This window comes from Marinovum sp., from assembly GCF_048263515.1.
Classification (GTDB): domain Bacteria; phylum Pseudomonadota; class Alphaproteobacteria; order Rhodobacterales; family Rhodobacteraceae; genus Marinovum.
The window spans coordinates 1-109454 of sequence record NZ_JBLXEC010000013.1 but is presented as its reverse complement, the minus strand read 5'-3'; the positions used below and the strand labels follow the sequence as shown (position 1 = coordinate 109454).

At 66.8% G+C, this 109454-nt stretch carries 109 protein-coding genes, 1 tRNA gene, 2 rRNA genes and 1 riboswitch (1 of these 113 running past the window's edge); of the genes, 45 read left to right on the top strand and 67 right to left on the bottom strand.

Going from position 1 to position 109454, the window contains the following annotated elements:
- The 3 genes from ACN0SE_RS13355 to phbB all read left to right on the top strand — a co-directional run.
- Positions 1 to 679, top strand: partial view of an EAL domain-containing protein gene (locus tag ACN0SE_RS13355; RefSeq protein WP_417525021.1) — the 3' portion only. The gene continues 158 nt to the left of window position 1, outside the view; 679 of the gene's 837 nt are visible here — the last part of the coding sequence; its start codon lies off the left edge, out of view; the stop codon is at positions 677 to 679.
- A 192-nt stretch (positions 680 to 871) separates the two neighbouring features.
- Positions 872 to 2047, top strand: a complete 1176-nt coding sequence (locus ACN0SE_RS13350) for an acetyl-CoA C-acetyltransferase (protein ID WP_417525020.1) — start codon at positions 872 to 874, stop codon at positions 2045 to 2047.
- Positions 2048 to 2190: 143 nt separating this feature from the next.
- The gene (gene phbB, locus ACN0SE_RS13345) at positions 2191 to 2913 is read left to right on the top strand and encodes an acetoacetyl-CoA reductase (protein WP_417525019.1); all 723 of its coding nucleotides are present in this window, start codon (positions 2191 to 2193) and stop codon (positions 2911 to 2913) included.
- Between the two features lie 197 nt (positions 2914 to 3110).
- Here phbB and ACN0SE_RS13340 read toward each other — a convergent pair whose 3' ends face one another.
- The 3 genes from ACN0SE_RS13340 to ACN0SE_RS13330 all read right to left on the bottom strand — a co-directional run bounded on the left by ACN0SE_RS13340 (position 3111) and on the right by ACN0SE_RS13330 (position 4348).
- Positions 3111 to 3284 carry a YdcH family protein gene (locus ACN0SE_RS13340; protein ID WP_417525018.1) on the bottom strand — a complete coding sequence of 58 codons (174 nt, stop codon included), beginning with the start codon at positions 3282 to 3284 and terminating at the stop codon, positions 3111 to 3113.
- Positions 3285 to 3375: 91 nt separating this feature from the next.
- Positions 3376 to 4161 (bottom strand): tRNA1(Val) (adenine(37)-N6)-methyltransferase, encoded by a 786-nt coding sequence (locus tag ACN0SE_RS13335; RefSeq protein ID WP_417525017.1) that lies wholly within the window; start codon positions 4159 to 4161, stop codon positions 3376 to 3378.
- Positions 4136 to 4348 (bottom strand): DUF2007 domain-containing protein, encoded by a 213-nt coding sequence (locus ACN0SE_RS13330; RefSeq protein WP_048532770.1) that lies wholly within the window; start codon positions 4346 to 4348, stop codon positions 4136 to 4138. The genes ACN0SE_RS13335 and ACN0SE_RS13330 overlap by 26 nt, the downstream gene beginning before the upstream one ends.
- 55 nt (positions 4349 to 4403) lie before the next feature.
- On the opposite strand from ACN0SE_RS13330, the gene ACN0SE_RS13325 reads away from it, so the two are divergent.
- Entirely contained in the window at positions 4404 to 5402 is a 999-nt protein-coding gene (locus ACN0SE_RS13325; RefSeq protein ID WP_417525016.1) for a polyprenyl synthetase family protein, read from the top strand.
- Between the two features lie 289 nt (positions 5403 to 5691).
- Here the strand turns inward: ACN0SE_RS13325 and ACN0SE_RS13320 are convergent, their stop codons facing one another.
- The 3 genes from ACN0SE_RS13320 to ACN0SE_RS13310 all read right to left on the bottom strand — a co-directional run bounded on the left by ACN0SE_RS13320 (position 5692) and on the right by ACN0SE_RS13310 (position 8560).
- Positions 5692 to 6501 (bottom strand): 4-(cytidine 5'-diphospho)-2-C-methyl-D-erythritol kinase, encoded by an 810-nt coding sequence (locus tag ACN0SE_RS13320; RefSeq protein ID WP_417525015.1) that lies wholly within the window; start codon positions 6499 to 6501, stop codon positions 5692 to 5694.
- Positions 6488 to 8206: a tetratricopeptide repeat protein gene (locus ACN0SE_RS13315; protein ID WP_417525014.1), complete on the bottom strand. Its 1719-nt coding sequence runs from the start codon at positions 8204 to 8206 to the stop codon at positions 6488 to 6490. Before ACN0SE_RS13315 ends, ACN0SE_RS13320 begins: the two co-directional genes overlap by 14 nt.
- Positions 8207 to 8341: 135 nt before the next feature.
- Positions 8342 to 8560 (bottom strand): DUF6356 family protein, encoded by a 219-nt coding sequence (locus ACN0SE_RS13310; RefSeq protein WP_417525013.1) that lies wholly within the window; start codon positions 8558 to 8560, stop codon positions 8342 to 8344.
- Between the two features lie 104 nt (positions 8561 to 8664).
- Here ACN0SE_RS13310 and ACN0SE_RS13305 point away from each other — a divergent pair, with 104 nt between their 5' ends.
- The 4 genes from ACN0SE_RS13305 to ACN0SE_RS13290 all read left to right on the top strand — a co-directional run bounded on the left by ACN0SE_RS13305 (position 8665) and on the right by ACN0SE_RS13290 (position 10492).
- The gene (locus ACN0SE_RS13305) at positions 8665 to 9123 is read left to right on the top strand and encodes an Lrp/AsnC family transcriptional regulator (protein ID WP_417525012.1); all 459 of its coding nucleotides are present in this window, start codon (positions 8665 to 8667) and stop codon (positions 9121 to 9123) included.
- Between the two features lie 12 nt (positions 9124 to 9135).
- The gene (locus ACN0SE_RS13300) at positions 9136 to 9627 is read left to right on the top strand and encodes a DUF6173 family protein (protein ID WP_417525011.1); all 492 of its coding nucleotides are present in this window, start codon (positions 9136 to 9138) and stop codon (positions 9625 to 9627) included.
- A 79-nt stretch (positions 9628 to 9706) separates the two neighbouring features.
- The gene (locus ACN0SE_RS13295) at positions 9707 to 9841 is read left to right on the top strand and encodes an aa3-type cytochrome c oxidase subunit IV (protein WP_417525010.1); all 135 of its coding nucleotides are present in this window, start codon (positions 9707 to 9709) and stop codon (positions 9839 to 9841) included.
- Positions 9842 to 9862: 21 nt separating this feature from the next.
- Positions 9863 to 10492: a hypothetical protein gene (locus tag ACN0SE_RS13290; RefSeq protein WP_417525009.1), complete on the top strand. Its 630-nt coding sequence runs from the start codon at positions 9863 to 9865 to the stop codon at positions 10490 to 10492.
- A 15-nt stretch (positions 10493 to 10507) separates the two neighbouring features.
- Here ACN0SE_RS13290 and ACN0SE_RS13285 read toward each other — a convergent pair whose 3' ends face one another.
- Complete coding sequence (locus ACN0SE_RS13285; protein WP_417525008.1) at positions 10508 to 10834, bottom strand: AzlD domain-containing protein; 327 nt, start codon at positions 10832 to 10834, stop codon at positions 10508 to 10510.
- Positions 10831 to 11544, bottom strand: coding sequence for an AzlC family ABC transporter permease (locus ACN0SE_RS13280; RefSeq protein WP_417525007.1), 714 nt, complete (start codon positions 11542 to 11544; stop codon positions 10831 to 10833). Before ACN0SE_RS13280 ends, ACN0SE_RS13285 begins: the two co-directional genes overlap by 4 nt.
- 52 nt (positions 11545 to 11596) lie before the next feature.
- Between ACN0SE_RS13280 and ACN0SE_RS13275 the strand changes: the two genes are divergently transcribed.
- Genes ACN0SE_RS13275 through glp form a run of 4 tightly spaced genes read left to right on the top strand, consistent with a single transcriptional unit; the run spans position 11597 to position 15673 of the window.
- Complete coding sequence (locus ACN0SE_RS13275; RefSeq protein ID WP_417525006.1) at positions 11597 to 12481, top strand: formate dehydrogenase accessory sulfurtransferase FdhD; 885 nt, start codon at positions 11597 to 11599, stop codon at positions 12479 to 12481.
- Positions 12478 to 13104, top strand: coding sequence for a molybdenum cofactor guanylyltransferase MobA (gene mobA / locus ACN0SE_RS13270; RefSeq protein WP_417525005.1), 627 nt, complete (start codon positions 12478 to 12480; stop codon positions 13102 to 13104). Before ACN0SE_RS13275 ends, mobA begins: the two co-directional genes overlap by 4 nt.
- Positions 13101 to 13592, top strand: a complete 492-nt coding sequence (mobB, locus tag ACN0SE_RS13265; RefSeq protein WP_417525004.1) for a molybdopterin-guanine dinucleotide biosynthesis protein B — start codon at positions 13101 to 13103, stop codon at positions 13590 to 13592. The genes mobA and mobB overlap by 4 nt, the downstream gene beginning before the upstream one ends.
- Positions 13589 to 15673 carry a gephyrin-like molybdotransferase Glp gene (gene glp, locus ACN0SE_RS13260; protein WP_417525003.1) on the top strand — a complete coding sequence of 695 codons (2085 nt, stop codon included), beginning with the start codon at positions 13589 to 13591 and terminating at the stop codon, positions 15671 to 15673. Before mobB ends, glp begins: the two co-directional genes overlap by 4 nt.
- Before the next feature lie 231 nt (positions 15674 to 15904).
- On the opposite strand, the gene ACN0SE_RS13255 is transcribed toward glp, so the two are convergent.
- Positions 15905 to 16960 carry a hypothetical protein gene (locus tag ACN0SE_RS13255; protein ID WP_417525002.1) on the bottom strand — a complete coding sequence of 352 codons (1056 nt, stop codon included), beginning with the start codon at positions 16958 to 16960 and terminating at the stop codon, positions 15905 to 15907.
- A 40-nt stretch (positions 16961 to 17000) separates the two neighbouring features.
- The gene (greA, locus tag ACN0SE_RS13250; RefSeq protein ID WP_417525001.1) at positions 17001 to 17471 is read right to left on the bottom strand and encodes a transcription elongation factor GreA; all 471 of its coding nucleotides are present in this window, start codon (positions 17469 to 17471) and stop codon (positions 17001 to 17003) included.
- A gap of 297 nt (positions 17472 to 17768) precedes the next feature.
- Here greA and ACN0SE_RS13245 point away from each other — a divergent pair, with 297 nt between their 5' ends.
- Positions 17769 to 19418 (top strand): electron transfer flavoprotein-ubiquinone oxidoreductase, encoded by a 1650-nt coding sequence (locus ACN0SE_RS13245; RefSeq protein WP_417525000.1) that lies wholly within the window; start codon positions 17769 to 17771, stop codon positions 19416 to 19418.
- A 440-nt stretch (positions 19419 to 19858) separates the two neighbouring features.
- Here ACN0SE_RS13245 and ACN0SE_RS13240 read toward each other — a convergent pair whose 3' ends face one another.
- Positions 19859 to 20806 carry an L-threonylcarbamoyladenylate synthase gene (locus ACN0SE_RS13240; protein ID WP_417524999.1) on the bottom strand — a complete coding sequence of 316 codons (948 nt, stop codon included), beginning with the start codon at positions 20804 to 20806 and terminating at the stop codon, positions 19859 to 19861.
- 93 nt (positions 20807 to 20899) lie between these two features.
- Between ACN0SE_RS13240 and ACN0SE_RS13235 the strand changes: the two genes are divergently transcribed.
- Both ACN0SE_RS13235 and ACN0SE_RS13230 read left to right on the top strand, forming a co-directional pair.
- Positions 20900 to 22618, top strand: a complete 1719-nt coding sequence (locus ACN0SE_RS13235) for an acyl-CoA dehydrogenase (protein WP_417524998.1) — start codon at positions 20900 to 20902, stop codon at positions 22616 to 22618.
- Positions 22619 to 22620: 2 nt separating this feature from the next.
- A complete protein-coding gene (locus tag ACN0SE_RS13230) occupies positions 22621 to 23667 on the top strand; it encodes an MBL fold metallo-hydrolase (RefSeq protein WP_417525034.1) in 1047 nt (348 codons plus the stop codon).
- Positions 23668 to 24069: 402 nt separating this feature from the next.
- On the opposite strand, the gene ACN0SE_RS13225 is transcribed toward ACN0SE_RS13230, so the two are convergent.
- Entirely contained in the window at positions 24070 to 24654 is a 585-nt protein-coding gene (locus ACN0SE_RS13225; protein ID WP_417524997.1) for a YqgE/AlgH family protein, read from the bottom strand.
- A gap of 114 nt (positions 24655 to 24768) precedes the next feature.
- On the opposite strand from ACN0SE_RS13225, the gene ACN0SE_RS13220 reads away from it, so the two are divergent.
- On the top strand, positions 24769 to 25566 hold the full coding sequence (locus ACN0SE_RS13220; RefSeq protein WP_417524996.1) for a protein-disulfide reductase DsbD domain-containing protein: 798 nt from the start codon (positions 24769 to 24771) through the stop codon (positions 25564 to 25566).
- Here the strand turns inward: ACN0SE_RS13220 and ybgC are convergent.
- Positions 25563 to 25952, bottom strand: coding sequence for a tol-pal system-associated acyl-CoA thioesterase (gene ybgC, locus ACN0SE_RS13215; RefSeq protein WP_417524995.1), 390 nt, complete (start codon positions 25950 to 25952; stop codon positions 25563 to 25565). The genes ACN0SE_RS13220 and ybgC overlap by 4 nt on opposite strands.
- A 164-nt stretch (positions 25953 to 26116) precedes the next feature.
- On the opposite strand from ybgC, the gene ACN0SE_RS13210 reads away from it, so the two are divergent.
- Positions 26117 to 26938, top strand: a complete 822-nt coding sequence (locus tag ACN0SE_RS13210) for a glycosyltransferase (RefSeq protein ID WP_417524994.1) — start codon at positions 26117 to 26119, stop codon at positions 26936 to 26938.
- Between the two features lie 92 nt (positions 26939 to 27030).
- The gene (locus tag ACN0SE_RS13205) at positions 27031 to 27384 is read left to right on the top strand and encodes a trypco2 family protein (RefSeq protein WP_417524993.1); all 354 of its coding nucleotides are present in this window, start codon (positions 27031 to 27033) and stop codon (positions 27382 to 27384) included.
- Positions 27385 to 27425: 41 nt separating this feature from the next.
- Here ACN0SE_RS13205 and ACN0SE_RS13200 read toward each other — a convergent pair whose 3' ends face one another.
- Complete coding sequence (locus tag ACN0SE_RS13200) at positions 27426 to 28052, bottom strand: hypothetical protein (protein ID WP_417524992.1); 627 nt, start codon at positions 28050 to 28052, stop codon at positions 27426 to 27428.
- A 120-nt stretch (positions 28053 to 28172) separates the two neighbouring features.
- On the opposite strand from ACN0SE_RS13200, the gene ACN0SE_RS13195 reads away from it, so the two are divergent.
- A complete protein-coding gene (locus tag ACN0SE_RS13195) occupies positions 28173 to 29408 on the top strand; it encodes an MFS transporter (protein ID WP_417525033.1) in 1236 nt (411 codons plus the stop codon).
- A 63-nt stretch (positions 29409 to 29471) separates the two neighbouring features.
- Here ACN0SE_RS13195 and ACN0SE_RS13190 read toward each other — a convergent pair whose 3' ends face one another.
- Entirely contained in the window at positions 29472 to 29960 is a 489-nt protein-coding gene (locus tag ACN0SE_RS13190; RefSeq protein WP_417524991.1) for a LysM peptidoglycan-binding domain-containing protein, read from the bottom strand.
- 148 nt (positions 29961 to 30108) lie between these two features.
- On the opposite strand from ACN0SE_RS13190, the gene ACN0SE_RS13185 reads away from it, so the two are divergent.
- Both ACN0SE_RS13185 and ACN0SE_RS13180 read left to right on the top strand, forming a co-directional pair.
- On the top strand, positions 30109 to 30981 hold the full coding sequence (locus ACN0SE_RS13185; protein ID WP_417524990.1) for a 50S ribosomal protein L11 methyltransferase: 873 nt from the start codon (positions 30109 to 30111) through the stop codon (positions 30979 to 30981).
- 107 nt (positions 30982 to 31088) lie between these two features.
- Positions 31089 to 31430, top strand: coding sequence for a hypothetical protein (locus ACN0SE_RS13180; RefSeq protein WP_417524989.1), 342 nt, complete (start codon positions 31089 to 31091; stop codon positions 31428 to 31430).
- A gap of 222 nt (positions 31431 to 31652) precedes the next feature.
- Here ACN0SE_RS13180 and ACN0SE_RS13175 read toward each other — a convergent pair whose 3' ends face one another.
- Positions 31653 to 31868 carry a DUF1127 domain-containing protein gene (locus ACN0SE_RS13175; RefSeq protein ID WP_417524988.1) on the bottom strand — a complete coding sequence of 72 codons (216 nt, stop codon included), beginning with the start codon at positions 31866 to 31868 and terminating at the stop codon, positions 31653 to 31655.
- Positions 31869 to 32189: 321 nt separating this feature from the next.
- On the opposite strand from ACN0SE_RS13175, the gene ruvC reads away from it, so the two are divergent.
- From ruvC to ACN0SE_RS13155, 4 genes are all read left to right on the top strand, one after another.
- A complete protein-coding gene (gene ruvC / locus ACN0SE_RS13170) occupies positions 32190 to 32684 on the top strand; it encodes a crossover junction endodeoxyribonuclease RuvC (RefSeq protein ID WP_417524987.1) in 495 nt (164 codons plus the stop codon).
- Complete coding sequence (ruvA, locus tag ACN0SE_RS13165) at positions 32681 to 33346, top strand: Holliday junction branch migration protein RuvA (protein WP_417524986.1); 666 nt, start codon at positions 32681 to 32683, stop codon at positions 33344 to 33346. Before ruvC ends, ruvA begins: the two co-directional genes overlap by 4 nt.
- Positions 33347 to 33404: 58 nt before the next feature.
- Positions 33405 to 34430, top strand: a complete 1026-nt coding sequence (ruvB, locus tag ACN0SE_RS13160; RefSeq protein WP_417524985.1) for a Holliday junction branch migration DNA helicase RuvB — start codon at positions 33405 to 33407, stop codon at positions 34428 to 34430.
- Between the two features lie 75 nt (positions 34431 to 34505).
- A complete protein-coding gene (locus ACN0SE_RS13155) occupies positions 34506 to 35861 on the top strand; it encodes a GH1 family beta-glucosidase (protein WP_417524984.1) in 1356 nt (451 codons plus the stop codon).
- 4 nt (positions 35862 to 35865) lie between these two features.
- Here ACN0SE_RS13155 and ACN0SE_RS13150 read toward each other — a convergent pair whose 3' ends face one another.
- Positions 35866 to 38064, bottom strand: coding sequence for a primosomal protein N' (locus ACN0SE_RS13150; protein WP_417524983.1), 2199 nt, complete (start codon positions 38062 to 38064; stop codon positions 35866 to 35868).
- A 341-nt stretch (positions 38065 to 38405) separates the two neighbouring features.
- Between ACN0SE_RS13150 and ACN0SE_RS13145 the strand changes: the two genes are divergently transcribed.
- Together ACN0SE_RS13145 and ACN0SE_RS13140 are read left to right on the top strand one after the other, a co-directional pair.
- A complete protein-coding gene (locus ACN0SE_RS13145) occupies positions 38406 to 39116 on the top strand; it encodes a DUF484 family protein (protein WP_417524982.1) in 711 nt (236 codons plus the stop codon).
- Positions 39113 to 40048, top strand: a complete 936-nt coding sequence (locus ACN0SE_RS13140; RefSeq protein WP_417524981.1) for a tyrosine recombinase XerC — start codon at positions 39113 to 39115, stop codon at positions 40046 to 40048. The genes ACN0SE_RS13145 and ACN0SE_RS13140 overlap by 4 nt, the downstream gene beginning before the upstream one ends.
- Before the next feature lie 4 nt (positions 40049 to 40052).
- On the opposite strand, the gene ACN0SE_RS13135 is transcribed toward ACN0SE_RS13140, so the two are convergent.
- From ACN0SE_RS13135 to ACN0SE_RS13120, 4 genes are all read right to left on the bottom strand, one after another.
- Positions 40053 to 40817, bottom strand: a complete 765-nt coding sequence (locus ACN0SE_RS13135; protein WP_417524980.1) for an SDR family NAD(P)-dependent oxidoreductase — start codon at positions 40815 to 40817, stop codon at positions 40053 to 40055.
- A gap of 145 nt (positions 40818 to 40962) precedes the next feature.
- Complete coding sequence (locus ACN0SE_RS13130; RefSeq protein ID WP_417524979.1) at positions 40963 to 42459, bottom strand: TRAP transporter large permease; 1497 nt, start codon at positions 42457 to 42459, stop codon at positions 40963 to 40965.
- The gene (locus tag ACN0SE_RS13125; RefSeq protein WP_417524978.1) at positions 42456 to 43031 is read right to left on the bottom strand and encodes a TRAP transporter small permease; all 576 of its coding nucleotides are present in this window, start codon (positions 43029 to 43031) and stop codon (positions 42456 to 42458) included. Before ACN0SE_RS13125 ends, ACN0SE_RS13130 begins: the two co-directional genes overlap by 4 nt.
- A 61-nt stretch (positions 43032 to 43092) precedes the next feature.
- On the bottom strand, positions 43093 to 44133 hold the full coding sequence (locus ACN0SE_RS13120) for a TRAP transporter substrate-binding protein (protein ID WP_417524977.1): 1041 nt from the start codon (positions 44131 to 44133) through the stop codon (positions 43093 to 43095).
- A 302-nt stretch (positions 44134 to 44435) separates the two neighbouring features.
- On the opposite strand from ACN0SE_RS13120, the gene ACN0SE_RS13115 reads away from it, so the two are divergent.
- Genes ACN0SE_RS13115 through ACN0SE_RS13100 form a run of 4 tightly spaced genes read left to right on the top strand, consistent with a single transcriptional unit; the run spans position 44436 to position 47909 of the window.
- On the top strand, positions 44436 to 45128 hold the full coding sequence (locus ACN0SE_RS13115; protein ID WP_417524976.1) for a CDP-alcohol phosphatidyltransferase family protein: 693 nt from the start codon (positions 44436 to 44438) through the stop codon (positions 45126 to 45128).
- Entirely contained in the window at positions 45125 to 45988 is an 864-nt protein-coding gene (locus ACN0SE_RS13110; protein WP_417524975.1) for a DMT family transporter, read from the top strand. Before ACN0SE_RS13115 ends, ACN0SE_RS13110 begins: the two co-directional genes overlap by 4 nt.
- Positions 45989 to 46027: 39 nt before the next feature.
- A complete protein-coding gene (locus tag ACN0SE_RS13105; RefSeq protein WP_417524974.1) occupies positions 46028 to 46774 on the top strand; it encodes an esterase/lipase family protein in 747 nt (248 codons plus the stop codon).
- Complete coding sequence (locus tag ACN0SE_RS13100; protein WP_417524973.1) at positions 46764 to 47909, top strand: alpha-D-ribose 1-methylphosphonate 5-triphosphate diphosphatase; 1146 nt, start codon at positions 46764 to 46766, stop codon at positions 47907 to 47909. Before ACN0SE_RS13105 ends, ACN0SE_RS13100 begins: the two co-directional genes overlap by 11 nt.
- A 188-nt stretch (positions 47910 to 48097) precedes the next feature.
- On the opposite strand, the gene ACN0SE_RS13095 is transcribed toward ACN0SE_RS13100, so the two are convergent.
- The 4 genes from ACN0SE_RS13095 to ACN0SE_RS13080 all read right to left on the bottom strand — a co-directional run bounded on the left by ACN0SE_RS13095 (position 48098) and on the right by ACN0SE_RS13080 (position 51116).
- Positions 48098 to 49168 carry a 5-(carboxyamino)imidazole ribonucleotide synthase gene (locus tag ACN0SE_RS13095; protein WP_417524972.1) on the bottom strand — a complete coding sequence of 357 codons (1071 nt, stop codon included), beginning with the start codon at positions 49166 to 49168 and terminating at the stop codon, positions 48098 to 48100.
- A complete protein-coding gene (gene purE / locus ACN0SE_RS13090) occupies positions 49161 to 49649 on the bottom strand; it encodes a 5-(carboxyamino)imidazole ribonucleotide mutase (protein WP_417524971.1) in 489 nt (162 codons plus the stop codon). Before purE ends, ACN0SE_RS13095 begins: the two co-directional genes overlap by 8 nt.
- A 307-nt stretch (positions 49650 to 49956) precedes the next feature.
- Positions 49957 to 50895 carry an endonuclease gene (locus ACN0SE_RS13085; protein ID WP_417524970.1) on the bottom strand — a complete coding sequence of 313 codons (939 nt, stop codon included), beginning with the start codon at positions 50893 to 50895 and terminating at the stop codon, positions 49957 to 49959.
- Positions 50892 to 51116, bottom strand: coding sequence for a YdcH family protein (locus tag ACN0SE_RS13080; RefSeq protein ID WP_417524969.1), 225 nt, complete (start codon positions 51114 to 51116; stop codon positions 50892 to 50894). Before ACN0SE_RS13080 ends, ACN0SE_RS13085 begins: the two co-directional genes overlap by 4 nt.
- 155 nt (positions 51117 to 51271) lie before the next feature.
- Between ACN0SE_RS13080 and ACN0SE_RS13075 the strand changes: the two genes are divergently transcribed.
- The 3 genes from ACN0SE_RS13075 to ACN0SE_RS13065 are packed head-to-tail and all read left to right on the top strand — an operon-like array spanning position 51272 to position 52802.
- Positions 51272 to 51685: an Hsp20 family protein gene (locus ACN0SE_RS13075; protein WP_417524968.1), complete on the top strand. Its 414-nt coding sequence runs from the start codon at positions 51272 to 51274 to the stop codon at positions 51683 to 51685.
- A 5-nt stretch (positions 51686 to 51690) separates the two neighbouring features.
- Complete coding sequence (locus ACN0SE_RS13070) at positions 51691 to 51918, top strand: DUF1150 family protein (RefSeq protein WP_417524967.1); 228 nt, start codon at positions 51691 to 51693, stop codon at positions 51916 to 51918.
- Positions 51918 to 52802, top strand: coding sequence for a PhzF family phenazine biosynthesis protein (locus ACN0SE_RS13065; protein WP_417524966.1), 885 nt, complete (start codon positions 51918 to 51920; stop codon positions 52800 to 52802). Before ACN0SE_RS13070 ends, ACN0SE_RS13065 begins: the two co-directional genes overlap by 1 nt.
- Before the next feature lie 136 nt (positions 52803 to 52938).
- Here ACN0SE_RS13065 and ACN0SE_RS13060 read toward each other — a convergent pair whose 3' ends face one another.
- On the bottom strand, positions 52939 to 55014 hold the full coding sequence (locus tag ACN0SE_RS13060) for a bifunctional sulfate adenylyltransferase/adenylylsulfate kinase (protein WP_417524965.1): 2076 nt from the start codon (positions 55012 to 55014) through the stop codon (positions 52939 to 52941).
- 217 nt (positions 55015 to 55231) lie between these two features.
- Positions 55232 to 56233, bottom strand: coding sequence for a thioredoxin-disulfide reductase (trxB, locus tag ACN0SE_RS13055; protein ID WP_417524964.1), 1002 nt, complete (start codon positions 56231 to 56233; stop codon positions 55232 to 55234).
- Between the two features lie 202 nt (positions 56234 to 56435).
- Between trxB and ACN0SE_RS13050 the strand changes: the two genes are divergently transcribed.
- Complete coding sequence (locus ACN0SE_RS13050) at positions 56436 to 56936, top strand: Lrp/AsnC family transcriptional regulator (protein WP_417524963.1); 501 nt, start codon at positions 56436 to 56438, stop codon at positions 56934 to 56936.
- Between the two features lie 19 nt (positions 56937 to 56955).
- Here the strand turns inward: ACN0SE_RS13050 and ACN0SE_RS13045 are convergent, their stop codons facing one another.
- Positions 56956 to 58596 carry a hypothetical protein gene (locus ACN0SE_RS13045; RefSeq protein ID WP_417524962.1) on the bottom strand — a complete coding sequence of 547 codons (1641 nt, stop codon included), beginning with the start codon at positions 58594 to 58596 and terminating at the stop codon, positions 56956 to 56958.
- A gap of 166 nt (positions 58597 to 58762) precedes the next feature.
- Here ACN0SE_RS13045 and ACN0SE_RS13040 point away from each other — a divergent pair, with 166 nt between their 5' ends.
- On the top strand, positions 58763 to 58954 hold the full coding sequence (locus ACN0SE_RS13040) for a DUF1127 domain-containing protein (protein WP_417524961.1): 192 nt from the start codon (positions 58763 to 58765) through the stop codon (positions 58952 to 58954).
- 55 nt (positions 58955 to 59009) lie between these two features.
- Here ACN0SE_RS13040 and ACN0SE_RS13035 read toward each other — a convergent pair whose 3' ends face one another.
- From ACN0SE_RS13035 to idi, 6 genes are all read right to left on the bottom strand, one after another.
- A complete protein-coding gene (locus ACN0SE_RS13035; RefSeq protein WP_417524960.1) occupies positions 59010 to 59657 on the bottom strand; it encodes a pseudouridine synthase in 648 nt (215 codons plus the stop codon).
- A gap of 56 nt (positions 59658 to 59713) precedes the next feature.
- A complete protein-coding gene (gene rarD, locus ACN0SE_RS13030; RefSeq protein WP_417524959.1) occupies positions 59714 to 60631 on the bottom strand; it encodes an EamA family transporter RarD in 918 nt (305 codons plus the stop codon).
- A 514-nt stretch (positions 60632 to 61145) separates the two neighbouring features.
- Complete coding sequence (gene kdsA / locus ACN0SE_RS13025) at positions 61146 to 61976, bottom strand: 3-deoxy-8-phosphooctulonate synthase (protein WP_417524958.1); 831 nt, start codon at positions 61974 to 61976, stop codon at positions 61146 to 61148.
- Positions 61973 to 62764, bottom strand: coding sequence for a 3-deoxy-manno-octulosonate cytidylyltransferase (locus tag ACN0SE_RS13020; protein WP_417524957.1), 792 nt, complete (start codon positions 62762 to 62764; stop codon positions 61973 to 61975). The genes kdsA and ACN0SE_RS13020 overlap by 4 nt, the downstream gene beginning before the upstream one ends.
- Positions 62761 to 63732 (bottom strand): KpsF/GutQ family sugar-phosphate isomerase, encoded by a 972-nt coding sequence (locus ACN0SE_RS13015; RefSeq protein WP_417524956.1) that lies wholly within the window; start codon positions 63730 to 63732, stop codon positions 62761 to 62763. The genes ACN0SE_RS13020 and ACN0SE_RS13015 overlap by 4 nt, the downstream gene beginning before the upstream one ends.
- A gap of 70 nt (positions 63733 to 63802) precedes the next feature.
- Positions 63803 to 64333, bottom strand: coding sequence for an isopentenyl-diphosphate delta-isomerase (idi, locus tag ACN0SE_RS13010; RefSeq protein ID WP_417524955.1), 531 nt, complete (start codon positions 64331 to 64333; stop codon positions 63803 to 63805).
- A gap of 567 nt (positions 64334 to 64900) precedes the next feature.
- On the opposite strand from idi, the gene ACN0SE_RS13005 reads away from it, so the two are divergent.
- Together ACN0SE_RS13005 and ACN0SE_RS13000 are read left to right on the top strand one after the other, a co-directional pair.
- Complete coding sequence (locus ACN0SE_RS13005; protein WP_417524954.1) at positions 64901 to 65368, top strand: c-type cytochrome; 468 nt, start codon at positions 64901 to 64903, stop codon at positions 65366 to 65368.
- A gap of 146 nt (positions 65369 to 65514) precedes the next feature.
- Complete coding sequence (locus ACN0SE_RS13000; protein ID WP_417524953.1) at positions 65515 to 66675, top strand: alpha-D-ribose 1-methylphosphonate 5-triphosphate diphosphatase; 1161 nt, start codon at positions 65515 to 65517, stop codon at positions 66673 to 66675.
- Positions 66676 to 66681: 6 nt separating this feature from the next.
- Here the strand turns inward: ACN0SE_RS13000 and ACN0SE_RS12995 are convergent, their stop codons facing one another.
- Positions 66682 to 67317 (bottom strand): TetR/AcrR family transcriptional regulator, encoded by a 636-nt coding sequence (locus tag ACN0SE_RS12995; RefSeq protein WP_417524952.1) that lies wholly within the window; start codon positions 67315 to 67317, stop codon positions 66682 to 66684.
- A 117-nt stretch (positions 67318 to 67434) separates the two neighbouring features.
- On the opposite strand from ACN0SE_RS12995, the gene ACN0SE_RS12990 reads away from it, so the two are divergent.
- The gene (locus ACN0SE_RS12990) at positions 67435 to 69480 is read left to right on the top strand and encodes an FAD-dependent oxidoreductase (RefSeq protein ID WP_417524951.1); all 2046 of its coding nucleotides are present in this window, start codon (positions 67435 to 67437) and stop codon (positions 69478 to 69480) included.
- 51 nt (positions 69481 to 69531) lie between these two features.
- Here ACN0SE_RS12990 and ACN0SE_RS12985 read toward each other — a convergent pair whose 3' ends face one another.
- The 15 genes from ACN0SE_RS12985 to ACN0SE_RS12915 form a co-directional block, all read right to left on the bottom strand.
- The gene (locus ACN0SE_RS12985; protein WP_417524950.1) at positions 69532 to 70902 is read right to left on the bottom strand and encodes an aspartate aminotransferase family protein; all 1371 of its coding nucleotides are present in this window, start codon (positions 70900 to 70902) and stop codon (positions 69532 to 69534) included.
- 219 nt (positions 70903 to 71121) lie between these two features.
- Positions 71122 to 72735, bottom strand: a complete 1614-nt coding sequence (locus ACN0SE_RS12980) for a hypothetical protein (RefSeq protein WP_417524949.1) — start codon at positions 72733 to 72735, stop codon at positions 71122 to 71124.
- A gap of 165 nt (positions 72736 to 72900) precedes the next feature.
- Complete coding sequence (locus ACN0SE_RS12975) at positions 72901 to 75348, bottom strand: GcvT family protein (protein WP_417524948.1); 2448 nt, start codon at positions 75346 to 75348, stop codon at positions 72901 to 72903.
- Between the two features lie 48 nt (positions 75349 to 75396).
- Positions 75397 to 76293: a homocysteine S-methyltransferase family protein gene (locus ACN0SE_RS12970; protein WP_417524947.1), complete on the bottom strand. Its 897-nt coding sequence runs from the start codon at positions 76291 to 76293 to the stop codon at positions 75397 to 75399.
- Positions 76290 to 76721, bottom strand: coding sequence for a DUF2867 domain-containing protein (locus ACN0SE_RS12965; RefSeq protein WP_417524946.1), 432 nt, complete (start codon positions 76719 to 76721; stop codon positions 76290 to 76292). The genes ACN0SE_RS12970 and ACN0SE_RS12965 overlap by 4 nt, the downstream gene beginning before the upstream one ends.
- Positions 76718 to 79153, bottom strand: a complete 2436-nt coding sequence (locus ACN0SE_RS12960; protein ID WP_417524945.1) for a GcvT family protein — start codon at positions 79151 to 79153, stop codon at positions 76718 to 76720. The genes ACN0SE_RS12965 and ACN0SE_RS12960 overlap by 4 nt, the downstream gene beginning before the upstream one ends.
- A gap of 25 nt (positions 79154 to 79178) precedes the next feature.
- Positions 79179 to 79748, bottom strand: coding sequence for a helix-turn-helix domain-containing protein (locus tag ACN0SE_RS12955; protein ID WP_417524944.1), 570 nt, complete (start codon positions 79746 to 79748; stop codon positions 79179 to 79181).
- 100 nt (positions 79749 to 79848) lie between these two features.
- Positions 79849 to 80307, bottom strand: a complete 459-nt coding sequence (locus ACN0SE_RS12950; RefSeq protein WP_417524943.1) for a GAF domain-containing protein — start codon at positions 80305 to 80307, stop codon at positions 79849 to 79851.
- A 200-nt stretch (positions 80308 to 80507) separates the two neighbouring features.
- A complete protein-coding gene (gene metK / locus ACN0SE_RS12945) occupies positions 80508 to 81674 on the bottom strand; it encodes a methionine adenosyltransferase (RefSeq protein WP_417524942.1) in 1167 nt (388 codons plus the stop codon).
- A 6-nt stretch (positions 81675 to 81680) separates the two neighbouring features.
- A riboswitch (SAM-SAH riboswitch) is annotated at positions 81681 to 81728 on the bottom strand.
- 36 nt (positions 81729 to 81764) lie between these two features.
- A complete protein-coding gene (gene lnt / locus ACN0SE_RS12940) occupies positions 81765 to 83279 on the bottom strand; it encodes an apolipoprotein N-acyltransferase (protein WP_417524941.1) in 1515 nt (504 codons plus the stop codon).
- 3 nt (positions 83280 to 83282) lie between these two features.
- Positions 83283 to 84203, bottom strand: coding sequence for a hemolysin family protein (locus ACN0SE_RS12935; RefSeq protein WP_417525032.1), 921 nt, complete (start codon positions 84201 to 84203; stop codon positions 83283 to 83285).
- Positions 84204 to 84223: 20 nt separating this feature from the next.
- Positions 84224 to 84739, bottom strand: coding sequence for an rRNA maturation RNase YbeY (ybeY, locus tag ACN0SE_RS12930; RefSeq protein ID WP_417524940.1), 516 nt, complete (start codon positions 84737 to 84739; stop codon positions 84224 to 84226).
- Positions 84740 to 84823: 84 nt separating this feature from the next.
- Positions 84824 to 85840 carry a PhoH family protein gene (locus tag ACN0SE_RS12925; protein WP_417524939.1) on the bottom strand — a complete coding sequence of 339 codons (1017 nt, stop codon included), beginning with the start codon at positions 85838 to 85840 and terminating at the stop codon, positions 84824 to 84826.
- Between the two features lie 148 nt (positions 85841 to 85988).
- Positions 85989 to 86300 carry a hypothetical protein gene (locus ACN0SE_RS12920; protein ID WP_417524938.1) on the bottom strand — a complete coding sequence of 104 codons (312 nt, stop codon included), beginning with the start codon at positions 86298 to 86300 and terminating at the stop codon, positions 85989 to 85991.
- Positions 86301 to 86313: 13 nt separating this feature from the next.
- On the bottom strand, positions 86314 to 86910 hold the full coding sequence (locus tag ACN0SE_RS12915; RefSeq protein WP_417524937.1) for an OmpA family protein: 597 nt from the start codon (positions 86908 to 86910) through the stop codon (positions 86314 to 86316).
- Positions 86911 to 87404: 494 nt separating this feature from the next.
- Between ACN0SE_RS12915 and ACN0SE_RS12910 the strand changes: the two genes are divergently transcribed.
- A complete protein-coding gene (locus ACN0SE_RS12910; protein ID WP_417524936.1) occupies positions 87405 to 87746 on the top strand; it encodes a hypothetical protein in 342 nt (113 codons plus the stop codon).
- A 111-nt stretch (positions 87747 to 87857) separates the two neighbouring features.
- Here the strand turns inward: ACN0SE_RS12910 and miaB are convergent, their stop codons facing one another.
- Complete coding sequence (miaB, locus tag ACN0SE_RS12905) at positions 87858 to 89189, bottom strand: tRNA (N6-isopentenyl adenosine(37)-C2)-methylthiotransferase MiaB (protein WP_417524935.1); 1332 nt, start codon at positions 89187 to 89189, stop codon at positions 87858 to 87860.
- A gap of 106 nt (positions 89190 to 89295) precedes the next feature.
- Here miaB and ACN0SE_RS12900 point away from each other — a divergent pair, with 106 nt between their 5' ends.
- The gene (locus ACN0SE_RS12900; protein ID WP_417524934.1) at positions 89296 to 90165 is read left to right on the top strand and encodes a hypothetical protein; all 870 of its coding nucleotides are present in this window, start codon (positions 89296 to 89298) and stop codon (positions 90163 to 90165) included.
- Between the two features lies 1 nt (position 90166).
- On the opposite strand, the gene ACN0SE_RS12895 is transcribed toward ACN0SE_RS12900, so the two are convergent.
- The 4 genes from ACN0SE_RS12895 to ACN0SE_RS12880 all read right to left on the bottom strand — a co-directional run bounded on the left by ACN0SE_RS12895 (position 90167) and on the right by ACN0SE_RS12880 (position 95584).
- Positions 90167 to 90805 (bottom strand): hypothetical protein, encoded by a 639-nt coding sequence (locus ACN0SE_RS12895; RefSeq protein ID WP_417524933.1) that lies wholly within the window; start codon positions 90803 to 90805, stop codon positions 90167 to 90169.
- 79 nt (positions 90806 to 90884) lie between these two features.
- On the bottom strand, positions 90885 to 91676 hold the full coding sequence (locus tag ACN0SE_RS12890) for an enoyl-ACP reductase FabI (RefSeq protein ID WP_417524932.1): 792 nt from the start codon (positions 91674 to 91676) through the stop codon (positions 90885 to 90887).
- Positions 91677 to 91683: 7 nt separating this feature from the next.
- Positions 91684 to 92913 carry a beta-ketoacyl-ACP synthase I gene (gene fabB, locus ACN0SE_RS12885; protein WP_417524931.1) on the bottom strand — a complete coding sequence of 410 codons (1230 nt, stop codon included), beginning with the start codon at positions 92911 to 92913 and terminating at the stop codon, positions 91684 to 91686.
- Between the two features lie 784 nt (positions 92914 to 93697).
- The gene (locus tag ACN0SE_RS12880) at positions 93698 to 95584 is read right to left on the bottom strand and encodes a PhoX family protein (RefSeq protein ID WP_417524930.1); all 1887 of its coding nucleotides are present in this window, start codon (positions 95582 to 95584) and stop codon (positions 93698 to 93700) included.
- A gap of 195 nt (positions 95585 to 95779) precedes the next feature.
- Here ACN0SE_RS12880 and ACN0SE_RS12875 point away from each other — a divergent pair, with 195 nt between their 5' ends.
- Positions 95780 to 96952 carry an IS5 family transposase gene (locus tag ACN0SE_RS12875; RefSeq protein ID WP_417524929.1) on the top strand — a complete coding sequence of 391 codons (1173 nt, stop codon included), beginning with the start codon at positions 95780 to 95782 and terminating at the stop codon, positions 96950 to 96952.
- A gap of 73 nt (positions 96953 to 97025) precedes the next feature.
- Here the strand turns inward: ACN0SE_RS12875 and ACN0SE_RS12870 are convergent, their stop codons facing one another.
- From ACN0SE_RS12870 to ACN0SE_RS12840, 7 genes are all read right to left on the bottom strand, one after another.
- A complete protein-coding gene (locus ACN0SE_RS12870; protein WP_417524928.1) occupies positions 97026 to 97895 on the bottom strand; it encodes a fumarylacetoacetate hydrolase family protein in 870 nt (289 codons plus the stop codon).
- A gap of 21 nt (positions 97896 to 97916) precedes the next feature.
- Entirely contained in the window at positions 97917 to 98642 is a 726-nt protein-coding gene (locus ACN0SE_RS12865) for an SDR family oxidoreductase (RefSeq protein WP_417524927.1), read from the bottom strand.
- 21 nt (positions 98643 to 98663) lie between these two features.
- Positions 98664 to 100181, bottom strand: coding sequence for a UxaA family hydrolase (locus ACN0SE_RS12860; protein WP_417524926.1), 1518 nt, complete (start codon positions 100179 to 100181; stop codon positions 98664 to 98666).
- A gap of 11 nt (positions 100182 to 100192) precedes the next feature.
- Positions 100193 to 101203, bottom strand: coding sequence for a zinc-binding alcohol dehydrogenase family protein (locus tag ACN0SE_RS12855; protein WP_417524925.1), 1011 nt, complete (start codon positions 101201 to 101203; stop codon positions 100193 to 100195).
- Positions 101200 to 101976, bottom strand: a complete 777-nt coding sequence (locus ACN0SE_RS12850; RefSeq protein ID WP_417524924.1) for an ATP-binding cassette domain-containing protein — start codon at positions 101974 to 101976, stop codon at positions 101200 to 101202. Before ACN0SE_RS12850 ends, ACN0SE_RS12855 begins: the two co-directional genes overlap by 4 nt.
- Positions 101977 to 102056: 80 nt before the next feature.
- Entirely contained in the window at positions 102057 to 102995 is a 939-nt protein-coding gene (locus ACN0SE_RS12845; RefSeq protein WP_417524923.1) for an ABC transporter substrate-binding protein, read from the bottom strand.
- Positions 102996 to 103069: 74 nt separating this feature from the next.
- The gene (locus tag ACN0SE_RS12840) at positions 103070 to 104104 is read right to left on the bottom strand and encodes an ABC transporter permease (RefSeq protein ID WP_417524922.1); all 1035 of its coding nucleotides are present in this window, start codon (positions 104102 to 104104) and stop codon (positions 103070 to 103072) included.
- Between the two features lie 135 nt (positions 104105 to 104239).
- Between ACN0SE_RS12840 and ACN0SE_RS12835 the strand changes: the two genes are divergently transcribed.
- A complete protein-coding gene (locus ACN0SE_RS12835) occupies positions 104240 to 105142 on the top strand; it encodes an FCD domain-containing protein (protein WP_417524921.1) in 903 nt (300 codons plus the stop codon).
- A 4-nt stretch (positions 105143 to 105146) separates the two neighbouring features.
- Here the strand turns inward: ACN0SE_RS12835 and ACN0SE_RS12830 are convergent, their stop codons facing one another.
- Positions 105147 to 106115: an aldo/keto reductase gene (locus tag ACN0SE_RS12830; RefSeq protein WP_417524920.1), complete on the bottom strand. Its 969-nt coding sequence runs from the start codon at positions 106113 to 106115 to the stop codon at positions 105147 to 105149.
- Positions 106112 to 107209 (bottom strand): mannitol dehydrogenase family protein, encoded by a 1098-nt coding sequence (locus ACN0SE_RS12825; RefSeq protein WP_417524919.1) that lies wholly within the window; start codon positions 107207 to 107209, stop codon positions 106112 to 106114. Before ACN0SE_RS12825 ends, ACN0SE_RS12830 begins: the two co-directional genes overlap by 4 nt.
- A gap of 46 nt (positions 107210 to 107255) precedes the next feature.
- Here ACN0SE_RS12825 and ACN0SE_RS12820 point away from each other — a divergent pair, with 46 nt between their 5' ends.
- The gene (locus ACN0SE_RS12820; protein ID WP_417524918.1) at positions 107256 to 108113 is read left to right on the top strand and encodes an amidohydrolase family protein; all 858 of its coding nucleotides are present in this window, start codon (positions 107256 to 107258) and stop codon (positions 108111 to 108113) included.
- On the top strand, positions 108110 to 108439 hold the full coding sequence (locus tag ACN0SE_RS12815; RefSeq protein ID WP_417524917.1) for an L-rhamnose mutarotase: 330 nt from the start codon (positions 108110 to 108112) through the stop codon (positions 108437 to 108439). The genes ACN0SE_RS12820 and ACN0SE_RS12815 overlap by 4 nt, the downstream gene beginning before the upstream one ends.
- 278 nt (positions 108440 to 108717) lie before the next feature.
- Here the strand turns inward: ACN0SE_RS12815 and ACN0SE_RS12810 are convergent.
- The 3 genes from ACN0SE_RS12810 to ACN0SE_RS12800 all read right to left on the bottom strand — a co-directional run.
- A tRNA-Met gene (locus ACN0SE_RS12810) sits at positions 108718 to 108794 on the bottom strand.
- Between the two features lie 65 nt (positions 108795 to 108859).
- Positions 108860 to 108974, bottom strand: a 5S ribosomal RNA gene (gene rrf, locus ACN0SE_RS12805).
- A 153-nt stretch (positions 108975 to 109127) separates the two neighbouring features.
- Positions 109128 to 109454 (bottom strand): 23S ribosomal RNA (locus ACN0SE_RS12800); the annotation flags it as partial.

Sequence of the window (109454 nt, the reverse complement as noted above, 5' to 3'; positions counted from 1 at the left end):
CCGCCCCGACCGCATGGCCTTCTACGAGGGGCTGATCCGGGTGCTGGATGAGACCGGCCGGGTGATTCCCGCCGCCGATTTCATCACCACCATCGAGGATACGGAAACCGGCCGGCAGATCGACCGGCTGGCGCTGGAAAAGGGGCTGCAGGCGCTGACGCGCACGCCCTCGCTGCGGCTGGCGATCAACATGTCGGCCCGCTCGATCGGCTATCGTCCCTGGATGCGCACGCTGGAGCGGGGGCTCAAGGCCGATCCGACCGTGGGCGAGCGGCTGATTCTCGAGATCTCGGAAGGCTCGGCCATGCTGGTGCCGGAAATCGTCGTGGGCTTCATGTCGGATCTGCAGAAATGCGGCATTGCCTTCGCCCTCGATGACTTCGGTGCGGGGCTGACGGCCCTGCGACATTTTAAGCAATTTCAGTTCGACATCCTGAAAATCGACGGCCAGTTCATCCGCGATATCCACCGCGACCCCGACAACCAGGTGCTGACCCAGGCGATCCTGTCGATCGCCCAGCAGTTCGACATGTTCACCGTCGCCGAGAATGTCGAAAATGCCGAGGATGTCTCGGTACTTACGGCCATGGGCGTCGATTGCCTGCAGGGCTATTTCTTCGGCGCGCCGACGGTCTCTCCGGGCTGGCTCGAGGATCACCAGACCCGGGCCAGTGCCTGAGATTCAGGCGCCGATGCCGCATTTGCGCGCAGGCGCGAAACGCAGGACCGTCATGCATGCCGTGGGGTACAGGAACTGTTGTGGCAAGGCCGGGCTTACGCTATGGCATCTTCTCGAGCGGCGGGGGGATATCGGGCCGCAAGATGAGGTCCTGATATCGTCCCTGCGCCACAAACGGTGAAGGAAGAAATCATGACCAATGTCGTTATCGCCTCGGCCGCCCGGACCCCTGTCGGGTCTTTTCTGGGCTCGTTTGCCAACACACCCGCGCATGACCTCGGGGCCACCATGCTCCAAGCGCTCGTGGAACGTGCCAGCATCGACAAATCCGAAGTGAACGAGACCATCCTCGGCCAGGTTCTGACCGCGGGCCAGGGCCAGAACCCGGCACGCCAGGCGCATATCAACGCCGGTTTCCCGCAGGAATCCGCCGCTTGGGGCATCAACCAGGTCTGTGGCTCGGGTCTGCGCGCCGTGGCGCTTGCCGCCCAGCACATCCAGCTCGGCGATGCCAACATCGTTGCCGCCGGTGGCCAGGAAAACATGTCGATGTCGCCCCATTGCGCCAACCTGCGCCAGGGCCAGAAGATGGGCGACATGTCCTACATCGACACGATGATCCGCGACGGTCTCTGGGATGCCTTCAACGGCTATCACATGGGTCAGACCGCCGAGAACGTGGCCGAGAAATGGCAGATCAGCCGTGACCAGCAGGACGAATTCGCGCTGGCCTCGCAGAACAAGGCCGAAGCGGCACAGAAGGCCGGCAAGTTCGCCGACGAGATCGTGCCTTTCGTGGTCAAGACCCGCAAGGGCGAGATCGAGGTCAAGGACGACGAATACATCCGCCACGGTGCGACAATCGAATCGATGCAGAAGCTGCGCCCCGCCTTCACCCGGGACGGCTCTGTCACCGCGGCCAACGCCTCGGGCCTGAACGACGGCGCTGCCGGCGCCCTGCTGATGTCGGCGGATGAGGCCGAGCGTCGCGGCATCGAGCCGCTCGCGCGCATCGCGTCCTACGCCACCGCCGGTCTCGACCCGTCGATCATGGGCGTCGGCCCGATCTATGCCTCGCGCAAGGCGCTGGAAAAGGCCGGCTGGTCGGTCGACGATCTCGACCTCGTCGAAGCCAACGAAGCCTTTGCCGCCCAGGCCTGTGCCGTGAACAAGGACATGGGCTGGGATCCGTCGATCGTGAACGTCAACGGCGGCGCGATTGCCATCGGTCACCCGATCGGTGCCTCCGGTGCCCGGGTTCTCAACACCCTGCTGTTCGAGATGAAGCGCCGCGACGCCAAGAAAGGCCTCGCCACGCTCTGCATCGGCGGCGGCATGGGCGTGGCGCTCTGCGTCGAACGCCCCTGATCGGACAGGGCCGGGGCGCAAGCGCCGGCCCATCCCGCTCTCTTCATGAAAAACCGCAAGATACCAGAACTGCGCAATAAAGTTGCGCAAGCCATCCCTACGCGGTAACACCATTACAACGCATATTGATTTGGAGGAAAATCATGGCAAGAATTGCACTCGTGACCGGCGGCTCCCGCGGCATTGGCGCGGCGATCTCGAAAGCGCTCAAGGAGCAGGGCTGCACGGTGGTTGCCACCTATGCCGGCAATGACGAGGCCGCGGCCAAGTTCACCGAGGAAACCGGCATCAAGACCTACAAGTGGAACGTCGCCGACTACGACGAATCCAAGGCCGGCATCGAAAAGGTCGAATCCGAAGTGGGCCCGATCGATATCGTGGTCGCCAACGCCGGCATCACCCGCGACGCGCCCTTCCACAAGATGACCCCGCAGCAGTGGAAAGAGGTGATCGACACCAACCTGACCGGTGTGTTCAACACCGTTCACCCGATCTGGCCCGGCATGCGCGAGCGCAAGTTCGGCCGTGTCATTGTGATCTCCTCGATCAACGGCCAGAAGGGCCAGTTTGCCCAAGTGAACTATGCCGCCACCAAGGCCGGCGATCTCGGCATCGTGAAGTCCCTGGCCCAGGAAGGCGCCCGTGCCGGCATCACCGCCAACGCGATCTGCCCGGGCTACATCGCCACCGAGATGGTCATGGCCGTCCCCGAGAAGGTGCGCGAATCGATCATCGGCCAGATCCCCGCAGGCCGTCTTGGCGAGCCCGAGGAAATCGCCCGCTGCGTGACCTTCCTCGCCTCAGACGACGCTGGCTTCATCAACGGCTCGACGATCTCGGCCAACGGCGCGCAGTTCTTCGTCTGATCCGACGCCCGTGTCCTGAACGCGAAATGGCCGGTCCTCGTGACCGGCCATTTTCATGTGTGCCCCGAACTCCGGACAGCAAAAAGGGGCGGATTCCCGCCCCTCCGCAAAAGGTTTCGCGGCCCGGCGCAAGGCCGGTCCCCGAAGCCATGTCTACGAGGCGCGCGGCACCTGTATGCGGGCCGCCGCCAGAGGTCTCAGTGCATTTCCTCCGAAATCCGCGAGATTTCTTCCTTCAGTCGCAACTTCTGCTTTTTGAGGTCCGCGATGGTGAGGTCGTCTGTGCCGGGCGCGCGCTGGGCTTCCTCGACCCTGTCCGACAGTACCTGATGCTTCTTCTTCAATTCGTGCAGGTGCGAACTCAAGCTCATGAGGATCCTCCTATGGTTCGTGTGGACTCGCAGTGCAGCACACTTTTTCGGTTCTGTCACGCTGCAACCGCGAAAGCCTGCAAAGCCCCGCTCAGGCGCCGTCAACTGCCGAACCAAAGGGCAAAGCCGCCCCGTCTCGCAGCACTGCCGAGATGGCCGGGGCATAGTCATCGCCGTCCGACAGATACGCCCGGCCCCGGTGCAGCACCAGCGGCGCATGCAGGCGAAAATCCGCTCGCCCGGCCTTGCGCCCGCGCAGCAACACCAGCCGCGCGGCGCGGCCCATACGCGGCGCCAGCGGCTGCACCTCGAGCGCGCCCAGGCGCCCCTCGCAGGCGGTCAGCATCTCGGGCAGGCGCTCGGCGCGCTGGATGAAGGTGGCAAAGCCGCCGGGCCGCAGCCGCCGGGCCGCCACGGCGATCCACTCGGCCAGCGCCAGCCCCTCGCCCCGGCCGGTCTCTCGCCCCGGCTCGGCGCTGGCATGGCTGGCGTCGCGCAGGAAATACGGTGGATTGGCAAGGACTTGGTCGAAGCTTCGCGCCTTTAGCTCGGCCGGCAGGGCCGCCAGATCGGCGGTATAGACCTCTGCCGTCAGCCCGTTGCGCGCCGCGTTCTCCCGCGCCAGATCGGCATAATCCCGCTGCAGCTCGACCCCGGTCAGCGCCAACCCGGGCACACGAGACCCAAGGCAGAGCAATGCCGTCCCCACCCCGCAGCCCAACTCCAGCACCGCCTCTCCGGGCTGTGCGGCGACGCTGGCGGCCAGCAGCACCGGGTCCACCCCGGCGCGGTAGCCCCGGCGCGGTTGCAGCAGCTGCAGCCTGCCGCCCAGAAAGCCGTTGTCGGTGGTCTCAGTCGAGACGGATGTCATGGTCATGCATCAGGACACGCGCCCGGGCCAGCTCGTCGCGCCGCACCATCAGCCGACGCGGCAAGATGCCGATGGACCCTTCGAGCACGCTCATATTTACGTCCAATTCAAACCATTCTATACCCTCGTCCTGCAACAGGGCGGTGGCATAGGCGATGACGGTGATATCGTTGGTGCGCAGCAGCTCTTCCATGACGGCGATGTAAGGGCAAGGTGGCGCGCATGTCGAGCCTTGTGACGGGAGTGTGATGAGCTTGGACAATGCGGTGGCAAAACCTCACGAGCGTCTGGCGACGCTCCTGGCCGAGGATCTGGCAGCGGTGGGCGAGGTCATCCGGGCGCGCATGGCGTCGAAGCACGCGCCGCGCATCCCCGAGGTGACGGCGCATCTGGTCGACGCCGGCGGCAAGCGGCTCAGGCCGATGCTGACCCTGGCCTGCGCGCGGATGTGCGGCTACGAGGGCGAGGACCACGTCAAGCTCGCCGCGACGGTGGAATTCATCCACACCGCGACTCTGCTGCATGACGACGTGGTGGACGAAAGCGCCCAGCGGCGCGGACGGCCCACCGCCAATCTGCTCTGGGACAACAAGTCCTCGGTGCTGGTCGGCGATTATCTCTTTGCCCGTGCCTTCCAGCTGATGGTCGAGCCCGGCGATCTGCGGGTGCTCGACATCCTGTCGAATGCTGCCGCCACGATTGCCGAGGGCGAGGTGCTGCAGCTGACCGCGGCGCAGAACCTGGCCACCGGCGAAGACATCTACCTGCAGGTGATCCGCGGCAAGACCGCCGCGCTGTTCTCTGCCGCGACCGAGGTGGGCGGCGTGATCGCTGGCCGGCCCGAGGACGAGGTGCAGGCACTCTTCGACTTCGGCGATGCGCTGGGGATCGCCTTTCAAATGGTCGACGATCTGCTGGACTACTGGGGCTCCGAGGCCACCGGCAAGAACATCGGCGACGATTTCCGCGAACGCAAGCTGACCCTGCCGGTGATCAAGGCGGTGGCTCTGGCCGACGCCGAAGAGCGCGCCTTCTGGAAGCGCACCATCGAGAAGGGTCAGCAGGATGAAGGCGACCTCGAGCATGCGCTGGCGCTACTGAACAAGCACGGCACGCTGGAGGCCGCCCGTCAGGACGCGCTGGCCTGGGCAGGCAAGGCCCGGGCGGCCCTGACCCGTCTGCCGGAGCACCCGATCCGGGAGTTGCTGGATGATCTGGCGGATTACGTGGTCGCCCGGGTGAATTGAGCGGGTCCCGGGGTTGGAGGCCTCGGGGTTGATCTCAAGGCGCGATAGCTGGCGTTGAGGCCCCGGATCGGGGTCCGGGGCGGCGATGTGTTTGGGGCAGCCGAAACGCGGTGGTCCATCCGGCGGAATGCGCGCGGCGTCGGGGGATTGCACCAAAGTGATGCGCTCGGCAACGCCGTCCCGGACTTGATCCGGGACCTCATGACCAATTTCAAAGCCCAACAGTCGACGCAGAGGCCCCGCGGATCAATTCCCATCCGGCGGCACTCTGAAATCAGCGCAACACGCCTCAGCTCAACCGGGCCGCGGTAACCCACCAGCCGGGCTGCGCTTGCTGCAACCGCCTGGCCGCCTGCTCCGCCGCCGCAGCATCCTCGAACAGACCGAAACATGTCGCGCCGGAGCCTGACATCCGCGACAACGCGGCGCCGGCATCGGAGAGCGCGCTCAGCACGTCGCCGATCACCGGGGCTTGCACCAAGGCCGGCGGCTCCAGATCGTTGCGCTGCTCCGCCAGCCAGGGAAGAAACGCCCCCTTCTCGGGCAGCACGTCCATCGGCGCGTTGGTCTTCGAGGCCAGCCCGCGGAACACCGCGGGCGTCGGCACCTCAACGCCGGGATTGATCAGCACCGCGTGAAGGACCGGCACCGTCACCGGTTCGACGATCTCGCCGATCCCCGACATTCGCGCCGCCCGCGCCAGACGGCAGACCGGCACATCCGCGCCCAGCGCCAGCGCGTGGCCCTCGAACCGCCGGCCCATCGCGGCTTCCATCGCCCGCAGCACCGCCGCCGCGTCGGAAGAACCGCCGCCGATCCCCGCCGCTGCCGGCAGGTGTTTTTCCAGTTCGATCGCCACCGGCGCGCCAAAGGCCTCGGCCGCCTTCCAGCAGAGGTTGCGCGCGTCGTCCGGCACGCCAGAGGCGCGCGGGCCGGTCACCTGCAGTAACATCTCGGAGGCCGGCGTCACCCGCACCACGTCGCCCACATCGGCAAAGACCACCAGCGAATCGAGCAGGTGATAGCCGTCGGCGCGCTGTCCGGTGACGTGCAGCGTCAGGTTGATCTTGGCCGGCGCGAAGGCCTCAGTTGGCGCCATTCTCCACCACCTTGAGTGGCGGCGCGCCTTCCTCGGCCAGCACCTTGTCGAGACCCAGCTCTAGCTTGCGGCGGATGCGCTCGGGGTCGGCCTCACCGTCGGGATCGTCGGCATCGACAAAGCTCAGCGCGCGGTGCCACTGGAACCGCGCCTCGAGCTTGCGGCCCACCGCCCAGTAGACGTCGCCGAGGTGATCGTTGACCACGGGATCGACCGGCATCAGCTCGGCGGCGCGCTCCATGTGATCGACCGCCTCTGCGTAGCGGCCAAGGCGATAGAGCACCCAACCCAGGCTGTCGACGATATGGCCCGAGTTCGGCCGCATCTCGACCGCCCGTTCGATCATCGCCAGCGCTTCGTCGAGCTTCTGGCGCTTCTCGACCAGCGAATAGCCGAGGTAGTTCAGCACCTGCGGCTGATCGGGGCTGAGATCGAGCGCGCGGCGGAAATCCCGCTCGGCATCGGTCCACTCGCCGCGCCGCTCATGCGCGATTCCGCGGGCGAAGAAGACAAACCACTGCGCCTTTTCCGGCTCGCCATAGAGTGCCACGGCCTTGTCATAGGCTTCGACGGCGGCGTCGTAATCGGCCTCGCCGCGATAGAGATCGCCCAGCGAGACATGCACGATCGGCAGGTCGCCATGGGTCTCGGCCAGTTCCTCGAGCGCGGCGATGGCATTGCCGATGTCGCCAGAGGCGCGCAGCGCGTCGGTCTTGCCCAGCACCGCGGCGTGATAGGCGGGGTGATCCGCCGGCACCCGGTCGTAGGTCGCCACTGCCAGCTCGTGCCGGCCGAGGTCTTCCATCAGCTGCGCGGTCAGCAGGATCGCGTCCACATGGCCGGGGCGCAGGTATTCGGCGATCTGGGTGTAGAGCAGGGTGTAATCATCGCCCGCCTCGCCCTCGAGCGCGCCGGCGATGGTGTAGAACACCTCGGCCATGCCCTCCTTGGGCGAGCCCACGATGTCGAACGGGATAGCGGCATCGGCTTCCAGCGCCTCGCGCAACGCGCTGAGGCCGGGGTCGAGGCGCGAGTTGAAGCTGGCGTCCATCACCTCGGCGGCCTCGTCGTTGCGGCCCAACTGGCTCAGCACCTGGACGCGCGCCACGATGCCGCGACGAGTCAGCAGGGCGCCGCCGGCGCTGGTGTCGGACATGATCTCTTCGGCACGTTCGAAATCGCCGACCGAGGCCAGCGCCAGTGCCTTGTGATAGGCGGCGAAACTGCCAAGCCCCTTTTCTTCGGCCACTTCGTCAAAAGCCACCAGCGCGGCGCTCATGTCGCCCTGGCCCAGCTTGGCCCAGGCCACCAGCAGACCGTCGACCAGCGGCCCGATGCCGCGGCTGTCGTCGATCATCGCCAGAATGTCGCCGTAGCGGCCCTCCTGCGCATGGCCGGCGGTCAGCGCCATCTGCGCCAGCTGCGAGCGTATGCCCAGGTCTTCAAGCCGGCGCGCATGGTCGATCGCGCGGTCCACCTCGCCCAGCGACAGCCGGGCAGCACCCGCCGCCTCGATCAGGCTGGGGTTCTCGCGGTCGAGGAACAGGGCTTTTTCGTAATAATCCGCCGCTGCGCGGAAATCGGTCTGATATCCGGCCTGACGCGCCGCCAGATAGGCCCCCGACAGGGTTGCCGCCGACACCGGCGCCGTCGTGGCGAGCGCAAGGCCCCATGCCACGATCCATGCAAAACTCTTCGCTCTCACCCGCTGCTCCTCATTGGCTTGCCGACAACCTAGAGGGCTGTCGGGGAACAGGCAATGCGGCGGGCCGAGATTACCCCCGATCGGCAATTTCACGTCACCGTGAGGAATCGGGGGGCTTTCGCGGGCCTTTGGCGCCTAGTGCCGCCGCGTGAGCCTGTCGTTCATCTTGCGCACCAGCCGGCTGGCCGTGGTCTGGCAAAGCGCCGGAAAGATCGCATGCACCAGCGCCGCCGCACCGGCCAGAAACAGCATGCCGGCAAAGCTGAAGGCAAAGCGCATGTGCTGAAAATAGCTTTCGTTGACCGAGGCGGGATGGGCGGTGAAGAAGGCGACGGGACCGGTGGGTGCAGACATGAGACTCTCCGTTGATGCGTTGCTGGTAATCTAGCGCCGGTACGCTGCGCAGAGATCCCGATTTTGGTTGCGCATGCCGCGTTCTTCGGGACATCATCCCATGAATGGACAGTCTCGACGCATTTGATCTCAAGATCCTCGCCGCCCTCCAGAAGGACGCCACCCAGAGCATGGATGCCTTGGCCGAAACCGCCGGCCTGTCGCGCAATGCCTGCTGGCGGCGGATGCGCAATCTCGAAGAGCGTGGGGTCATTCGCAAGCGGGTGGCGCTGCTCGACCCGGTGCGCGCCGGCTGTCCGCTGCAGGCCTTTGTCATGGTGCGCACCAATGCCCATGACGCCGACTGGATGGAGAAATTCGACCGCGCCGTCAGGGTCCTGCCGGAAATCATCGGCGCGCATCGCATGACCGGCGATCTGGACTATGTGTTGCGGGTGCGGGTGGCGGATGTGCCGGCTTATGATGCCTTTTACAAGAAATTGATCGCCATGGTGCCGGTCTCGGATATCTCTGCCAGCTTTGTTATGGAAGACATCAAGGACACCACCGAAATTCCGCTCTAGAGCCGAGGGCCCATGGACGAACATGACATCTCCACCACCGCCGAGGCCTATGAGGCCGCGGCCCTGCCCCGCCGCATCGAGGTCTATCCCGAGGATCGGCCCGTGGGCGAGGCCACGCCGGCCGGATGCGTCACCGACAAGCCGGTGGCGCAGAAAAGCCCGGCGGAATGGGCCTACGAGCGGCTGGTGCTCTATATCCGCGACTTCGAGGCCGAGCTCGACAATGCCCACGAGGTGGCGATGGGGTTCACCGGCTCGCAGGCCGGGGTGCTGCGGATCGAGGGGATGGGGTTCTTCGACCCCGACATCATCACCTTCTACGGCACCGACGCCGAAGGCATCCGCACCCAGTTGATCCAGCATGTCAGCCAGCTCAGCGTGTTGCTGCGCGCCCTGCCGAAGCTGGTCGAGCAGGAGGCGCCCCGGCGGATCGGCTTCCGGCTGGCGCAGCGGCTCGAGGATGCGACCCGCGATGCAGCCGCCGAAGCGGCCGAAGCGACATAATCGCGCGCCGATGAAGTCGTGACACCCCTAAAGGAATCCGCTACATCCACGGCCAAACCAGTTCAGAGGACGAATACAGATGGCTGATCACAAGCACGGCGAGATGGACATCACCGTTCAGGAAGAAACCTTCAACGGTTTCATCAAGTGGGCGATGCGGGTTGCGGTTGCCTCGATCCTGATCCTGATCTTCCTCGCGATCTTCAATTCCTGACGCTCTGGCGGGACCTGCCCCATGAAAGTACTGATCGCGGCCTTCTTGGGCCTCGCGCTTCTGGCGGGCTGTGCGCCCTCGCCGGACCGGTCCCGCAATGACAGCCTCGAGGCGGTGGCCCGCGCGGTCTATCGCCACGACGGCCCGCCGGCGCTGACGCTCTACACCATGGTCAACAACCGGACCGGGTCTGGCGCGCATAGCAGCCTGATGATCAACGGCTCGCAGCGGGTGATCTTCGATCCCGCCGGCTCGGTTCAGCATTCGGCGATCCCCGAACGCGGTGACGTGCTCTACGGCATCACCCCGCGGATCGAGGATTTCTATGCCCGTGCCCATGCGCGCGAGACCTTTCACGTGATCATCCAGCGCGTCGAGGTCGATGCCGCCACCGCCGAAAAGGCGCTGCAACTGGCAATCAACAACGGCGCGGTGTCACAGGCGTTCTGCGCCCAGTCCACCGCGCAGATCCTGAAGCAGCTGCCCGGGTTCGAAAGCATCCGGCCGACGTTCTTCCCGGTCAACCTGAGCGAGCAGTTCGGCCGCCTGCCCGGCGTGACGACCCGCAAGCTCTACGAGAACGACGCCGACGACAAGTCCAAGGCGATTGCCGAGTTCGACGCCAAGGTCAAGGCACAGCAGAGCCAGTAGGCTCTGCCCCCCTCCCTACCCGATCAGATAGAGGCTGAGGTACAGCCCCGCGGCCCCCGCCGCGATGGCGGCCAGCACGTTGCGCGTGGCCAGCCCCACAAGGATTGTCGCCGCAGCGGCGATCATCCGCGGCGCATCCGGGCTGCCGCCCGTGGCCGCCGGCCAGACCACCAAGGGCGCCACCAGCCCCGGCAGCAGCGCCACGGCGGTATAGCGCAGGTGCCGTAGCACCCAAGGCGGCAGGCTCCTGGCACCGACCATGCCGGTAAAGCTGAACCGCAGCAGGAAGCTGCCGACGCCAAGGCCGATGATCGCGACCCAGGTTTCCCATGGCGTGATCATCGCGCGGCACTCCGTTCCATCTGCCGTTCCGTCTCGGCCCCTGCCATCATCGCCGCGACGCCCGCCACCAGCAGGCCGAGGTTGTAGGGCAGGAAGGCAAAGATCAGCGCCACCACGATCGACACCAGCGCCGCGACCACATGCGCCGGGGTGCGCAGCATCGGCGCGATGATGGCGAGAAAGGTGATCGGGATGGCGAAATCCAGCGCCATCCATTCCGGCACGCTCTTGCCCAGGAGCGCGCCCACCACCGTCGCCACCCACCAGGGCGGCGAGACGGCAAGCGCCGTGCCGAGGAAATAGGCGACCTTGTTGGTCACCGGCATCTCGGGCTCTTTCTCGAAGGTGACCGAACTGACCGCAAAGCTCTGGTCCAGCGTGAAGTAGGCCACCAAGGCCCTCTGCCAGACCGGCGCCGCGCCGAGATGCGGCGTCAGCGCGGCGGAATACATCGCCATGCGCAGGTTGACCGCCAGCGCCGAGACCAGCACGATCAGCATCGGCACGTCCTCGGCCATCAGCTGCAGCGCGGTGAACTGCGCCGCGCCGGCAATCACCACGATGGAAAAGGTCAGCGCTTCGAAGACGTTGAGCCCGGCCTCGGTGGCGACCACGCCGAACAGGCCGCCGAAGGGAATGATGACAATGACGAAGGGCGCAGAGTCACGCATCCCGCGCCAGAAATCGCGTTTGGGGGTGGAGGGTGGCATGGCTTCATCCTAGGTTCGGCCAAGCCCTACTAAGAGACGCCGGGAGACGCAATTGCCCACCGCCCCAGATGCCAGCCGCTATCTCATCGCCCCCGACCCCTCGGCGCCGCGCCTGACGCGGGTGGTGCGCGGGGTCGATCATGCCGGCCAGCCGCAGGAGATTTCGGTGGTCGAGGAGCGGCCGCTGACGATCTTTCTCAATGCGCAGGAGATCGTCACCGCAATGACGATCGGCGACTACCCCGAGTATCTGGCGCTGGGCTTCCTGCGCAACCAGGCGATGCTGGCGCCAGACGACGTGGTGACCGGGGTCGAATATGACGAAGATCTCGAGGTGGTGGTGGTCCGCACCGCCCGCCAGACCAGCCACGAGGACAAGCTGAAGAAGAAGACCCGCACCAGCGGCTGCGCCGTGGGCACGGTCTTTGGCGACATGATGGAGGGGCTCGAAGGGCTGACCCTGCCGCAGGCCCGACTGCGCTCGAGCTGGCTCTACGCGCTCTCGGCGCAGATCAACACCACGCCCTCACTCTATCTCGAGGCCGGGGCGATCCATGGCACCGTGCTCTGCGAAGAGGACCGCCCGCTGGTCTACATGGAGGACGTCGGCCGCCACAACGCCGTCGACAAGATCGCCGGATGGATGCTGCAGGAAGGTGTGAGCGGCGCCGACAAGATCCTCTATACCACCGGCCGGCTGACCTCGGAGATGGTGATCAAGACGGCGCACATGGGCATCCCGGTGCTGGCGTCTCGGTCCGGCTTTACCGCCTGGGGGGTCGAGATCGCCCGGCAGGTCGGGCTGACCCTGATTGGCCGGATGCGCGGCAAGCGCTTTGTCTGCCTGTCGGGCGAAGAGCGCATCACCTGGGACGCCGACCCCGACGCCGTGCCCGACGAGCCCAGGAAAAGCCGCCGCAAGGGGGCCGAGGCATGAGCGTGCTGGGCGTGATCCTCGCCGGCGGTCAGGCGACACGCATGGGCGGCGGCGACAAGGGGCTGCTGCGCTTGGGCGAAACGACGATCCTCGCCCATGTGATCGACCGGCTGCAGCCGCAGGTCACCGCGCTGGCGCTCAACGCCAATGGCGATCCCGCGCGGTTTGCAAGCTACGGCCTGCCGGTCGTGGCCGACACCATCCCAGATTTCGCAGGCCCGCTCGCCGGGGTGCTGGCCGGGCTCGACCATGCCGCCGCGCAGGGTTTCGACCGCATCGTCACCGCCGCCGCCGACACGCCCTTCCTGCCCGCCGACCTCGTGGCGCGGCTGGAGGAAACAAGCGCAGGCCAGACCCATCCGCTGGTCCTCGCCGCCACCCCGCGCGATGACGAAGAGACCAAATCGATGTCCAAAAGTGGCCATGTCCGCCACCCCACCTTCGGCCTCTGGCCGGTGGCCCTGCGCGATGACCTGCGCGCCGCCCTGAACGACGGCCTCACGAAGGTCGTCCTCTGGACCGACCGCCACGGCGGCCGCGAGGCGCTGTTTCCCGAGGGCCGGGCCTTCTTCAACGTCAACACGCCCGAGGATCTGGCGCAGGCCGAGGCGATGGCGCGATGAGGCTCTATGGCGTGACCGGCTGGAAGAACTCCGGCAAGACCGGGCTGATGGAGCGGCTGGTGTCCGAAATCACCGCGCGCGGCTTCACTGTCTCGACCGTCAAGCACGCGCACCACAGCTTCGACGTCGACCAGCCCGGCAAGGATTCGCATCGCCACCGGTTGGCCGGCGCCACACAGGTGCTGCTCGCCTCGCGCAACCGCGTGGCGCTGATGACCGAGCTGCGCGACGCCGAAGAGCCGCCGCTCGAGGCGCTGCTGGCGCAACTGGCGCCCTGCGATCTGGTGCTGGTCGAAGGCTACAAACGCGACCGTCACCCCAAGATCGAGGCCCAGCGCGCCGCCACCGGCCAGCCGCTGATCGCCCCGGACGACCCGACGATCCGCGCCGTCGCCTCTGACGCCGCGCCAGCGCTCGACCGGCCGGTGTTCCACCTCGACGACACGCAGGCCGTGGCCGATTTCATTCTGCGCGAGGTGGGGCTGTGAGATTTGACACGATTGCCGTGGTGGACTGGTCAGGCGGAAACGACAGGGGCGTGAGACCGAAGAAAGACGCGATCTGGATCGGGCTGATGCGGGCCGGCATCGAAGAAGAGCCGTTTTATTGTCGCAATCGGCAGGTGGCTGAGGCGGCGCTCTGCGAACTGATCGAAGCTGAACACGCCGCTAGCAGGCGGCTTTTCATCGGTTTCGATTTCCCGTTCGGATACCCCAAAGGGTTTGCTGAGGCACTGACCGGCCAGGCCGATCCTCTGGCGCTTTGGCAGTGGTTCGAAGCCCGCGTGGAGGACTCGCCAAAGGCGAACAACCGGTTCGACCTCGCTGGAATGATAAACCGGCAGTTCGGCTCAGATGGCCCGTTCTGGTTCAACGGATTGGCGCGCGAGATCGATGGTCTGCCGCGCAACAAGAGCCAGTACCGCAATCCCTTTCCCGAGCGCCGCGCCTGCGAGGAGCGTGCCAAGGGGAGTTTTACCTGTTGGCAGTTGGCCGGCGCCGGGGCCGTGGGCTCGCAGGTTTTCATGGGCCTGCCGGTGCTGCAGCGTCTGCGGCAAAAGTATCAGGCCCGCGCCTGGCCGTTCGAGCCGCTCGACAGCGATCTGGCATTGGTCGAAGTCTGGCCCTCGCTGATCGCACCGATCATCGCGGCGGAATGCGGTGAGGATGAGATCAAGGATCGCGCCCAAGTGCGCATTCTTGCCCGGGCGATTGCCGATCTGCCGGCGGAGCAGCTTGCGACCATGCTGGACGTCGACGCCCCGGAGGAAGGCTGGATATTCGGGCTGGGGCACGAAGAGGCGCTCTCACCCGCCACCCTCGACCCGCCCCCGCTGAGCAACGATTGTTTCGCCCTCCCACCGGGGGTCGACTGGGTGCCGGTTGACGAAGCCTTGACCCATCTGCGCAACACTCTGAGTGTCCGCGTCGGCGTGGAGCAGGGGCCGCTCGAGGGCGCCGAGGGGCGCATTCTGGCGCAGGACATGGTGGCGCGGCGGTCGAACCCGCCGCAGGCGAATGCGGCGGTTGACGGCTACGGCTTTGCCGGCGCGCTGCCCGAGGGCGTGACGCGGCTGCCGCTGGTCGAGGGGCGCGCGGCGGCGGGCGTGCCGTTTGACGGCGTGGTGCCAGAGGGCCATGCCCTGCGCATCCTGACCGGCGCCGCCCTGCCGCCGGGGGTCGAGACCGTGGCGCTGCAGGAGGACGTCACCACCGACGGCCGGCAGATCGTGCTGCGCGGGCCGCTGAAACGCGGCGCCAATGCCCGCAAGGCCGGCGAGGATGTGGCCGAGGGCGCACCGGTCCTTCCGGCCGGGCGCCGGCTGATGCCCGCCGATCTGGCCCTGCTGGCGGCGGTGGGGCACGGCAGCCTGCCGCTCCGACGCCGCCTGAGGGTCGGGGTGCTGTCGACCGGTGACGAGATCCTGCCGCCGGGCACCGAGGCCCGCGCAGGACAGATATATGATGCCAACCGCCCGATGCTGCTGGCGCTGGCGCGGCAATGGGGCTTCGAGGCGGTGGACCTCGGCATTGCCCCCGACGACCGCGCGGCGCTGCGCGCGCGGCTGGACGATGCGGCCGCGGCGGCGGATGTGGTGCTGACCTCCGGCGGGGCCTCTGCCGGGGACGAGGATCACATGTCGGCGCTCCTGCGCGAGGCCGGCGCGATGCAACTCTGGCGCATCGCGGTCAAGCCGGGGCGACCACTGGCGCTGGGCACCTGGCGCGGAGTGCCGGTCTTCGGCCTGCCCGGCAACCCGGTGGCGGCGCTGGTCTGCACGCTGATCTTTGCCCGCCCGGCGCTCGAGGTGCTGGCGGGGGGCAGCTGGACTGAACCTCAGGGCTTTGACGTGCCGGCGGGCTTTGCCAAGCGCAAGAAGCCGGGGCGGCGGGAATACCTGCGCGCGCGGCTGCGCGACGGCCGGGCCGAGGTCTTCGCCTCTGAGGGCTCGGGGCGGATCAGCGGGCTCAGCTGGGCGGAAGGGCTGGTGGAACTGCCCGACGGGCCGGCGCAGATTGCCGAGGGCGATCCGGTGCGGTTTCTGCCGTTCGGGAGTTTTTCCGGGTGACACGCGTCCCGGACCTGATCCGGGGCCTCTGCCAGCGACGTCCGGGAGGTCCCGGATCAAGTCCGGGACGGCGGTTCCAATTTGTGACGGTTCAGGCCCTGCAGTGCGGGACAGCGCCCGGTGCAGCGCTCAGACCTCAAGCCTCGTCCAACGCAGCCCCGGACCTGATGCGGGGCCTCTGCCAGCGTCGTCCGCGAGGTCCCGGATCAAGTCCGGGACGCTTGGCACCAATCAGTTGAACGTCCCAGCCACCCGACCGAGCAGCATGAAGGCGCGCGAGGTGCGGGTGTTGGAGAAAGCGGCGATCTCGGCGTCGGAGGCGCGTTCGGAAAAGCTCTGGAAAGCGCGGTCGTAGACCCGCAGGAAGTGATGCGCCGCGTCGCGGAAGATCGGGTCCTGCTTCATCCGACCGGCCGACAGGGCCAGCGACGAGCGGTCGCGCACGCCGCCGAGGCCGGCAATCGCGCGACCCCGCGCGCCTTCGGCAAAGCGGCGCCAGACGTCGGGCTTGGCCATGTCGGGGCGCAGGTCGTCCATGTAGATGCCGTCCTGGCTGAGCAGCGTCAGCACGTCCTGCGCCGCCTGCACCAGCTGCGCCGTCGGGCGGTGCTTCAACGCCCGGCGCAGCGCGGCAAAGCCGTCGCGATCCTCTGGCGTTTCGGGAAAGTTCAGCGCGCGGATGAAATCGTCGTTCGACAGTTCCGGCGTCAGCGCCTCGGCCGGGGTGCCCAGCGCCAGCGCCGGCTGGTCATCGCCGCTGGCCTGCGGCCGCGCCACAGGCGCTGCGGCGGCAGGCTGGGCCGGACGGTGGCTGCCGATCTCGCGGGTCGAGGAGAACATCGCCAGCGTCGCCTCGGCCTTGCGCTGGGCTGCGGCGATCTCGTCGAGTTTGCGGCCGACCGAGGTGGCCGAGGTGCCGCCCTGGCTCTGGCTGACATAGGCGTGGCGCAGCGCGTCGATTGCGGTCTGCAGGCGCGTCGCCTCGTCGCGCATCACCTTGGAGGCGCGTGCGGCGGTGGCGGCGACCCAGATCATGCCGACCGGCATGAAGACCGCCAGCATGGTCATCAGGAACCGCAGGCTGTCATCGGTGCTGTTCGACGGCTCGAGCACGACAAAGAACACCGCCGCGCCCAGAAGCCAGATCAGCGACAGGGCGATGGCGGTCACTTCGATGCCGGTGACCTGCGGGCCGCGGCTGCGGTCGTAGATGCCCAGCGGCGTCGGCGCCGAAGGCGCCAGCTTGCCGCCCGCGTCGGGCGAAGGATTGGTGGTGGCGTCGGGCATGGCCGGGCTCTTCAATGGGGGGCGCGCGGGGCGCTCGCCGTCAGATATAGGCGATTTTGAGGATTTCGTAATCCTTCGTTCCACCCGGCGTGCGGACTTCGACGCTGTCGCCCTCTTCCTTGCCGATCAATGCCCGGGCAATGGGCGACTTCATGTTGAGCAGGCCCTTCTCGACATTGGCCTCGTGCTCGCCGACGATCTGCCAGGTCTTTTCCTCGTCGGTTTCCTCGTCGACAACCGTGACCGTCGCGCCGAACTTGACCGAGCCAGAGAGCTTTGTGGGGTCGATCACCTCGGTCAGGCTCAGCACGCCCTCGAGCTCCTTGATCCGGCCCTCGATGAAGCCCTGCTTTTCGCGCGCCGAATGGTACTCGGCGTTTTCCTTGAGATCGCCCAGTTCGCGCGCCTCGGCGATCGCCTGGATGACGGCCGGCCGCTCGACGGATTTCAGGGTCTTCAATTCGGCTTCGAGCGCGGCGTGGCCCGCGCGCGTCATAGGTATCTTTTCCATAGGCCTTACCAGAAAGGGCCGCCTGCCCCTGTCGAGGCGGCGGCGAATTCATCACAGCTCGTTTCAGCGACATTGCCCCGAGCATCGGACCGGATGCAAGGGGGTTTTCCCCCGGTGGGCAAAGCGTCGCGCGAATCGCCCACGGCGCAGAGCTTGGGCGCTAACATCGGAAAATTACCCCTCAAGGCCCCGATTTGTTCGATTGTGACGCAGCGCGTGGCGTTGACCGAGGGGCATTTTCCGGGCAGGAGTCTGCGGATCATGATGCAGGTGCAGCACCAGCCAGGGGGAGCTTAGATGAGCGACGTGACGCGCGAAGCGATGGAATATGATGTGGTGATCGTGGGGGCCGGGCCTGCCGGGCTGTCTGCCGCGATCCGGCTCAAGCAGCTTGATGCCGAGCTGAACGTTGTGGTGCTCGAAAAGGGCTCCGAGGTGGGCGCGCATATCCTGTCGGGCGCGGTGCTCGATCCCTGCGGTCTCGACGCGCTGATCCCCGACTGGAAGGAAAAGGGCGCGCCGCTGACCGTGCCGGTCAAGGACGACAATTTCTACATGCTGGGCGAGGCCGGCAAGGTGCGGGTGCCGAACTGGCCGATGCCCAAGCTGATGTCGAACCACGGCAATTACATCGTCTCGATGGGCAATGTCTGCCGCTGGATGGCCGAACAGGCCGAGGCGCTGGGGGTCGAGATCTTCCCCGGCATGGCCTGCTCAGAGCTGGTCTATGGCGAGAACGGTGAAGTGAAGGGCGTGGTGGCCGGCGAGTTCGGCCGCAATCCCGACGGCCGCGAAGGTCCGGGCTACGAGCCGGGGATGGAACTGCACGGCAAATATGTCTTCCTCGGCGAAGGCGTGCGCGGCCATCTGGCGAAAGAAGTGATCGCGAAATACGACCTCTCCGCCGGCAAGCAGCCGCAGAAATTCGGCATCGGCATGAAGGAAATCTGGGAGATCGACCCGGCCAAGCACCGCGAAGGCTCGGTCACCCACACCATGGGCTGGCCCCTGAACAGCAATGCCGGTGGCGGGTCGTTCATCTATCACCTCGAGAACAACCAGGTCTATGTCGGCTTCGTGGTGCATCTGAACTACAAGAACCCGCACCTCTTCCCCTACATGGAATTCCAGCGCTTCAAGCATCACCCGATGGTGGCCGAGCTGCTCGAGGGCGGCAAGCGCGTGGCCTATGGCGCGCGGGCGATCACCGAAGGCGGCTACCAGTCGATGCCCAAGATGGTGGCGCCCGGCGTGGCGCTGCTGGGCTGTTCGGTCGGCATGGTCAACGTGCCGCGGATCAAGGGCAACCACAACGCCATGCTTTCGGGCAAGGCGGCAGCCGAGGCGGCGTTTGACGCGATCAAGGCCGAGCGCGCGGGTGATGAGCTGAGCGCCTATGAGACCGAGGTGCGCGATGGTGCCATCGGCCGCGACCTGAAGAAGGTGCGCAACGTCAAGCCGATGTGGTCGAAATGGGGTCTGACCGCCTCGCTGGCGCTTGGCGGGCTCGACATGTGGACCAACGAGCTGTTCGGGGCCTCGCTCTTCGGCACGCTGAGCCACGGCAAGTCCGACGCCGAGGCGACCGAGACGGTCTATCACCACAAGCCGATCGACTATCCCAAGCCCGACGGCAAGCTGAGTTTCGACCGGCTGACCAACGTGGCGTTCTCCTTCACCAACCACGAAGAGAGCCAGCCCTGCCACCTGCGGCTGCTCGATCCTTCGGTGCCGATCGACGTGAACCTTCCGAAGTTCGCCGAGCCGGCGCAGCGCTATTGTCCGGCCGGGGTCTACGAGGTGGTGGAGAAGGACGGTCGGCCGCAGTTCGTGATCAACTTCCAGAACTGCGTGCACTGCAAGACCTGCGACATCAAGGACCCGTCGCAGAACATCAAGTGGGTGACGCCGCAGGGCGGTGACGGGCCGAACTATCCGAACATGTGAGCCTGGAACGCCGGGGCGGTGCGGATCGCCCCGGCGTTTGTCTGTCGCACAAGCCGGGCCAGCGGCTGCCCGCGGGGTGCCGCTGCAACTTTCGTTCGGCAGCGCTTTATCCCAGCCAAATCCGGAAGAGGTTCGATCGACGCGCTTACGTCGGCCAAAGCGGCAGCCCGATGGGGCGGGCAGCCGCTGGCCCAGCGGCCTGCGGCCTTGATTCCGGGCCCCTCCCCATTCCAGCGTTGCACAAGCCGGGTCAGTGGCTGCCCGCGGGATGCCGCCACACCCTCAGTTCGGCAGCACTTTATCTCAGTTAATTCCGAAAGACCTCAGATCGACGCGCTTTCGTCAACAAAAGCGGCAGCCCGGTGGGGCGGGCAGCCGCTGGCCCGGCGGGCTGACGCCCTTGATTCCGGGCCACGCAAAATTCCGGGCCATGCACCCGCCTACCGAGGCGCCGCCGCCCGCCGCAGCCGGTCGTTGATGGCGCGCCCCAGCCCGGTCTCCGGGATCGGCGCCACGGCGATCACCCGTGCCCCCTGTCCGTCCAGCGCATGCAGCGCGCCGAACAACGCAGCCGCCGCCTCGTGCAGGTCGCCGCTGGCCGAGAGCGTCATGTCTCCCTTCACAGGTCCGAACCCCAGCAACACCTCGCCCTCACCGGCCGAGGTCGCGTTCATCCGCAACCCGGCCTCTGGCGCGTAGTGTGACAAAAGCTGTCCCGGCGCCAAGGGCGCCTCGGCTGAACCACCCTCTTCCAACAACACCCCCAGCAAAGCCTCCAAGGCCTCGGCCGGCAACCCACCCGGACGCAGCAACACCGGCTCCGGCGCCAACCCGAGGATCGTCGACTCGACCCCGACCTCGCAGGGCCCGCCCATCAGCACCGACTCGATCGCGCCATCCAAGCCTGCCAGCACGTGCTCCGGCACCGTTGGGCTGATCCGCCCCGAGGGGTTGGCCGAGGGCGCTGCCAGCGGGCCGTCAAACGCCCGCAACAGCTCTTGCGCCAGGGGATGCGCCGGCACCCGCACCGCCAGCGTCGACAAGCCAGCAGTCACCAAGGGCGAGATCCCGGCGTCCGCGCGCAAGGGCAGGACCAAGGTCAGCGGTCCGGGCCAGAAGGCCTGGGCCACCCGGTCGGCTAGATCGCTCCAGAGGACATAGCGCTGCGCCATGGCGATATCAGCCACATGGGCAATCAGCGGATTGAACGAAGGCCGGCCCTTGGCGGAATAGATCCCCGCCACCGCAGTTCCTTCGCGGGCATCGGCGCCAAGGCCGTAGACCGTCTCGGTCGGGAAAGCGACGCGCCCGCAGGCCCGCAACACCGCCACCGCGCGGGCCACGCCGCCCGCGTCGGGATCAAGCCGCTCTGTCGCTAATTCGCTCATATCCGTGACGCCGCGTTTCGGTTGCCGCAAAGCTGCGCAGCCGTATAGCTGGAAGCCAACATAAAGCAAAGCCTTTGCAAGGGAGTATTCCCCATGGCCTATTCCGCCCCCCTCAGTGACTACGACGTCATTTTCCGCCACGTGGTGCCCATGGCACCGGTCTCAGCAACCGAGAAATTCCGGGAAGCGACCGAGGACATGGCGCAGGCCGTTCTGTCCGAGGCCGCCAGGCTCTGCGAGGAAAAGCTTTCACAGTATCAACGCAATGGCGACCTGCACCCGGCAGTGTTGGAAAACGGCGTGGTGCGCACCTCGCCGGGCTTTGCCGAAGGCCACAAGGCGATCGGCGACGGCGGCTGGATCGGCATGTCGGCCAGCCCCGAACACGGCGGCATGGGCCTGCCAATGATGCTGACCACCGCGGTCAACGACATGCTCTCGGGCGCCTGTCTGTCGCTGCAACTCGCCCCGCTGATGAGCCAGGGCCAGATCGAGGCGCTGGAAAACCATGCCTCGGATGCGCTGAAGGCGCTTTACATCCCCAAGCTGATCTCAGGCGAATGGACCGGCACGATGAACCTGACCGAGCCGCAGGCGGGCTCCGACGTCGGTGCGCTGCGGTCCAAGGCCGAGCCCAATGGCGATGGCACCTATGCGGTCTCGGGCCAGAAGATCTTCATTTCCTGGGGCGACAACGACTTTGCCGAGAACGTCTGCCACCTCGTCCTCGCGCGCCTGCCCGATGGCAAGCCCGGCACCAAGGGCATCTCGCTCTTCCTCGTGCCCAAGTTCATCCCTGACGAAGCCGGCAATCCCGGCAAGGCCAATTCCCTGCGCGTGGTCTCGCTCGAGCACAAGATGGGCCTGCATGGCTCGCCCACCGCGGTGATGGAATACGACGGCGCCACCGGTTGGCTGGTGGGCGAGCCGCATGACGGCATGCGCGCCATGTTCACCATGATGAACAACGCCCGGCTCGGAGTCGGTGTTCAGGGTCTGGGCCAGGCCGAGGCGGCGACGCAGACCGCGCTGGCCTATGCGCTCGACCGCAAGCAGGGCCGCACGCCCGTCGAGGGCGGCACCGGCACGATCATCGATCATGCCGACGTGCGCCGGATGCTGGCCACCATGCGCGCTGATACCTTTGTCGCCCGCGCCATCGCAGTGGCCTGCGCCCAGGCGATCGACATGGGCCATGCCACCGGCGAGCCCGGCTGGCGGGCCCGCGCCGCTTTGCTGACGCCGATTGCCAAGGCCTTCGGCACCGAGACCGGCATGCGCGTCGCCGAGACCGGCATTCAGGTGCATGGCGGCATGGGCTTCATCGAGGAAACCGGCGCAGCACAATTTTACCGCGACGTGCGGGTGACGGCGATCTACGAAGGCACCAACGGCATCCAGGCGATGGACCTTGTGGGCCGCAAGATGATGGACGGCGGCGAGGCGATGAACGCGCTGCTCGACGAGGTCGAGGCTCATGCAGAAGGCCTGCGCGCCACCCTGCCCGACCTGGCCGAGCCGGTCTGGCAGGCCTCCGAGACCCTGCGCGAGGCGGTCGAGGATCTGGTCGGCACCGAAGACCTGAACGAACGCTTTGCCGGTGCGGTGCCCTTCCTGATGGGCTTTGCCCGGGTGCTGGGCGGGCATTTCCACCTCAAGGCCGCCGAGGCCGGTGGCGCCGACAGCTCCCGCGGCCGGCTCGCCCGGTTCTACATCGAGCGCCTGCTGCCCGAGCATGCCAGCCTGCTGGAACAGGCCCGCGCTGGCGCGGCCTCGCTTTATGCGCTGACGCCGGAAGACCTGGCCTCCTGATGATGGACGGCGGCACATCGGGCATCCGCTATCCCTGGCCTGATCCGCCCGAAGAGGGCGCGGCCACCGAGGTGGCGCCCGGCGTGCTCTGGATGCGGCTGCCGCTGCCGATGGCGCTGGACCACGTGAACGTCTATGCGCTCGACGATGGTGACAGCTGGACGCTGATCGACGCCGGCATGGCTTCGAACCGCAGCCGCCGGATCTGGCAGCGCCTGCTCGACGGTCCGCTGGCCGGCAAGCCGGTGCGGCGCATGGTGATGACCCATCACCACCCCGATCACGTGGGTCTGGCCGGTTGGTTCAAGGCCGAGCAAGGCGCCGAGATCTGGACCACGCGCACCGCGTGGCTGATGGCACGGATGCTGACGCTGGACGAACAGCATGCGCCGACCGAGCAGACGCTGGACTTCTGGCGCGCCTGCGGCATGGACCCCGAGATCCTCGCCCGGCGCACCGCCGAGCGGCCGTTCAACTTTGCCGATGTGGTGGCACCGCTGCCGCTGGGCTTTCACCGGCTGAAAGAGGGCGACGAGGTCACCATGGGCGGCCGTCGCTGGGATGTGCACCTGGGCAACGGCCATGCCCCAGCCCATGCTACCTTCTGGAGCCGCGACGACAACCTGGTGATTGCCGGGGATCAGATCTTGCCGTCGATCTCGTCCAACATCGGCGTCTATGCCACCGAGCCCGAGGCCGATCCGGTCTCCGACTGGCTGGAAAGCTGCGAGCGCTTCCTGCCGCTGGCGCGCGAGGATCACCTGGTTCTGGGCGGTCACAAGCTGCCTTTTACGGGGCTGCCGATGCGGCTGCACCAGCTGATCGACAACCACCATGGAGCCTTGCGCCGCCTGTCGGAGTATCTCGCCGAGCCGCACACCGCCACCGAGTGCTTCCCGCCTTTGTTCAAACGCCGGATCGGCGAGGGCGAATATGGCCTGGCGATGGTCGAGGCGATGGCCCATTGCCTGCACCTCTGGCACGAGGGCCGCGCGTCGCGGGTTGTTCGCGAGGACGGCGCCTGGGTGTGGCAAAGCGTGTCGAAGTGAGGGTTTTGGGGCGTCTGGTGTGAGGTGAGGTCCCGGATCAGGTCCGGGACGTGTGGGGCGCAGCTCCCGCGTTGCTCCAAGCCCGTCGCGCCCCGGACCCGATCCGGGGCCTCTCCCGCACCCCTTCGCACCAAGCCGCGTCATTGTCGGGCCGCGGCGCGGCGAAGCAACGGTTCTTCTGTACGCTTTTTCCTAGCCACCGGCGCGCTTTGAATGGTCGGCGCGCCGACGTCACCCATTCGCCGGGCCATAGGGGCGGCCCGGCGATGGCGCGGCGGCCTGCGGCCTTGATTCCGCGCCTTGGAGCCTGGCGCTCAGGAAGCCGCCGAAGAACGACAGCTATCCCAAGAACAACCCCGCCCCGGACCCGATCCGGGGCCTCCCCCTCACGCCCATCAGCCGTCACGCATGTCCCGCCGTCGATGACAGCGCCAGCGCATCCACACCGAGGATCCGCAGCGCCGCCTCCCATTTCTCGGCATTCGGCGTATCAAAGATCAGCCCGGTCTCCGCCGCGCAGGTCAGCCAGCCATTCTGCCCCAGCTCCATCTCGAGTTGCCCGGGGCCCCAGCCGGCATAGCCCAGCGCCACCAGCCTCTGCTGCGGGCCGCGGCCGGCGCCGATCTCCTCGAGGATGTCCATCGTCGCGGTCATCGAGACCGACGCATCCACCTGCAGCGTCGCCACCGGCGATTCGTAGTCCGGTGTGTGCAGCACAAAGCCCCGGCCCTGCTCGACCGGACCGCCGAAATGCAGCGGCGCGCCGCGGAAATCGTCGGTCACCGCCACGTCGAGCTGGCCCAGCAGTTCGCGCAGGCCCAGATCGGCCACTGGCTTGTTGAGGATCAGCCCCATCGCCCCTTCGGGCGAATGGGCGCAGAGATACACCACCGAATGGGCAAAACGCGGGTCCAGCATGCCCGGCATCGCGATCAGCAGCTGGCCGGTCAGCCCGCCGTCCTCGGCTGTGGTCATCGGCTCGTTCATCACCTCGGCGCTCCCTTGATGTCTTGCGGTCAAAGATGGGCCGTGGCGCCACATGACGCAAGGCTCGCCACAAAGTGAGTTGGATTTCACCCGCCTTTCCCGCATCTCATGATCATGATGCGCCAACTCCTCACCTCGCTAGCCCTGGCCCTGGGCCTCGCCGCCCCGGCGCAGGCCCAGACCGACGTGGCGCGCGCCGCGCTGATCCCCGGCTGGCAGCAGGCCGACGGCAGCCATGTGGCGGGCCTTCTGCTCGACCTGGCGCCGGGGTGGAAGACCTATTGGCGCAGCCCCGGCGAGGCCGGCATCCCGCCGCGCTTCGACTGGGCCGGCAGCCGCAACATCGGCAGCCTGGCGCCGGTCTGGCCGACGCCCAAGGCCATGGACCAGAACGGCATGACCTCGATCGGCTATCCCGGCGACGTGGTGATCCCGCTGGTGATCCGCCCCGACACCACTGGCCGCCCCATGCAGTTGACCGGCCGGATGGAGCTGGGCGTCTGCAAGGATGTCTGCGTGCCGGCGACGGTGCAGTTCTCCGGCAGCCTGACCCCCGACGGCCGCCGCGATCCGCGACTGGTGGCGGCGCTGATGAACCAGCCGCTTTCGGCCCGCGAGGCCAAGGTAGGCCAGGTGACCTGCCGGCTCTCGCCGATCAAGGGTGGGATTTCGCTGACCGCCAGCATCGCCATGCCCAGCGCCGGCGGCGCGGAATTCGTGGTGGTCGAGACCGCCAACCCGGCGATCTGGGTGACCGAGGCCGAGGCCCGCCGCGACGGGCCGGTTCTGACCGCGCGCACCGAGATGCAGCATGTCGACGGCGCACCCTTTGCGCTCGACCGCTCGGGGCTGCGTTTCACGGTCCTTGGCAGGAAACACGCGGTCGACATTCGCGGCTGCTCTGCCGGCTAGGCCAGCGCCTGTCGCAACTCTGCCGGCAGCCGCATCGGCTGACCGCCCGGCCCCAGCAGGACCACCGTCACCAAAGCCGAGAACAGGGTCTCGTCGCCCCGGCAGACCTCCTGCCGCAGCACCATGCGCGCGCCGGACGCCTTCTCTGCCCTTGTCAGGACCGTCAGGTCGTCGCCGTAGTGCCCCGGGCTCAGGTAATCGCATTCGATCCGCCGCACGACAAAGGCCTGACCGGCGCTCTCCTTCATCACCCGCTGGTCGAGCCCCAGCGAGGCCACCCATTCGCTGCGCCCGCGTTCGATGTATTTGAGGAAATTGGCGTGGTAGACGATCCCCGCCATATCGGTGTCTTCGTAATAGACCCGACAGTCGAAACGATGCCGCATCGCAAATCCCCTGTTGCCGCCCTGCCCCTGTCAAACCATCCCCGTGACCGGCGTGCAACCGGGCCGATCCAATTTGGCTTCGGCGGGCCGGCCCGCGTCAAAGCCGCTTGGTTGCCGACAGCTGGCTCGCTAGTGTTCCGGTGAACCGATCAGCGAGACCGCCGATGCATATGATCTACGAGATGCGCTATTCCTTCTTCGGCCGCTCCGGCTGGCAGTCCGAGGCCTCGACCGACAAGGCCCTGCTGTTCGACGAGGCCCGTCTCGACCAGCGGCACTACTTCCTCGAAAAGATCGCCCTGCGCTCGCTTGCCGATCAGAGCGATGGCGATTTCGGGTTGATCGTGCTTTCGGCCGAGGACCTGCCCGACCCCCACAAGGCGCGGTTGCAGCAGGTCTGTGGCGACATGCTGGGCGACCGGGCACATGTGATCTTTCGCGCTCCCGACAGCGCCGGCGACTGCTTCACCCGCTACCGCAAGGAGACCTTTGCCAGCGACCCCTGGAGCACGCAGATCGTGCTCGATGACGATGACGCCGTGGCGGTGGATTTCACCGAGCGGCTGCGCGCCGAGGCGCTGGCGGCCAAGAAGCTGAGGGCCCCGGGCGAGGAATATTGCTTCATCTCGCATGCACGCGGCATCTCGGCGGTGTTCCGCGACGGGCAGATGTCGCTGCGCCACCGGCTCAATGCCGCCACCAACCTCGGGCTGGCGGTCACCGCACCCACCGGATCGCGGCGCCAGCCCTTCGGCATTGCCCACAAGAAGATCCTCGACCGCCGCCCGGTGCGGGTGATCTATTCCCGCACGCCCAGCTACATCCGTGCGGTGCATGAGACCAACGACAGCAAGGCGCAATTCTCCGACAGGATCGTTCAGGCCGCCGAGATGGACAGGATGCACCGCGCCTTTCCACTGCTGCGCGACCTGATGACGGACTGGCCGATTGCCGATGCCGAAACGCGGGAAAGTGCGGCGGCCTGAAGGGGGCGCATCTCACACATTCTCGGTCTTCATTGTCCGAAAGGCCAACCCGTGCAACTATTGCGTGTTGTCTCCCGCAGGAGGATCACGCGATGGACCTCAAGGATTTCGTCGTTTCCGCCATATCCGACATCGCCCAGGCCGTCACGGCCGCCGATGACGAGATCCGGCCGCTGGGCGGGCTGGTCAACCCCGGACTGCACACCAAGGACAAGGACTTCGTGGCGCCCCGCACGACGCTCAACTTCGACATCGCGGTCAGCGCGGCCAAGTCCGAGGAAGCCTCCGGCGGGGCCAGCGCCCGCATCTGGGTGGTCGAGGCCAGCCTTGGCGGCAAGGGCGAGGCCACCAACGAGACGGTCTCTCGGCTGACCTTTTCGCTCGACGTGGTCCTGCCGCATGACACCGAACAGGCCGAGCGGATCGGCAAGGTCAGGAGCAGCTAGCCCCGGACGCGGCATCGCCAGTTGCCGACGCCGCCCGTCGCCTACTGCGCCGCGCCCACCCGCGCTGCCAGCCGCAGCGCATGGGTCGGATCCTGCGCCACCGCCGGCATCACCGGGTCATAGCCGGCGCGGATCACCGCGCCGATCTCGGGGCGCAGCACGGTCTTGCCGCCGGCGATGGCCAGCGGCGAGACCTCGGCAAAGGCCTGTTCCGACCAGAGCAACATCACCTGCACCACCTGCCCCAGCGCCAAATCTTCAGCCGGCATCGCGCCCAGCGCCGCATCCATCCGCAGGAACACGAAGGCCGCCTTGATCGCGCCCTGGTCGTCAAAGCGGAACACCCGGTACTGGTTGGCCTCTGCCGCCTTGAGCCGCGAAACCAGCGGCGCGAGGTCGGGCACCAGCTTGTCGAGGTCGGGCACCTCGGTCAGCTCGTCCCAGTCGCGGAAGAAGAAGAACATGCAGTTCGAGCCGAGCTCCGGGTCGGTCTCGGCCATGTGGTGGCCCGCCATGGCGACCACCGCCTCCATCGCGCCCCTGATGACCGGCAGGGTGCCCTCGGTCACGCCAAAGACAATCGGCGCGATCGGCCGGCCCCAGCGGGCAAAGAGATAGCGCCCGTCGGCGCGGGTAAAGAGCGGGGCGATGGCGTCAGAACTCAGCATGGCGGTGTCATTAGCACCCCCGGCGACCGGGATAAACCGGGCTCTGTGCGTTCCTGCAGAGGGGTCTGCGCATCACTTTCTCTCGCCTTCGGGCGCGGCCGGGCGTATGGCAGAGCCATGCTGACACGCCTCGTCCCCCTTGCCACCGCCCGCACCCTGCCGCTCCGGCAGCGGCCGGTGACGTTGCTCTTTGTCATGGCGGCGGCGATGCCGCTGGCCTTTGCCACGTGGTCGGCTTTGCTCAACAATTTCGTCATCGAAGTGGCGGGCTTCGACGGCTCGGACATCGGCTGGCTGCACACGGTGCGCGAGATCCCCGGCTTTCTGGCCGTTGGGGTGATCGCGCTCATCGTCTTCATGCATGAACAGGTGCTGGGGCTGGTGTCGCTCTTGCTGCTGGGCGTGGCCACGGCGCTGACGGCCTTCTATCCCTCGATGGCGGGGATCCTGACGATCACCATGCTGTCGTCGATCGGCTTTCACTACTACGAGACCGTCAACCAGTCGCTGCAGCTGCAATGGCTGCCCAAGGATCAGGCGCCCCGGGTGCTTGGCCTGTTGATGGCGGCCGGCTCGGCGGCGACGCTTTTGGCCTACGGCGCCATCGTCCTGACGTGGGAGGCGTTGGGCCTGAGCTACACCCATGTCTACCTGATCGCCGGCGGGCTCACGGCGGTGTTGGCGGTTCTGGCGATGCTGCTCTATCCGCGGTTCGAGGCCCCCGATCCGCAGATCAAGAAGCTGGTGCTGCGGCGGCGCTACTGGCTGTATTACCTGCTGCAGTTCCTCTCGGGCGCGCGGCGGCAGATCTTCGTGGTCTTTGCCGGTTTCATGATGGTCGAGCGCTTCGGCTTCCAGGTGCACGAGGTCACCGCGCTGTTCCTGATCAACCTGGTGGCCAATATCGCCTTTGCGCCGCTGATGGGCCAAGCGGTGGGCCGCTTCGGCGAACGCGCGACGCTCCTGTTCGAGTATGCCGGGCTGGTGGCGGTCTTCCTCGCCTATGGCGGCATCTACTACTTCGGCTGGGGCGTGGTGCTGGCGGCGTCGCTCTATGTCATCGACCACATGTTCTTTGCCTTGGCGCTGGCGCTCAAGACCTACTTCCAGAAGATCGCTGACCCGCGCGACATCGCGCCGACGGCGGCAGTGGCCTTTACCATCAACCATATCGCCGCGGTCTTCCTGCCGGCGCTGCTGGGCTACCTCTGGCTGGTCTCGCCCGCCTCGGTGTTCATGGCGGCGGCCGGCATCGCCTCGGGCTCCTTCCTGCTGGCACTGCTGATCCCGCGCCACCCGGAACCGGGCAACGAGACCATCTTTGCCGCGCTGAGGGCCCCCGCCCCGGCGGAGTGAGCCGCTCCTCCAGCCCTCGCGGCCTGTCTTCGCGAGGACGGGCCGCAAGGGCCGGAAAAGCGCCTAGATGTCGGCGCGCGGCACCCGCAGGACCTGCCCCGGAAAGATCAGGTTCGGAGAGCTCAGCACATGCTGGTTGGCCTCGAAAATCGGCTGGTACTCATTCGTGCCGTAGTGGTGCTGGGCGATCTTGGTCAGCGTATCGCCGGCACGCACCACATGCGGCTGCCAGCCGGCGTAGCCAGCGAGGATCTTCGGACCAAAGAGCAGCGGGATCACCACCGAGGGACCGTTCTCGTTGCCGCTGTCATCGGCCAGCGTCAGGAACACCCGGCTCAACTGAAAGCTGTTGTTCACCGGCACCGAGAACACCCCCTGGAACTGCCTGAGCCCCAGAGCGCCGACGGTGACAAAGCCGCTGTATTCGTCATGGCCTTCCGAGACGGTCACCCCGAGCGTCCCTTCAAAGGCCGTGGCATTGCCGGAGATCAGAATGTCGGCGCCCACAAGGTCGAAGGGCTGCGGCTGCTGGATGTCGAGGGTAATGGACATATCAAATTCCCTTTATGCGAGAGTAATACCCCCACCATACCGCGTTAAAAGCGAATCAGCCAAGGCTCTCTGCCTGCCCGCCACAAGGCCGCTGGCCTTGGCCGCCGCTTCGGGCTAGAGACCGGAAACCCTTGTCAGGAGGCCTCTCATGCCCACATTCACCGCCTTCACCACCCTGCCCGGAAAAGCCGAAGCCGAGGCGCTCGGCCTGGCGATGGAGCGGCTGGAGCCGGAACCCACCGGCATCGGCGTCTTCGAGATGGAGGACGGCTCCGGTCTCTTCGAGATCGGCGGCTATTTCACCGAAGCCCCCGACGCGGCGGCGCTGGCGGTTCTGGCCGCGGCCTTTGGCGCCAAGGACTTCGTCGTCTCTGAACTGCCCGAGACCGACTGGGTCGCCAAGGTCCGGCGCGAGCTGGCGCCGGTCGAGGCCGGGCGCTTCTTTGTCTATGGCAGCCATGACGCCGACAAGGTGCCCGAGGGCTGCGAGCCGCTTCTGATCGAGGCCGCCATGGCCTTCGGCACCGGCCACCATGGCACCACTCTGGGCTGCCTGCGCGCGCTCGACCGGCTGTCGAACGAGGGCTTTGTCGGCAAGAGCGTCGCTGACATCGGCTGCGGCACCGCAGTACTGGCGATGGCCGCCGCACGGATCTGGCCGCAGCAGGTGCTGGCCTCTGACATCGACCGGGTCGCCGTCGACGTGGCCGAGGCCAATGTCCGCGCCAACGGCCTTGACGGTCGGGTCACCTGTGTCGAAGCCATGGGCTTTGATCACCCCGAGATCGCGGCCCGCGCACCCTTTGACCTGGTCTTTGCCAATATCCTGATGGGGCCGCTGATTGCCTTGGCGCCCGATATGGCGCGGCATCTTGATTCCATGGGATATGCGATTCTATCCGGAATCCTCAACGAACAGGCGGATGAGGTGATTGAGGTCTATGCGCAGAACGGTATCAATCTGGTGCAACGGGAAGAGATTGTTGAATGGACGACGCTGACTCTCCGCAAATCTGACTGATTTGCGGGGCATTTTCAGCCATTTGGGGGTGTTCGCCCCAGTCTTGCCACATTTGCAGCGCATTAATGACGCCGTGTCTGGTGGGGGCCAGATTATTAGAGGCTGTCATGTCGGAAACGCTGTTCCACTTCGACAAACGCGTGAATCGCATCGCCAGAAAGAACCGCAAACTGGCACGGGGTCACGTCACATTCATCGACCGCACCGGGTTGATCCGCCAGCGTCCGCGTCGCGGGCTGGCCGGGGTTCCCCTGCGCGGGCTCATGCTCATCGCGCTCTGCTTCATCGGGTTCAAGGGGCTGCTGATTGCCCACCAGGGCCCGGTCCAGTACGAGGACAAGCTGGCGCTGCTGGCCGAAGGCACCATCTTCGAGCAAGGCGCCGCATGGGCCATGCAGATCGAACCGGCGTCGCAGATCGCGGCCCGTTTCCTCGCACCTCTGCTCTGATCTTCAGGGCTCCGGCCGGCCTTGGCCGCCGGGGTCCGCACCACAGGTTTATGTTGCCAGTGCTCCGGCGCGGCGTGCCCAAGGCACCCCGTTCCGGCTTTGCGCGGCCCGCACCCCACGCAGGACTCACGGGCCGTATTTGAGACTTACCCGACCTCTTTAACGAGTAAGGCCGCGTCTTCTTGCGAAGCGCGGCCTGGGCTCGTGGTCATTTGCGGAAACTCAGTAGATGTCGCCGCGGGCCACCCGGTCGATGTCGGCGCGGGTCAGGCCGATGTCGTCGAGCTCGCCGTCGCTCAGCTTGGAAAGCATCTTGCGGGTCTGGCGGGCATCGTTCCACTCTTGCACGGCCGAGATCATGGCAACAATGACGCGGCCGATGCGCTCAGCAACGCCGGCAATCGCGAGATGGGCGTGGCTCTGTTCAGAAACTGCCATTGTTTTCGCTCCTAGGCTAAAGCGCCATGGCGGCGCGTGTTTTCATTTCGCGCAATTAATGGGCAAACTGCCTCCGGGCAAGCGCCATGACTGCATTCCCCGTATGCGTTTTCTGCATATCTCTGCACCGCAGCAAGACGCTGAAATTAATCAATAAACCATGGATATTACATGTCGTTTTCAGACCTCGACTGGCGCTTTCCGACGTCGGCCCAGGGCGGCCCTGCGGTCGGGCGCTTGGACGGGGGCCTTGACAGGTTTCTCTTGGTGTTTGTTCCCGCTTCGTGCTAGCGAAACAAAAAAGCAACAAACGGGGCAGTCATGCGGGTTCTGGGCATCGATCCGGGTTTGCGCAACCTGGGCTGGGGCGTGATCGACGTCACCGGCAACAAGTTCTCGCATGTCGCCAACGGCGTCTGCCATTCCTCAGGCACCAATCTGGCGCTGCGGCTGCTGTCGCTGCATGAGCAGCTGACCGCGGTGCTCAGGCGCTTTGCGCCGACCACGGCGGCGGTGGAGCAGACCTTCGTCAACAAGGACGCGGTGGCGACGTTGAAACTCGGCCAGGCCCGTGGCATCGCTCTCCTGGTGCCGGCGCAGGCCGGGCTGGACGTCGGGGAGTACGCCCCCAACGCGGTCAAGAAATGCGTGGTCGGCGTCGGCCATGCGGACAAGAAACAGGTGGCCCATATGGTCAAGATGCAATTGCCGGGCGTGGTGCTGGCCGGGGCCGATGCGGCGGATGCGCTGGCCATCGCCATCACCCATGCGCTCTATTACCGCTCGCCGGCGCTGCGCGAGGTGACCCCGTCATGATTGGCAAGCTGTCCGGACGGATCGATTACCGCGGCGAGGATCACGTGCTGCTCGACGTGCGCGGCGTGGGATATGTGGTCTTTTGCTCCGAACGCACGCTGGCCACCCTGCCCGGCGTGGGCGAGGCGGTGGCGCTTTATACCGATCTGGTGGTGCGCGAGGACCTGCTGCAGCTCTACGGCTTCCCCTCGCTGGTCGAGAAGGAGTGGCACCGCCTGCTCCTGACCGTCCAGGGCGTCGGCGCCAAGGCGGCACTGGCGATCCAGGGCGCCCTGGGGCCAGAGGGCGTGAGCCGGGCGATCGCGCTTGGCGATGTGACGGCGATCAAGGCCGCCAAGGGCATCGGCCCCAAGACCGCGCAGCGCGTGGTGCATGAACTCAAGGACAAGGCCCCGGCGGTCATGGCCATGGGCGGCGCACAGACGGCCGAGGTGGGCGATGTCGACGACATGGTGATCGAACCTGCGTCCCCCCGCCCCGCTGCGAAACCCGCGCCCAAGGCCAGCAATGCTCAGGCCGAGGCGCTTTCGGCGCTCAGCAACCTCGGCTATGCTCCGGGCGAGGCGGCGGGCGCCGTGGCCCAGGCCGCGGGCGAGGACCCCGAGGCCGAGACCCCGGCCCTGATCCGTGCCGCGCTCAAGCTGCTGGCGCCCAAGGGATGAGCCCTGCGACACGGCAGCGGCGCGAGGAAAGCCCGCGCGGGCTTGAGGAGCGGCTGAGATGAGCGAACCGGACCCGACCCTGCGCCCCGAAGAGCGGCCCGAGGATTACGACCGCGCCCTGCGGCCGCAGCAGCTGGGCGATTTCATCGGTCAGGCCGAGGCCCGCGCCAACCTGCGGGTCTTCATCCAGTCCGCCCGCCAGCGCGGCGAGGCGATGGACCACACGCTGTTTCACGGCCCCCCCGGCCTCGGCAAGACGACGCTGGCGCAGATCATGGCGCGCGAGTTGGGCGTCAACTTCCGCATGACCTCCGGCCCGGTGCTGGCCAAGGCCGGCGACCTGGCGGCGATCCTTACCAATCTCGAGGCCCGCGACGTGCTGTTCATCGACGAGATCCACCGGCTCAACCCGGCGGTCGAAGAGGTGCTCTACCCCGCGCTCGAGGATTTCGAGCTCGACCTGGTGATCGGCGAGGGCCCCGCCGCTCGCACCGTGCGGATCGAGCTGCAGCCCTTTACGCTCGTGGGCGCCACCACGCGGCTTGGCCTGCTGACTACTCCGCTGCGCGACCGCTTCGGCATCCCGACGCGGCTGAACTTCTACACCATCGACGAGCTGCACGAAATTGTCAGCCGCAATGCCGTCAAGCTCGGGGTTCCCGCCGATGACGCCGGCGCACGCGAAATCGCGCGCCGCGCCCGCGGCACGCCGCGGATTGCCGGGCGGCTGTTGCGCCGGGTGGTCGATTTCGCCGTGGTCGACGGCGACGGCCATATTACCCGCGAACTGGCAGACGGGGCGCTGACCCGGTTGGGCGTCGACAACCTCGGCCTCGACGGCGCCGACCGGCGCTACCTCAAGCTCATCGCCGAGAATTACGCCGGTGGCCCGGTGGGGATCGAGACGCTGTCGGCCGCGCTCAGCGAAAGCCGCGACGCGCTGGAAGAGGTGATCGAGCCCTATCTGCTGCAACAAGGCCTGATCCAGCGCACCCCGCGCGGCCGCATGCTGGCACAGAAGGCCTGGACCCACCTCGGCATGGCCGCCCCGCGCCCGCCGGGCCAATCCGACCTGTTCGGCTGAGCCCTGCGCCCTATCATCCCCGATTGACTGACCCGCCGGCCCTGTCATTCTGCGCAGACGCCGCACAGGCCACCCATGACAGGAGACCGACCCGTGACCGAAGACCTTCACAGCGCACGCAGCGATTTCCCGCCCGAGTTCCTCTTTGGCGCCGCCACCGCCGCCTATCAGATCGAAGGCGCAAAGTTCGGCGGTGCCGGCTCCTGCCACTGGGACACCTTTGCCGCCACGCCGGGCAATGTCGTCGGCGGCGATGACGGCGCCGTGGCTTGCGATCACTACCACCGCTGGGAAGAGGACCTCGACCTGATGCAGGCGGCGGGCTTTGACGCCTACCGCTTCTCCACTTCCTGGGCGCGGGTCCTGCCAGAGGGCACCGGCACTCCCAACGCCGAAGGCCTCGACTTCTACGACCGGCTGGTCGACGGCGTGCTCGAACGCGGCATGAAGCCCTTTCTCACGCTCTATCACTGGGACCTGCCCTCGGCGCTGGCGGTCAAGGGCGGCTGGATGAACCGCGACATCGCCGGCTGGTTCACCGATTATTCCGAGATCGTGCATGACCGCATCGGCGACCGCGTCGCCGCCACCGCCACCATCAACGAGCCCTGGTGCGTCGCCTGGCTGTCGCATTTCGTCGGCGTCCATGCGCCGGGGCTGCGCGACATCCGCGCCGCCGCCCATGCCATGCACCACGTGCTGCTGGCCCATGGCTCCGCGATGCAGGCCCTGCGCGCCAGGGGGGCCGAAAACCTCGGCATCGTGCTCAATTTCGAAACCGCGAGCCCGGCCACCGACCGGCCCGAGGACGTGGCCGCCGCCGGCCGCGCCGACGCGATCTTCAACCGCTGGTTCATCGAATCCATCGCCGGCCAGGGCTATCCGCAGGAGGTGCTCGACGGCATCGGCCCGCATATGCCCGCCGGCTGGCAGGACGACCTCGCCACCATCTCGGCGCCGCTCGACTGGCTGGGCGTCAACTACTACACCCGCGCGCTTTATGCCGATGATCCCACCGCGCCCTGGCCCGCCTGCCGCGCCATCGAGGGCACCCTGCCCAAGACCGCCATGGGCTGGGAAATCCGCCCGGAGGGGCTCTGCGAATTTCTGGTGCGCCTGTCGGAGGGTCCGGCCAAGGGCCTGCCGATCTACGTGACCGAGAACGGCATGGCCGGCGACGACATCCTCGAAGGCGGCGCGCTGCACGACCCGGTGCGCATGGGCTTCATCGACGGTCACCTGTCAGCCGCCCGCGACGCCATCGCCCAGGGTGTCGACCTGCGCGGCTTCTTCTACTGGTCGCTTCTGGACAACTACGAATGGGCCTTCGGCTATGCCAAGCGCTTTGGCATCGTCCATGTCGACTATGACACCCAGGTGCGCACGCCCAAGGCCTCCTACCACGCCCTGGCCCGCGCCCTGCAGCGCTGAGCGCTCAGTAAAAGCTCTGCGGGTCGATATCCACGGCGAGCCGCAGAGAGCCCCTGAGCGGGAACTGACCGACCCAATCGGCCAGCGCCGGCTGCAGCGCCACCCCCTTGTCGGCCTTGACCAGCAGCCTGACCCGATGTCGTCCGCGCACCCGCGCGATCGGCGCCGGCGCCGGGCCAAAGACCTGCGCCCCCACCCGCCTCAGTGCCGCATCATTGCGCGCCAGCGCATTGCCGAGGTCGAAGGCCTGCTGCGCATCCTCGGCCGAGATGATGATGCCGGCCAGCCGGCCATACGGCGGCACCCCGGCGGCGCGGCGCTCTTCGGCCTCGGCCCGCCAGAAGCTCTCTTCGTCACCGGCAATGATCGCCCGGATCACCGGATGTTCGGGCTGGTGTGTCTGGATCAGCGCATGGCCCGGCTTTTCGGCCCGGCCCGCCCGGCCCGCCACCTGCCGCACCAGCTGGAATGTCCGCTCGGCGGCGCGCAGGTCGGAGCCGTGCAGACCCAGATCGGCATCGATCACGCCGACCAGCGTCAACAGCGGAAAGTTGTGCCCCTTGGCCACCAGCTGCGTGCCGATGATGATGTCGGCGCCGCCGCCGGCGATCATCTCGATCTGCTCTTTCAGCGCCCGGGCCGAGCCGTACATGTCAGACGACAGCGTCGCCACCCGCGCCTCGGGAAACAGCGCCACCGCCTCCTCGGTCAGCCGCTCGACCCCCGGCCCCACCGCCGCAAGTCGATCCTCGGCCTCGCAGGAGGGGCAGACCGTGGGCATCGGCTTGCTCTCGCCGCATTGATGGCAGACCAGCCGCTTGAGAAACCGGTGCTCGACCATCCGCGCGTCGCACTGCGGGCATTCGATCTGGTGGCCGCAGGCGCGGCAGAGCGTGATCGGCGCATAGCCTCGCCGGTTGATGAACAGCAGCGACTGCTCGCCCCGTTCCAGCCGCGCGTTCACCGCCGCCTGCAGCGTCGGCGAGACCCAGCGATCCGATGGCAGGCTCTCGGCCCGCATGTCGATCGCCCGCATTTCCGGCAGCACCGCCTCGCCAAAGCGCGAGGTCAGCTCGATCCGGGTGTATTTTCCGGCCTGCGCATTGGCCCAGCTCTCCAGCGAGGGCGTGGCCGAGGCCAGCACCACCTGTGCCTCTTCCATCGAGGCGCGCAGCACCGCCATGTCGCGCGCATTGTAGAGCACCCCGTCGCCCTGCTTGTAGGAGGTGTCATGCTCCTCATCGACGACGATCAGCCCGAGGTCGCGGAACGGCAGGAACAGCGACGACCGCGCGCCTACGACCATCTGCGCGCCGCCCTCGCCCACCATCTTCCAGCAGCGCCGCCGCTCGGTCTGGGTGATGCCGGAATGCCATTCCGCCGGCTTGGCGCCGAACCGTGCCTCGACCCGTGTCAGAAACTCCTGAGTCAGCGCGATCTCCGGCAACAGCACCAGCGCCTGCCGCCCGCGGCGCAGGCAGTCCGCCACCGCCTCGAGGTAGACCTCGGTCTTGCCAGAGCCGGTCACCCCGCGCAGCAGTGTCGTCGAATAGCCCTGCGCCGCGCTCTCGTGCAGCAGCGTCACCGCCGCCGCCTGGTCCTCGGTCAGCGCCTTGCCCGGCCGCGCCGGATCGAGCGGCAGATAGGGCGTGTCGCGCGGCGCCTCTTCCTCACGCACGACGCCCTGCGTCGCCAGCCGCTTGACCACCGAGGTCGACACCCCCGCCATCTCGGCCAGCTCCTTCAGGGTAAAGGCCAGCCCGCCGTACTCCTCCAGCACCTCCAGCACCGCCCGCCGCGCCTTGGTATCGCGGTCGGGCAGCCCCTCGCCGCGACGATAGATCTTGCGTGATCCCGGCGGCGCCCCCAGCCCCGGCGCCCGCGTGGCCAGCCGCAGCATCGCCGGCAGCGGCGTCAGCGTATAGGCGCCCGCCTTGGTCAGAAAGGCGCGCATCCCCTCGCGCATCGGCGCCGCATCCAGCACCCGCAGCACCGGCCGCAGCCTGGCGCGGTCGAAACCGCCCTCGCCCGGCCCCCAGACCACGCCCAGCATCTTGCGCGGCCCCAGCGGCACCTCGACAAAGGCCCCGAGGTGACAGCCCCCCTGCGGCGCCAGGTAATCCAGCACGCCGGCCAGATCCCCCATCGCCTGGGTCAGCAGCACACCGATCCGGTCGCCTTCGTCAAAATAACTGCGGCTCATGCGCCCCTCGGTCCCTCGTGCCCCTGACATCCCGTCAGAGAGGTATGCCACCCACCCCCGATTGCCAAGCCACCCGCAGACACCCCTCACCCCGTCCCCTGCTTCCTCTTGCCGGAAATACCCTCGGGGAGCGTGAGGGGCTGGCCCCTCACTCCCGCCTCCAGCCACCCACACCGAACAGCTGTGATCCAAACACCACCCCCGCCAGGCATGTGCAAACCCGCGCTACCCCGTCGTTGACAGAAAGGCACAACCTGAAGAAAACCGCCAAAGCTGCTCAAAAAGCTGACGAAAGGCGTGCCGGGCCCTGCTAGTCTCCGGCAAAGACCAAAGGGATTCGCATGACCTCCAGCCTCAAGATCGACGACGACCTCCGCGCCACCATCATCTCCCGGCCCGGGGTGATCCTTGACGACAAGGACGTGATGCATGCGCTGATCGCCGCCAACGAAAAGGCCATGGGCAGCAATATCGTCGATCTCCGCGGCATCGCCATGGAACGGCTCGAACGCCGTCTCGACCGGCTCGAGGACACCCACCGCAGCGTCATCGCCGCGGCCTACGAAAACCTCGCCGGCACCAATCAGGTGCACCGCGCGATCCTGCGCATGCTCGATCCGCTGGAATTCGAAGGCTTCCTGCGCGGCCTCTCGGGTGAGGTTGCCGACATCCTGCGCGTCGACGCGGTGCGGCTGGTGCTGGAAAGCGCCGAGCGCGGCGACGACGATCCCGCGATCCGCAAGCTTGGCGACGTGCTGATGGTGGCCGAGCCCGGCTATGTCAGCCGCTACGTCACCGAGGGCCGCATGGGCGGTCTCCGCCCGGTCACCCTGCGTCAGCTTGCGTCCGGCGATCCGGCGCTCTTCGGCGTCAAGGCCGGCGACATCCGCTCCGAGGCCTGCCTGGTGCTCGATCTCGGCCCCGGCCGGCTGCCCGGCATGCTCTCGCTCGGCGCCGAGGATCCGCATCTCTTCACGCCGCAACAGGGCACCGACCTCCTGGCCTTCTTCGCCGGCGTCTTCGAGCGCGCGATGCGCCGCTGGCTGGCGTGAGCGCGGCGGCGACCTTCATCTCACCGGCAGCGCGCGACGCGCTGGAAGACTGGCTGACCCATTGCCGGGCGCTGAAAGGCCGCGCCGAGAACACCACCGAGGCCTATCGTGCCGATGTGCTGGGCTTTCTCGCCTTCATGACCGAATACCACGGCGGCACCCAGGGCTTGGGTCCGTTGTCGCGCCTCACCCTGCGCGACATGCGCGCCTGGATGGCCCATGCCCGCGGCCCCGACGTCGGGCCGCGCACGCTGGCGCGCAAGCTCTCGGCGGTCAAGAGCTTCTACCGCTGGCTGGCCGAGCGCGAGGGCTTCGAGCCCACCGCCGTGCTCTCGACCCGGGCGCCGAAATACACCCGCAAGCTGCCCCGCCCCCTGGCCGAAGATGCCGCCCGCGCGATGATCGATTGCGTCGAGCTGCAGAACCAGACCGGCTGGATCGCCACCCGCGACATGGCGGTGGTGACGCTGCTCTATGGCTGCGGGCTGCGGATCTCCGAGGCGCTGGGCCTCAACCGCGGCGCCGCGCCGCTGGGCGACAGCCTGCGCATCATCGGCAAGGGCAACAAGGAGCGGCTGGTTCCGGTGATCCCCGCCGCCGCCCGCGCGGTCGACGCCTATCTCGCGGTCTGCCCCTTCGATCTCGGCCTCGAGGCGCCTTTGTTCCTCGGCGCCCGCGGCGGAAGGCTCAATCCCCGGCTGGTGCAGAAGGCGATGCAGCAGGCCCGCATGCAGCTCGGCCTGCCGGCCACCGCCACGCCGCATGCCATGCGCCACAGCTTCGCCACCCATCTGCTGAACGCCGGCGGCGATCTGCGCGCCATTCAGGAGCTGCTGGGCCATGCCTCGCTGAGCACGACCCAAGGGTACACCGGCATCGACAGCGCCCGCCTGCTCGAGGTCTACGACCGCGCCCACCCCAAGGCGGGCTGAGCCCTCAGCGCGGCGGCAGCCGCACCGCCCCGTCAAGCCGTATCACCGTGCCGTTCAGATAGGCATTGCCGACGATATCCGCCGCCAGTTGCGCAAATTCCCCCGGATCGCCGAGACGCGCCGGAAACGGCACGTTGGCGGCGATCTTGGCGCTCACCTCCTCGGGCAGGCCTTCCATCATCGGCGTATGGAACAGCCCCGGCGCAATCGCCATGACCCTGATGCCGCTGCGGGCAAAATCCCGCGCCGCCGGCAGGCACATGGCGGCAATCGCGCCTTTCGAGGCCGCATAGGCCACCTGCCCCATCTGGCCGTCTTCAAAGGCCACCGAAGCGGTGTTGATCACCACCCCGCGCTCGCCGGTCTCCAGCGGCTCCAGCGCCACCATCCGCCGGGTGGCATGGCTCATCACGTTGTAGGTGCCATAGAGGTTGACCTTGAGCGTGCGGTCAAACACGTCGAGGCTGGGCTCTCCCTCGCGGTTCACCACCTTGGCCGCCGGCGCGATGCCGGCGCAATTGACCACGATGCGCGGCACCTGCCCCAGCGCCTCGCAGGCCGCTTCGATTGCCGCATCCACCGCCGCGGCATCGCTGACGTCCACCTTCAATGCCACGCCGCCGACCTCGCCCGCCACCGCCTGCGCCGCCGCGTCGTTGAAATCCAGAATGCCGACCTTCGCGCCCAGCGCCGCCAGCTTCCGCGCCGTCGCCGCGCCCAATCCGCTGCCACCGCCCGAGACCAGGGCCGCCTGTCCGTCAATCTTCATGCTGCTGTCCTCCCATTGAACCGGCGCAATGCATACCTCTGCCACCCCGCCTCATGCAACCGCACCCCGCCTGCGTCTTCCTCTTGCCGAAAATACCCTCGGGGGAGGCCGCAGGCCGGGGGCAGAGCCCCCACCCCGCGCGCCCTCAGGGCAAGAGAAACAGCGTGATCGCCGGGAAGGCCACCAGCAGGATCACCCGCAGAATGTCCGACCCCACGAACCAGATCACCGCGCGATAGGTGGCCGACATCGGCGTCTCGCGATCCATGGTGTTGATGATGAAGAGGTTCATCCCCACCGGCGGGGTGATCAGCCCGACCTCGACGACGATCAGCACCAGGATGCCGAACCAGATCGCCACCTGTTCGGATTCGATGCGGTTGGCCATGCCCTCGGTCACCCGGATGCCCAGCGCCTGCATCTGCTCGCGGGTCAGCTCGGCGCCGGTCGCCATGGCCGTACGGATCGCCTCCAGCATCTCGACCGCCATCCCCTCGGGCACGCCTGTCGCCAGCACCTCGCGCGCCGCTTCCGCCTGCATCGCGGCCAGGTCGACAAAGCCGAAATCCATCACAGAGATCACCGGGAAAAAGATCGGGATGGTCAGCAGGATCATCGACAGGCTGTCCATCAGGCAGCCGAAGATCAGGTAGAACACCAGCACCAGCGCCAGCACCGTCCAGGGGCTGAAGCCCTGCCCCACCACCCAGTCGGCCAGCTCCTGCGGCACCTGGGTCAGCGCCAGGAAACCGTTGTAGATCCCCGCTCCCAGCACGATGAAGAAGATCATTGCGGTCGAGCTGGCGGTGGCGAGGATCGCCTGCTTGAACACCGCCCAGGACATGTTGCCGCCGATCAGCGCGATGATGCCGGTGCCGGCCGCGCCCACGGCCGCGCCCTCGGTCGGCGTGAACCACCCGGCGTAGATCCCCCCCACCACCAGGCCGAAGACCAGCACCACCGGCCAGACGTCGAGAAAGTTGCGCATCCGCTCCGCCCAGGGCACCGGCGCCCGCACGCCCGCCGCCTCGGGGTGGACGCGGACGTAGACCGAGATCGTCAGGATATAGCCCAGCGCCGCCAGGAGGCCGGGCACGAAGGCTGCGAGGAACAGCTTGGCGATGTTCTGCTCGGTCAGGATGGCATAGATCACCAGGATCACCGAGGGTGGGATCAGAATGCCCAGGGTGCCGCCGGCCGCCAGCGTCGCGGTCGAAAACCCGCCGGAATAGCCGTAGCGTTTCAGCTCCGGCAGGGCCACGCGGCTCATGGTGGCGGCGGTGGCCAGCGACGAGCCGCAGATCGCGCCGAACCCGGCGCAGGCGCCCACGGCGGCCATGGCCACGCCGCCCTTGCGATGGCCGAGAAAGCTTTCGGCCGCGCGAAACAGCGCCGCCGACATGCCAGACAGCGTGGCGAACTGGCCCATCAGCAGGAACAGCGGAATGATCGACAGCGAATAGCTGGAAAAGGTGGTGAAGGTCTCGCTCTTGAGCCGGCCCATGAAGACCGTGGTGCCATCGGTGGCCAGCCAGAGCCCGCCGATTCCGCAGAGCAGCATCGCCAGCCCGATCGGCGCGCGCAGGAAGATCATCACCAGCAGGACGGGAAAGGACAGGAAGCCCAGCGCCAGCAAGCTCAATGCACCGCTCCTTCAGGTTGCGGCAGCCGCGGCACGCCGGTCGCCGCATGGGCCAGCCGCCCCCAGGCGCAATAGCCTGCGATCACCGAGGCCACGACAGCCGCCAGGAAGCTCGCCGCATAGGCCCACCACACCGGGAACTGCAGCAGGAATGTCGTCTCGCCGTTGCCGTATTTGCCCAGCATCCCGGCCCCCAGCCGCAGGGTGATCAGCCAGATCGCCAGCGTCAGCACCACTTCCCAGAAGGCAATGAGCCAGCGGTTGGCCCGCGCCGGCAGCGCCTGGGTGAAGATGTCCACCGTGGCATGGCCGCCCTGCAGCTGGCAGAACGGCAGGAAGGAAAAGATGGCAAAGGCCACGCCGGCCTCGACCACCTCGAAGTCACCGGGCACCGGGCCGACGCCGCTGCCGATCAGCGCCGCGCCAAGCCCCTCGCCCACGAGGCCGGAATGCCCCAGCGTGTTGAGCCCGCGGCCCAGCACGCTGAGGCAGGTCAGCGCCACCAGAAGGGTCAGGACAAGCCCGCCGATGATCGCCATCAGACGGGCGAGGCGGTCCATGAACACGGGCATCAGGCCTGCTCCTCGTTGTGCGAGCCCGCCGGCAGCCGCAAGGCCGCCGGCGGGCCTGGAATCAGTTGGTCGACGCGTCGATCAGCTCGAGCGCGCGGGCGCGCAGCGCCGCGCCGTCGATGCCCTTTTCGTCCATCTCGGCGATCCAGGCGTCGATGGTGCCCTGCGCGGCCGTTTTCCATTCCTCGGTCTGGGAATCATTGAGGGTGATGACGTTGTTGCCCATGTCGAGCGCCAGCTCGCGCTGCGGGGCGTCGTCCTCCTGCATCTGCCGGCCGAACTGCGCCGAGGTCTCGAGGCCCGAGTTCGCGTCGATCACCGCCTTGAGGTCATCGGGCAGTGCCTCGTACTTGTCCTTGTTCATCGCAAAGACGAAGGCCGCGGTATAAAGCGCCTTGTCGCCGCCCATCTCGGTGTGGTTCTGCACCAGCTCCGGCACCTTCAGCGCGCCGGTCACCTCCCAGGGGATCACCGCGCCGTCGATCACGCCCTTGGACAGCGCCTCCGGCACCGCCGGCACCGGCATGCCCACCGGTGTCGCGCCCAGCGCGGCGAACATCTGGTTGGTCACCCGCGTGGGTGCGCGCAGCTTGACACCGTTGAGGTCCGACACCTGCTCCACCGGGTCGGTGGTATGGATGATACCGGGGCCGTGCACGTGCAGGGCGATGGGTTTGATGTCCTTGAAATCCTCGTCCATCATCGTCTCTTCGGCCAGCGACCAATAGGCCCGGCTCGCCGCCTCGGCATTGGTCATGGTGAAGGGCAGCTCGAAGACCTCGGCGCGCGGGAAGCGGCCGGGGGTATAGCCCGGCAGGGTCCAGACGATATCGGCCACACGGTCGACCAGCTGGTCCATCAGCTCGGGCGGGGTGCCGCCCAGCGCCATGGCGTGAAACAGCTGGATCTCGATCCGGCCATCGCTGTCGGCCTCGACCTTCTCGGCCCAGGGGATCAGGATGTTCTTGGGCACATTGGCCTGCTCCGGCAGGAAGGAATGCAGCCGCAGCGTCACCTCCTGCGCGAAGGCCGCACCGGCGCCCAGCGTGGCGGCCAGCGCCATTGCCGACGTGAAAGTCGCAAATCTCTGTGTCTTGGTCATGGTGTCTCCTCCCAAGGGACTGTTCTGCCCGGGCCTTCCCGGCCCTGTTGCGTCCGCTCGGCCGCCACGTCAGGGGGCCGGCGCCGAGATAAGCCTAGACCACAAGCCGCCGTCAAGGCGCGCCTTTTCTTGCATCAGGCGCGTCAAAGCCGCCCCGAGCGGCGCAATGTCAGGTGTCAGGGGCCGCCGGCCCGACTACCGTTGCGGCGGTTTCCCCGCCGCCAGACCCGATGCCGCGGATTTTAGGCGCCCTGCCGGCCCCGGCCATTGAAACCGGCCGCGAGATCGGGGATGACAGAGCGATGACCAGGTTTACCGCCCTCTCGATCCATTGGCTCACCGCGACCGGGGCCGTCTTTGCCATGCTGGCCCTGCTCGAGGCGGTGCAGTCGGACTGGCCGATGATGTTCGTCTGGCTGGTGGTGGCCTTTGCCGTGGACGGCGTCGACGGGCCGCTGGCGCGCAAGTTCGACGTCAAGCACAACGCCCCGCGGTTTGACGGCGTGCTGCTGGACCTGATCATCGATTACCTGACCTATGTCTTCATCCCCGCCTTTGCGCTCTTCTCCTCGGGCCTGCTGCCTGGCTGGCCCGGCTGGATCGCCATCATCGTGGTGACCTTTGCCAGCGCGCTGTATTTCGCCGATACCGGCATGAAGACAAAAGACAATTCCTTTGCCGGCTTTCCCGGCTGCTGGAACATGGTGGTGCTGGTGATGTTCGCCGTCACCCCGCCGCCGCCGGTGATCCTGGCGCTGGTGGTGCTGTTTGCCGTGGCGATGTTCCTGCCGCTCAAGTTCATCCACCCGGTGCGCACGCGGCGCTGGCGCAAGGTCTCGCTGCCGATGGCGCTGGCCTGGACTTTCTTTGCCGGCTGGGCGGCCTGGGTCAACTTCGACCCGCAAAGCTGGGCGCATTGGGGCCTGGTCGTGACCTCGCTCTACCTCGCCTCGGTGGGCATCCTGCAACAGCTCTTTCCGGAAGCCGAGGCGTGACCCGGACCGAGGCTGCGCCCGTCGGCTTTTCCGCCCTGCGGCTGGTCGGGCTGACGGCGCTGGTCATGGTGGCCTTTGCCGCCAATTCGGTGCTCAACCGCATGGCGCTCGAAGGCGGCGCGGGCCCCTCGAGCTTTGCCCTGATCCGGCTGCTGGCCGGTGCGGTGACGCTGGGCGCGCTGGTGCTGATGCGCGGCGAGGCCCGGGCGTTGCGGCCCACCCGCGCGGTCTGGCCCGGTGTGGCGACGTTGACGCTCTACATCCTCGGGTTCTCCTTTGCCTATCAGACGCTGCCGGCGGGGATCGGCGCGCTGATCCTCTTTGGCGGGGTGCAGATCACCATGTTTGCCGGCGCCGTCGTGGCACGCGAGCCGCTGTCGCCGTTGCGCATCCTCGGCGCGGTGATTGCCTTTGCAGGCCTCGCCTGGCTGATGGGCCCCGGCGCCGAACGGCCTGACCCCTGGGGTGCCGCGCTGATGCTGGCCGCCGCCCTGGGCTGGGGGCTCTTTTCGCTGATCGGCCGCCGGCGCGGGGCGCCGCTGGCCACGATGTCGGCTTCCTTCCTCTGGTCGGTGCCGCTGGGCGTCCTGGCCTTTGCCCTAAGGCCCGACAGCACCGATCTGCGCGGCGTGCTGCTGGCGGTGATCGCCGGCGCGGTGACCTCCGGCCTCGGCTATGCGCTCTGGTACGCGGTGCTGCCGCAGCTGCGCGCGGCCACTGCCGCGGTGGTCCAGCTGACCGTGCCGATCGTTGCCATGGCCGGCGGCATGCTCTTCCTCGCCGAGCCGCTGACCCTGCGCTTCGTCCTCTCGGCGCTTCTGGTGCTGGGCGGCGTGGCGCTGTCGTTGCGCGCAAGGTAACCCTTTCCCAAGTCGCGACGGCAGCCTATCTCAGAGCCCATGCGCCAGATCCTCGCCCTCCTCCTTCTGCTCCTGCCCGGCCTCGGCCAGCCCGCCCCGGCGCGCGCCGAATGCATCATCTTTCTGCACGGGCTGGCGCGCAGCGAATACAGTTTTACGGTGATGGAACAGGTGATGCGGCTCGAAGGCTATCGCACCGTCCTGCCCTCCTATCCCTCGACCTCGGCCGACGTCGAGACGCTGGTCGGCAAGACCCTGCCCGACGCCCTTGCGCAATGCGGCGAGGAGACCACGCATTTCGTGACCCATTCGATGGGCGGCATCCTGCTGCGGGTCTGGCTGCGCGATCACGGCACGCCGCCCAACATGGGCCGCGTGGTCATGCTGGCCCCGCCCAACCACGGCAGCGAGCTGGTGGACGAACTGGGCGGGCTCGAGCTCTTTCGCTGGATGAACGGCCCCGCCGGGCTGCAGCTTGGCACCGACCCCGAGAGCCTGCCGCCGCAGCTGCCGCCGATCAAGGCCGAGCTTGGCGTGATCGCCGGCAACCGCTCGCTCAACCCCTATTTCTCGTCGCTGATCGAAGGGCCGGATGACGGCAAGGTCTCGGTCGCCTCGACCAAGGTCGAAGGCATGGACTGGCACATCACCCTGCCGGTGACCCATACCTTCATGATGAACAACCCGCTGGTGATGCAGCAGACCCTGCTGTTCCTGCGCGAGGGCCGCTTCGATCCCGACATGGACCTGACCGACATGCTCTTCGGGGACGACAATGCCAATTGAGATGACCTTCACCGGCGCCCGCTGGCTCTCGCCAGAGGGGCTGCGCGACGATCCGCTCTCGGTGGCGGACGGGGTCGTGACCGAGAGCGCCGGGCGCACGGTCGACCTCAGCGGCAAGCTGATCCTGCCGGGCATCGTCGACCTGCACGGCGACGGTTTCGAGCGTCACCTGGCGCCGCGTCGCGGCGCCATGACCAACCTCGCCGCCGGGCTGATCTCGGCCGAGGCCGAACTGGCCGCCAACGGCATCACCACCGCCGTTCTGGCGCAATTCTATTCCTGGGAAGGCGGGTTGCGCAGCCCTGATTTCGCCACGCGGATGCTCGAGGCACTGGCCCGGATGCGCGCCCAGATCGACACCGACCTGCAGGTGCAGCTGCGGCTCGAGACCCACATGATCGACGATTTCCCGGCGGTGCTGGACCTGATCGCCCGCCATGACATCCGCTATGTCGCCTTCAACGATCACCTGCCGCACGATCGTCTGGCCGCCTGCCGCTCGATCCCCCGGCTCACCGGCACCGCGTTGAAATCCGGCCGCAGCCCCGAGGCGCACCTGGCGCTGATGCAGGCGCTGCACGCCCGCTCGGCCGAGGTGCCCGCCGCGCTGGACGCGCTCTGCGCCACGCTCACCGCCCGCGGTATCCGCTACGCCAGCCACGACGACGCCACGCCCGACGACCGCGCAACCTGGGCGGCGCGCGGCGCGCTGATCAGCGAATTCCCCGAGACCCGCGAGGCCGCCCTGGCCGCACATCAGTCGGGTCAACCGGTGGTCCTTGGCGCGCCGAACGTGGTGCGCGGCGCCAGCCACAAGGGCAAGGTCTCGGCCCGCGCGCTGGTGGAGGAAGGGCTCTGCGCTGCTCTGGCCTCGGACTACCACTACCCGGCCCCGCGCAACGCGGTCTGGGAACTGGTCGATCTCGGCCTGCTCGATCTGGCAGCGGCCTGGGCACTGATCTCCTCCGGCCCGGCAGAGGTCCTGGGCCTGACCGACCGCGGCAGTCTTGCCCCGGGCCTGCGCGCCGATCTGCTCATCCTCGACGCCGAAACCCGCCGCGTCGAAGCCACCCTCTCCGGCGGCACCTTCACCTACCTCGCCGCCGACACCGCCCGCCGTCTGACCGCCGCCTGACCGCGCCCCCCGGTTGGCCCACCTCCCGACGCCGTCCCGGACTTGATCCGGGACCTCAAACCCAACGCTTGCACAGAACCCGAGGCCCCGGATCAAGCCCCGGGGGGGCGCGCCACACACAAAAAGCCCCGACCAACCGGCCGGGGCACATCTCCCTCACATCAGCCAACAGGCCTAAAGAACCGCGTTTACCCGGTCTTCACCCGGTTCACATGCCCCATCTTCCGCCCCGGGCGGGCCTCTCCCTTGCCATAGAGATGCAGGCTGGCGTGGCGCTCCTTGGCGATCTCCTCGACCTTCGCCATGTCATCGCCGATCAGGTTCTCCATCACCACGTCGGCATGCCGCCCACCGTCGCCCAGAGGCCAGCCCGCCACCGCGCGGATATGCTGCTCGAACTGGTCGACCGAACAACCCGCCTGGGTCCAATGCCCCGAGTTATGCACCCGTGGCGCGATCTCGTTGACCACCAAGCCGCGCCCGGTGACAAACAGCTCCACTCCCATTACGCCCACGTAATCCAGCGCATTGAGGATCCGCCCGGCCAGCAGCACCGCATCGGCCTGCAGCATCGGCCGGATCTCGGCTGGCACCGTGGTGGTGCGCAGGATGCCGCCTTCGTGCACGTTCTCGCCCGGATCGAAACAGGCGACCTCTCCGGTCACCCCGCGCGCCGCGATCACCGAGATCTCGCGCTCGAAGTCGACAAAGCCCTCCAGCACCGCCGGTGCCCCCGCCATGTCGGCCAGCGCCTGCGGGGCATCATCCGGCGCCATGATCCGCGCCTGCCCCTTGCCATCATAGCCGAACCGCCGGGTCTTGAGAATCGCCGGCGCCCCGATCTCTGCCAGCGCCGCCTCCAGCGAGGCCGCGTCGGTGACATCGGCATAAGGTGCCACGGTCAGCCCCAGCCCCGACAGGAACTCCTTCTCGATCAGCCGGTCCTGGCTCACCCGCAGCGCCTCGCGCCCCGGACGGATCGGCCGCAACGCCTCGAGGATGTCGAGCGCCTCGGTGGGGATGTTCTCGAATTCATAGGTGATGACGTCGACGCTCTCGGCAAAGCGCTTCAGCGCCTCGGCATCGTCATAGCCTGCCGTCGTTACCCTCCAGGCAACGTCACCGGCCGGCGGATTGGCACCCGGCTCGAAGATGTGGCAGCGAAACCCCAGCCGGCTTGCCGCCACCGACAGCATGCGGCCCAACTGGCCACCACCGAGAATGCCGATCACCGCCCCCTGCGCCAGACCTTCACTCATCGACCGGCACCTCAGGGATCGAGGCCGAGAGATCGGCGCGCCACTGGTCCAGCCGCTCCGCGAGCCCGGCATCCTGCAACGCCAGGATCCCGGCCGCCATCAACCCGGCGTTCTTGGCGCCGGGCGCGCCGATCGCCATGGTTGCCACCGGATAGCCGCGCGGCATCTGCAAAATGGAATAAAGCGAATCGACCCCCGACAGCGCCCGGGTCTGCACCGGCACGCCGATCACCGGCACCCGGGTCTTCGAGGCCATCATGCCGGGCAGATGCGCCGCCCCGCCGGCCCCGGCGATGATCACCTGCAGGCCCCGGCCCACTGCGGTCTTGCCATAGTCCCAAAGCCGGTCAGGCGTCCGATGCGCCGAAACGATGCGCGCCTCATAGGCCACACCCAGCTCGTCCAGCACATCCGCCGCTTCCTTCATGGTGGGCCAATCCGACTGGCTGCCCATGATGATGCCCACTACCGGCTCTGTCATCGCGTCCCCTCGCTTTAGGAAGGCCGCACTATAGCCAGAGCGCCCCCTTTGGCAACGGCCCCACCGGTCGCAGCCGCCGCATTTTCGCCCGCCCCGGTCTTCTTCTGTTCAAAAATACCCTCGGGGGAGGCCAACGGCCGGGGGCAGAGCCCCCTCTCCCCCGAAAGCCACATTCCCCTCCACCGGAGAATGGTCAATCGTCCAGCCCCACCCCGGCTTGAATCCGGCCGCAGCATCTTCACCAACCCCTGTCTTCCTCTTGCTCAAAATACCCTCGGGGGAGGCCAAAGGCCGGGGGCAGAGCCCCCTATCCGTCAAAAGCCACATCCGCCACCACCGGATAATGTTCACTCGGCAAGACCCGCCCCACCCTCTCGCGCAGCACCATCGGCACCCCCAGCGCCCGGATGCCCTCCCCCAGCGCAATATGGTCGATCGCACCAAGGAGGTTCAGACCGCGGTTCAGGTGATAGGTCGCGCCCCGGACCGGCAGGAACGTCACTCCCGCCCGCTCCAGCGGCCGCAACAGCGGCGCGCCGCGCCAGGCGTTGAGATCGCCGAACAGCATCACCCGGTGGCCGCCCGCGCGCCAGGTCAGCAGCCGGTCGCGGATCAGCGCCACCGATTTCCGCCGGTTGCTCAGGCTGGAATAATCCAGGTGAACGTTCAGCACCCGGAACGCCGCCCCGCCCTGCCGGTCCCGGAACTCCGCCCAGGAGGCAAAGGCCGGCCAGGACCCATTGAAGGTGCGCGAATAGATCACCTTCGGGGTCTCGGAAAAGAAGAACCAGCCCTGGTCCAGCAGTTCCAGCCGGTCGCGGCGATAGAGGATCGGCTGGGTCGGCGGAAACACCTGCCAGGGGCCGGTGGCGGCGGCGGCATAGCCGGGGTTCTGCTGCAGCAGCCAGTCGCGGGCGAGGTTCAGGTCGCTGCCGCTGCCGCCGGAAAAGCTCTCCATTTCCTGGAACGCCACCAGATCGGCGCGCAGCGCCTTGAAGGCGGCGTCGAGCGCCGGCTTGCGCCGCTCCCAATCGGACAGCGACCAGGGGCCGGTCTCGCGCCGGGTGATTATGTAATGCACGTTGTGGGTGGCGACGCGCAGCGCGCCGGGCGGTGGTGGCACCAGCGCGGGCCTGGCCGAGAGCCGCAGGTGCTGCACCCCGAGCGCCAGCGCCAGCAGGCAGACCAGCGCCAGAAGCCCCAGGACCAGCCGTCGCAGCCAGCGGCGCCACCGGGGGCGGATCAAGCGATGATGTCGGGCAGCAGCCGGTCCTCGATCTGGGCGATCTTGTCCTTCAGCATCAGCTTCTTCTTCTTCAGCCGCTGCAGGGTCAGCGCGTCGGCGCGGCCCTCGGCCTGGAGTGCATCGATCGCCTCGTCGAGATCGCGGTGCTCGCGTTTGAAGACCTCGAGTTCGACGCGCAAAACCTCGTCGGTCTTCATCGCCAGTTCGGTCTGCATGTTCATCCACTATTCTCCATCGCGGGCAGAGATACAGAATAGAGGGTCCAAAGGCTTTTGGCAAAGGTCTTGCAGGCCGCCGGATGCCACACCATATTCGTATCGGACCGGTTGCCGCAGATGGGACCGGCCGAGAGATGTCGCTTGCCAAAGGACGTGTCATGACAAAACTGACCTTGGGCTCATACCCCCATATGCTGGGGTTCGAGCAGCTGGAGCGCCTGCTGGAACGCACGGCGAAGACCGGAAACGAAGGCTATCCGCCTTTCAACATCGAACAGACCTCCGATCAGGCTTACCGCATCACGCTTGCCGTGGCCGGATTTGGCGAAGGCGATCTCTCCATCACCGTCGAGGACCGCCAGCTCGTCATCCGCGGCCGGCAACGCGAGGATGGCGGCGAGCGGGTCTTCCTGCATCGCGGCATCGCCGCGCGGCAGTTCCAGCGCAGCTTCGTGCTCGCCGATGGCGTGGAAGTGGGCGAAGCGGTGATGGAGAACGGGCTCCTGCATGTCGATCTGACGATGCAGCGCCCCGATACCGTGGTCCAGACCATCAACATCAGGAAAAGGTGAGTGTCATGAACACGCAATTCGATTTCGGCCATTCGGTGCCGCGCAATATCGTCTATGTCAAACCCGTCGCGGTGGCCGACCTGCCGGAAGCCATCCGCAACCAGGCGCATGGGGCCGAGACGCTCTATGCCGTCCACCGCGAGGATGGCGAACAGCTGGCGCTGGTGGCCGACCGCAAGCTGGCCTTCGTGCTGGCGCGCCAGCACGACATGGCACCGGTCGCCGTTCACTGATGGCCGAGTTTGCCGTCGATTGGGTCGATGCCTTCAGCGCGCGGCCCTTCGGCGGCAACGGCTGCGCCGTTGTCCATGACGCCGCCAGGCTGGACGACGAGACCTGCATGGCCTTCGTCCGGGAGACCTCGCTGGTGGAATGCACCTTCCTCGGCCCCTCCGAGCGGGCCGACCTGCGGGTCCGCTACTTCCTGGCCAGCGGCGAGATACCCTTTGCCGGCCACCCCACGGTGGCCAGCGTCGCTTCGCTGCTGCACCGCGGGCTGGCGCAGCCCGGCCCGCTGGTGCTGGAAACCGGCGCCGGGCTGGTGCCGGTGGAGGCCAGCCGCGACGAGACCGGGATCGGCGTCAGCATGACACAGGTCGCGCCGCGCTTCGGCCCCGAGGTGCCGCGCGAGATGGTGGCCGCGGCTCTGAGCCTGCGCCCCGAGGACATCCTTGCCCCGCCGGAGATCGTCTCGACCGGCCTGCCCTTCTGCATCACCCTGCTGGGCGATGTCGACACCGCCCTTCGCGCGCGGCTGGACGTGCCGGCGCTCGAGGCGATGATGCGCCACCTGGGCGCGGGTCCGGGCGAGATGAGCGAACCCTATATCATCGTGCGTCAGGGCATGACCGAGGCCGGCGACACCTTCGGCCGGCTGCTGCTGCCGCCGCCCAATCCGCCTGAGGATGCCTTTACCGGATCGGCCACCGGCGCCGCGGCGGCCTGGCTCTGGCATCACGGGCTGATCGACAGCCCGCGTTATACCGCCGAACAGGGCCATGGCATGGGCCGGCCCGGATCGGCCGAGGTCGAGGTGCTGGGCCCGCCTGAGGCGATCACCGGCGTAAGGGTCGCCGGCCAGGCGCATGTGCTGATGAGCGGCACGCTGCATCTTTGAGGGCAAGACGGAAAAAGGCCGCGGAGATGCTCCGCGGCCTTTTCCTTTGCTCGACCAATATCCACCGCCGCTCTTCGCCCCCTTGCGGGGGTCTCCTCGCGAGGACGCCCGGAGACGGGCGGAAGAGCGCGCCGGATCAGCCGGCGATCAGGCCCATGCTCTCGAGCTTGAGGATCACCTGGTGGGCGCAGTTGTCGACGTCCACATTCTCGGTCTCGACCCGCAGCTCGGGGTTCTCGGGCACGTCGTAGGGATCGGAGATCCCGGTGAACTCCTTGATCTTGCCTTCGCGCGCCAGCTTGTAGAGCCCCTTGCGGTCACGCCGCTCGCATTCCTCGAGCGTGGTGGCCACATGCACCTCGATGAAGGCGCCGAACTGTTCGACATCCTCGCGCACGGCGCGGCGGGTGGTGGCATAAGGCGCGATCGGCGCACAGATGGCGATGCCGCCGTTCTTGGTGATCTCCGAGGCGACATAGCCGATGCGGCGGATGTTAAGGTCGCGGTGCTCCTTGGAGAAGCCCAGCTCGCTTGACAGGTTCTTGCGGACGATGTCGCCGTCGAGCAGCGTCACCGGGCGGCCGCCCATTTCCATCAGCTTGACCATCAGAGCGTTGGCGATTGTGGATTTGCCGGAGCCGGAGAGACCGGTGAAGAACACGGTAAAGCCCTGCTTGGCCCGCGGCGGACGGGTGCGGCGCAGTTCCGACACCACCTCGGGGAAGGAGAACCACTCGGGGATTTCGAGACCTTCCTGCAGGCGGCGGCGCAGCTCGGTGCCCGAGATGTTGAGGATGGTGACGTTGTCGCGATCCTCGATCTCGTCGGCGGGCTCGTATTGCGCGCGCTCCTGGACATAGACCATGTGCTTGAAGTCGACCATCTCGACGCCGATCTCACTCTGGTATTCGCGGAACAGGTCCTGGGCGTCATAGGGGCCGTAGAAATCCTCACCGGCCGAGTTCTTGCCGGGGCCGGCGTGGTCACGGCCGACGATGAAGTGGGTGCAGCCGTGGTTGGCGCGGATCAACCCGTGCCAGACCGCCTCGCGCGGGCCGGCCATGCGCATCGCGAGGTTCAGCAGCGACATGTTGGTGGTGGCCGCCGGATACTTGTCCAGCACCGCCTCGTAGCAGCGCACGCGGGTGAAGTGATCGACGTCGCCGGGCTTGGTCATGCCGACCACCGGGTGGATCAGCAGGTTGGCCTGGGCTTCCTTGGCGGCGCGGAAGGTCAGCTCCTGGTGGGCGCGGTGCAGCGGGTTGCGGGTCTGGAAGGCCACGACCTTGCGCCAGCCTAGCTTGCGGAACAGGGCGCGCAGCTCGTTGGGCGTGTCGCGACGGCCGCGGAAATCGTAATGCACCGGCTGCTGGATGCCGGTGACCGGACCGCCCAGATAGACCTTGCCGGCCTGGTTGTGCAGGTAGTTCACCGCCGGGTGGGCGGGATCATCGGCGCCAAAGACCTTTTCCGCCTCGCGCGCCTTGTTGGGCACCCAGCGGTCGGTCACGGTCATCGTGCCGAGGATCACGCCTTCCTGATCGCGCAGGGCGATGTCCTGCCCGATCTCGAGGCTTTCGGCGAATTTCTCGCTGACGTCGAGGGTGATCGGCATCGGCCAGAGCGTGCCATCGGCCAGGCGCATGGTCTCGACGACGCTGTTGTAGTCTTCCTCGGTCAGGAAGCCCTTGAGCGGGTTGAAGCCGCCGTTCATCAGCAGTTCCAGATCACAGATCTGGCGCGGGGTCAGATCGTGGCTGACCAACTCGCCGGCCTCGACCTTCAGTTTCTGGGCGCTCTCGTAGGAGACATAGAGTTCCGGGATCGGAGCCAGGTTGTTCTGCATCAATTCAGTCCTGTGTTTGATGGGGACAAGGCCACTGGAAGAGCCTGTCAGTTCGGCATGGAGCGCTTCATATTCCGCCAGCTTGCGGGCGAGGAAACGGTCGGTCAGCCGGTTCTTCATGGCTGCCCCGCGCGGGGTCAGCACATAGGCGAAGCGCTGGCGCCGGTCGGGGCCTGCGCGCTCGCTGATCTTGATGAACCCGGCCGCCTCGGCAGACTTGAGCCGCGTGTTCAAGGTGCCCAGCGACACCCCCAGCGCCTCGGCGATCGACCGCTGCGATGCCTCCGGCGCCAGATCGAGCTGGCGCAGGAGCCGGAAGACATGGCCTTCCTCGTCGGTGATCGGTGTCGGTCTGGGCGGGGCCATTCTGGGCGACTCAAAGTATGTTCAACGCTGAACACATCGCACAGGACGTTGCGTCAGGAAAGCCCGAAAATGGGCCTCGCGCGGGTCGTTGCCGAAATGCCGCTCTGCAGCAGACGCATGGCGGAACCGAAAAAGCCGCCCGCAGAGCGGACGGCATTCACTGGCCGTAGGGTGGGTTTTCAACCCACTTTCCGGGGCGGTGGGTTACAAACCCACCCTACGCGGTTTCGGCGCCGTAGCCCAAGGGCTCGGTCACGGCTTCGTCGCTGCGCTCGGCCTCGCCGTGTTCGGCGAGGAATTTCTCGGCATCCAGCGCCGCCATGCAGCCCATGCCGGCCGAGGTCACCGCCTGGCGATAGACGTGGTCGGTCAGGTCGCCGGCGGCAAAGATGCCCGGGACCGAGGTGCGGGTCGAGCCCGGCTCGACCTTGACGTAGCCGCCGTTGTGCAGCTCGAGCGTGTCCTTGACCAGCTCGGTCGCCGGGGCATGGCCGATGGCGATGAAGACGCCCTTGCAGGGGATCTCGGTGATCTCGCCGGTCTTGACGTTCTTGACCCGCACACCCTCGACGCCCTTGGGCATGTCGGTGCCGAAGACCTCGTCGAGCTGGTGGAACCACAGGGTCTCGATCTTCGGATGTTTCAGCAGGCGCTCCTGCAGGATCTTCTCGGCGCGCAGCTCGTCGCGGCGGTGGATCAGCGTCACCTTGGAGGCGAAGTTGGTCAGGAACAGCGCCTCTTCCACGGCGGTGTTGCCACCGCCGACCACGACGATCTCCTGACCGCGGTAGAAGAAGCCGTCACAGGTGGCGCAGGCCGAGACGCCGAAGCCCTTGAAGGCCTCTTCCGACGGCAGCCCCAGCCATTTGGCGCGCGCGCCGGTGGCGAGGATCACCGCGTCGGCGGTATAGGTGGTGCCGCTGTCGCCCTTGGCCACGAAGGGCCGCTTCGACGTGTCGAGCGCGGTGATGATGTCGCCGATGATCTCGGTGCCCATTTCCTTGGCATGGGCCTCCATCCGCACCATCAGGTCAGGCCCCTGCACCTCGGTATCGCCGGGCCAGTTCTCGACCTCGGTGGTGGTGGTCAGCTGGCCGCCGGGCTCGATCCCCTGCACCAGGATCGGGTTCAGCATGGCACGGCTGGCATAGACCCCGGCGGTATAGCCCGCAGGGCCGGACCCGATGATCAGAACTTTGGTGTGGCGTGTCTCGGCCATGTGGTGCCCCTTTGGCTTGCGCTTGCATGTCAGAGGCCGCATATAGCCCTCCCGTCGCCCGACGAAAAGACCAAGCAGACCCGCCATGCACGCGGCGACCGGCCAGAGCGGACCGTCAAAAAGAATGTTGCGTAAATACGAAACATTATTGCTGCGGCCTCCGTGTCTGTTATAACAAACGCAATTTCGGCGGAGGGGACACATGCCGGGAACTCGACTAGACCCGATCGACCGTAAAATCCTGGCCGAACTTCAGGCCGATGGACGGATGACAAACGTAGAGTTGGCGCGCCGCGTCGGCATCTCGGCGCCGCCCTGTCTGCGCCGGGTGCGCACGCTCGAGGAGCAGGGCTACATCCGCGGCTACCATGCCGACATCGACGCCCGCGAACTGGGCTTCGAGGTGCAGGTCTTTGCCATGGTGGGCCTCGTCAGCCAGGCCGAGGCCGATCTCTCGGCCTTCGAGAATCGCTGCCGCGAGTGGCCTTTGGTGCGCGAGTGCCACATGCTCAACGGCGAGGTCGACTTCATCCTGAAATGCGTGGCGCCGGATCTGTCGAGCTTTCAGAGCTTTCTGACCGGACAGCTGCTGACCGCGCCCAACGTCGCCTCGGTCAAGACCTCGCTGGTGATCCGCGGCGCCAAGGACGAACCGGGCGTGCCGTTCGACGTTCTGGAAGACCGGCTGAGCAAGAGCGCCTGAGCCGGGCGCAGGGCCCCGATCACTCGTCCTCACTCCACAATTCGTGCAGCGCCTCGGCATAGGCCGGGTCATGCTGCCATTTCGGCATCAGGTTGCGCGCCCGCTCAAGCGTGATCTCGGGATAGGCGGCGCGCCACTTGCGGGCCGCCGCCATCGCTTCTTGCCGCCGACCGGCCAGCCAATGGGTGCCAAACAGCATCCGGTAGGCCCAGGTCACGCCGGCGCCCTCGCGCAGGCCCTGCTCGCAGAGCGCCACCGATTCGTCGAACCGCCCCATCGCCCGCAGCGCCGCCGAGCGGCCGAACAGCCCGTTGAAGTGGAAAGGATCGAGCGGGCTGAGCTGGTCATAGCGGTCAAAGGCCGCCATGGCAGTGTCGAACTCGGCGATATAAACCGCCGTCCAGCCCAGCCGCAGCCAGCCCCAGGCGTTGTTGGGATCAAGCTGCAGAGCCCGGTCGACCAGCGACCGTGCCCTGGCAAAATCGTTCAGCGCCAGCCCGCAGGCCGCCGACAGCGCCACCAGCGCGCCGGGATCGTCCTGCACCAGCGGCGCGGCGCGGGCCACCAGCGCTTCGGCGGCGTCGCGGTGCGGCGCGCCATCGGTGGTCCAGGTGTAACAACAGTGATGCGCGTGGCACCAGGCCTTGTAGGCCATCGCCGGGGCGTAATCCGGCTGGTGTTCCAGCGCCTGCTCGAGCAGCGCGATGGCGCGCACGTTCTCTTCGGCGCGGTGAGCCCAGAAATGCGGCAGCGCGGTCAGCATCAGCTCGTAGGCGGTGCGGTCCTGCGGCGGCCGCGCGCGGGCGCGGGCGATCTCGGCGGCGCGCAGGTTGGGCAGCACCTGCCCCGCCACCTGAGCCGCGATCCGGTCGAGCAGGTCGAACAGATCGTCCAGCCGGTCGTCGAACCGCGCGGTCCAGAGCGTATGGCCGTCGCGCCCCTGCACCAGCTGCACCGAGATCCGCACCCTGTCGCCCGCGCGGCGCACCGAGCCTTCGACCACGTAATCCGCCCCGAGCCGCTCTGCCGCCTCCGGCACCGAGAGCCCCTCGCCGCCGAGCGCAAAGGCCGATTGCCGGGCGATGACGCGCACATCCCGGCAGCGGCTGAGCGCGCTGGTGATCTCGTCGACCACGCCATCGGCGAACATGTCGGCCTCGGCCGCGCCGAATTCCTCGAAGGGCAGCACTGCCAGCGTCGGCTCGACCGCGCGCGGCCCCTGCCCCCGGTCCGGCGCCGGTTTCGGCTTTGGCTCCGGCTCCGGCGTCTCGGAAACCTGCGCCGACCGCGCCATGCGCAGCCAGTCCTCGAACCCCTCCGAGGCCAGGTCGAACCCCTCCAGAAGCACCCCCGGCCCCACCGCCTCGATCTGCACCGCCTCGGGTTCCAGCCAGACCGCCTGCCGATCGGCCTGCAGGACCCCCTCTGGCAGGCAACGCCGCAACACTGACAACTCCTGCCGCAGCGAGGCCCGCGATTGCCCCTCGGAGCGGTCGCTCCAGAGCAGTTCCGCCAGATAGCCCCGTTCCGCCCGCAGTCCCGGCTGAAGCGCCAGGCAGGCCAGCATCGCCTGGCCCCGCCGCGTCAGCCCCTGGACCGCCGCGCCCTGCGCCGTCACGATCCGCAAGGCCCCACGCAGATGGATCACAAGCTCGGGCATCTCGGGCAGACCACTCCTCTTTGCACCGTTTTTACGCGGCACGGGCATGATTTTACGAAAGTCTTGCACGGGCAAGGGCGCATTGCACCCGGCTTTTTGCACTGGCCTTGCGGGCGTGGGCGACAGTGGGGTCATCAAAACCTCACCGCTTCCAAGGAGCCACACCATGCAAACCCAACGCAGCCTCACCCGCCCGCTTCACCGCCCCGCCACCGGTTCTTTCCTTGTCCGCGTCCTCGCATGGCTTGTCGCCGCCGACAGCGCCTACCGCCAGCGCCAGCACCTGCGCCGGCTTGACGATGCCGCCCTGCGCGACGTGGGCCTCACCCGCCGCGACGCAGAGACCGGCGGACGCTGAGGCGCCCCGAACAACTCATGAGCAGAGCGGGGGGCACAGCCCCCCTCGTCGTCGGTCAGAACGGTGCCGCCGCGCGAAACTTCATCCCCTCGCCGCCATCCGGATGCCGGAGCCGAAGCTCCTCGGAATGCAGCATCAGCCGGGGAAACTCCCGCGCCGCGCCGGTTGCATAAAGCGGGTCGCCCAGGATCACATGCCCCAGCGCCAGCGCATGAACGCGCAGCTGGTGGCTGCGCCCGGTCTTCGGCATGAAGCGCACGCGGGTCTCGTTGTCCTTGTAGGATTGCACCCGCCAATCGGTCTGCGCCGCCCGCCCGGTCTCGTGGCAGACCTTCTGCAGCGGCCGGTTCGGCCAGTCGACGATCAGCGGCAGGTCGACGGTGCCGGTGCGCGGCTCGAGCCGGCCCCAAAGCCGGGCGACATAGGTCTTCTTCACCCCGCGCTTTTCGAACTGCAGCCCGAGATGGCGCTGCGCATGCGGTGTCAGGCCGAAGACCATCACGCCCGAAGTGTCGCGGTCGAGCCGATGCACCAGCAGCGCGGTGGGAAAGGCCTCCTGCACCCGGGCGATCAGGCAATCGGCCAGATGCGGCCCCTTGCCGGGCACCGACAGAAGGCCTGCGGGCTTGTTTACGACGAGGATCTCGTGGTCCTCGTGCAGCACGTCGAGCGGCGTGTCGGGGGGCTGATAGCTGTCATCCATGGGCCGAGGGTGTGGCAAATGCGCAGAGCGCCCGCAAGGGGCGATAAGCCGCCTGCCTAGGCCGAAGCCCGCCGCATGCCGCGGAGCATCGCCACCGAATAGATCACCAGCGCCGCCCAGATCATCGGAAAGGCGATCATCCGCGCCTGACCGAAGGGCTCCTTGAAGACCAGCACGGCACAGAGAAAGATCATCGTCGGCGCGATATACTGCAGGATGCCGATGGTCGAGAGCCGCAAGCCCTTGGCGCCGTTGGCATAGAACAGCAGCGGCACGGCGGTGACAAAGCCGCAGCCCAGCAGCAGCCAGGTGTCTGGCGTCAGCCCGATGGCGAAATGCGACTGCCCGGTCAGCGCCAGCCAGAGCACATAGCCCAGCGCCGGCGGCGTCAGGATCAGCACTTCGAGCAGGAAGCCCTGGTTCGGCCCGATCGGCAGCTGCTTCTTGGCCAGCGCATAGAACCCCCAGGACAGCATCAGCCCGACCGCCGCCCAGGGCAGCCGCCCGGCATCCAGCGCCAGCACCAGAACCGCGGCGGCGGCCAAGGCGATCGCCGCCAGCTGCGCCCGGTTCAGCCGCTCGCCCAGAAAGACCGCTCCGAGGAAGATCGAGAACAGCGGGTTGATGTAATAGCCCAGCGCCGCGTCGAGCGCCCGATCGTTGGCAATCGCCCAGACGTAGATCCCCCAGTTGACCGAGACCAGCGCCGCGGTCACGCAGCCCATCGCCAGCATCCGCGGATTGCGCAGCGCCTCCTTCAGGGTCGCTGTGCGCCCCAGCGCCACCAGCACCGCCGCCGCGATGGGCAGCGACCAGATCACCCGATGCGCCACCACTTCCGCCGGCGGGATATGCGCCAGCAGTTTCATGTAAAGCGGCAGGAAGCCCCAGAAGACATAGGCGCTGATCGCAAAGGCCAGCCCGCGCGGGCTGTCTTCGCTGGCTTTCGGTCTGAGAGCTTCTGCAGGGCGCATGGGGCCGGGTCCTTCCGAGGTATCGCGAAAGTGTTGCCAGAGCCGGGGGCCAAAGGCGACCCGGAAAGTGCGCGTTCGGAGGGGTGATGTTTGGGGGGTGCTACGCTTGGCATGCCCCGGACTTGGTCCGGGGCCTCATGGCGACCGGTGAGGTCCCGGATCAAGTCCGGGACGCGAGTACCAGAGGATTTTGGAAGCGCCCGGAGGCCCAAGCGCCGACACCCGCAGCGTCCGGGCCGAGCGTGCCCGCAAACGTCTGCCACCCCGCACCACACGCCCCGGACCCCGATCCGGGGCCTCAGGACAAACCGCGAGGTCCCGGATCAAGTCCGGGACGCGAGGTACCAGAGGCTACGGGAGCACCCGGAGCCCCTAGCGCAAACGCGCGCAGGGCCCGGGCCGACAGACCGTTCAAACGCCCGCCATCCCGCACCACACGCCCCGGACCCTGCTCCGGGGCCTCAAGGCAAACCGCGAGGTCCCGGATCAAGTCCGGGACGCGAAGCGCCAGGTGTCAGAGACCCTTCGACAACCGATCAAAGGCCACCAGTCGGTCGATCAAGGCCTGCATCTGGTCAACCGGGATCATGTTCGGCCCGTCGGACGGCGCATTGTCGGGGTCCTCGTGGGTCTCGATGAAGAGCGCCGCGACACCCACGGCCACAGCGGCCCGCGCCAGCACCGGGGCGAACTCGCGCTGGCCGCCAGAGGTGGCACCCTGGCCGCCGGGCTGCTGCACCGAATGGGTGGCGTCGAAGACTACCGGATAGCCGGTCTGTGCCATCGTCGGCAACCCGCGGAAATCGCTCACCAAAGTGTTGTAGCCAAAGGATGTGCCACGATCGCAGAGCATGATCCGCTGATTGCCGGTCGAGGCGATCTTTTCGGCGACATTGCCCATGTCCCAGGGCGCGAGGAACTGGCCCTTCTTGACGTTGATCGCCGCCCCGGTCTCGCCCGCCGCCAGCAGCAGGTCGGTCTGGCGGCAGAGGAAGGCGGGGATCTGCAGCACGTCGACCGCCTCGGCCGCGGGGGCGCAATGGGCCTCGGAGTGCACGTCGGTCAGCACCGGGCAGCCGAACTCGTCGCGGATCTTCGACAGGATCGTGAGGCCCTCTTCCATGCCGAGGCCCCGCTGGGTCGAGATCGACGAGCGGTTGGCCTTGTCGTAGCTGGCCTTGAAGATGAACCTCGTGCCGCTGGGCGCGCAGGCTTCGGCAATCTTTTCGGCCATCATGCGGGCGTGGTCGTGGCTTTCCAGCTGGCAGGGCCCGGTGATCAGCGCGAAGGGGTCGTTGGCGCTGATATTGATGTCGCCGACGGTGACGGTTCTGGCTTCGGTCATTGCTCTTTCAACACCTTTTCGATCCGCGCCACATCGGCGGGGTTATTGAGTTCCCAGAACAGCCGGCCACGGGCCTGGACCTCGACACAGCGCACCGGCATGCCGTGCACCAGGAAACGCAGCTGTTCCAGACCTTCCAGCGTCTCCAGCCGGCTGACGCCCCAGTCGGTATAGGCGCGCAGCGCCTCGGGCCGGTAGGCATAGACGCCGACGTGATGATAGACCGGAATATCCGTGTCGGGCACCTTGCCGGGGTCGATATAGGGCACGATCTCCTTGGAGAAATAGAGCGCGCGGTGATCTTCGCCAAAGACCGCGGTGGTGCCGCCGACCCGGCCATTGCGGCGGTCCTCGGCGAACATCGCATAGGTCTCGGCGTCGCATTGCAGCACCGGGGTCGCCATCTGCGCGCCGGGATCGGCGGCCATGGCGGCGATCAGCTCTTCGACGAACCAGGGCGGGGTCAGCGGCGCATCGCCCTGAAAGTTCACCACAAGGTCGGCCTCGACGGCGCCCGTGGCCAGCGCCTCGGCGCAGCGGGCGGTGCCGTTCTCGGCCTCTGGCGAGGTCATGATGACCGACGCGCCAAAGCCCTCGGCCGCGTCGCGGATGCGGTCGTCGTCGGTGACCACATGCACCTCGGCCACGCCGGCGATCTGCCGCGCGGCTTCCCAGGACATCTGGATCAGGCTTTTCTTGCTGCCGTCCTTCTGGGTCAGCTCGGCCAGCGGCTTGCCCGGGTAGCGCGTCGAGGCATAGCGGGCGGGAATGAGAACGACGGTTTTCATGCAACACCTGCGCGCAGAACATCGTGGATATGGAGAATGCCGACCGGGCGGTCCTGGTCATCGACCACCATCAGCGCGCCGATCTTGCGTTCGTTCAGGATCGCCAACGCCTGGGCGGCAAAGACATCCGGCGTCACCGTCACCGGGTTGCGGCTGGCCAGCTCGCCCGCCGTCATCTTCATCAGCCCGGCCATGTTGCGGCGCAGGTCACCGTCAGAGATCACGCCGACCAGGCGCTCGTTCTCGACCACCGCGGCGATGCCGAAGCTCTTCGAGGTCATGGTGATCAGCACGTCGGCCATCGGCATGTCGGCGGGCACCAGCGGCAGCATCTCGGGCCCGTGCATCAGGTCTTCGACGCGGCTGAGCTGCGCGCCGAGCTTGCCGCCGGGGTGGAAGACCTGGAAATCCTCCGAACCGAAGCCGCGCAGCTCCATCACCGCCACGGCCACCGCGTCGCCCAGCGCCAGCGTCAGCGTGGTCGAGGTGGTGGGCGCCAGTCCCATCGGGCAGGCCTCTGGCAGTTTCGGCAGGGTCAGCTTGTAGTCCGCCGCCTGCATCAACGTGCTTTCGGGGTTGGACGAAATGCCGATCATAGGGATCGAGAAGCGACGGGTGTGCAGCAGGATGTCGCGCAGCTCGGCAGTTTCGCCGGAGTTCGAGATCAGCAGGCAGACGTCATGTTTGGTGATCATGCCGAGATCGCCGTGGCTGGCCTCTGACGCATGCACGAAGTAGGACGGCGTGCCGGTCGAGGCCAGGGTGGCCGAGATCTTGCGCCCGATATGGCCGGATTTGCCGATGCCCGAGACGATCACCCGGCCTTCGAGGCCTGCGAGCAGCTGCGCCACCGCGTCGAAATCCTCCGGCAGGGCCTGAGAGAGCGCCAGAAGCGCCTCGGCCTCGGTCTGCAGCACCCGGCGTCCGGTATCGGCCACTGCTGCGGAATGTGCCGCTGGTTTGGTCATGCTGCCGCCTTTGTCCATCTCTTTGCTCCCGGATACACGCTCGGTGCCGCGCGCGCCAGACCGAGGGCGTTCACGCCGGAGTGTCGGGGCCAAAGATCGCCGCCGCGTGGTCGGCCATGTAGATCCGCATCCAGGGCGTATGGGCCTCGGGGCTCTCGGCGATCTCGGCCTCGAGCGCCGCGCGGGTCATCCAGCGCACCGCCTGCACCTCGTCGGGATTGGGCCTGACGATCAGGTCGCGGGGGGCGTCGACGGTGAAGATCTCGACCACCTCATGTTCGACCAGCCCGCCGCCGACGTCGGCGCGGTATTCCGCCTGACGGCGCCAGACCGGGGTGACGCCGGTGATGCCGAGCTCCTGTTCGAGCCGTCGGACGGCGCAGACCTCGGCCGGTTCGCCCCAGAGCGGATGGGTGCAGCAGGTGTTGGCCCAGAGACCGGGGGTGTGATACTTGCCCGCCGCGCGCTGCTGGATCAGCACCTCGTCGCCGGCCAGCACGAAGACCGAGACCGCCTTGTGTCTGAGACCGCGTTGATGCACCTCGAGCTTGTCCATGGGGGTCAGTTTGCCCTCGACCCAGGCGGGAACCATGTCTGCCATTCTGCCCTCCTGTCCGAGCTATTGTCGTGACCGCCTACCCTCTCGGACGGGCGGGAATCAAGGCCGGGGGTGGGATTGGGCAGTGCCCTGGCGCCTTCCGCGGACCAAGAGGCACCGAACAGCACAACCCTCGATCCATGCCCCGGCCCGGAATCAAGGGCGAAGCCCGCCGGGCCAGCGGCGGCCCGCCCCCCGGGCTGCCGCTTGGGTGACGTATGCGCGTCGCTCCGAGGTCTTCCGGGCTTGGCTGAGATAAAGCGCGTCTGAAACAACGTTACAGCGGCAACCCGCGGACCGCCGCTGGCCCGGCAGGCGGCTGAGGTTGGCTTCCAGCGGCAAACAGGTTGCCGAGGTCACTCCTTTGATCGCCGGCTCTCCCAACAGCGATCTATTACCTTGGCCCGGCACGTCGCCCGCTCAACGCCCTCCAAAGACACGCCAATGTGCGCGCCGGTCCCTTCACCTTGCCTCTCGCCACCGCTAGAACCCTTGAGGATTTGCCAAAACGTCCTGCTTGACCTGGGGCCCGCGAACCTATGTCCTGCATCAAAAGCTGAGGAGACACCCATGAAGACCCTAGCCCTGACATCGGCTCTGACCCTCGCGCTGGCTCTGCCGGCGCTGGCCGAGAGCCACGGCCCCGATCTGACCGCCACCGGCGATGCCGCCGCCGGCGAGCAGGCCTTTCGCAAGTGCCAGTCCTGCCACGTGGTGATGAACGACGCGGGAGAGATCGTGGCCGGCAAGAAGGCCAAGACCGGCCCCAACCTCTTTGGCGTCGTCGGCCGCACCGCCGGCACCGTCGAGGATTTCCGCTACGGCAAGGACATGGAGGCCGCCGGCGAAGCCGGGATGGTCTTCGACGAGGCGACCTTCGTGGCCTATGTGATGGACCCGAAAGGCGCGGTCCAGGAGGCCACCGGCGACAGCTCGGCCCGCTCCAAGATGAGCTTCCGGGTGCGCAAGGAGGACGAGGCCAAGGACCTCTATGCCTTCCTCAAGGAGATCGGCCCCGACATGGACGGCGGCAGCTGACGACCCGGCCCTCGCGGCACCCGCCGCGGGGGCCTTACCGCCCGCAAGACACAAATGTTGCATTTGTGATGCGTCCCGGCGGCAGATCGCGCAGGCAGGTCCTGCGCATGCTCGACTTTCGCGGCCCCTCTGTCACATTCGGGGCCATGTCAGTGACCCCATCCTCGCCCGACCTGATCCTCGCCAACGCCCGCCTCGTGCTGGGCGACGAGGTGATCCATGGCGCGCTTCACGTCCGCGACGGGCGGATCGCCGCGATCGATCCCGGCCCGACCGCGGCTGCCGATGCCATCGACTGCGACGGCGATCTGCTGATTCCGGGGCTGATCGAGCTGCATACCGACAATCTCGAACGGCACATGCAGCCGCGCCCGGGCGTCGACTGGCCGCATATGGCCGCGATCCTCGCCCATGACGGCGAGCTGGCCTCGACCGGCATCACCACGGTGTTCGACGCCATGCGGGTGGGCTCGGTCTTCAAGACCGGCAGCAACCGCTACGGCGCCTATGCCCGCGCCCTGTCGCAGGAACTGCTGTCGATCCGCGCCGCCGGGCTGCTCAGGATCAGCCATTTCCTGCACCTGCGCGCCGAGGTCTGCTCGGAAACGCTGACCGCCGAGCTGGCCGAGTTCACCCCCGAGGACCGGGTCGGCATCCTGTCGATCATGGACCACACGCCGGGCCAGCGGCAGTTTCGCGACATGACCAAGTTCCGCAACTACGTGCAGGGCAAGCACAGGCTGTCGGAGGCCGAGCTCTCTGCCCATGTCGACCATCTCACCGCCACCCGCGCGCGGCTGGGCGATGCGCATGAGGCCGAGGCGGTCAGAAACGCCGGCCGGCTGGGCGCGGTGCTGGCCAGCCACGACGACACCACCGAAGCGCAGGTCGCGGTGAGCCATGGCCACGGCGTCAGGCTGGCCGAGTTCCCCACCACCCGCGTCGCCGCCGAGGCCTGCCACGGCCATGGCATCGCGGTGATGATGGGGGCGCCCAACCTCATTCGCGGCGGCTCGCATTCCGGCAATGTGGCGGCGCAGGAACTGGCCGAGACCGGCCTGCTGGATATCCTGTCGTCGGACTATGTGCCCTCGTCGCTGATGACCGGGGCCTTCCGTCTGGCCCAACTCTGGGACGACCTGCCGCGCGCGATCCGTACCGTCACCGCCACCCCGGCCGAGGCCGCTGGGCTGAGCGACCGCGGCCGCCTTGCGCCCGGGCTCCTGGCCGATCTGGTGCGGGTGCATCCGCACCCTTCGGTGCCGGTGGTTCGGGGGGTCTGGTCGCACGGGCGTCAGGTCGCCTGAGGGCTCTCAGCCCTGCCCCAGCCGCGCACGAAACCGCGCCATCTCGCGCTCTGACGGCGCCTCGCCGGTATAGGTCCGTACGTAATGCGGCACCCGTTTCAGGCGGGTCTCCAGCGTTTCGGTGATCTGCATCGAGATATAGCCGATCTGCACCAGATAGACCGCATGTGCGCGCACGTCGGCGCCTTCTCCGGTGAGGCCGAATCGCTCGAAGAGCCCGCGGATCGCGGCAATGCGCGCGGCATCGGCGCGGGCGACGCGGGCATTCACCGCCTCTGACCGGATCGCCCAGCCGCGCACCGCAAAATCGAAGCGCGGATCAAAGGCGCGCTCGTCGAGGAATTCGAACAGCAGGTTCAGCACGCCCTCGGTCAGGGACTCGGCATAGGCGGCGCAGGCCCTCTCAATGGCAGCGGTATTGACCGCCTCCCAATGGTCGAGCAGCGCGGCGAGCAGTGCGTCGCGGTCCTTGAAGAACCAGTAGAAGGAGGTCCGCGACAGCTTCAACTGCTGCGCCAGAGGCTGGATCTTCACCGCCGCCTCGCCCCCCGCGACAAAGGCGGCGCTGGCCGCATTCAGCCAGAGCTCGCGCGAGCCGCGCCAGCCTTCGGTCTTCTCGGTCGCGGGTTTGCCTGTCTCCATGACGGCAAGGCTAGGCCAACCAGCACCTTGCCTCAACAGAAATAGACAGTGCTGAACATTTTATTGACAGGTCTGCACAGCGCGGTCATCGTCGAGCCGTGAACAGGGAGCCGCCGCATGTCCAACGACCCGCTTCTCCAGCCCTACCAGCTCAGGCATCTGACCCTGCGCAACCGCATCATGACCACCGCGCATGAACCCGCCTACCCCGAGGACGGCATGCCCAAGGACCGCTACCGCGCCTATCACGAGGCGCGTGCCAAGGCCGGTGTGGCACTGGCGATGACGGCCGGGTCGGCCTCGGTCTCGCGCGACAGCCCGCCGGCTTTCAACAACATCCTGGCCTATCGCGACGAGGTGGTGCCCTGGGTCCGCCGGCTCACCGATGCGCTGCACGAACACGGCTGCGCGGCGATGATCCAGCTCACCCACCTGGGCCGGCGCACCGGTTGGAACAAGGGCGACTGGCTGCCCTCGATCGCCCCCGGCCCGCATCGGGAACCGGCGCACCGGGCCTTTCCCAAGGTGATGGAGGACTGGGATATTTCCCGCGTGATCAATGATTTCGCCGATGCCGCCGAGCGGATGCAGGCCGGTGGCATGGACGGGATCGAGCTGGAATGCTACGGCCACCTGCTGGAACAATTCTGGTCGCCGCTGACCAACCGGATGGAAGGCGACTATGGCCCCGGGAGCCTCGACACCCGCCTGCGGTTTTCGCTCGAGGTGCTGGCGGCGATCCGCGATCGGGTGGGGCCAGACTTCATTGTCGGCTTCCGCTTTACCGCCGACGAGGCTGCGCCGGGCGGCACGACGCCCGAGGAAGGGCTGGAGATCGCGCAGCGGCTCAAGGCCACGGGCCAGGTCGATTTCCTCAACGTGATCCGCGGCCGCATCCACACCGATCCCGCGCTGACCGATGTCATCCCGGTGCAGGGCATGCCCAGCGCGCCGCATCTGGATTTCGCGGGGTCGGTGCGCGCCGCCACCGGCCTGCCGACCTTTCACGCCGCGCGCATTCCCGACGTGGCAACGGCGCGCCACGCCGTCTCGGCCGGGCTGCTCGACATGGTGGGCATGACCCGCGCCCATATGGCCGATCCGCAGATCGTGCAGAAGATCACCGAGGGGCGCGAGCATGACATCCGCCCCTGCGTCGGCGCCACCTATTGCCTCGACCGGATCTACGAAGGCGCCGAGGCGCTCTGCATTCACAATCCTTCCACGGGGCGCGAGTTGCAGATGCCGCATGAGATCCCTCCGGCCGAGACGCCGCGCCGGGTGGTGGTGGTCGGTGCCGGGCCCGGAGGGCTCGAGGCCGCGCGGGTGGCGGCAGAGCGGGGCCACGCGGTGACGGTCTTCGAGGCCGCACCAGACCCCGGCGGCCAGATCCGGCTGACCGCCCAAAGCCCGCGGCGGCGCGAAATGATCGGCATCATCGACTGGCGCATGGCGCAATGCGCCGCCCGCGACGTGCGCTTTCACTTCAACAGTTTCGCCGACGCCGGGGACGTCATCGCGCTCTCGCCCGATCTGGTGATCGTGGCGACTGGCGGGCTGCCCAACCTCGAACTGCTGGAACAGCAAGGTGAGCAATCGCTCGCGCTTTCGACCTGGGATCTGATCAGCGGCGATGTGAAGCCGGCGGGCCAGGTGCTGGTCTATGACGAGAGCGGCGATCACCCCGGGCTGCAGGCCGCCGAACTGGCGGCGCGTGCCGGCGCCGAGGTCGAGGTGGCGACGCCCGACCGCAGCTTTGCGGTCGACATCATGGGGATGAACCTGACGCCCTACATGCGCGCGCTGCAGGACCATGGCGCGCGGCTCACCGTCGCCACGCGGCTCTTGGGCCTCGCCCGCGCCGGCAACCGGATCGAGGCGACATTCGGCAGCGATTACAGCGCGGTGCAGCGCAAGGCGACCTATGACCAGGTGGTGATCAACAACGGCACTCGGCCGCTCGACGATCTCTATGTCGCGCTGCGTCCGCAGTCGGTGAACCTGGGCGAGGTCGATCATGCCGCGCTGATCGAGGGCCGCCCGCAGGCGCTGCGGACCAATCCCGAGGGTCTTTTCCAGCTATTCAGGATCGGTGACGCGGTGTCGTCGCGCAACACCCATGCGGCGATCCATGATGCGCTGCGGCTGATGCGGGTGGCATAGGCCGGCCCCGGGAACCGGGCGGCCCGAGGGCCGCCCGGCCGTTTCACAGGCTCAGCCGAGCACCTTGGTCACCGCAACGCGGGTCTTTTCGGCCACCTCGTCGGCCTCGGCCGGCGACAGGCAGAAGGGCGGTGCAAAGCCCAGGATATCGCCCTGCGGCATCGCGCGGCCGATCACGCCCTGCTCCAGCAGCGCGGCGGCCACCTGCGGGCCGATCTTGTCGCTGGCGTCAAAGAAGCTGCGGCTGTCGCGGTCCTTGACGAATTCCACCGCGCACATCATGCCGGCGCCGCGCACGTCGCCGACGTGGACGTGTTCGCCTAGCGCCTCGGTCATCACCTTGTTGAAATAGGCGCCGGTCTCGCCGGCGTTCATCACCAGCCCCAGCTCGTCGATCAGCTTGAGGTTGGCGACGCCCGCCGCCGCGCCGATCGGATGGGCGGAATAGGTCCAACCATGGCCGATCGGGCCGTTCTCATCCGTGCCCTGCTCCAGCACCTTCCACATCTTCTCCGACACGATCGAACCCGAGAGCGGCGCATAGGCCGAGGTCAGCCCCTTGGCGATGGTGATCAGGTCGGGCTTCAACCCGTAGTGCTCGGAGCCGAACATCGTGCCGAGACGGCCGAAGCCGGTCACCACCTCGTCGGCCACCAGCAGGATGTCGTGCTTGGCCAGCACCTCCTGGATCGCCGCCCAGTAACCTTCGGGCGGGGGCACGATGCCGCCGGTGCCCAGCACCGGCTCGCCGATGAAGGCGGCGATGGTGTCGGCACCTTCGCGCTCGATCAGCGCCTCCAGCTCGGCCACGCAATGGGCCACGAACTGCGCCTCGCTCTGGCTCTGGTCCTCGCGGCGGAAGTAGTACGGCGCCTCGGTGTGGACCACCTGCGCCAGCGGCAGGTCGAACTTCTTGTGAAAGAGCTCGAGCCCGGTCAGCGAGCCGGTCACAAGGCCGGAGCCGTGATAGCCGCGCCAGCGCGAGATGATCTTCTTCTTCTCGGGGCGGCCGAGGATGTTGTTGTAGTACCAGATCAGCTTGACGTTGGTCTCGTTCGCATCCGATCCGCCAAGGCCGAAGTAGACCTTGGACATATGGTCCGGCGCCCGGTCGAGGATCATCTTGGACAGGGTGATCGAGGCCTCGGTGCCGTGACCGACGTAGGAATGGTAATAGGCCAGCTCATGCGCCTGGGCCGAGATCGCCTCGGCGATCTCCTTGCGGCCGTAACCGACGTTCACGCAGTAAAGCCCGGCGAAAGCGTCGAGCAGGCGGTTGCCCTCGCGGTCCTCGATGTGACAGCCGTCGCCGGTGGTCACCACCCGTTGCGGCAGGTTGCCCCTGGCGAACTCGGCAAGGTGGGTCGACGGGTGGAAGAAATTCTCCCGGTCCCATTGCTCGAGCATGTCGTTCTTCAGCATGATCATCCTTTCCGCAGGGGGTGGCCCGGGGCCTGCCCTGCTTCTTCCTCAAACACATCGCAGACCCCCGAACGCGCCCGGGCCGCGCCGCTTGCAAGCAAGCTGCACCGCTGGGGCCGCCGCGACAGACGCGGCGGATCGGGCGGGAAACGTCAGGGGTGTTGCACCAACGTGAGCCGAGCGTTTCACGCCGGATCGGCGATTGCAAGACGGCTTGGCTCAGTCGGTGAGCGCACCCTTGCGCAGCGGCGCGATCAGCCCGGCACGGCGCAGCGTGGGCACCGGATATTGCGGATCGGTGAGGAAGCGATCGAGGGTGAAGCCGGGCTCCAGCGCCTGGATCTGGCGGAGATAGCGCTGCGCCCCCTTGATGTCGCCGGCATGGGCACAAAGCGCCACCAGCTGCCGCCGCGGGGTGATGAAACCGGGCGCCGCCAGGCTGGCGCGGGCGGCGGCATTGCGGGCCTCATCAAGCTTGCCGGCAGAGATGCAGACCAGCGCATGAAAGAGGTCCCAGAGATGGCCGAGGTCGTCGTCAGGCTCGGCCCGGCGCGCCTCGGTCGACAGGCGATAGGCCTCGGCCGGGTTGCCAAGGGTGCTGTGCGCCAGCGCAAGGGTCTGCTGGGCGAAGAGGTTGTTCTGGTTCCACTGGATCGCCTGCATGGCGAGATCGGCGGTATCGGAAGGATCGGCCTGCAGCCCGATCCGGGTCAGCGCCGCCAGCGAGATCGCCAGTGCATTGTCGGAGGCGCTCTCCAGCGCCTGGGTGACCAGCGCATTGGTCTCCTCGCGGTCGGCCAGCGTCGCGCCATGCGTCGTCTCGTTCAGCTCGGCCATGCGGGCAAAGGCCTGCCAGGCGAGGTAGACGCCGTTGCCGTCGGCCTCATGGGCGCTGCGGAAGAACTGCTGCGCCTCCTGCAGCGAATGCCGGTCGAACTGTGCCATCTTGCGCATGCCGAGGCTGGCAAAGCCCGCCGCCGCGGCCTCTGGCCGGTCGAGCGGCACCATCGCCGGCAGCCGGTGCATTATGCGCGAGGCGGCGGAATGCGCCAGACCGGTGATCGTCTCGGCGCTGATCATCTGGGTCACTGGGCCAGTCATGCTGCGATAGTCCGAGAACATCACCCGCCCGTCGCGGCCGTTCTCGACCCTGAGAAAGGCCACCGCGCGGCCGCCGTCCTCGGCCACGTCGCAGCGCACCTCGATGTCGGGCATCAGGTCGGCGGGCATCTTCTCGCCCCAGGCATAGCGCAGCACCGAGAACCGCTCTTCGAGGCTCTTGGCCACCTGGTCAGCGAGGATCTGACCGGTGATGCGTTCGGTCGCCGGGCCTTCGCCCGCTGGCGCGCTGCGGATCACGAGGCCAACGGTTTCGCGCGGGCGGCGAACCTGGGCCATCGCCGGTGCGGCGCTGAGGGCATGCCGGGCGATCATCTCGTCCTTCCACTTGACGAATTCCGGATCGCGGATCGTCAGACCTTCGAGCATCTCGCGGTCGGCGCGCGGCAGGCCGTTGATCGGATCGAGGTCGGTACGCACCCGCCCCTCTTCGAGCCAGACGATCAGCCGGCTGGCCTGAAACAGCGTGTCATCCGAAGGCAGCGCGGCACGGATCTGGCTCAATGTCTGGCGCAGCGAGCCGCTGGCCTGGGTCTGGGAGCGGTCGCTCCAGAGCTTGCCTTCGATCCAGCGCCGTCCCCGGCGCAGGTCCTGGGCCGAGGCCAGAAGTGCCAGCACGGCCCGCGCCTTGGAGCCGCGCGGCGTGACGTCCCGACCGTCGGGCGCATGCACCGAAAAGGTGCCGAAAAATCTGAATTCGTATACGCCGGCCACCTGTCCGCCCCTAATTTTTGCGGTCTTGATGACGTTTGTCGCATGTTTCTGCCAGCCGTCCACGCGACCCCTGCGTGAAATAATCGTGAAAACGTGCAACTTGAGCGGTCTGACGGCGGATTTTCGTGACCCGCGCGTCAGATCCGGCGGAATTTTGCCCTGAAATCAGGCCCGCATGCGGTCATTGCCGGGATCGTACATTGGCCGCAGTGACGCCTCTGCCGGCACCCGCCGCCCCGCCACGTCGATCTCGTAGCGCGACGCCTTGACCTCGGCCGCGCTCTCGCCGACGCAGGGCACATAGCCCAGCCCGATCGCCCCGCCCAGGTGGTGGCCATAGGCGCCGGAGGACAGATAGCCCACGATCTCGCCGTCGCGCAGGATCGGCTCATTGTGATAGAGCAGCGGCTCGGGATCGGTCAGCCGGAACTGCACAAGCCGCCGCGCGAGCCCGGCCTCCTTCTTGCGCAGAACCGCGTCGCGACCGATGAAATCGGGCTTGGTAGTCTTGACCGCAAAGCCGAGCCCCGCCTCGAGCACATGGTCCTCGCAGGTGATGTCATGGCCGAAGTGGCGAAACGCTTTCTCGATCCGGGCGCAATCCATCATGTGCATCCCGCAGAGCTTGAGCCCGTGGTCGGCCCCGGCCTCGGCCAGCACCTCAAAGACATGTGCCGCCATGTCGGTGCTGACATAAAGCTCCCAGCCCAGCTCGCCGACATAGGAAACGCGATGCGCACGGGCCAGCCCCATGCCGATCTCGATCTCCTGCGCCGTGCCGAAGGGATTGACCTCGTTCGAGAAATCATTGGGCGAGACCGCCTGCAGCAGCTTGCGGGCATTCGGCCCCATCACCGCCAGCACGCCCTCGGCGGCGGTCATGTCGGTGATCGTCGCGCGGAACTCACCCTGGTGGCGGCGCAGCCAGGTCTCGTCGGCCAGCCGCGTGGCGGCGGGGGTGACCACCAGATAGGCGGTCTCGCTCAGCCGGGTGACGGTGACATCCGCCTCGATCCCGCCGCGCGCATTCAGGAACTGGGTATAGACGATCCGCCCCGCCGGCACCGACATGTCATTGCCGCAGACATGGTTGAGGAAGGCCTCGGCATCCGGCCCCTCGACCCGCAGCTTGCCGAAAGAGGCCATGTCGTACATGCCGACGCCCGTGCGCACCGCCGCGACCTCGCGCGCGACATTGTCAAAGAAGTTCTGGCGCTTCCAGGAGTACTCGTATTCCGGCGTCTGGCCGTCGTCGGCAAACCAGTTCGCCCGCTCCCAGCCTGCCAGCTCGCCAAAGACAGCGCCGCGTTCGGCCAGATGCGCATGGAACGGCGTGCGGCGGACGCCGCGGGCGGTGGCCTTTTGCCGATAGGGGTAGTGGTCGGCATAGAGCAGGCCCAGCGTCTCTTTCGAGCGCTCGAAAAGGTATTGCCCGTTGCCCTGTACCGGCGCCATGCGGGAAATGTCGACATCGCCCAGATCAAAGGGCTTCTCGCCGCTGTCCATCCATTCCGCCAGCGCCATGCCCGCCCCGCCGGCCGACTGGATGCCGATCGAGTTGAAGCCGGCGGCGACCCAGACGTTCTCCATCCCCGGGCAGAGACCCAGGTGATAGGCGTCATCGGGGGTAAAGCTTTCGGGGCCGTTGAAAAAGGTGTGGATACCGGCCGCGGCCAGCATCGGCATGCGGTTGACCGCCCGCTCGAGGATCGGTTCGAAATGGTCGAAATCCTCTGGCAGCTGGTCGAACTCGAAGCTTTCCGGGATGCCCTGCATGCCCCAGGGTTTCGACACCGGTTCAAAGGCACCGAGCAGGATCTTCCCGGCGTCTTCCTTGTAGTAGGCGCATTCGTCCGGCACCCGCAGCACCGGCAGCTGGGTCAGCCCCGGCACCGCCTCGGTCACGATGTAGAAGTGTTCGCAGGCGTGCAGTGGTACGTTGGTGCCCAGCATCCGGCCCACCTCGCGGCCCCACATGCCGGCGCAGTTGATGACGTGGTCACAGGCGATATGACCGCTGGTGCCATCCTCGCCCTGCCAGTCGACGCCGGTGATGCGCGTGCCCTCGCGGCTGACGCCGGTGGCCTTGGTGCGCTCGGCCACGGTGGCGCCGCGCTGCCGCGCACCCTTGGCCAGCGCCAGGGCGATATTGGCCGGGTCGCCCTGCCCGTCCTTGGGCAGATAGACGCCGCCCACCACGCCGTCGAGGTTGAGATGGCCGTAGCGCGCGCCAACCTCCTGGGGCCCGATCTCCTCGATATCGACGCCAAAGGCCCGCGCCATGCCGGCAGAGCGCGCCAGTTCCTCCATCCGCTCGTCGGTCAGCGCCACGGTGATCGAGCCCACCCGCTTGAAGCCGGTGGCAACGCCGGTCTCTTCCTCCAGCGCGCCGTAGAGCTCCTGGCTGTATTTTGCCAGCCGGGTCATGTTGACAGTGGCGCGGAGCTGCGCGATCAGCCCGGCGGCATGCCAGGTGGTGCCGGAGGTCAGCTGCTTGCGTTCCAGCAGCACCACGTCGGTCCAGCCGAGCTTGGTCAGGTGATAGGCGACGGAACAGCCGATGACACCGCCGCCGATGATGACGGCGCGGGCCTGTGTGGGAAGGTTGGGCATGGCAGAGCTCCTTGCGGCCGGGGGGCCAGGCGGGTCAGGACGATGGGTTCAGATCAGGGTGTGGCCGGCGGCCGTCAGCCGGCGGGCGATCTCGGCGATATGCGCCGGGCCGACCTCGCAGCAGCCGCCGACAAGCGTGGCGCCATGGGCGACCCATTGCATGGCGTGATCGGCATAGGTCTCCGGCCCCATGTCACGTCGGGCCGAGAGCGCGTCGACGGTGGGATTGGCCTTGAGGAAATCCTTGGTGATCTGGGTGAAGCCGTTGGCATAGGCGCCATAAGGCAGGCCCGCCGTGGCCAGACCATCAAGCGCCGCGGCGATCGCCTCTGGCGCCGAGCAATTGGCCAGCACGGCGGCGGCGCCATGCGCCTTGGCAATCTGCGCCGCCTCGGCCACCGGCTCGCCAGAGCGCAGCAGGCTGCCGTCCTCGTCATCGACGGTGCAGGCCAGCCAGACCGGCTTGCCCTCCGGCACGGTGGCGTCGAGGATGTCGCGGGCATGCGCCAAGGAGGCCACGGTTTCGCAGAGGATCAGGTCGACCCGGGGCGCGAGGATGCCGGCAATCTCGCTGTAGATCGCCAGGGCCTCGTCGCGCGCGGGGTGCAGATCGGGACGGTAGGAGGCGCCGATCGGCCCCACCGCCCCGGCGATCCGGCCAGAGCCATACGCGGCGCGGGCACGCTCGGCCTCGCCCAGCGCGCGGTCGTGCAGTTCGTGGAAGCTCTCTTCGACGCCGGCATGACGCAGCCGGTCGCGCAGGATGGCATAGGTGTTGGTGGTGGCGATGGTGGCGCCGGCGGCAAAGAAATCGCCATGCACCTCGGCCACCAGCCCGGGATGGTCCATCATGACCCGCGTCGACCAGAGCGCCGTCGGCTGGTCACCGGCCCGGTGCACCAGCTCCTGCCCCATGCCGCCGTCAAGAAGGGTGATGTCAGTCATCTCAAACCTCGCAATGCCCGTTTCACGATGATCTTGTGCGGCAGCAGCACCGCCGCCAGATAGACCCGCCCGGCCCAGTGGTTGAACCAGATCGAGGTGGTTAGCCGGGCGCCCGCTGCTGTCCGTTCGGTGAGGATGGTAAAGGTCAGGTGCCGGTCCGGCAGGCCGACCTCGTAGCGCTCTGCCGTCTCGCTCAGGACCGGCAGCGACAGCATCATCGCCTTGCCAGAGCCGCCCGCGCTGCTCTCGGTCCGCAGACCGAAACGCGCCATGGCGCGATTGCGCAGCCGCATTGCCGTCGACACCCAGCCGGGCAGCCGCAGAAAGCCTTCCTCATAGGCCTGCCGCGCAGTCTCGATCCGCGGCGCGACAGGGCCGGCGTGGCTGTCCTGCCAGTCCGGCGGGCGAATCGGGCGGGCAAATGTCATGCCCGGATCCGCTCGTTCTTCGGATCCCAGAGCGATCCGGCGGCCTGCACCTCGGCCTTGCGGCGTTCGCCGTAGATGTCGACCTCGATCTCGCTACCCGGCTCGGCCAAGTCGGCGCGCAGCATCGCCAGCGCCACCGAGCCGCCGACGCGGTAACCCCAATCGCCCGAGGTGACCTCGCCCACCACCTCGTCACCCTTCCAGAGCGTCGCCATGTAAGGCGCATCACAGTCACCTGCGTCGATCTTCAGCGCGATGCAGCGCTTGGCCGGGCCCTGCTGCTTTTCGGCCTCGAGCGCGGGTTTGCCGGGGAAATCCTTGGACCAGTCGATGAAGCGGTCGAGCCCGCCTTCGAGCAGGCTGTAATCGGTCGACAGATCGCCCTTCCACGCCCGGTAGCCCTTTTCCAGCCGCAGCGAGTTCAGCGCGAACATGCCGAAGGGTTTCGCACCAGCCCCGGTCACCGCATCCCAGATCGCCGGGGCATCCTCGGCGGCGCAATGGATTTCCCAGCCCAGCTCACCGGCAAAGGACACGCGGAGCAGCGCGCAGGGCTTGCCCGCCACCTGCCCCTCGAAACTGACCGAGAGCCAGGGCTTGGTCAGGTCGTGATCGGTCAACGGCCCGAGGATGTCCCGCGCCTTGGGACCGGTGACCAGCAGGCATTCGACCTCTTTCGAATGATCGGTCACGGTGATCCCCTCGGGCGCCTGCCGCCAGAGCAGCTCGGCGTCATGCCATTGCGCCACGGCGGCGGTGATCAGCCCGACCTCGTCGGGCCCATGCACCATGGCGGTCATTTCGGTCAGGATGCGGCCGCGGTTGTCGGGGAAGTAACACAGGCCCACCCGCCCCTCCTTGGGCAGGCGCGAGGCGGTGAGACTGTCGACGAAGTCCCGCGCGCCCGGCCCCTCGACCTTGAGCCGCGTGAAGCCCGAAATCGCGAGGATGCCGCAGGTGTCGCGCACCGCTTCGCATTCCTCCCTGACCCGCGGCTCCCATGGCCCTGAGCGCGCCCAGGTCTCGGTCGCCTCTTCCGAGGTGTCATCCCCGGGCTGCGCGAACCAGTTGGCCCGCTCCCAGCCGTTGTAGACCCCGAACTGCGCCCCGGCCTCCTTCAGCCGGCCATGCAGCGGCGACAGCTTGCGGTCCGGCGCGGCGGGCCAGCGGTGATGCGGGAAATGCATGGCGTATTCGTGGCCATAGGTCTCCTTGGCCTTGGCCTCGCAATAATCGGGATCGGTGTAATCGGTGTAGCGCCGTGGATCGACGGCCCACATGTCCCATTCGGTCTGGCCTTCGGTCACCCATTCCGCCAGCACCTTGCCGGCGCCCCCCGCCTGGGTGATGCCGAAGGTAAAGACGCAGGCCTCATAGGCATCGGGCACGCCCGGCATCGGCCCGATCAGCGGCAAGCCGTCGGGTGCATAGGGGATCGGGCCGTTGATGACACGGCCGACGCCAGAGGCCCCAAGGATCGGCACCCGCGCCATGGCATCCTCGATATACCATTCCAGCCGGTCGAGATCGTCGGGATAGAGCTGGAACGAGAAATCCTCGGGCATCGGATCCTCCGGCGTGACCCAATGCGCCTTGCAGTTGCGCTCATAGGGGCCAAGGTTGAGCCCGGTCTTCTCCTGCCGCAGGTAGTATGAGCTGTCGACATCGCGCAACAGCGGCAGCTTGCCGTGCTCCCTGGTGTAGTCCTCGATCTCCTGCACCGGCTCGGTCAGGAAATACTGGTGGCTCATCACCACCATCGGCACCGTGCGCCCGCCATAGGGCTTGAACCACTCGCCCACCCGCTGGGCATAATAGCCGGCGGCATTCACCACCTTTTCACAGGTAATGTCGCCCTTGTCGGTGTGCACGATCCACTGGCCGTTCCTGCGGGTCACCCCGGTCGCCGGGCAGAAGCGCTCGATCCGCGCGCCTGCCTGCCGGGCCCCGCGCGCCAGCGCCTGGGTCAGCTGCGCCGGGTCGATATCGCCGTCATCGGGGTCATACAGAGCGCCCGCCAGATCATGCGTCTCGAGGAACGGGTAGCGGTCCTTCAGATCGCCGACCTGCATCATCTCCAACGACAGCCCCTGGTAGTTGCCCATGCTGCAGGCCCGCTCGAATTCCATCATCCGCTCACGCGAGTGCCCCAGCCGGATCGAGCCGGTGACATGATAGTTCATCGGATAATCGACCTCGTCCGAGAGCCGTCGATACAGCTCCAGCGAATATCGCTGCATGTTCATCACCGCCCAGGAGGTCGAGAAGTTCGGGCAATTGCCCGCCGCATGCCAGGTGCTGCCGGCGGTCAGCTCGTTCTTCTCCAGCAGCACAACGTCCCACCCCGCCTTGGCGATGTGATAGGCGCAGGAAGCGCCAACGGCGCCGCCGCCGATGATGACCACGCGGGCCTGTGTGGGGAAATCGCTCATGAAACGCGTCCTCTGGCTGATGCTGTCAATAGACCGGCGGGGCGATCACCCAGATCACCACCGCCGGCTCGTCATGGGGATTGGCCCAGCGAAACGGCTCGCCACGAATGCGGAAGCTGTCGCCGGGGTTCAGGCTGAAACTGCGCGGGCCGATCTCGAGGTCGAGCCGGCCGGAGATCACGTAGCCCACCTCCTGGGTCGGGCGGGTCACGGTCTCGCCGATCTCGCTGCGCGGCAGGAAGGTGGAATGCACCATCTCGAAATCATCGGTCAGATCGGGCGAGAGCAGCTCCTCCACCAGCCCCGCCGCGCCAGAGCCCAGCCGCCGGCGGGCGTCACGCCGCACCACGAGGCCAGCCTCGTCGGCCGGGATCGGCGCATGACCGAACAGCATGGAAATCGGCGCCCCGAGCGCCGCACCGATCTGGCGCAGGTCGCTGATCGAGGGCTCGGAGAGGTCGCGCTCCACCTGGCTCAGCCAGCCGACCGACCGGCCCAGCCGCGCCGCCAGCTGCGCCAGGGTCAGCCCGCGCGCGTGCCGCAGCGCCCGCAGATCGGCCCCAAGGCTCTGGCTGTTGGTATTGTGAAGGTCCATCCCGCACGCCCTGTCCAAGCCCGTGAAATTCTGGGCCTGTTTTTCACAGTGGTGCGAGTCGTGAAATTTCTCAAGCTTTTTTCACGCCGCGGCGCGGCGCCTACAGCTTGCCGAACACCTGCGCCAGAAGGCCGCTCAAGGCGCGGGCATCCTCGGCGTCGAACGCCGCCGGTTGATCGCTGTCGATATCCAGCACGCCGATCAGCGTGCCATCGCCGCGCCGCACCGGCAGCACGATCTCCGACCGGGTCGACGAGGCGCAGGCAATATGGCCGGGGAACGCGTCGACATCCGCGACCAGTTGCACCTCGCCAGTACGCGCCGCCGCGCCACAGACGCCGCGCGAAAACGGAATCGTCAGGCAGCCATGACCGCCCTGGTACGGCCCGATCTTCAGCATCTCCGGCCCGGTCACCCGGTAGAACCCGGTCCAGTCGAACCGGTCATCCGCATGGTGCAGCTCGCAGACCATGGTCGCCATAAGCGCAACCTCGTCGCTCTCCCCTTCGGTGAGCGCCGCCAGCGTCTTTAAAATCTCGGAATACTTGATGCGCGCCATCACGCCCCCCCACTTGCCAGAAAGACCCCCGCAAGATCCTTCTTCTGTTCACAAATACCCTTGGGGGGAGGCCGCAGGCCGGGGGGCAAAGCCCCCCTCTCTCTCAAAAAAACCTGAGGGCGAAGCCCCCATTTTCAAAACGCCCGCGGTCACGCCCCCCCGCCCCGCCACTATACCGCAGCGGGGCAACAGGCCCGTCCTCAGACTTCTTTCTTCAGCGCCTCGACAAGGTCGGTCTTTTCCCAGCTGAAGCCGCCGTCTTCCTCGGGCGCCCGGCCGAAGTGGCCATAAGCCGCGGTGCGGGCATAGATCGGCTTGGCAAGGTCCAGGTGCTCGCGGATGCCGCGCGGTGTCAGGTCCATGACCCGCGGGATCGCCCGTTCGATCGCCTCGACGTCGGCCTTCTCGGTGCCGAAGGTGTCGACGTAGATCGACAGCGGCTTGGCCACGCCGATGGCGTAGGAGAGCTGCACCTGGCATTTCTCGGCGAGGCCGGCGGCCACGACGTTCTTGGCCACGTAGCGCGCCGCATAGGCCGCCGAGCGGTCGACCTTGGTCGGGTCCTTGCCGGAAAACGCGCCGCCGCCATGCGGGGCCGCGCCGCCGTAGGTGTCAACGATGATCTTGCGGCCGGTGAGACCGGCGTCACCATCCGGTCCGCCGATCACGAAGGTGCCGGTCGGGTTGACCCACCATTCGGTCTCCTCGGTGATCCAGTCAGACGGCAGCACTTCGCGGATGTAAGGCTCGACGATGGCGCGGATGTCGGCGGATTTCTGGAACTCGCTCTCGTGCTGTGTCGACAGCACGATCGAGGTCACGCCCACCGGCTTGCCATCCTCGTAGCGCACCGAGATCTGCGATTTCGCATCCGGGCGCAGGGTCGGCTCGACACCGGATTTGCGCGCCTCGGTCAGGCGGCGCAGGATCGCATGGGCGTACTGGATCGGCGCCGGCATCAGCTCGGGCGTCTCGTCGGTGGCATAGCCGAACATGATGCCCTGGTCGCCGGCCCCATCCTTGTCGACGCCCTGGGCGATATGTGCCGATTGCTCGTGCAGGAAGTTCAGCACGTGGCAGGTGTTCCAGTGGAACTTCTCCTGCTCGTAGCCGATCTCGCGGATGCAGTCGCGGGCGATCTGGCCGATCCGGCCCATGTAGTTCTTGAGCAACTCCTGGTCGGTCAGACCGACCTCGCCGCCGATCACCACGAGACCGGAGGTGGCAAAGGTTTCGCAGGCGACGCGGGCCATCGGATCCTCGGCGAGCAGCGCGTCGAGCACCGCATCGGAGATCCGGTCACAGACCTTGTCGGGGTGCCCTTCCGAGACCGACTCGGAGGTGAAGACGTAATTCTGACGGGTCATGGGTATTGCTCCATTGATTGCCGGCGTCACGCCAGGAAGCCGTTGTGACGCCCGAATGAACCGACGCGTTATGCTGCGTGCGGGATATCGTCAATCCCCAATGCACCGGCGCCTGACGATTGCGAACCCGGCGAGAGCTATCAGCAACACCACGAGCGGCACCTCGCCCGTCCTTGCATAAAGCGTCGGCGGCAGGGCCGGCGGCAGCGGCGCGTCGAGGAAGCCCGCGGTGTTGAGCGGCAGGGAATGCAGCATGTTCCCCCTGGCGTCGATCACCGCCGAAACGCCGGTATTGGCGGCGCGGACCAGCGGGATGCCGGTCTCGATCGCCCGCATCCGCGCCTGGGCCAGGTGCTGGTAAGGCCCGGTATAGGCGCCGAACCAGGCGTCATTGGTCAGCTGGATCAGTACATCGGCGCGCGGGGTGTGGCGGGGGTATTGCGGAAAGACTGCCTCGTAACAGATCAGCGGCAGCGCCTGGGCGAAACCCAGATCAAGCAGCGAAGGCCCGGGGCCGGCACCATAGCCGGTGTCGACCCGCGCGGCGAGGCCCGAGATGCCGAGACGCCGCCATAACTCGGGGAACGGCATGTATTCGCCAAAGGGCACAAGATGGAACTTGTCGGCGGTCTGCACGGCCCGGCCGGTGTCGTCGGTCAGAACAGCCGAATTGTAGAAGGCCTCGTCGTCGGAGCGCTGGATGCCCAGCAGCAGCGGCACGCCGCCGGCGGCCTCGGAGATATATTCCAGCGTCGGATCGGCGTCCTCGAGCAGCACCGGCACGGCGCTTTCCGGCCAGAGGATCAAGTCGGGGCGCGGCGCCTCGGCGGAAAAGCTCACCATGCGGTTGAAGAACACCGGGATCATCTCCGGGTCCCACTTCTGGTGTTGCGGCGCATTAGGCTGGACCAGCCGCAGCACCGGCGCATCGTCGGCAGGCGCTGGCACTGGGCGGTTGCCCTGGGCAAGGGCACAGAGCCAGAGCAGCGCGCCCAGCCCGGTGGTAAGGCCCAGCGCCTGCGCCGCGCCGCGCCGTGAGGGCCTGCGCTGCCAGAGCCAGACCGGAAGCGCGGCCATGGAGACTGTCAGGGCGGTGAGACCGTAGGGCCCGATGAAGGCGGCAAGCTGCGCCAGCGTGGTCTCGGTCCAGATGTAGCCGGGCAGCGCCCAGGGAAAGCCGGTGAGCACATGGCCGCGCGCCAGTTCGACGATGGAGAGCGCCAGCGCCAGCCGCAGCGGCCCGCCGCCCAGCCGTGCGGCGGCCCAGAAGCCCAGCCCCCAGAACAGCGCCAGCCCGCCGGCGAGGCCGATCAGACCGAAAGGCGCCATCCAGCCATAGATCTCGGGCTCGATCAGGAAGGGTTCGACGATCCAGTGCAGCCCGGCGGCGAAATAGCCGGTGCCGGCCCACCAGCCGAGAACGGCGGCGCGGCACGGCGCGCGCTCACCGCCGGCAAGGGCAAAGAGCGCGATCAGCGCCGGAAAGGCCAGCACCGCCCAGCCCAGTGGCGCCAGGCCGGCGGCGACAAGCGCCCCGGCCCCGGCCACAGCGAACCGGTGGCGCCAGGGATGCCGGCGCACCTGCTGGACTGAAACCGAGCTCATGCCTCAGGAGGCATCCGCGATCACCGGGTCGGTGGGGTTTCGGGGCAGCGCCTGGAGCCGGACCCTGAGCCGCTTGATCCGGCGGGGGTCGGCGTCGACCACCTCGAATTCCGGCCCGTCGGGATGGGGCACCATCTCGCCGCGCGCCGGCACGTGACCGGCCAGCACGAAGACCAACCCGCCGAGGGTGTCGATCTCTTCGGCATCGACCTGGTCGGTGGCGGTGAGGTCCATGCCGATCTCGGCCTGGAACTCGTCGAGCGGGGTCTTGGCCAGCGCGAGGTAGGTGCCGGATTTCTCGACCGTCCAGAGCTTGTCCTCGTCGAGGTCGTGTTCATCCTCGATCTCGCCGATCACCTGTTCGATCAGGTCCTCGATGGTCACCAAGCCGTCGACGCCGCCGTATTCGTCGATCACCAGCGCCATGTGGCGCCGCTCGGCCTGCATCTTGGTCAGCAGCACGCCGATCGGCATCGACGGCGGCACGTAGAGTAGCGGCCGCAGCATGGCCTTGAGCGAGAACCGCCCGCCCTTGCCGTTGAAGCCGTGCTTGAGCGCGAAGTCCTTGAGGTGGACCATGCCGACGGGCGTGTCGAGCGTGCCGTTGTAGACCGGCAGCCGCGACAGCCCGCTGTCGCGGAACACGTCGACGAGATCGTCGCGGGTGATGGTCACCGGCACGGCGACGATATCGGCCTTGGGGATGGCCACATCCTCGACCGCGAGGCGGCGGAGGTTGATCATGCCATGGGTCTGCGGCATCGGCGAGGTCAGGCCGTTGCCGGTCTCGCCCTCGTCGGTGCCGTCAGAGGGCAGCAGTGCCGAAAACACCCGGCTGAAAAGGCCGGGACGCTGACTGGCATCTGACTCGGGGTCGGGGAGCGCGCGTTGCGCTGCGTTAGAGCTGGGGTCTGTGTCGTCCATCATTCTGTCCGTTGCGAGCCTTATGGGCCCTGATCGCTCCTATATGGGTCTGCTATGCCCAGTTTGCCAAGTATGGCACGCTCATGTGCCTCCATCAAAGTGGCATCCTTGTCGCGGATATGGTCAAACCCGAGCAGATGTAAGACCCCGTGCACCATCAGGTGGGTCACATGAGCGGCAAATGGCTTGCCCTGCTCTTTGGCCTCGCGGTCGCAGGTCTCCCAGGCGATGGCGATGTCGCCCAGATGATGCGGGTCCTCCTCGCCGCCTTGCGGCGGCTCTTCGGGGGGGCTGCCGGGCATGTCGGGAGCAAGGTCCTCTTCCGGCCAGCTCAGAACATTGGTGGGCTGGGGCTTGCCGCGGAAATCGGCGTTGAGCACGGCGATGCGGGCATCGTCGCAGGCGAGCACGGCGATTTCAAAGTGCGATGACGGGAGACCCAGGTGCGACAGGGTGGCTTGCGCCGCGGTTTCGGCCAGCGTCTCCAGCCCGGCCTGTTGCCAGCGGTCGTCTTCAAGGATCGTGTCGGTGAGCATCTGGCTGATCGCCGGGGCTCTGCCCCGGACCCCGCGGTATTTGCAAACAGAAGAAGACCCGGGGAGTGCCCCGATGGCCGTGGCTCATGGCGCTTCGGCGTCCTTGTCGTAGGCCTCGATGATGGCGGCGACCAGCGGGTGGCGCACCACGTCCTTGGCGGTGAAGTAGTTGAAGGCGATCTTGGGGATGGTCTTGAGCAGGCGTTCGGCATCGGCGAGCCCCGATTGCACCCCGCGCGGCAGGTCGATCTGGGTGCGGTCGCCGGTGATCACCATGCGCGAGCCTTCGCCCAGGCGCGTGAGGAACATCTTCATCTGCATCGAGGTGGCGTTCTGCGCCTCGTCGAGGACAACGAAGGCATTGGCCAGCGTGCGGCCGCGCATGAAGGCCAGCGGCGCGATCTCGATCTTCTTTTCCTCGAGCAGCTTGGCCAGCTGTTTGGCGGGCAGGAAATCGTTCAGCGCGTCGTAGAGCGGCTGCATGTAGGGATCGACCTTGTCCTTCATGTCGCCCGGCAGGTAGCCCAGCTTTTCGCCGGCCTCGACCGCGGGGCGCGACAGGATGATCTTGTCGACATGGCCGTTGATGAACATGTTCACGCCGACCGCGACGGCGAGATAGGTCTTGCCGGTGCCGGCCGGGCCGATGCCGAAGGCCAGTTCCTTTTCGAACAGGCTCTGGACATAGGCCTTTTGCGCGTCGGTGCGCGGTTCGACCAGTTTCTTGCGGGTCTTGATCTCGACCGCGCCCTTGGGAAACATGTCGAGCTGGTCGCCGCCCATCGGCGCCGCGGCCTCGCCCGAGGGGCCCATGCGCAATTCGCGGTCGATGTCGGCGGTCTCGACCGGGCGGCCGGCCTCGAGCCGTTCGTAGAGCGAGGTCAGCACGGCGGCGGCCTCGGCCCGGGCCTCGGCCTCGCCCAGGACGGCGAGGTGATTGCCGCGCCGCAGGATCTGCACCGAGAGCCGCGATTCGATAGCGGCGAGATTGGCGTCGAATTCACCGCAGAGGTCGATCAGCAAGCGGTTGTCAGGGAACTCAAGCACCGTCTCCTGCAGGGTGTCAGGGGTGATCGGGTCATCAAGATGCGGTGCGCTCAAGGGGGTCTCCGTCGGATATCTTGGGTCGAGCGTGGCCGAGTGCGCGGGGCTTGGCAAGGGGGCGGATGGAAATGTCACCGCGCGGTCACGAAAAACAGCCGCGGAGAGGCTCCGCGGCTGTCTGGATGGTCAGGATCACGCCGAAAGATCAGTTAGGATCGGGGATCGGCGAGCCGCCCTTGAAGTCGCCGGCGGTATAGGTCGGCGGGGCGACGCCCGAGCAGACCGGCTTGCCGTAGCGGTCGAGCCGGTTGACCTGGTAGCCCTCGACGCCGTCGTCGGAGATCCAGTGATCGCAGCCGTCCGGGTCGACATAGACGCCCCATTTCAGCGACTTCAGCGAATGCGCGTTGATCCCGCGGTCGATGGTCTTGTCGGCGGGATAGCCGCGCAGGCCTTCGTCGCAGGCCGAGACCAGAACGCCCAGCGAGAGGGCGGCACAGAGTTTGACGAGTTTCATGTCTCTTGTCCCCTTACTGGAAGCACAGGATTTCGACGCGGCGGTTGCGCGCCATGCCGTCGGTCGAGCTGTTGGGGGCCACCGGCGCGGTTTCGCCCATGCCGCGGACATCCGCGATCCTGGCGCCCACCGATTCCGCCACCTGGGCCACCGCGATGGCACGGTTGTAGCTGAGGCGAAGGTTGTATTCGTGGCTGGCCCGGCTGTCGGTATGGCCGACGATCGTATAGGCGAAGGCGGTGGAATTGCGGAAGAACTCCTGCAGCCGCGCCCGGCCCTGCTTGTGGATGCGATAGCTGTCGGTGGCAAAGAACTGGTCGGTGTTCACCATGCCGCAGGGGCTGACGTCGTGGCAGATCGGCGTGCCCTTGCGGGTCAGCCGGTTCGAGGCATAGCCCTCGGCGCCGTCATCGGCGGCCCAGACCTCGCAGCCATCGGGCGTCAGCACGATGTTCGGAATGTATTGGCCCTTGTCGCGGCCCCGTTGCGACGGTGTGTCCCGCCCGAAGCCCTGCGCCTCGGCCAGGCTGGCCGTCAGCAGGGCGGCAACGGCAATGGTGGCGCAACCGGTGGCAGCGGCGCGAAAGGCTTTGGTGATGGTGATCCCCACAGCTATGTCCCTTGTAAAAGTGTTTCCCCCAAAAGCCCCGGCACGAGAGAATCGCCTGTGACGCGGCCTGAACTCATTTGACATCAACAGATTAGCAAACAATTGATAGGTGTGAAGGAGAAAATCCAGATATTGCGGTGACTTGCAGGGTCACCCGCAACATCGTCCGTCTCTGGCGGCCCGCGGCGCGAAATACTTCAAGAGTTCTCAGGCGTTTAGACACAAGTGCGAGGTGGGGCAAAATCAGGCGCAACCACCGCAGGGCGAAGGGAATTCCGGGATTCACCGGACAATCGGTCGAAAATGACCGAATTGGCACCGGAAACGCAACAATACAAGAATTCTCTTTAGTATACGTTAACGGCCAAGTAATCTTCGGGACAGTCTCGTTGAGATACGCTGGCCCGGCTGCCCCGTCATACCGGAGCGCCAGCGTTTGTCTGGGCGTCTGCTTGGCCGAAGAATTGGCCTTTGACTTAGGTTAGGGTAAATACATGAAAACAGCACTTGTACTGGCCGCAGTCTGCGCGGCACTCGCGGCCCCCGCGATGGCGGGTGGCAAGCACCACAAGAAACACCATGGCGAATACGGCCCCACCGGCAACAAGATCGTCGTGAGCTGCTTCCGCGGCCCGTGGCACGAAGTGATCTGGGACCGGCCGAACGCGGTCTTCGTCGACAGCCTGGTGTCGGTCGGCTACGAATATCCCACGGCCCACGCCATTGCCGAGCGGGTCTGCCGCGACAAGGCGCTGGTCGGCAATCCGGAAGGGCTGAAGGCGACGATGCTGAGCATCTATCGCGACCGCGCCTCGCACCGGAAGCACAATTACTGAGACCTGAGGGTTTCGGAACAGGAAACGGGGCGGGCCTTTGGCTCGCCCATTTCGTTTGTGCGGGCGGTTGCGGGGGCGGTGGGTTGGAAACCCACCCTACGGGGGCTTCGTTCAGACCAGCACGCCGGCGAGGGAATTCGGGCCGCTTTCGATGATGCGGACGCGGGCGATCTCGCCCCGGGCCACATCGGCATCGGCGACATGCACCGCGTGCAGGTATTCTGACTTGCCCACCATCTGCCCGGGCAGACGCCCCTCCTTCTCGAACAGCACCGAGACCTCGCGGCCGACCATGGCATCCTGCAGCTCGCGCTGCTGCTGGTTGATCAGCGCCTGAAGGCGCTGCAGCCGGTCGCTTTTTTCGTCCTCGGCCACCTGGTCACGCTCGGCGGCGGGGGTGCCGGGGCGGGTGGAATACTTGAAGGAAAAGGCGGTGCCGTAGCGGGCGGCGCGGATCAGGTCGAGGGTGGCCTGGAAATCCTCTTCGGTCTCTTCCGGGAAGCCGACGATGAAATCGCCAGACAGGTGCAGGTCCGGGCGGACCTCGCGCAGGCGCTCGATCAGCTTGAGATAGCTCTCTGCGGTATGGGCGCGGTTCATCCGCTTGAGGATCTTGTCGGACCCGGCCTGCACCGGCAGGTGCAGATAGGGCATCAGCTTGTCGCACTCGCCATGCGCCGCGATCAGGTCGTCGCTCATGTCGTTGGGGTGCGAGGTGGTGTAGCGGATGCGCGCCAGACCGTCGATCTCGGCCAGCGCCCGCACCAATTGCGCCAGCGACCAGTCGCCGCCTTCGCCGGCGCCGTGATAGGCGTTGACGTTCTGGCCCAGCAGGGTGAGCTCTCGCACGCCACGCTCCACCAGATCGCGCGCCTCCGACAGCACTTGTGCCACCGGGCGCGACACCTCGGCGCCACGGGTATAAGGCACGACGCAGAAGGCGCAGAACTTGTCGCAGCCTTCCTGCACGGTGAGAAAGGCGGTCGGGCCCCGCGCGGCCTTGGGCCGGGCGCGCAGCTTGTCGAACTTGTCTTCCTCGGGAAAATCGGTGTCGAGCGCCTTGGCACCTTCGCGCGTCCTGGCCTCCATCTCCGGCAGGCGGTGATAGCTCTGCGGGCCGACCACCAGATCGACCAGCGGCTGGCGGCGCATGATTTCCTGGCCCTCGGCCTGGGCGACACAGCCGGCGACGCCGATCTTGAGATCGGGTTTCGCCGCCTTCAGCCCCTTGTAACGACCCAGCTCGGAATAGACCTTCTCGGCCGCCTTTTCGCGGATGTGGCAGGTGTTGAGCAGGATCATGTCGGCGTCATCCGGCGAAGACGTCTCGACATAGCCCTGCCCGCCCAGCGCCTCGGCCATGCGTTCGCTGTCATACACGTTCATCTGACAGCCATAGGTCTTGATGAAGAGCTTCTTCGGTTCGGGCTTCAAGTCGGACATTTCGGGGATTCCTCGGACGCGCGTCTGAGCGCCGTGCCTACATCAAAAGACCCCTCTCTTGCAATGCACACAAAATTCACCGATTCTGCGGCAAAACGAGGCCCAGATGCAGTATTCGTCGCTTTCCGATTTCCTCGACAGAGGCAAGGACGCGCTGGCCAAGGGGCCGGTGGCGCTGATCCTCTGCGAGGACGAGGCCGAGGTCGCCTCGACGCTTCGCCATCACCAGTATCAGGGGTTCAAGGCGGTGGTGGGCTTCATGCCCGAGCGCATGACCCTGCCCGAGGACCTGATCGACACCATCCACCGGGTCGATCACAGCCATGTCCGCGACGGCGGCATCGACACCATCGTCAACGCGGTGATCCCGCAGGCCGGCGATATCTGGCTCTATTACGGCTACAACGCCGAATACCTGTTCTACCCGTTCTGCGAGACGCGGACCATCGGCGAGATGCTGGCCTTTCACACCGAGGAACGGCGCGACGCGATGTTGAGCTTTGTCGTCGATCTCTATGCCGGCGACCTGCGACGGCACGGCAACGCCGTCTCGCTCGAGGATGCCTATCTCGACCGGACCGGCTATTACGCGCTGGCCCGCCCTGATCCCCAGAACCACGGCCATCCCAAGGAACGGCAGCTCGACTTTCACGGCGGGCTGCGCTGGCGGTATGAGGAACACGTAAGCCAGAGCCGGCGCAAGATCGACCGGATCGCGCTGTTCCGGGCCAAGCCCAAGCTGGTGATGCGCCCCGATCACACCTTCACGGACGAGGAATACAACACCTATTCCTGTCCCTGGCACCACAACCTGACGGCGGCGGTGGCGTCGTTCCGCACTGCCAAGGCGCTCAAGCTGAACCCCGGCTCGACCTTCGACATCGAGGCCTTCACGTGGCACAACTCGGTGCCGTTTGAATGGCATTCGCGGCAATTGCTGGATCTGGGGCTGATGGAGCCCGGCCAGTGGTTCTGAGCTAGCCCGCCTCGCAGAGCCGGTCGGCCTGCATCGCAGAGGCCAGATCACGACCGCCCTTGAGGGTGCAACTGGCCTTGACCGCGTGTTCGCCCAGGGCGCCGGTAACTCGGCAGGTCAGGGTCTGCGCGCGGGTGATGTCCTGCATCCCGCGCAGCGCCTTCCGCCCGGCATCGCTGCCCGGTGCCGCACAGGCCAGACCGTCGATCACCACCGGCACGCCCTCGATCAGCAGCGCATTGCCGGCCAGCACCTCGGCGGCGGGACCGGAAATCGTCCGCGGCGCGGTGCTCTCGGTCGGGCGGCGGACCTTGACGTGGTCTTCGAACATCGGCGCCTCTTCGGCCTTGGGCGCCTCGGCAATCCCTTGCAGGGTGTCGGCCACGGCAGCGGCGGCGCTGGCCTCCACGCGCGCGCGTTCCTCGGCGAGGAAGGCCTGGACCGTGGCCACGCCGTCGTTGAACATCGCGCGCACCTCGGGGGCCTGCATCAGCCCGCGGGTGACCATCAGCGACAACGCCACGACAAGGAGCTTGAGTGTCCAGCGAAACCGGCGCGACCGCCTGGGCTTTGCCGGTTTTCCCCGCGCCTGGGGCGCATCGCCCAAAAGAGCGGTTTTCAGAGCCTGATCTGGTGTCATGGCAAAAAACTAGCCCCGCTCCTTGGCAGGAACGGGGCGGGAAAAGGCCGGAGATGCGGCGGAGGGCTTTTTTCGCCGCTCAGAGGTTCTCGGCTTGAGGCATGCCCAGCACGTGGAAGCCGCCGTCGACGCGAATGATCTCGCCGGTGGTGCAAGCGCCGGCGTCCGAGGCCAGGTAGACCGCGGTGCCGCCCACCGCCTCGAGCGTGGCGTTGGAGCGCAGCGGCGCGTTCTGGTCGGTGTGCTTGTAGGTCTTGCGCGCGCCGCCGATGGCGGCACCGGCGAGGGTCTTCATCGGGCCGGGCGAGATGGCGTTGACGCGAATGCCCTCGGGGCCGAGATCATTGGCGAGGTAACGCACCGAAGCCTCGAGCGCCGCCTTGGCGATGCCCATGACATTGTAGTTCGGCGTCACCCGGTTCGAGCCCATGTAGGTGAGCGTCAAGAGCGTGCCGCCGTTCTCCACCATCAGCGGATGCGCCCGGCGGGCGACCTCGATGAAGGAATAGGCCGAGATGTCCATCGAGTTCTTGAAGTTCTCGCGGCTGGTGTTCAGCACCCGGCCGGTCAGCTCGTTCTTGTCGGAAAAGGCAATCGCATGCACCAGAAAGTCGATCGTCGGCCAGCGCTGGCCGAGCTTGTCGAAGGCCTGGTCCAGCGAGGCGTCGTCGGTCACATCGACATCGACCAGAAAATCAGAGCCGACCGAGGCGGCGAGCGGTTCGACCCGCTTGCCGAAAGCCTCGCCCTGGTAGGTAAAGGCCAGTTCGGCGCCTGCATCGGCCATCGCCTTGGCAATGCCCCAGGCGATCGAGCGTTCGTTGGCAACGCCCATGATCAACCCGCGTTTGCCCTTCATGGAATGAGACATTGTCTGATCAGCCCTTGTACTTGCTGAGGATCATCGAGCCGTTGGTGCCGCCGAAGCCGAAGCTGTTGGTCATGACGGAGTCGAGGCCGGCGTTTTCCTTCAGTTCGGTGGCGATCTCTTCCGGTTTCAGCGCCGGGTCGAGGTTTTCGACGTTGATCGAAGGGGCGATGAAGTCATGCTCGAGCATCAGCAGGCAGTAGATCGCCTCCTGCGCGCCGGTGGCGCCCTGGCTGTGGCCGGTCATCGACTTGGTCGAGGACACCGGCGGGGTGGAGCCTTCGCCGAAGACCCGGCGCACCGCCTCGATCTCGCCGACGTCGCCCACCGGGGTCGAGGTGCCATGGGCGTTGATGTAGCCGACCTTGCGGCCCTCGGGCAGGGTCGAGAGCGCGACGCGCATCGCCCGTTCGCCGCCCTCGCCCGAGGGCGCGACCATGTCGGCGCCGTCGCTGGTGGCGCCGTAGCCGGTGACCTCGGCATAGATCTTGGCACCCCGCGCCTTGGCATGTTCCAGGTCTTCCAGCACGACGATGCCGCCGCCGCCGCCGATGACAAAGCCGTCACGGTCCTTGTCGAAGGCGCGAGAGGCCTTCTCGGGGGTGTCGTTGTATTTCGAGGACATGGCGCCCATCGCGTCGAACAGGCAGGACAGCGTCCAGTCCAGTTCCTCGCCGCCGCCGGCGAACATCACGTCCTGCTTGCCCATCATGATCTGCTCGGCGGCATTGCCGATGCAATGCAGCGAGGTCGAGCAGGCCGAGGTGATCGAGTAGTTGATGCCCTTGATCTTGTAGGCGGTCGAGAGGTTGGCCGAGACGGTGGAACACATGGTCTTGGGCACTGCGAAGGGCCCGATCCGCTTGGTGCCGCCGCTTTTCAGCACGGTCTGGTGCGCCGCCAGCATGGCCGAGGTCGAGGGCCCGCCGGAGCCTGCCACCAGCCCGGTGCGCGGGTTGACGATGTCATCCTCTTCCAGCCCGGCATCGGCAATCGCCTGGCCCATGGCAATATGGGCATAGGCCGCCCCCGGCCCCATGAAGCGCAGGGTGCGCTTGTCGACGTGATCGGCGACGTCGAGCTTGATATTGCCTGCCACCTGGCTGCGGAAGCCATGTTCCTTCATCTCTTCGTTGGCGGTGATGCCTGATTTGCCCGCCTTGAGCGAGGCAAGCACTTCTTCGACATTGTTGCCGATCGAGGACACGATCCCCATTCCAGTGACGACGACACGGCGCATGTATGCACTCCCTTTGGCCTGTTGGCGTTCTGTGTAAGACAGGCGGGGGGTATGGGGCAAGCGGATTGGGTTTCCGGGGCTGGTGGTTCCGGGCGATCAGCGCCTCGCGTCGCCTGCGCGTTAACAGCGGCCACAGGCCGCCGCGCATCGCCGGGCCGCCTCCACGGCACGGCGATTTGGCTGGCACAGGCGCGCCGATCCGATCTTCTTCGGATTTGGCTGGGATAAAGCACTGCCGAACGATGCGAGGAACGCCGTACCGCGGCCCGACGACCCACGGCTTGTGCTTATGGCCGCGCTAGACCCGGCGTTGTCCAAACCCCCAGCAAGTCATCTTACCCCCGCGCGTTAACAGCGGCCACAGGCCGCCGCGCATCGCTGGGCCGCCCGCCGGCACGGCGATTTGGCTGGCACAGGCGCGCCGGTCTGATCTCTTCCGGGAGCGGCTGGGATAAAACGCTGTCGAACAACGCGAGGATCGCCATACCGCGGCCCGACGACCCACGGCTTGTGCTTTTGGCTGCGCGATACCCGGCATCGCCCAATCCCCCAGCAGGTCACCTCACCCCGCGCGTTAACAGCGGCCACAGGCCGCCGCGCATCGCCGGGCCGCCTCCACGGCACGGCGATTTGGCTGGCACAGGCGCGCCGGTCTGATCTCTTCCGGGATTGGCTGGGATAAAGCGCTGTCGAACAGCGCGAGGGTCGCCATACCGCGGCCCGACGCTGCGCGGCTCGCGCAAAGCCACACGGCGCCGGGTTTCCCCGGCGCCGTGCAGAAGGGTCAACCGATGGTCGCGCCGTCTTCGCGCCAGACGGCGACGATGGACGAACGCGGCGCGCCCTCGCCATCCGGCCAGGCACCGCCGGGGTGCTGCACGCCGACAAAGGCCACCGTCTTGTCGAGCGAGAAGCACAGGCCCGTCACCTCGGCGCCGTTCGGCACCGTCATGAACCGCGCGATCTCGCCGGTCTCTGGGTTGCCCACCAGCATCTGGTTGTTGCCCATGCCTGCGAAGTCGCCTTCGTTGTCGTCATCCCCGTCGGTCTGGATCCAGAGCATTCCGTCGGACGAGAACACCATGCCGTCGGGCGAGTTGAACATGTTGCCTTCGTTGATGTTTTCGGACCCGCCATAGGCGTTGTCATAGACCGTCGGATTGCCCGCCATGACGTAGAGATCCCAAGTGAAGCCCTCGGTCGCATGGTTGCCGTCCACCGGTGTCCAGCGCACGATCTGACCATAGTTGTTGGTCTCGCGCGGGTTGGGCCCGTTGACCGAAGCATCGTCGCCGCCGCCATTGGTGGCACCTTCGCCGCGTTTGGAGTTGTTGGTCAGCGCGCAATAGGCCTCGGCCTTCAGCGGGTTCACCGCCACCCACTCCGGGCGGTCCATAGTGGTGCCGCCAGCCGCCGAGGCCGCCATGCGGGTGAAGGCGAGGATTTCCGGCAGTTCCATACCGGTGGTCTCGGGCGTCAGCGCCAGCCATTCGCCGGACTGATCGTCGTTGAACTTTGCCACATAGAGCGTGCCGTCGTTCAGCAGATCGCCACCGCCCTGCCCCTCGGCCCAGGTGCCGTTGGAGACATATTTGTAGAGAAACTCGCTGCGCTCGTCGTCGCCCATGTAGACCACCACGCGGCCATCGGAGGCCTGCACCATCGCGGCGTTCTCGTGCTTGAACCGGCCCAGAGCGGTGCGCTTCACCGGGGTCGAGGTCGGATCGGCGGGGTCGATCTCGGTCACGAAACCATGGCGGTGCGGCTCGTTCGGCTCCTGGCTCAGGTCGAAGCGCGCATCGAACTTCTCATAAGCATAGCGGCCGGCGCCACCGATGCCGTAACGGGCATAGCTCTTGCCCACCGGCTCGGCGCCGGTGGCCCCGAAGTAGCCGTTGAAGTTCTCTTCGCAGGTCAGATAGGTGCCCCAGAGCGTGCGGCCCGAGCCGCAGTTGTTCATCGTGCCCTTGACGTGGGTACCGGAAGGATCGGCGTTGGTCTTGACCAGATCATGACCGGCCAGCGGGCCTTCGAGGGTCATCTCGGTGTCATGGGTGATGCGGCGGTTGAACGGGCTGTCCTTGACCACCTGATAGCCCTCGGCGGTGCGGGCCACCTCCATCACGGTCACGCCCTGCAGGTTTTTCAGCAGGGTGACCTCGTCGGCGCTTTGCGGCACACCTTCGGAGGCGGCAGGCAGGTTGATCCGGGGATTGACGTATTCCGAGTTCACCGCGATCACCTCGCGGCCGTCGACCTCGAAGAGCTCCATGCCGTCGGTGTTCTCGCCGAAGACCTTGTCGGACATCTCGACCGGCACGCCGGTCTCGGCCGAATAGGCGCCCTCGGCCTCGGACCAGAGCGCATCGCCCCAGCGCACCAGAACCTTGTGGGCGTAGCCTTCGGGGACGTGGATCTCATGATCGGTGGCAATGCCGATCGGGGTGAAGGCAAAGCCCTCATTCATCGCCGCGCGCGACGCGGTGGTCGAGGACATGAGGCCGGTGCCGAAGACCGCGGCGCCGGAGCCGAAGGCCAGCGCACCGCCCAGAAAGCCGCGGCGCGAGATGGCGCGGTCAACGACCGCGTCGAACTGGTTTTCCGCCGGGCGCGGATCGCGCATTTCGTCGAAGTCGTCCCAGGAGAGGTCGATATGCGATGTGTCCACCATGGTGTATTCCCTTGCAGTCAGGCTGAGTGAAGCGCCGCGTCATGCGGCGCCTGTCCGCCCTGCGCCTAAGCCCGGATCGTAACGCTTTTGCGACCCGTGAATGACATTAGCATTAACAGGCTGCTGAAAAACTCTGACCTCGACGCTTATCAAGAAACATGATTCATCGCCACCACGGCAGGGACGGAGGTGGCGATGCGCGGATCGGACGAGGTTACAGGATCACTGTTCAGATACGTCGATCTTGAGGAAAGGATCCCGGCGCGGCATCCGCTGCGCAAGATCAGATCCGTCGTCAACGATGCGCTGTGTTCCCTGGATGGCGAGTTCGACAGGCTCTACGCCGGCGAGGGCCGCCCCTCGATCGCACCGGAGCGGTTGATCCGGGCCAGCCTCCTGCAAATCCTCTACTCGATCCGATCCGAGCGGCAGCTCATGGAACAGATGGATTACAACCTGCTGTTCCGTTGGTTCGTGGGGTTGGGCATCGATGATGCGGTCTGGGTCCCCACGGTGTTCACGAAGAACCGCGACCGGTTGCTGAGCACGGATATGTCCCGCAAGATCATGGCTGCCATCCTGGCGCACCGAGAGGTCGCGCCGATGCTGTCCGATGATCATCTCTCGGTCGATGGCACGTTGGTGAAGGCTTGGGCGTCGATGAAGAGCTTCCAGCCGAAGGACAACGCGGTGCCCAACAGGGACGACGATCCGGGTGATCCGCCGGATGACCGTGTCTCGCCAACACCCTCCCCTGACCAATCCACCGCCGAGCCTGAACCGATGACCCGCCCGAGACACCGCAGCCGCAACGCCGAAGTCGATTTCCGGGGTGCAAAGCGCTCCAATGCGACCCATGCATCGATGACCGATCCCGAGGCCCGGCTGTTCAAGAAGTCGCCCGGCGCCGGCGCGGTGCTATGCTTTATGGGTCATAGTCCAATGGAGAACCGCTCCGGATTGATCGTCCAGGCAGACCTGACGCAGGCGACTGGCCACGCCGAACGCCGTGCGGCCATTGCCATGCTCCACCGACATTCGCCCGGTTCGACACGACGTCTGACGCTGGCTGCGGATCGGGGTTATGACAGCGCCGACTTCGTCGCCGAGCTGCGCCAGATGGTCGCCACGCCGCATGTCGCGCAGAAGTCCCGACATTCCGCCATCGATGGTCGGACGACAAGGCACCCCGGCTATGCCAAGTCCCAGCGATGCCGAAAGAAGATCGAGGAGCCTTTCGGCGGGGCCAAGACCGTCGGCGGCATGGCTCAGACCATGTATCGCGGTATCGAGCGGGTACGGGCCCGCTTCACGCTTACGATGGCGGCCTGCAATCTGGCAAGGCTGCCGAAACTGCTTGCGGCCTGACGAAGGAAGGCGCCGCCAGGACTGCCTGCCCATGATCCAGACTCAACAACATGCACGTAGAGGGAAACCGTTCCTAACGACAGCCTTTTTCAGTACCCTGTTGATCGGCGATCACGTCCTGGCGCTGCTGGCCCAGCCCGGCGATTCCGAGTTCGACGACGTCGCCAGCCTTGAGATAGCGCGGCGGTGTCAGGCCCAGGCCCACGCCCGGCGGGGTACCGGTCGAAATCACGTCGCCGGGGTGCAGGGTCATGAACTGGCTGAGGTAATGCACCAGGTGCGCCACGCCATAGACCATGGTGCGGGTCGAGCCGTCCTGCATTTTTTCGCCGTTCACCGTCAGCCACATCTCCAGATCCTGCGGATCGGCCACCTCGTCGCGGGTCACCATCCAGGGGCCGATCTGGCCGAAGTTGTCGCAGCTCTTGCCCTTGGTCCATTGGCCGGAGCGCTCGATCTGGAAAGCGCGTTCCGAGACGTCGTTGGTCACGGCGTAGCCCGCGACATGGTCCATCGCCTCGGCTTCGCTGACGTATTTCGCCGGTTTGCCGATGATGACGGCCAGCTCGACCTCCCAGTCGGTCTTGTCAGAGCCGCGGGGGATGATGATCGGGTCGTTCGGGCCGCAGATCGCCGAGGTGGCTTTCATGAAGATCACCGGCTCGGGCGGCACCGCCATGCCGCTCTCGGCGGCGTGGTCGGCGTAGTTGAGGCCGATGCAGATGAACTTGCCGGTGCCGGCGATGGGCGGGCCGAGGCGCGGGTTGCCCTCGACCAGCGGCAGGCTCTCGGCGTCAACCGCGCCCAGGCGGGCGAGGCTTTCGGGGAAAAGCGCGTCTCCCGACAGATCGTCGATCTGGCCGGACAGGTCGCGGATCGTACCGTCGGTGTGTAAAAGCCCGGGTTTCTCGGCACCCGGCGCGCCGAAGCGAAGCAGTTTCATAAGTCGTCTTTCTTGAAGGGGTCAGATGGTCCAGCCGCCGTCGATGGCGCAGGCCTGGCCGGTGGTGAAACGCGCCCCGGCGAGATAGACCGCGAGGTCGGCGATCTCCCAGGCCTCGGCGATGCGGCCCATCGGCTGGCGCGCGACAAATTCCGCGCGGGCGGCGTCGTAGTCGCCACCGGCCGAGAGCCGTTCGTCGAGCGAGGGCGATTGCACCGTGCCGGGGCAGATGGCGTTGCAGCGGATGCCCTGGGCGACGTAGTCGGCGGCAATGGCCTTGGTCAGCCCCAGCACCGCCGCCTTGGTGGTGGAATAGACAAAGCGGTTGGGCACGCCCTTCATCGATGAGGCCACCGACGAGACGTTGAGGATCACGCCGGACTTGCGCTCCAGCATGCCCGGCAGCACGGCCTGCACCATCCGCACCATGGATTTGACGTTGAGGTCATAGGCAAAATCCAGCTCGTCCTCGGAGCAGTCGAGCACCGTGCCGCCATGCACCACGCCGGCACCGTTGAACAGCACGTCGATGGCCCCGGCTTGCGCGCAGACCTCTTTCACCGAGGCGCCGTCCAGCACGTCGAGCTGCGCCGTCTCGCAGCCCTCGAGCCCGGCGAGGCCGGAGTCGTTGATGTCGGTGGCCAGCACCTTGGCACCGGCGCGGGCAAAGGCCTCGGCGGTGGCGCGGCCGATACCCTGGGCGGCGGCAGTCACCAGCACCCGCTGGCCTGTCAGATCACTTGTCATCTACTCGTCTCCCTTGCCTTGTCACATCACCGCGCCGATTTGCCACGGCACGAATTCCACCGCGCCAAAGCCCTGCGCCTCGCTTTTGGTGGGCTGGCCCGAGGCCACCTGCAGCATCAGATCGAAAATCTCGCGGCCCTTGGTCTCGAGGCTGACACCGCCAAGGATATCGCCACAGTTCACGTCCATGTCGGGCTCCATCCGGCGCCAGAGGTCGGGGTTCGAGGCGATCTTGATCGAGGGCACCGGCTGATAGCCCGAGACGCTGCCGCGCCCGGTGGTAAAGGCGATCAGGTTGGCGCCAGAGGCCACCTGCCCGGTCACCGAACAGGGATCGTAGCCGGGGCTGTCCATGAAGACAAAGCCGGGGCGGTCGATCGGTTCGGCGTATTTGTAGACACCTGACAGCGGCGCCATGCCGCCCTTGGCCACCGCGCCCAGCGATTTCTCGAGGATGGTGGTCAGACCGCCGCGCTTGTTGCCGGGGCTGGGGTTGTTGTCCATCTCGCCGAAGTTGCGGGCGGTGTAATCCTCCCACCAGTCGATCAGGTCGATCAGCTTGCGGCCGGTGGCCTCGTCCACCGCGCGGCGGGTGAGCAGATGCTCGGCGCCGTAGATCTCGGACGTTTCCGACAGGATCGAGGTGCCGCCATGACGCACAAGCAGGTCAGAGGCCGCGCCGAGCGCCGGGTTGGCGGTGATGCCGGAATAGCCGTCGGAGCCGCCGCATTGCATGCCCAGCACCAGATGGCTGGCGGGTGCCGGCGCGCGGCGGGCCTTGTCGGCCTCGGCGGCCAGTTCGCGCAGCAGCGACAGGCCCTTGTCGACGGTGGCGCGGGTGCCGCCCTGCTGCTGGATGGTCATGTAGCGGAACCGCGCGCTGTCCTTGAGCGCCTTGCGGTCGATCAGGTCGGGGATCTGCATGACTTCGCAGCCCAGCCCGATCATCAGGATGGCGCCGAAGTTGGCGCTGTGGCCATAGCCCGCGAGGGTGCGGAACAGGGTCTCGTAGCCCTCGCCCTTGGACGACATGCCGCAGCCGGTGCCATGCACGATCGGCACGATGCCGTCGACATTGGGGAAGTCTGCCAGCAGGTCGGCGCGGGTCGCAGCCTCGGCGATGAAGCGCGCGACCGAGCCGGCGCAGTTCACCGAGGTCAGGATGCCAAGGTAATTGCGGGTGCCGACCCGGCCCGAGGGGCGGTGATAGCCCATGAACTCGGCCGTGCCCTCGGGGGCCGGCAGCGGATGCGCGGCGGCGCCGAAGGCATGGTCCTGCTTGTGTGCGCCCATGCCGAGGTTGTGCGCATGCACATGCGCCCCGGCGGCAATGTCGGCGCTGGCGGCACCGATGATCTGGCCGTATTTCAGAACGTTGTCGCCGACGCGCAGATCACGCAGGGCAATCTTGTGGCCGGCGGGCACGGGCTCTTGCGTGGTCACACCACCGGGCAAGGCGGTGCCGGCCGGCACCGCGCGCAGGGCGACGAGGACGGTATCGGCGTCGTGCAGGCAGAGCGCATAGGGTTGGTCGTTCATGTCAGTGTCTTTCACGGCGTCACGATAACCTTGATCAGGTGGTCGCGCTCATGGGCGAGGCTGGCGAATTGCGCGGGCAGCTCGGCCAGCGGCAGAATGGCCGAGGCGATGGCCTCGGTCGGCACTTCGCCGCTGCGGATCGCGGCGATCACCCGATCGAAGTCGGCCTTGAGCGCATTGCGGCTGCCGATGATGCGGGATTCGCGCTTGTGAAACTCCGAGTCGGCGAAGGTGATGCTTTCTTTTACCACGCTGACCAGCACGGTGCTGCCACCGTGGGCCACCAGCGGAAAGCCAGCCTCGATGGCCTTGGCGTTGCCGGTGGCGTCGAACACAAGGTCGAAGCCGTCGGACAGGTCACCTGACAGGATGTCGTCACCCGGCACGTGGGTCTCGGTGAACCCGAAGAGCTCTTTTGCCGCCGCCAGACGTTTCTCGCTGAGATCCATCAGGTGCACCTCGGCGCCGGCGATGCGAGCGAAAAGCGCAGTGCCAAGGCCGATCGGGCCGGCCCCGGTCACCAGCACCCGGTCCCCTGCCCCGCAGCCAGAGCGGGCCACTGCATGGGCACCGATGGCGAGAAACTCGACCATCGCGGCCTGCACCGGGGTCAGCCCCTCGGCGGGATAGAGGTTGCCCTCGGGCACCGCAATCCGGGCGCACATGCCGCCATCGGTGTGCACGCCCAGCACGGCAATGTCGCTGCAGCAGTTGGGCTTGCCGCGCCGGCAGGCCCGGCAGGTGCCGCAGGAGAGATAGGGGTTCACCACCACCAGCGCGCCGGCGGCGGGGCCATCCACCAGATGGCCCGAGAGCTCATGGCCGATTACGCGGGGGTATTCGAGGAAGGGATGCTTGCCTTCGAAGATGTGGTAATCGGTGCCGCAGATGCCGATGGCCGCGATATCGACCAGCCGGTGGCCTTCGGGCGCGGTGAGCGGCTTGGCACGCTCCTGCAAGGCAAAGGTGCCCGGTTCGACGCAGGTGCCGCAGGCCATGGTCTCTTGCACGAGGTCCTTCATTGCGCCGCCTCCAGGTTGCGGGCCGACCAATCGGCCGGCAGTTCACCCTTGACGATCAGGCTCAGCACGTCGTCCTTGGTCACCTCGTCGATGCGATGCGCGCCGACCAGACGGCCCTTGTTCATCACCACCACCCGGTCACACAGGTCAAAGACGTCGTGCATGTCGTGGCTGACCAGCAGGATGCCGATGCCTTCGGATTGCAGTTGGCGGATCAGGTCGGCGACCATCGCGGTCTCTGACGGCCCGAGCGCCGCCGTAGGCTCGTCCATGATCAGCACCTTGGTGTCGAAATAGATCGCGCGAGCGATGGCGATCACTTGCCGCTGGCCGCCGGAGAGCGACGAGACCGGGTCCTGCAGGTTTTTGAAATTCGGGTTCAGCCGGGCCAGCACCTTGCGCGCCTCGGCCAGCATGCGGGCATCGTCGAGGTTGCCCAGCCGGGTCTTCAGCTCGCGGCCCAGAAACAGGTTCGACGGCGCGTCCAGGTGATCGGCCAGCGCCAGCGTCTGGTAGATCGTCTCGATCCCGGCCTCGCGGGCGTCGTTGGGATCGGCAAAGCTCACCACCTGGCCGTTGACGCGGATCTCGCCTTCGTTGGGGATCATCGCGCCGGCCAGAATGCGCATCAGGCAGGACTTGCCGGCGCCGTTGTGACCCAGCACGCCGACCACCTCGCCGGGGTACAGGTCGATCGAGACGTGATCGACAGCGCGCACACCGCCAAAGTGCTTCTCGATACCGGTCATCTCTACCAGGGGGGTCTGCGACATGGGGGGCCTTTCTGCCGGGGGCATTTCTGCATCAGGGTGGAGGGCGCGACGGGACGCGCCCTCCGGAGGCAAGGACCGGCTCAGTAGAGCACGTTCTTCGCTTCGTCGGTGTCGATATTCTCCTGGTCCACCAGCACGACGCCGGTGTTGATGAAGCTGTCGACCTTTTCACCGGCCAGGATGTCGATGATGGCGTTCACGCCCTTTTCGCCCATGGCGAAAGAGCCCTGCACCGCCGTCGCCTCCATCAGGCCTTCGCGCACGAACTGCTGCAGGTCGGCGTTGCCGTCAAAGCCCAGGGCAACAAGCTGGCCGGCCTTGCCCGCCTGCAGAATGGCGCGGCCCATGCCGACGGCGGTGGGCTCATTGGCGCCGAAGATGCCGACGAGATCAGGGTTCGAGGCGAGGATGTCGGTGGTCTGGTTCAGCGCCATCGCCATCTGGCTCTGCGAGTAATAGGGCCCGACGATTTCGAGCTTGGAGTTCGCCGCGAGGTATTCCGAGAAACAGCCGACCCGGCCGATTTCAGAGCCGACGCCCGCGACATAGGACATCACCGCGACCTTGCCTTCGGTGCCGGCCTCTTCGATCATCCGCTTGGCCACTTCCTCGCCCGCGGCGCAGTTGTCGGTGGACAGGAACGCCTGGTAGGTGCCCTCGGCGCTGTCGGTCAGGGCGCTGTCGATGATCACCACCGGGATGCCGCTCTCGTAGGCGCGCTTGACGGCCGGGGCCAGCGCCTCGGGGTCGGACGGGGCCAGGACGATGCCCGAGACACCGCGATTGATCGCGTTCTCGACGAGGTTGACCTGATCGGCCACCGCGCTCTCGGTCGCCGGACCGTCGAAGCTGAAGGTATGTTCGGACTGGGCGGCAATCGCGGCCTCGGCGCCCTTGTTGACGTTCTGCCAGAAGTTCGAGCTGGTGGTCTTGACGATCACCGCGATCTCGCCGGCCTGTGCCATTCCGGCCGACAGCGCCATCACCGACGCGAGCATTCCAAGCTTAAGGGTCTTCATCTCATTCCTCCTCAGTTGAGATTTGGTCTTCGTTTTCGTCCGGGCGCCGTCCTCGCGGCGCCGGAGAACCTCTGTCAGCGCCGGTTGCGCATCTGGTCGATCCAGACCGCACCGATCACCACCGCGCCGATCACGATCTGCTGGATGAAGGCAGAGACGCCCGCCATGTTCAGACCGTTGCGCAGGATGCCGATGATGAAGGCGCCGATCATCGTGCCCGAGACGGTGCCGACACCGCCCGAGAGCGAGGCCCCGCCGATCACCGCAGCGGCGATGGCATCAAGCTCGTACATCACGCCTTCGCTGGGCTGGGCCGTGACCAGCCGCGACATCAGCACGTTGCCCGCCAGCCCCGCCAGGGCGCCCGACATGACATAGGCATAGAGCTTGGTCTGATCGACGCGCACACCCGACAGGCGCGCGGCCTCTTCGTTGGAACCGGTGGCGTAGATGTGCCGGCCGATCTGGCGACGGCGCAGCATGTAGGCGGCGCCGGCGGCGACAATCAGCAGCAGGATCGCGGGATAGGGAATGCCGGGAAAGATCACCTTGGGAAAGCCGTTGGGCTGCATCTCGACCATGCGGAACAGCGCACCGTTGCCGAGCCGGCCAAAGGCCTCGCCCAGCTGGGAAATGGGGGCCGCGCCGGTCAGTTGCAGCGCCAGGCCACGGGCCATCAGCATCATGCCGAGGGTGGCCACGAAGGGCGGGATCTTCATCCGCGTCACCACCAGACCGTTGATCGCGCCGCAGGCCCCGCCGATCACCACGCCGATCGCCATCGCCGGGGCCACCGGCAACCCGGCCTTGACCGCCATCGCCGTGCCCACGCCCGAAAGCGCCAGCACCGAGCCCACCGAGAGATCGATGCCGCCGGTGATGATCACCATGGTCATGCCGATCCCCAGAAGCCCGATCACCGAGGTCTGCAACAGGATCGTCAGCCCGTTGTTGACCGAAAAGAACGCCTGGCTTGCCAGTGAAAACCCGGTCACCAACAGAAGCAGCGTCAGAAGCGCCGAGAGACGGTGGATCTTTGCGGCATCGGGCATCAGCCCCGCCAGCGGCGCCGGTCCGCGCCTCTGTGCCGATTTGATTGCGTCTGACATACGCCTCCCCTTTCGCAGTCTTGCATTTAATTATTTAATACATAAACAACGGCGACTTGATTCCGTCAACTGTTTTTTATAATATCGTACAAATACAGAAATCGCCCTGTGCGGCGGTGATCGGAAGGCAGGCAGATGGCACGCAGTGACACACGGTTTCGGGAGGCCTACAACCACATCCTGACCTTCTGCGAGGGCTTGGACACAGGCGCGCCGATCCCCTCGGAGACCCGGCTTGCCGAGATTGCCGGCGTCAGCCGCACGGTGATCCGCCGCTGCCTCGCGCGGATGGAGGAGCTGGGCGTGATCACCTGGCGCGGCCGCGACAAGCACCTGCTGCGCCAACCCCGCCCCGAGGACCGTATCGCCGTGCCAGAGGCCTCGGCCGACCGCAGCGACCTTGAACAACGGTTCCTCGACTGGGTGCTGCGCTTTGACGTGCCGGCCAATACGCCGCTGTCGGTGGCAGAGCTGTCGCGCACCTTCGACGTGCCGCAGTATGACCTGAAGGAATTCCTCGCCGGCCTCAGCCGCTTCGGCCTGGTGTCGCGGCGTCCGCAGGGCGGCTGGATGATGCTGGGATTTACCAAGGATTTCGCCATCGAGCTGTCGGACTTCCGCTCGGTGCTCGAGGTCAACGCCGTGACCCAAGCCGTCGAATCGCCGGTCGATCACCCGGTCTGGGCCGAGCTGGCGCAGCTGCGGCAGGATCACCTGGCGCTGAAACATGAAATCGACAGCAATTTCCACGAATTTTCGAAACTCGACGAGCGCTTTCACCTGACCATCAACTCGGTGGTGAAAAACCGCTTCATCGCCGAGTTCCAGAAGGTGATCTCGTTGATCTTTCACTACCACTACATGTGGGACAAGACCGAGGAAAAGCATCGCAACGCCGCCGCGATCGACGAGCATCTGGCGATCATCGACGCGCTCGAGGCCCGCGATGCCGAGGCCGCGCGAGAGGCCGCGCGGCGGCATCTGCGCACCTCGAAGACGACATTGCTGTCATCCCTGCGCCATCACGACCTGGGCTGAGCCCTCAGTCGAAGAGCGCCTGCAACGCCTCCGGCACCGGCGTCGCCAAAGCATCCAGATTGCGCATCAGCGACGACGGCTTGGCAGTGCCCAGTAGCACCGAGGCCGCCGCCGGATGGCGCATGGCGAAATGCAGCGCGGCGGTGGCCAGCGGCACGCCAAGCGCTTCGCTTTGCGCCCGCAACTCCGCAACCCGGTCGAGCACCTCGCGCGGCGCAGGCCCGTAGTCATAGGTCGCGCCCTCGACCGGCCCGGTGGCGAGGATGCCCGAGTTGAAGATGCCACCCAGCACCAGGCTGGTCCCGGCGGCGCGGCAGGCGGGCACCAGCTCGGCCTCGGCCGAGCGGTCCAGCAGCGTCAGCCGCCCGGCCAGCAGGATCACGTCCAGCGGGCCCGCGTTTTGCATCACGTCGAGACAGACCTCGCATTCGTTGACGCCAAGGCCGAATGCCGTGATCCGCCCTTGCTCCTTCAGCCGTACAAGCCGCTCGTAGCCGCTGCCGAGAAAGGCCTCGCGGTGCGCCGCGTTGCCGGCCACGCCATGGGTATATTCCCCGATATCATGCACATAGAGGATGTCGATCCGGCTGCGCCCCAGCCGTTCGCAGCTCTGCTCGAAGCTCTCTTCGATGCCGTCACCGGAATAATCGTAATGCACGTCATTCTGCGCCGGATTGACGAAGCCATCGGCCTCGGCCAGCGGCGATCTGGCCGGCGTCAGCACCCGGCCGACCTTGGTCGAGATCACCGCTTCGGGCCGCCCGTTCAGGAACCGTCCCAACCGCTCCTCTGACAGGCCCCGGCCATAATGCGGCGCAGTGTCGAAGAAGCGAATGCCCGCCTCCCAGGCGCAACTCAGGACCTCGGTCACGTCCGCTTCGCTGGCCTCGCGGTAAAGATTGCCGATGCTGGCGCAGCCAAAGGCCACCTCGGTGACCGAAAGGCCGGTGGTTCCGATACGACGTGTCTTCATTGTCCCTGCCCCTCCATCGCGGCACGCAATTGCGGTTTGTCGCCCCTGTCGCCATGGGCCTCGGCCCAGGCCAGAAAGGCCCCGATCCGACGCTGCAGTTTCTCGCCGTGGTTCTGGGCGATATCCTCGAGCCGGTGATCCAGAAACGGATTGCCGAAACGCTCCAGCGTGGTCTCGATATAAGCCTCGACGCCTTCGGCCTCGCCCGCCGCGGCAAAGCCCGGCAGCACCTCCTGCGCATAGACCGCGCGCAGCCGCGCCGCCCAGTCTGCATCCGCCATCACGTCGCGCACAAAAGTCGCGCCCGCCCTGCCCCGCGCCAGCCAATCGGCAACGACCCAGCTGTGACCGAGGTTGAGCACGAAGAGTTTTTGCCGCTCGATCGGGCCGAGGTCCGGCACCACCTGGATTGCCGGATGCTCGCACGGCAGGCGCAAGCGCGGCTGCGCCTCGATCGCCCAGAGCGCATAGGGTTCGGCAATGGCGCCCGCCGGCTGCAGCGGCTCGGACACGATGCGGTCGACCAGCGAATTGACCCAGACCACCTCGCCCTTCAGCCAGGCGCGATAGCCTTCGGCCATGTCCTTCGCAGCGGCCAGCACCAGGTCGCGCAGGGTGGCGCCATTGTTGCGCACCAGCTCGGTCGGCATGATCTGCAGCGCCGCGCCGCCGGCCTCGAATCGTCCGCGCAGAAGGTGCGCCAGCTTGGCCGGGTAGGACATCGCCATGTCGAACGTCGGTCCTTCGTCCTCGGGCCGCGGCGCAAAGCCGGCATCGGCGGTGTTCGACAGGATGATCTCGACCTCTTCGGCGATCAGCCGTTCCACCTCGGCCCGGTCCGGCCCCAGCGACAGGCCCCGCGCCACCGAATGCACCCGGCGCAGCTCGTCGACCTCGGCCCCCGCCTGCAAGCCGCGAATGCGGACGTCATAGCCTTGGGCCAGCGCCGCAACCCGCCCGGCCCGCGCCGGATCGCCGCTGCTTTGCACCACCGTGACGGGCCGCGCCCCGGGCGCCGCCTCGGCCAGGAAGAGATCGGCATGCGCCTGAAGGAAGCGGCTGGTGCCGAATTGCAGAACGGTCGGAATTGCCATTGACGAGTCTCCCAATTTGGTTTGTTATTATTTAGAACAGATCAGCATGCAAGGAAAAACCGTGACCATCGACGCCCACCAGCATTTCTGGCGCATCGCGCGCGGCGATTATTCCTGGATGGATGACAGCGTGGCCGCGATCCGCCGCGACTTGCTGCCAGCCGACCTGGCGCCGCTGGCAGCAGAGGCCGGGGTGACCGGCACCGTCGTGGTGCAGGCCGCGCCGACCCTGGAAGAGACGGAATTCCTGTTGTCGCTGTCAGAGACCTCGCCGCTGATCCTCGGCGTTGTCGGCTGGCTCGACCTCACCGGCGACGTGTCGGTACAGCTCGCACGGCTGGCCCACCCCCGGCTCAAGGGCATCCGCCCGATGCTGCAGGACATCCCCGAGACCGACTGGATCCTGCAGGACGGTGTGATCCAGGGCCTGCAGCACGTGGCTGAGGCCGGGTTGCGCCTCGACGCCCTGATCACCCCGCGCCATCTGCCGGTGATCGACCAGCTCGCGCGCGAACTCCCCGAGTTGCCGATCATCGTCGACCATTGCGCCAAACCCGAATTCTCCGGCGCCGACCCCGGCGACCAATGGCGAGCCGGGATCGCCGCGCTCGCACGGCATCCCCAGATCAGCTGCAAGCTCTCCGGCCTCGCCAACGAATACGGCCCCGGTTGGTCTGCCGACACCCTGCGCCCGGTCTTCGACCACGTGCTCGCCTGCTTTGGTCCCGACCGGCTGATGTGGGGCAGCGACTGGCCGGTGCTTGATCTCGCCGGCAGCTACGGCACATGGCACTCGACCGCACGCACCCTCGCTGCCGAACTGTCACAGAGCGACCAGGACGCGCTTTTCGGCGCAACGGCACGGCGCATCTACGCACTCGATCCCGAAGGAGAGACATCATGACACGCATGGGACATGTGATCGGCCTGAAACCGGAACACCTGGCACAGTACAAACGCCTGCACGCCGACGTCTGGCCCGAGGTTCTGGCGCGGTTGCGGGCCTCCAACATCACCAATTACACGATTTTCCTGCGGGAGCCCGAGATGCTGATGTTCAGCTACTGGGAGTACACCGGCAGCGACTTCGAGGCCGACAACGCCGCCATCGCCGCCGATCCGGTGACCCAGGAGTGGTGGAAGGTCTGCGGGCCAATGCAGCAACCCCTCGACAGCCGGGCCGAGGGGGAATGGTGGGCGCCGATGGAGGAGGTGTTTCATTTGGCGTGAGCGGCCCCCCGCCCTTTCGCACTCGGCCAGACGCGGCTCCGGCACCCGAGGGTGAGCTCCAGCGGCTGCCAAGTCCCCCGAACGCAAAAACCGCCGCTGCCTTTATGGCGCGGCGTGTTTTGCGGAGTTGATCTTGGTGGTGTTTGCTATTTCGACTTGGTTGCGGGAGCAGGATTTGAACCTGCGACCTTCAGGTTAAGAGCCTGACGAGGTGAAGCCTTCTGGCAAACGCTCCAGTGGAGCGTTTGTAGGCAGAACGGGCTGCTGTAATTTCGACCTGGTTGCGGGAGCAGGATTTGAACCTGCGACCTTCAGGTTATGAGCCTGACGAGCTACCGGGCTGCTCCATCCCGCGACAGGGTCGACTTGCAGCGATTGATCGTTTTGAGAGATACGTTTGTTTTGATCGGGGCTTATCAGGTTTGGCGATGACCTACTCTCCCACGTCTTGAGACGCAGTACCATTGGCGCGACGGCACTTAACGGCCGGGTTCGGGATGGGACCGGGTGTTTTGCTCGTGCTGTGATCACCAAACCGGGAAAGCCCCGAGTTACATCCCGCCCGAGAGCGGGATACCAAGTCAAGTTACTGATATGTGTGTGTAGTTTGCTTTGATCATGACCAGTTGGAGGTTTGGGTAGGGTGGGTTTGCAACCCACCGTTTTTCAAATCCGTCTTTTACTGGATCAAATCAAGCCTATCGGACCATTAGTACCGGTCAACTGAACGCGTTACCGCGCTTACATCTCCGGCCTATCGACGTGGTGGTCTACCACGGTCCTCAGGGATACCTTGTTTTGAGGGGGGCTTCCCGCTTAGATGCCTTCAGCGGTTATCCTGTCCGAACATAGCTACCCTGCACTGCTGCTGGCGCAACAACAGGTCCACCAGTGGTTCGTTCACCCCGGTCCTCTCGTACTAGGGGCAACTCCTCTCAAGTATCCTACACCCACGGCAGATAGGGACCGAACTGTCTCACGACGTTCTAAACCCAGCTCACGTACCTCTTTAAAC

Bases quoted from the DNA above. Each gene is read 5' to 3' on its own strand.
- ACN0SE_RS13135 (WP_417524980.1), bottom strand. From the start codon at position 40,817: ATGAAGATTGACGGACAGGCGGCCCTGGTCTCGGGCGGTGGCAGCGGA.
- ACN0SE_RS12910 (WP_417524936.1), top strand. From the start codon at position 87,405: ATGAAAACAGCACTTGTACTGGCCGCAGTCTGCGCGGCACTCGCGGCC.
- ACN0SE_RS13220 (WP_417524996.1), top strand. From the start codon at position 24,769: ATGATGCGCCAACTCCTCACCTCGCTAGCCCTGGCCCTGGGCCTCGCC.
- ACN0SE_RS13285 (WP_417525008.1), bottom strand. From the start codon at position 10,834: ATGATCACGCCATGGGAAACCTGGGTCGCGATCATCGGCCTTGGCGTC.
- lnt (WP_417524941.1), bottom strand. From the start codon at position 83,279: ATGAGCTCGGTTTCAGTCCAGCAGGTGCGCCGGCATCCCTGGCGCCAC.
- ACN0SE_RS13115 (WP_417524976.1), top strand. From the start codon at position 44,436: ATGACCAGGTTTACCGCCCTCTCGATCCATTGGCTCACCGCGACCGGG.
- ACN0SE_RS12995 (WP_417524952.1), bottom strand. From the start codon at position 67,317: ATGGAGACAGGCAAACCCGCGACCGAGAAGACCGAAGGCTGGCGCGGC.
- ACN0SE_RS12835 (WP_417524921.1), top strand. From the start codon at position 104,240: ATGGCACGCAGTGACACACGGTTTCGGGAGGCCTACAACCACATCCTG.
- ACN0SE_RS12845 (WP_417524923.1), bottom strand. From the start codon at position 102,995: ATGAAGACCCTTAAGCTTGGAATGCTCGCGTCGGTGATGGCGCTGTCG.
- ACN0SE_RS13095 (WP_417524972.1), bottom strand. From the start codon at position 49,168: ATGAGTGAAGGTCTGGCGCAGGGGGCGGTGATCGGCATTCTCGGTGGT.
- ACN0SE_RS13065 (WP_417524966.1), top strand. From the start codon at position 51,918: ATGGCCGAGTTTGCCGTCGATTGGGTCGATGCCTTCAGCGCGCGGCCC.
- ACN0SE_RS12840 (WP_417524922.1), bottom strand. From the start codon at position 104,104: ATGTCAGACGCAATCAAATCGGCACAGAGGCGCGGACCGGCGCCGCTG.
- ACN0SE_RS13145 (WP_417524982.1), top strand. From the start codon at position 38,406: ATGACCTCCAGCCTCAAGATCGACGACGACCTCCGCGCCACCATCATC.
- mobA (WP_417525005.1), top strand. From the start codon at position 12,478: ATGAGCGTGCTGGGCGTGATCCTCGCCGGCGGTCAGGCGACACGCATG.
- ACN0SE_RS13245 (WP_417525000.1), top strand. From the start codon at position 17,769: ATGAGCGACGTGACGCGCGAAGCGATGGAATATGATGTGGTGATCGTG.
- ACN0SE_RS12860 (WP_417524926.1), bottom strand. From the start codon at position 100,181: ATGAACGACCAACCCTATGCGCTCTGCCTGCACGACGCCGATACCGTC.
- ACN0SE_RS13240 (WP_417524999.1), bottom strand. From the start codon at position 20,806: ATGAGCGAATTAGCGACAGAGCGGCTTGATCCCGACGCGGGCGGCGTG.
- ACN0SE_RS12865 (WP_417524927.1), bottom strand. From the start codon at position 98,642: ATGACAAGTGATCTGACAGGCCAGCGGGTGCTGGTGACTGCCGCCGCC.
- ACN0SE_RS13330 (WP_048532770.1), bottom strand. From the start codon at position 4,348: ATGGAAGAGCTGCTGCGCACCAACGATATCACCGTCATCGCCTATGCC.
- greA (WP_417525001.1), bottom strand. From the start codon at position 17,471: ATGGAAAAGATACCTATGACGCGCGCGGGCCACGCCGCGCTCGAAGCC.
- ruvC (WP_417524987.1), top strand. From the start codon at position 32,190: ATGCGGGTTCTGGGCATCGATCCGGGTTTGCGCAACCTGGGCTGGGGC.
- miaB (WP_417524935.1), bottom strand. From the start codon at position 89,189: ATGTCCGACTTGAAGCCCGAACCGAAGAAGCTCTTCATCAAGACCTAT.
- ACN0SE_RS13300 (WP_417525011.1), top strand. From the start codon at position 9,136: ATGGACGAACATGACATCTCCACCACCGCCGAGGCCTATGAGGCCGCG.
- ACN0SE_RS13100 (WP_417524973.1), top strand. From the start codon at position 46,764: ATGCCAATTGAGATGACCTTCACCGGCGCCCGCTGGCTCTCGCCAGAG.
- ACN0SE_RS12900 (WP_417524934.1), top strand. From the start codon at position 89,296: ATGCAGTATTCGTCGCTTTCCGATTTCCTCGACAGAGGCAAGGACGCG.
- ACN0SE_RS12890 (WP_417524932.1), bottom strand. From the start codon at position 91,676: ATGTCTCATTCCATGAAGGGCAAACGCGGGTTGATCATGGGCGTTGCC.
- ACN0SE_RS13035 (WP_417524960.1), bottom strand. From the start codon at position 59,657: ATGGATGACAGCTATCAGCCCCCCGACACGCCGCTCGACGTGCTGCAC.
- ybgC (WP_417524995.1), bottom strand. From the start codon at position 25,952: ATGCGGCATCGTTTCGACTGTCGGGTCTATTACGAAGACACCGATATG.
- ACN0SE_RS13060 (WP_417524965.1), bottom strand. From the start codon at position 55,014: ATGGCCCCGCCCAGACCGACACCGATCACCGACGAGGAAGGCCATGTC.
- metK (WP_417524942.1), bottom strand. From the start codon at position 81,674: ATGACCCGTCAGAATTACGTCTTCACCTCCGAGTCGGTCTCGGAAGGG.
- ACN0SE_RS13205 (WP_417524993.1), top strand. From the start codon at position 27,031: ATGGACCTCAAGGATTTCGTCGTTTCCGCCATATCCGACATCGCCCAG.
- ACN0SE_RS13190 (WP_417524991.1), bottom strand. From the start codon at position 29,960: ATGTCCATTACCCTCGACATCCAGCAGCCGCAGCCCTTCGACCTTGTG.
- ACN0SE_RS13210 (WP_417524994.1), top strand. From the start codon at position 26,117: ATGCATATGATCTACGAGATGCGCTATTCCTTCTTCGGCCGCTCCGGC.
- ACN0SE_RS13185 (WP_417524990.1), top strand. From the start codon at position 30,109: ATGCCCACATTCACCGCCTTCACCACCCTGCCCGGAAAAGCCGAAGCC.
- ACN0SE_RS13150 (WP_417524983.1), bottom strand. From the start codon at position 38,064: ATGAGCCGCAGTTATTTTGACGAAGGCGACCGGATCGGTGTGCTGCTG.
- ACN0SE_RS12870 (WP_417524928.1), bottom strand. From the start codon at position 97,895: ATGAAACTGCTTCGCTTCGGCGCGCCGGGTGCCGAGAAACCCGGGCTT.
- ACN0SE_RS12950 (WP_417524943.1), bottom strand. From the start codon at position 80,307: ATGGCGCGCATCAAGTATTCCGAGATTTTAAAGACGCTGGCGGCGCTC.
- ACN0SE_RS13045 (WP_417524962.1), bottom strand. From the start codon at position 58,596: ATGCCCGAGCTTGTGATCCATCTGCGTGGGGCCTTGCGGATCGTGACG.
- ACN0SE_RS13235 (WP_417524998.1), top strand. From the start codon at position 20,900: ATGGCCTATTCCGCCCCCCTCAGTGACTACGACGTCATTTTCCGCCAC.
- ACN0SE_RS13305 (WP_417525012.1), top strand. From the start codon at position 8,665: ATGGACAGTCTCGACGCATTTGATCTCAAGATCCTCGCCGCCCTCCAG.
- ACN0SE_RS12880 (WP_417524930.1), bottom strand. From the start codon at position 95,584: ATGGTGGACACATCGCATATCGACCTCTCCTGGGACGACTTCGACGAA.
- ybeY (WP_417524940.1), bottom strand. From the start codon at position 84,739: ATGCTCACCGACACGATCCTTGAAGACGACCGCTGGCAACAGGCCGGG.
- fabB (WP_417524931.1), bottom strand. From the start codon at position 92,913: ATGCGCCGTGTCGTCGTCACTGGAATGGGGATCGTGTCCTCGATCGGC.
- purE (WP_417524971.1), bottom strand. From the start codon at position 49,649: ATGACAGAGCCGGTAGTGGGCATCATCATGGGCAGCCAGTCGGATTGG.
- rarD (WP_417524959.1), bottom strand. From the start codon at position 60,631: ATGCGCCCTGCAGAAGCTCTCAGACCGAAAGCCAGCGAAGACAGCCCG.
- ACN0SE_RS13015 (WP_417524956.1), bottom strand. From the start codon at position 63,732: ATGACCAAACCAGCGGCACATTCCGCAGCAGTGGCCGATACCGGACGC.
- ACN0SE_RS12920 (WP_417524938.1), bottom strand. From the start codon at position 86,300: ATGAAACTCGTCAAACTCTGTGCCGCCCTCTCGCTGGGCGTTCTGGTC.
- ACN0SE_RS13000 (WP_417524953.1), top strand. From the start codon at position 65,515: ATGTCAGTGACCCCATCCTCGCCCGACCTGATCCTCGCCAACGCCCGC.
- ACN0SE_RS13080 (WP_417524969.1), bottom strand. From the start codon at position 51,116: ATGAACATGCAGACCGAACTGGCGATGAAGACCGACGAGGTTTTGCGC.
- mobB (WP_417525004.1), top strand. From the start codon at position 13,101: ATGAGGCTCTATGGCGTGACCGGCTGGAAGAACTCCGGCAAGACCGGG.
- ACN0SE_RS12820 (WP_417524918.1), top strand. From the start codon at position 107,256: ATGCAAGGAAAAACCGTGACCATCGACGCCCACCAGCATTTCTGGCGC.
- ACN0SE_RS13280 (WP_417525007.1), bottom strand. From the start codon at position 11,544: ATGCCACCCTCCACCCCCAAACGCGATTTCTGGCGCGGGATGCGTGAC.
- ACN0SE_RS13230 (WP_417525034.1), top strand. From the start codon at position 22,621: ATGGACGGCGGCACATCGGGCATCCGCTATCCCTGGCCTGATCCGCCC.
- ACN0SE_RS13040 (WP_417524961.1), top strand. From the start codon at position 58,763: ATGCAAACCCAACGCAGCCTCACCCGCCCGCTTCACCGCCCCGCCACC.
- ACN0SE_RS13105 (WP_417524974.1), top strand. From the start codon at position 46,028: ATGCGCCAGATCCTCGCCCTCCTCCTTCTGCTCCTGCCCGGCCTCGGC.
- ACN0SE_RS13125 (WP_417524978.1), bottom strand. From the start codon at position 43,031: ATGCCCGTGTTCATGGACCGCCTCGCCCGTCTGATGGCGATCATCGGC.
- ACN0SE_RS13325 (WP_417525016.1), top strand. From the start codon at position 4,404: ATGAGCTTGGACAATGCGGTGGCAAAACCTCACGAGCGTCTGGCGACG.
- ACN0SE_RS13335 (WP_417525017.1), bottom strand. From the start codon at position 4,161: ATGACCATGACATCCGTCTCGACTGAGACCACCGACAACGGCTTTCTG.
- phbB (WP_417525019.1), top strand. From the start codon at position 2,191: ATGGCAAGAATTGCACTCGTGACCGGCGGCTCCCGCGGCATTGGCGCG.
- ACN0SE_RS13200 (WP_417524992.1), bottom strand. From the start codon at position 28,052: ATGCTGAGTTCTGACGCCATCGCCCCGCTCTTTACCCGCGCCGACGGG.
- ACN0SE_RS12825 (WP_417524919.1), bottom strand. From the start codon at position 107,209: ATGGCAATTCCGACCGTTCTGCAATTCGGCACCAGCCGCTTCCTTCAG.
- ACN0SE_RS12985 (WP_417524950.1), bottom strand. From the start codon at position 70,902: ATGCTGAAGAACGACATGCTCGAGCAATGGGACCGGGAGAATTTCTTC.
- ruvA (WP_417524986.1), top strand. From the start codon at position 32,681: ATGATTGGCAAGCTGTCCGGACGGATCGATTACCGCGGCGAGGATCAC.
- ACN0SE_RS12970 (WP_417524947.1), bottom strand. From the start codon at position 76,293: ATGACTGACATCACCCTTCTTGACGGCGGCATGGGGCAGGAGCTGGTG.
- ACN0SE_RS12815 (WP_417524917.1), top strand. From the start codon at position 108,110: ATGACACGCATGGGACATGTGATCGGCCTGAAACCGGAACACCTGGCA.
- ACN0SE_RS12955 (WP_417524944.1), bottom strand. From the start codon at position 79,748: ATGGACCTTCACAATACCAACAGCCAGAGCCTTGGGGCCGATCTGCGG.
- ACN0SE_RS12965 (WP_417524946.1), bottom strand. From the start codon at position 76,721: ATGACATTTGCCCGCCCGATTCGCCCGCCGGACTGGCAGGACAGCCAC.
- trxB (WP_417524964.1), bottom strand. From the start codon at position 56,233: ATGGCCGAGACACGCCACACCAAAGTTCTGATCATCGGGTCCGGCCCT.
- ACN0SE_RS13155 (WP_417524984.1), top strand. From the start codon at position 34,506: ATGACAGGAGACCGACCCGTGACCGAAGACCTTCACAGCGCACGCAGC.
- ACN0SE_RS12830 (WP_417524920.1), bottom strand. From the start codon at position 106,115: ATGAAGACACGTCGTATCGGAACCACCGGCCTTTCGGTCACCGAGGTG.
- ACN0SE_RS13020 (WP_417524957.1), bottom strand. From the start codon at position 62,764: ATGAAAACCGTCGTTCTCATTCCCGCCCGCTATGCCTCGACGCGCTAC.
- ACN0SE_RS13310 (WP_417525013.1), bottom strand. From the start codon at position 8,560: ATGTCTGCACCCACCGGTCCCGTCGCCTTCTTCACCGCCCATCCCGCC.
- ACN0SE_RS13295 (WP_417525010.1), top strand. From the start codon at position 9,707: ATGGCTGATCACAAGCACGGCGAGATGGACATCACCGTTCAGGAAGAA.
- ACN0SE_RS13255 (WP_417525002.1), bottom strand. From the start codon at position 16,960: ATGCCCGACGCCACCACCAATCCTTCGCCCGACGCGGGCGGCAAGCTG.
- ACN0SE_RS13120 (WP_417524977.1), bottom strand. From the start codon at position 44,133: ATGACCAAGACACAGAGATTTGCGACTTTCACGTCGGCAATGGCGCTG.
- ACN0SE_RS12990 (WP_417524951.1), top strand. From the start codon at position 67,435: ATGTCCAACGACCCGCTTCTCCAGCCCTACCAGCTCAGGCATCTGACC.
- ACN0SE_RS13050 (WP_417524963.1), top strand. From the start codon at position 56,436: ATGCCGGGAACTCGACTAGACCCGATCGACCGTAAAATCCTGGCCGAA.
- ACN0SE_RS13075 (WP_417524968.1), top strand. From the start codon at position 51,272: ATGACAAAACTGACCTTGGGCTCATACCCCCATATGCTGGGGTTCGAG.
- ACN0SE_RS13340 (WP_417525018.1), bottom strand. From the start codon at position 3,284: ATGAGCTTGAGTTCGCACCTGCACGAATTGAAGAAGAAGCATCAGGTA.
- ACN0SE_RS12875 (WP_417524929.1), top strand. From the start codon at position 95,780: ATGCGCGGATCGGACGAGGTTACAGGATCACTGTTCAGATACGTCGAT.
- ACN0SE_RS12935 (WP_417525032.1), bottom strand. From the start codon at position 84,203: ATGGACGACACAGACCCCAGCTCTAACGCAGCGCAACGCGCGCTCCCC.
- ACN0SE_RS13180 (WP_417524989.1), top strand. From the start codon at position 31,089: ATGTCGGAAACGCTGTTCCACTTCGACAAACGCGTGAATCGCATCGCC.
- ACN0SE_RS12895 (WP_417524933.1), bottom strand. From the start codon at position 90,805: ATGACACCAGATCAGGCTCTGAAAACCGCTCTTTTGGGCGATGCGCCC.
- ACN0SE_RS12855 (WP_417524925.1), bottom strand. From the start codon at position 101,203: ATGAAGGACCTCGTGCAAGAGACCATGGCCTGCGGCACCTGCGTCGAA.
- ACN0SE_RS13350 (WP_417525020.1), top strand. From the start codon at position 872: ATGACCAATGTCGTTATCGCCTCGGCCGCCCGGACCCCTGTCGGGTCT.
- ACN0SE_RS13005 (WP_417524954.1), top strand. From the start codon at position 64,901: ATGAAGACCCTAGCCCTGACATCGGCTCTGACCCTCGCGCTGGCTCTG.
- ACN0SE_RS13175 (WP_417524988.1), bottom strand. From the start codon at position 31,868: ATGGCAGTTTCTGAACAGAGCCACGCCCATCTCGCGATTGCCGGCGTT.
- ACN0SE_RS12960 (WP_417524945.1), bottom strand. From the start codon at position 79,153: ATGAGCGATTTCCCCACACAGGCCCGCGTGGTCATCATCGGCGGCGGC.
- kdsA (WP_417524958.1), bottom strand. From the start codon at position 61,976: ATGACCGAAGCCAGAACCGTCACCGTCGGCGACATCAATATCAGCGCC.
- ACN0SE_RS13225 (WP_417524997.1), bottom strand. From the start codon at position 24,654: ATGAACGAGCCGATGACCACAGCCGAGGACGGCGGGCTGACCGGCCAG.
- ruvB (WP_417524985.1), top strand. From the start codon at position 33,405: ATGAGCGAACCGGACCCGACCCTGCGCCCCGAAGAGCGGCCCGAGGAT.
- ACN0SE_RS13290 (WP_417525009.1), top strand. From the start codon at position 9,863: ATGAAAGTACTGATCGCGGCCTTCTTGGGCCTCGCGCTTCTGGCGGGC.
- idi (WP_417524955.1), bottom strand. From the start codon at position 64,333: ATGGCAGACATGGTTCCCGCCTGGGTCGAGGGCAAACTGACCCCCATG.
- ACN0SE_RS13070 (WP_417524967.1), top strand. From the start codon at position 51,691: ATGAACACGCAATTCGATTTCGGCCATTCGGTGCCGCGCAATATCGTC.
- ACN0SE_RS12850 (WP_417524924.1), bottom strand. From the start codon at position 101,976: ATGTCGCAGACCCCCCTGGTAGAGATGACCGGTATCGAGAAGCACTTT.
- ACN0SE_RS13320 (WP_417525015.1), bottom strand. From the start codon at position 6,501: ATGGCGCCAACTGAGGCCTTCGCGCCGGCCAAGATCAACCTGACGCTG.
- ACN0SE_RS12975 (WP_417524948.1), bottom strand. From the start codon at position 75,348: ATGCCCAACCTTCCCACACAGGCCCGCGCCGTCATCATCGGCGGCGGT.